Here is a 115,343-nt window from a genome sequence, read left to right as displayed (position 1 = left end):
CGATCTATGTGACCGAGCTGGACATCGATGGCAACGACGATCCGGTGCAACTCGCGGGCTATCATAAGATCTTCCCGCTGTTCTGGGAGCATGAAGCGGTCAAAGGCATCACATTGTGGGGCTATCGCCCGGGCCATTGGCGAACGGCACAGGGCGCGTGGCTCACTTATGAGAACGGCGCCGAGCGTCCGGCGATGCAGTGGCTACAACGTTACGTTCGAAACAACCTGGCCGAGGTTCCGTATCAGTGGTTCTCCGTTGCGCGGAACGCCGCTGCGGGCACCGTCGTCGGTACAGCGCAGGCCACCGACGCTGATGCGGGCACCACGTTCTCGCAGTGGCAAACGGAATATTCCAGCGGCGGAATCTTCGTAGTCGACGCCGACACCGGAGCGATCACCGTCGCCGACCCGGCCGCCCTGCAGGCCGTGAAGAAAGGCACGCAGCTGAAGTTGTATCTATCCGTGTGGGACGGCTATCAACGTAGCAAGCCCAACAAAGTGTTCATCGACGTCCGATAACTATCGTCAGACGCGGAGCCGGCCATGGCGGTCGGCTCCGCTTTGCAGTCACAGGAGCCCATTGTGATCACTCTCCGCGATATGACCATTGCCGCGCTTTCCGTCACCGCGACCGTCGGCGTCACCCTCGCCGCTTCGGGCGCGAAAACCATGGGTTCCGTGGCCATCGAATGGAACGACGTTCCGCTCAAACAGGAGGAAGTGCGTGCCGTCCGTCAATTCTTCCGCGCACCGACCGCCACGCTCAACGAACTGGAATTGCACGTCACGACCTTGCCTGCCGGTGCGACCTCACACGCTCCTCACAAACATCCCAACGAGGAGCTGGTGATTGTCAAGGAAGGCACGGTCGAAGTGTTGGTCGATGGACAATTGAAACGCGTCGGCCCGGGCTCGGTCGTGTTCAACGCCTCGAACCAGATGCATTCGCTGCGCAATGTCGGCGACGGACCGGCGACGTATCACGTCATCAACTGGACGTCGGCGGCAACGCCCCGCTCATAGACCAAGATCGCTCAACCCCGGATGATCGTCGGGCCGCCGGCCTTGCGGCCAACGATACTTGCGCTCGGCTTCGGCGATCGGCAGATCGTTGATGCTGGCGTAGCGCTTTTGCATGAGCCCGTTCCGGGTGCGCATGCATCGATCCAATTCACGCATCGAGCAATGCGTGACTGCACTGGATAAAGCCTGGCCGCAGGGTTGTCACCGGCAACCACGTTCATGACAATCTCAGGGCCCTCATCGATCATCGAGCGGACCCATGATCGCCACACGCAATGCAGGACTCTTCGCGACGTTCCTTGCCAGCCTCGCGATGCTGACCGGATGCTCCACGACATCGGCTGAGCCTCAGCCGGCCACGCTCGCCAAGAAGAACTATTTCTCCGACTGGCCGGAAGAAGCCGATCCCGCCAGGGTCGGCCGCCGGATCGCCAATAACTTCGTGGCGCGCGGCTTCGACTTCCAGCTGAATCCTTCGCATCGCTGGATCATCTATCCCGAGGTTTGCGCCTGGTACGGCGCGTTGCAGGTCGCGCAGCTCACTGCGGATCGGAGCCTGCAACAACAGCTCATCGGCAAGTTCGATCAGTTCCGCACGCCCGAGGGCGCGGACCGGCTCAGCCCCCGCTCGCACGTCGACTACCGGATCACCGGCGTCGTTCCTCTGGAAATCTATTTGATCAACGGCGACGCGTCGTATCTCAGCCTGGGCCGCGACTTCGCCGACAAGCAATGGGAAAGCACGACGCCCGACGGCATCACGACCGAGGCGCGTTACTGGTCCGACGATCTTTATATGTTGCCGGTGTTGCAGGTCCAAGCATATCGCGCGACCAAAGATCCGAAATATCTGGATCGCGTCGCCCTGACCATGGTGGCGTACCTCGACCAGCTGCAACAGCCGAACGGCCTGTTCCTGCACAGCCCCGACTCGCCCTTCTATTGGGGACGCGGCAACGGCTGGGTCGCGGCCGGCATGGCCGAGGTGCTGTCGGTGCTGCCGCCGGCACATCGACACTACGCTCGAATCATGCAGGGCTATCGATCGATGATGGCTGGACTGATGAAGTATCAGAAGACCGATGGTTTGTGGCTGCAGCTGATCGATCAGCCGGACTTCTGGCCCGAGACCTCGGGCAGCGCGATGTTCACATTCGCGCTGGTCGAGGGCGTGAAGCGCGGCTGGCTCGAAGCGCCGACCTACGGGCCGGCCGCTCGCAAGGCCTGGCTCGGTCTGGTGTCCTATGTCGATACGTCAGCGAATGTTCGCGAAACCGTGGTCGGTACCAACAAGGCGTCGAAAGAAGTCGGTCCGGACCTCGACGTGCAGAAGAAATATTACTTCGATCGTCCGCGCAAGACCGGTGACCTGCACGGGCAGTCGCCGATGATGTGGACGGCTGCGGCGTTACTGCGATGACGAAGCACGCACTCTTGATCGCTACGGCGCTGAGCTTGCAGCCGACCGCGGTCCTCGCCGCGAAGGCGACCGTCGTTCTTTACAACGAAGGGAAACTCGCGCGCCCCGCTGAGACCGTCGTCATTCCCTTCGCGGCAGTCAGGGAAGCGCTGCCCGACTTGATATTCGATCAAGTCATCGTGCGCGACGCCAAGGGCGCGATCGTTCCGTCGCAAGTCACGGCGATGAAACACATCCACAAAGGCCCGGCCGAATACGACGACCTGATCTTCCAACATGAGCTTGGCGGGAACGATCAGCGCGTGACCGTCACCATCGAATCCACCCGCACGCCCCAGCCGCCGTTCGCCAGCAAAGTCCGGGCGGCCTACGTGCCGGAACGCTGGGACGACTTTGCCTGGGAAAACGATGTGGTCGCGCACCGGGCGTACGGCCCGGCACTCGCGGAACCTCTCGCCGGCAAGGATCAGATGACCAGCAGCGGCATCGATCTGTGGACCAAGAAAGTGCCCTACCTGGTGGCGGATCGCTGGTATCGCAAAGGCCACGACGGTCTGCACACGGACACGGGCGAAGGCCTGGATTTCTATGAAGTCGGTCGCGGTCGCGGCGTTGGCGGCGTGGGTCTCTGGGACGGACAGCAATTGGCGGTGTCGGCCAATTGGCAGACTCATCACCTCTATGCCAACGGCCCGGTGCGAGCCATCTTCGAGCTCACCTACGATTCGTGGGATGCGGGCAATGGAGTGCAAGTCACCGAGCGCAAGCGTTTCATCGTCGACGCCGGTCAACAGCTCGACGAAGTGCAGAGCACGTTCGACTTCACACCCGCAGCTGGCAGTGACGGCACGCTGACCGTGGGCATCGGACTCACCGAACATCCCGCCGCCGCGGACGTGCAAGTGAAAACCGATGCGAGCAACAAATTCATGGCGATCTGGGAGAAATATACGGATCAGCCGTCGCACGACGAGCTCGGTACGGGCATCGTGCTCGCGCCCGAGGCGAAGCTCGCCGGCTTCGCTCGCACGACGCCCCCTGCCAAAGGCCGACCTGACAGTCTGCTGCTCGTCAAAGTGAAGCCGGGTGAAACCATCCGCTATTTCGCCGGCGGCGCCTGGAAGCCGGCCGGCAAGATCACGACGGCCGCAGACTGGAATGTCTATCTGGCGTCGAAGGCCAGGCGGCTCGCGACGCCGATTCGAGTGGAGATCAATGGCGTGCCGCTCAGATCGGGCGTGCCTTAAAGCTCGAGGCCCTGTTGCTGTAATCTGTCGGCTCGACAGCAAGGGCATGCCCGATGACCTCAATCATGAGCCGACGATTCCTGTTGTGCCTCGTTGCATGGCTGCCGCTCGCTCTACCGGCACAGGCGCAGCCGCTGCGTGTCATGACATTCAACGTTCGTTTGCTCACCGGCGACGATGGCGTGAACAGATGGGATGCCCGGCGGGATCTGGTCGCGGAGATGCTGAGTGCGGAAGATCCTGACGTCATCGGCACGCAGGAACTCTTCAAACGCCAGGGCGACGACATCGTCGAGCGTCTGCCGCAATTTGTCTGGTTCGGCGAGGGCCGTCGCGGCGGCGATGAGGACGAACACATGGGCGTGTTCTATCGCAAGGACCGCTTGCGCGTGCTCGAGTCCGGTAACTTCTGGCTGTCGGATACGCCCGAGGTGGCCGGCAGCCGCACCTGGGGAAATCTTTATCCCCGCATGGTGACCTGGGCACGCTTCGAACGCATCGCCGACGGCGCGACATTCACGTTCTACAACACTCACTTCCCCTATCGTGACAGCGACGAGCCGACACGCGTTCGCTGCGCCCAGCTCATCCGCGATCGTCTCGGCGAGTTATCCCCCAGGGAACGCGTGATCCTGGTCGGCGACTTCAACACGACACCGGAGAGCCAGGCACACGCGACTCTCGGCAACTTTCTCATGGATGCCTGGACTGCAGCGGCGGAACGCAGCGGGCCGGAAGGCACGTTTCACGGCTTCACTGGAAAACCCGAGCGGCGGATCGATTGGATATTGTTTCGTGGGTTGCAGACGAACCGGGCGCGCACCGTAACGACCCAACGTGACGGACGCTTTCCGTCGGATCACTTTCCAGTACTGGTGGAGTTTGAGCTTGCGGGTGGCGTCGCGGCCTCGGCAAGTACCCGGGAAGAACAGTTCTTGGGCGAGTCCTGAGTATCGCCCGTCTCCAGGGTCCTGACGAAGGCGCCGCGATGATTGGTCTGTACGGTGCCGCCGTGGACATCCACTCTCACGCAGTCCCATGTAACCGACACAGTAAAGCTCGTTCCAAGGGCGATGGCCTCGATTCGATCCGTTTGTACGACGAACGGTTTCGCTGGATTGTGTGCCACCGTGAACGTTGCCCTGCCCCGCTGCAGATTCACGAGACGACGCGTGCCCGCGAAATCGAATTGCATCCTGGTTCCGGGAGCCATCGCCACCAGGCTGCCATCCGGCAGACGTTCGTTGCGCAGCTCGTTGTTCGCCGCTGCAACCACTTCACCGCGGATTTCGCTGATGGTGACCCCATTGCTGGCGACGAGGCCGCCACGCTCCGACTCGATCATCCAGAGCACGGCGAGCCCACCCACGAGCAGCATCGCGACGAGCCACCGGCCGCGGAATTTTCGGACACCAGTCATTGAAATACCTTTGTTATACGATCATGCATCCGGCGCCGGGCGCTCGTTCTTTTGACATCCCCTAGGGGTTTTATTGGCAACTTCGAAATAGATCGGCCGACCCGGGGGCGCAGCCTCTGCATCGCGCCAAGCTTCCAGTGCGACGAAGCTAGTGCGACGAAGCCACCTATCTACCTATTGACCATGCAACGCCCGACTCGACACTGTAGCGAGCGCGATCTTCAATCAAAGGAGGGTTTGCATATGAACGCGCAACGATGCGATGTCATCGAGCTGCTGGATTTCGGCGACGTCACGGAGGAGACCCGGCAGATTGCCCCGTCGCTCGAATTTCCGGATCATATCTTCGGGCGCGGCCGCTATCCGGGCTTCCTAGAAGGTGCCGCTGATCGTCCCGTAGAACTGTCTCATCTGTAGGTCACTCTGCGAGGCATCGTAGCCCAGGGAACCTCCGGCGTGAGCAAACGGCGGTTCCCTGTTCAGCGCATTGACCGCTCCCAGCATCAAACGAAGATTGCTGGCCCCCAGCCTCCTGGCAATGTTCACGTCCCACACGGCGCCGCCGCGCACCGATTGTGACAGTGGCTGGCCGGTCACATCGCTGCGATCACGATAGGACGAAATGATCCGGGCGTGCACCGAGACGCGCCACGCATCGTTTTCCCAGCTCAGCGAGGCCACCGCTCTTTGTTTTGGAACGGTGCCGAGCTCCGAAGCCACGCCCAGCCGGTTTTCCATCCGGACTCGAGTGCTCGGTTGATCGCCGTATTTGAACTCATCCGTCAGCGTGACCTGTAAAGCCGGCATGAGCCAGCCCCAGCGCGTCTGAAACTCCCTCTGCGCCGCGAGATCCACGCCCTCGGTCGTCGCCGCCCCGGCATTCGCTCTGGAGATGTCCAACAGCAACAACTTTCCCGGCAGGTTGGCTGCCTCGTCCGCGACGCTCGGAGCATCGCGAAGCACGCGCCCGGGCGTGATCGAGTCCTCCTGAGCCAGCAACGACGAGGCGGCCAATGCAGAAATCTGTTCGCGAACCCGGACTCGCCAATATTCGGCGGACAACCGCCAACCGTCGTCGGACTGGAATGAAACAGCGACGCTGCTGGAACGCCCGGTGCTGGGCCGCAGCTCGCGGTTTCCTCCCAGCACCACATCGACCGGAGTCACCTCGGCCCGCTTCGGATCGTAGATCTGGGTCGGCGTCTGGATACGCGGCTGATTCATGTCCACCAGCGAGGGCGGCCGGAACGACTGACTGGTTGCGGCATGGACCTTGACCGATCCGATCGGACTCCAGACAAAACCGAGCTGCCCCCGGGTGATGGATCCGATATCGCTATAGTCGTCGCGTCGAGCGCCGAACAACAGTGTCAGATCCTTGGCGGCTGGAACGTTCATCGCGGGCCCGATCAGGGGCCAACGCAGATGCACGAAGCGTGATCGGATATCCCGACTGGCGGCGTCGATGGTGGGATCGAAATCCATGTTCTCACTGCGCTGCTCAAAGCCGACAGTCAGCATGACCTTGCCCGCCGGGAGCTGCCCGAGCGAGCCCTGCGTGGACACATGAAAATGCGTGGCGTCCGCGGAATATCGGGTTGCCGGCATGTCAGCGAACACATCCGTCGGGACCGCAGTCCGCCCGACCGTGCTGTAAATACTCAGCCACCCGCCCGGAGCGTCGCCCTGGAGCGCACGGGCAATGGCGTCAGGATCCGCGACGTCACGAAAACTCACGTCGACTCTTTCGTCGCTGCGAGCCACGAATGCCGAGTATCTCCACCGACCCAATGGTCCCTCGATGGCCGCAACGGCACGCGTCGAACTCGTTCCGTAGCGGTACTTCATCGGCGGCAGTCCGGTGAGCAATGCGTCGATCGCGACCGGCATGCCGAATGGATTCTCCGGGTGAGCGGCTCCCCACGTGGCTTCGGCGACGACCGCCGGCATGAGCTGCAGCTCGCTCTCGCGCTTGAAGCCCAGCAGCTCCAGGGAAACCGTCGTCGACTCCCTCAACTCGAGAGAACCATTCACCAGCATCGACAACCGTGAGACGTCCGGAACGATCGACTGATACGCGCGCAAGCTGCTGCTATTGAGTTGCCCGCCGACGAAATCGAACATGCCTGTGTCCGGATTCAATCTGGCGGCGGCCACGGGCGCGTCGAGGCCCGGCAGATTCGCACCGTCCAACGATCGCACGTTGGGCGGCGTTGCCAGTGTCGAGCGATAGTCCAGCCCGCCGAAACGAGTGAAGTCCTGGTCGTTCCAGCGCTCACGTTCGCGACCGAGCAGTTCGCCCCAGCGCTGCGCATCCAGAAAGACCGAGATTCGACCACGCTGGTATTTCGCGCCGCCACTGATCGCGGCCTGACTTTGCGACGCGCCGCCGCTCGCCGAACCATATCTCACATAGAGCACTGGATCGACGCTGTCACGGAGCACTATGTTGACGATGCCACCGATCGCATCCATGCCGTGCTTGAGGGAGTTGGCGTCCATGCTGATCTCCACTCGCTCCACCGCACTGATCGGAATGGTGGAAAGATCGAACGCGCTGTTCGACAGATCGGCGGCCGTGCCGAGCGTGCGACGGCCATTCAACATCACCAACGTGTAGGAGGCGCCGAGTCCACGCAGCTCGGCATACTGAGCACCGGACGCACGGTAGCCGCTGCCACGATGAAACGCGGTCTGGGAGATATAGCGCAACAGATCGGGCACGGTCCCCGCTCCCGTTTCGTGGATGCGCCTGCGATTGATCACGACCACGGGCACCGGACTGTACTTGCCGAGCTCCGGCGTGGACGTGGTCGTCACCACCATGCTGTCCTCCTGCAAGCGGGCAAACCGGGGGAATCCAAAGTTGCACGTGCACTCGGTCATGTCGGCAAACAGCTCCGTGCCTCCGGAAGCGCCTTCCGGACGCTTCAAACGACACGCCGTTTCGACCAGCTTGAGCCAGGCCTCTCGTCCGGTGTACTCGCCCTGCGGCAGGGGCCCGAGCATCACATCGCCGCATTCGCCTGGATCCGCCTCGTACCCCGTCAACTGCCTGAGCTCGTTCGATTGTTCGCGGGCCGGGGCGATATCCGCGCGCAACGAGAATCGCTCTTCCTGCTCGGCGGGTGAAGCGGGCGAAGCGGCCAGGTTCACAGCGAGTAGCAAGAAGTAGCCCGTGCTCTTCCATGAAATGACCATGAGTCGTTGTGAATGCCATAACCACTAACCCCTACGTGCATGGACTCCTTCATTCGCGTCGCTGACCCTCGCCAGCCCGGGGCTGCGGCGCACGACCATCCCGCCGCCGGTTCGGGTATGATCGTCTACGGTATTCCATCCGAGGACCGCGTCTTCACCGCCATGAGCATCGTCGTCCGCACGCTTTCCGATCGCGTGTTCGAAATCGTCCGCGAGCAGATCCTCAAGGGTCAGCTGCCCAACGGCGAGCCCATCCGGCAGGACGCGCTGGCCAACGAGCTCGGCATCAGCAAGATCCCGCTGCGTGAAGCGCTGGCCCGGCTGGAGCAGGAAGGCCTGCTGATCAATCACCCGAATCGCGGCTATTACGTGCAGGCGATGTCGCGCGATCAGGTCGACGAGATCTACGCGTTGCGCCTTTCCATCGAACCGCAAGCGGCGGCCTATGCATCGGGTGTGGCGACGGACGACGACCGGGCGCTCGCAAAGCAGGCGTTCACCGCGCTCGACACCGCCGCTCACAGCAACCTCGCCGACGTGGCGGTTCGCAACCGCCAGTTTCATATCGCGCTGGTGGAACCCGGCCGCAAGGTGCTCACCACCCAACTCGTCGAACGCCTCGCGGTGCTCGCTGAACGTTATGTCATCGCGCACCTCGAACCGGCCGGCCGCGACGCCCGCGCTCACATCGAACACGAGGCTCTCTTCGGCGCCTGGCTCGACCGTGACAAGCGCAAGGTCGAAAAGCTGTTGAAAGAGCACATCCAGGGCACCCTCAAGGATCTTCGAGCTCAGCTCAAAGATTCCGACTGAGCGGCTGCCCGCGAACCCGAAGCATCACGGCGCCATGCGCCGGCACAGTGAAGCGCGTCTCGCCCACCTTCAGCTCCGTCGCCTGCCACAGATTGCGAATGGACTGCAGCGATGCCAGCCCCGCGTCGGCCGGTGCGAATGACATCTGCGCCGCCGACTCACTCCGGTTGAACAACGCGATCGCGACCGAGCCATCCCGCAGCGGCTTGGCCCAGATTTCAGTGGCACCGTCCTTGTAAACCGCCCTGCCCTGCACGCCTCTGGCATCCTGATCCACCGCGATCACTTCGCGATTGGTCAGCAACTCCAGCATCGCAGGACTGGTCTGGCGCAAATCGTGCCCCATCAGCAACGGCGCCGCCGACATCGCCCACAACGTCATGTGCGTCCGGTATTCGTCGTCCGACATGCCGCCATTGCCGACCTCCAGCATATCGGGATCGTTCCAACCGCCCGGCCCCGCATGAGCCGCGTTGCCGTTCTTCTCGAAACCTATCGCCGCCATGCTCGAATATTGATCGGTGATGTCACCGGTGGTTCGCCACAGATGTCCGCCCACCGAACGGCCCCACTCGCCCACATCGAAGCGGCCGTATTCGCATAGGGAATAAATCACGGGCCGCCCGGTGGCCTGCAACGCCGCGCCCATTTCGTAGTAGGTGCGCTTTACCGTGTCGGCGTCGGAGTAGAACCATTCGCCGGAGCACAAATCGTATTTGAGATAGTCGATGCCCCACGCGGCGAATGTGCGCGCGTCTTGGGCGACGTGACCATAGCTGCCCTGGTAGCCCGCGCAGGTTCTCGGTCCTGGCGAGCTGTAAATCCCCAACTTCAAACCGCGACTGTGCACGTAGTCGGCCAGCGCCTTCATATCCGGGAATTTTTCGTTCGGCTGCAGGACGCCGCTGCTGTCACGCCGGCCTTGCCAGCCGTCGTCGATGTTCACGTGGATATAACCTGCGTCGCGCAGACCGGAGCTCGCCAGATAATCGGCCATCGCACGCACGGTGGCGTCGTCGATATGTTCGGCGAATTTATTCCAACTGCTCCAGCCCATCGGCGGCGCCTTCGCCTGACCATCGGGTGCGATCGTTCCGAGCGCCGGCAATTCGGTGAATTTGAAGCGCCGCGCCGTCACGTCATCGGCTGAAGCGCGACGGCCGGCCTGCTCGACATGCGCGTACCACATGTCGCCGACGAGAGAGACCCGATCGCCGCTCAACCTCGCCGTCCATCGACGTGTGGCATTGGCCTTGTCATTCAGATTGCGCAGGTCGAAGCTCACCTGATCGCCTTCGACTTTCACATTCTGCATGACCATCGGCCCGTACCAGGCCGTCGTGACGTTCCCTGTCGTGCGACCGCCGCGCGTCGTGACCTCCAGCATCGTCACGCCAGGATAAGGCGGCGCGTTGTCGAAGACCCACGCGCCGCCCACCGGGGACCGCCGCTCCGACGCGCTGGAAACCAGCGCGCCGGTCATCAGAACCATCGAAACAATCGCTCTCAGCATGTCGAATCAGAACTCCACCGTCATGCCGAAGTACACCAGCCGACCCATCGGATCGTAGACGCCCGGATAGGTGTTGCCGTTGCCGAACGAGCTGAGCAGGCCCGCGGCGATCACCGGCGGATCCCGATCGAACACGTTGTTGATGCCGGCGCGGAACTCGACCGAATCCACAAACTTCCAGGTCGCGGCCAGGTCGAAGTAGTTGTACGCAGCGATGCGACGGTTGATGGAGATGTAATCGTCTCCCTGCAGGAACTCATTGCTCTGGTTCGAGGACAACGAGGCCGCGCCGAAGTAGCGCCAGTTGGCCGACACAGTGGTGGTCCGCTGCGGCGAGGTCCAGGTCGCACGCACGTTGTGACGCCAGGTCGGCGTGGGCTGACCGCAGGTCGGACCAAACAAGCCGACGCAGTTGTAGCTGCCCAGGCCCGGCAGTTGCTCGATACGACGGCTGTTCAGCCAGGTGCCGACAAAGGACACATCGATCGAACCCACCTCCCTCGAGCCGGGCAGAATGCTGCCCAGATCGAAGCCGTAGCTGGACGTGAAGTCCATGCCGGAGGTCTGCAGGTAGCCGGTGTTCTGGTTGGTGGCCGTGATGTAACCGTTCGTGCCGAACAACACACCCGACGCGGGGTCGCGATGGAACAGATCGCAGAAGAACTGCGAGCCGGTCTGGATACATTGATTGATGACCGTCGGCGCATCGACCGCGCCGATGTAACCATCCACGAAGATGTCGAAATAGTCCGCCGAGAACGTGAAGCCCGGCAGGAACGAGGGTTCCAGCACGAAGCCGTAGGTGTAGGTGTCGGCGATCTCAGGCTGCAGAGCGAGGTTGCCGCCACCGAGCGTCACGCAAGTGTCCGCCGGGCACTCCGGAATGAATCCGTACTGCGCCTGGGTCACACCGCTGCGGATGCAGTCCTCCAGGCTCGATGTCGGATCAGCGCCCGAGCACGGATCCTGGGCCGCGACGTTGCCGAGTGCCTGCGCGGCGAATAACTCAGTGATATTCGGCGCACGCACCGCCCGGTTGTAACTGCCACGCAGGCGGAACGAGGACACAGGCGCGTAACGCAGCTCGAATTTGTAGGTGTCCGCCGTGAAGCCCGTGCCACCCTGGATCGAATAGTCTGAGTAACGATAACCGAGGTTGATGGCCAGCTCATCGACGAACGGCTTGTTCGACACCAGCGGCACGTCCGCTTCGATGAACAGCTCCCTCACATCGAACTTGCCGGCGTTCTCCTTCGTGCCCTTCAACTGCGCCAGCGCGTCGGCCTCGAACGTCAGCTCTTCGGTGCGATATTCAGCGCCGGTCGCGATGGCAATGCCGCTGGAGGCCAGCGGGCTGCGCAAGCCGTACTGCTCCAGATCGCCGTTGACGGTCAGGTTCGCGACCTTCTCCGTCTGCACGCCGTGCGTGAACGTCGGCGTCAGCATGTATCCATACGCGTCGTCGCTGATGCCAAAGGCGTTGAACACGTTGGCGGGCACGCAATCGGGATCGGTGCCATCGACGACCGAGCGACACGTCGGCACACCGTCCACACTCACGACCTGCAAGGCGCGAGCGCCTTTGGTCAGGTCGAGGTCGTTCTTGTAGCTCTCGTCGTAGATGACGGTGGAGTACAGGTAGCTGGTGTCGTAAGTCCAGCCCTTGGCGATGTCACCTCGCGAGCCGAAGTTCAATCGATAGTCGGTGTGGCGCAGATCATCCCGTCGCGCCCCGCCGGCACCGGCGAAGCGATAACCGACGAACGTATTGATGTTCGTCGGCGTGCCCGCGGCCGCTCCGCAAAGAATCGACGCCTGCTGCGCGGACATCAACGGGTTGTCGCAGTTGATGGGATAGACATTGCCCTGGAAGTACGCGCTGGGTGCCGCCTGCGAGTACGTGTGGTCGTCCATGAACATCACGCCGCCATACAACTTCACGTGATCGTTGTAGTCGTAGTGCGCGAAGCCGCCGGCGGTGATGCGCTTGTCCTGGCGCTGGATGTAGTTGGTCGGCGCGTAGTTGTACAGAAACGAGCTGTCGTACGGCACCCAGGTGGCGGCGCCGTCCTTCGTGTTGTTGAACGTACGGCCGTTATTCGGCCCGCCCAGCATCACGAAGCTGCCCCACTGATTGTTGCTCGATCCGCCGCACACCAGTCGATCGGCATCCCCGCCAAGATTCAGGCCGCACGCGGAATAGTCCCGCATGTCCTGAGTCACGGGCTCGAGCTTGCGATAGCCGAGGTAGAATGTCGCGTTGCCTTTGCCGTCCGCGCTGTTCAAGCCCATCGCCACGTTGAAGTCGGCCCGTCCGCCGTCCCACACCGATGACTTGGCCAGGTTGTAATTCGCGTCCTTGACGACGGAACGCGCGTAGGAATTGTCGTTGCTGTGCCAGGCGGAACCGTATTGCGCGGAGAAACGCACGCCTTCGAGATTCTTGTCGAGCACGAAGTTCACCACACCAGCGACGGCGTCGGAGCCGTACACGGCGGAGGCGCCGCCCGTGACCACGTCGACGCGTTCGATCAACGCGCTGGGAATGAAATTCACGTCCGCGGTTTCGACGGGCAGCATCCGCTGACCATCGATGAGCACCAGCACGCGTGACGAACCCAAATTGCGAAGATTCACACGAGCCGTGCCGTCGGAACCGTTCGAGCCGTTTTCGTTCGAGTCCGCGGTGAACTGAGGCATGCGATTCAAGACGGATTCCACCGTCGACGTGCCCTGATATTTGAACTCTTCCTGAGGCAACGCGGTAATCGGACTCGCCGTTTCCAGATTGGCCCGCTTGATACGCGAGCCGGTAATGACAACTTCCTCGAGCGGAGCCCCTTCGGCTCCCTGTTGTTGAGCATGACTGCCGATCGGAGCAAACAATCCGATCGCGCACGCGGCGATTGCAGCCTTGCCATTCAACGACGCCAGTTTCAAGCGGACTGCCGACACTGGCAGTCCTATGTTTTTAGTGTGCATGTCAGCCCCCAACGATGTTGTTTTCAGCCAGTCGAGCTTGCTGACATTTAAGACATGTCTGAGTTAATAAATCAAATACGTTATACGATATAACTGGAGATAGTTTACAAGTGGTTGTTTTTACTGAGTCGAAGTGAGACCGGACGGTGTTGGAGCGTCCGTTATTCGCGACGGGCGTCGGAGGCTCGTCTGTGTCGCCGAGAGTGCGGCGCTCTCCGGCGTTGGCTGCTCAGAGGTCTTCGGTAGTCAACGTCGCCGCGCTTTGTATACGCCCTCCGTTGCTGCCAGAAGCCTCGGTAGTCCGCGTCGCCGCGATGTCACAGCGCATTCGCGCGTGACTCTTCTCCCACCGTGCGACCGTTAGCGGGTGCTTTTGCGTTTGCTCGTTGTCGAGCAAGCGTGAAGGCACCCATTGAGGGTTGCAGGGTCGGAGCCGAGTCACGCGCAACGCGCAGTTGACACAGCGGGCGGCGGCAGGGTGGGGGCTCTCCTCCCCGGCAATTGGATCCGTCCAGGGATGGCGGTCCTATAGCAGCCACAAGGGCTCGGCGGGGCCTTTCGGCGAAGCACGGCTTCGCTCCGCCGAGCGGGTGTACATGGACGTGCACCCTGGGCTTGCCCGGAGCAGGACTGCGCAGGGCAATGTGCAGCAGGGCGCCCGCGACAGCGGGAGCGAAGCGTGCGCAGGCCTGTGTCGCGGTGCCGGGGAGGAGATCCCCCACCCTGGCGACGCCGGACCACCCACGCCTCCGACTCCGGCTCCGAAGCCGAAGCCGAAGCCGAATCAGGCCACAGCGACAACCCGCCCCCGCAACCACTGCAGCAGCAAATAAATCGCAAAGCCAACCGCATTCCACAGCAGGAAGCGCTGAATAGTGAGCCCAGGCAGGCTGAGGAACAGATAGAAACAACCAAGAATCGCCAACATCCCCACCACATTCGGCGCAGGACATCGAAACACGCGCGGCGTATCGGGCGCAGTCCGCCGCAGCACCATCATCGACGCCGCCGTCGTCACAAACGCCAGCAACGTCCCCGCATTGGCCAGCTCGGCAATCTCATCCAGACGAAACAACCCCGCAGCGAACGCCACAAAGGTCCCCGTCACCGCCGTGATCAACACCGGCGTCCCCGTCTTCGCCGACACCGCACTCAATCGCTTCGGCAGCAGCCCATCGCGGGCCATCACGAAGAAAATGCGACTCTGCCCGTACATCATCACCAGAATCACCGAGGGCAGAGCAATCAGTGCCGCCAACCCAACCGCCCACGCCGCGACCGGATGCTGAAGTGATCGCAAAACATACGCCAACGGCTCAGCCGACGCAGCCAGCTCGGTATGTTTCACCGCGCCCACCGCCGACACCGCCACCAACATGTAGATCAGCGTACAAACCGCCATCGAGCCAATGATGCCAATCTTCAAATCCCGCCCCGGATTCTTCGCCTCCTCCGCCGACGTGGCGACGGCATCGAAGCCATAGAACGCAAAGAACACGATGGCCGCCGCCGCCATCACACCCCGCTTCGCCCCACCGTCCTCGTGACTGGCAAAGCCATAAGGCATGAACGGCTCGAGATTGCCCGCATTGAACGCCGGCAGGGCGATGGCGACGAAACAAGTCAGCGCCGTCAGCTTGATGATCACCAGAAAAATATTGAACGTCGCGCTCTCCCGCGTGCCCGCGACCAGCATGCCGGTGATGATGAGTGCGACGAGCACGGCCGGCAGGTTGATGATGCCTCCGCCGTGTGGACCGCTGAGTAATTCGGGAGGCAGATGGATGCCTGCGGTTTGCAGCCATCCGACCAGATACGCAGACCATCCAACCGCGACAGTACTGCAGGCGAGCGAATATTCCAGGATCAAGCTCCAGCCCACCACCCAGGCCAGTCGCTCGCCGATAGCGACATAGGTGTACGTGTACGCGCCGCCAGCAGCCGGCATCAGCGTCGCCACTTCGGCGTACGCAAGCGCGGCGCAGGCACACACGGCGCCGGCAATGGCGAACGCGAAGATCACCGCCGGGCCGGCTCGATCGGCACCGACGCCGGTCAGTGTGTAGATGCCGGTGCCGACGATGGCACCGACACCTAGCGCGATCAGATGCGGCCAGCTCAAAGTCTTCGCGAGTCGCTTGCCCTCGTCCAGGTCGTCCGAGTGGTGCAGCGACTTACGCCGGCCGAATATTCCCATGCTCGACTCCCCTGTAATCGCCGCCGGCGTTACTTGTGTCTTGGCCTATGCGCGAAGCGTCGGCCGGGTAGCGGCCGCGCGTTCGACCATTGCGATCACCTCGCGACGGCGCGCCCCCGCCAACGGCAAACGTGGCGGGCGCACTCGTTCCGAGCCGCGTCCCATGATTTGTTCGGCGAGCTTGATGGATTGAACCAGATCGTGCTCGGCGTCCAGATGTAACAACGGCATGAACCAGCGATAGATCGCGCGGGCCCGATTCAGATCGCCGGCGTTGACCGCCTCGATCAGCTGAGTCGACTCGCGCGGGAACGCGCTCGTGAGTCCGGACACCCAGCCCGTCGCACCGAGCAGCAAACCTTCCAACGCAACGTCATCGAGACCGGCCATCAGCACATAGCGGTCGCCGAATGCATTGATGAGATCGGTAAAGCGGCGTGGATCCGGCGCCGATTCCTTCACTGCGACGATGTTCTTCACCTCGCGCAGCGCTTCGAGCACGGCTACTGAAATGTTGACCCGGTACGCAGGCGGGTTGTTGTACAACATCACCGGCAGATCGGTCGCCTCGGCCACGGCGCGGAAGTGCATGATCAGCTCTTCCTCGGTGGGCACATAGACCATCGCGGGCAACACCATCAAACCATCGGCGCCGGCCTTCTTCGCATCTTTGGCGAAAGCCACCGCGCGGCGCGTGTCGAATTCGGAAACGCCAGTGACGACCGGCACGCGGCCCGCGACGACTTCAGTCACCGCACGCAGCAATGTTTGTTTCTCACCGGGGTCGAGCGAATTGTTCTCACCGCACGTGCCCATGGCAATGATGCCGTGGACGCCGTCCTTGACCAGGTTGTCGATCACCCGCTGACTCGCTGGCAGATCGATGGACAGATCCTCCTTGAACTGAGTGGTCGCCGCCGGATAAACGCCCTGCCAGGTCGGTGTCATGATAGCCTCGTCTACTGGAGCTTTAAGTATATCGTATACTATTCGGCCTTAGCCAGTGTAATCTGCGGGTCCTATGCAACGGGCATTGATTCTAGGCGGCGGCGTCGTGGGACTCAGTATCGCGACGGGCCTGCAACGCGTGGGCGTCGAGGTGACTGTGATCGACACAGCCCCTGCGCTCGGCGCGGCGTCGTGGGGAAATGCCGGGCACATCGCGATCGAGCAAGTGGAGCCGCTGGCCTCGTGGCCGGTGATCCGCGCCGCGCCGCGCCGACTCTTTAGTAGAGGCGGCGCGCTGGGTCTGCCGCCCTCGCAAATCAAACGTTGGCTACCGTTCGCCCTTCGAATGGCGAGTGCGGCCAACCGAGTCGAGCACGGGCGCGCGGCGCTTCGCTCGTTACTCACAAATGCGCTGCCCGCATGGAAATCTCTGAGCGAACAGCTCGGCATGCCAGGCCTGGTGCGCGAGACCGGACATTTCGTCGTATGGGAGTCCGCCGTCAGCGCTGCCGCGGGGCTCGCGGCGTGGCGATCCACCGACATCGGCACCGCTCGATTTCACGAATGCGATGCCGATGAGATGCGACAGCTCGCCGGTCTCATGAAACGAGCGCCGGGCGGCGCCATTCGATTCGAGAACACGGCGCAAATCGCCGATCTGCCCAAGCTCGCGGACTCGCTGCGCACTTCGATCACGGCGCGGAGTGGCCGCATCGTGAATGCCAAAGCCCGCGCGATCACCCATCGCGAGCGATCGGTCAGTGTGACGCTGGATGACGGCAGCACCACCGAAGCGGATTTCACTGTTGTCGCCGCCGGCGTTCGTTCCCGTGAATTGATGGAGCCTTACTGTGAATCGGTGCCGATCATCGCCGAGCGCGGCTATCACCTGCAGATGACGGACCATCGCTGGCCCGACCTGCCGCCCGTCGTGTTTGAAGACCGCTCGATGATCGTCACTCGCTTCGAATCAGGCCTGCGCGCTGCAAGCTTCGTGGAATTCAGCCACCTCGATGCGCCACCCGACGAGCGCAAGTGGCAGCGCTTGCGGAGTCACGTCGCTGCGCTGGGCCTGCCCTGCAACGAGCCAGCGCGGCAGTGGATGGGCGCGCGTCCGACCTTGCCGGACTATTTGCCCGCGATCGGTCGTCTGCCGCACGCACCCAACATTCTTTACGCATTCGGTCACCAACATCTCGGGCTCACGCTTGCAGCCATCACCGGCGATTTGATCGCGCAGCTCGCGACACAGTCGCCCACGACTGTGAGCCTGGCGCCCTTCGATCTGCAACGTTTCTCTTGAGGAGCCACGATGACTCGATCTACGCTGATCACCGATCGTCGCGCACTGCTGAAAGGTGCAGCGGCCGGTGCGCTCTGCGCCGGACTGCCTTGGGCGGGCGCCTGGGCGAACACGGGTGTGCTGCCTGGAACCGCGAAGTCATTGCCGCTCGGCGACGTGCGGTTATTGCCGTCGCCGTTCGCCGATGCAGTGGCAGCGAATCGCAAATATCTGCTGGCGCTGGAGCCGGACCGCCTGCTCCACAACTTCCGCAAGTTCGCCGGGCTCACGCCAAAAGGTGAGGTGTATGGCGGCTGGGAAGCGGACACGATTGCCGGCCACAGCCTCGGTCACTATCTCTCCGCGCTGGCGTTGATCCATGCGCAAACCGGCGAGCCCGAGGCAAAGCGCCGTGCCGAATATATCGTCGCGGAACTGGCCGAGGTTCAAGCCAAGCAAGGCGATGGCTACGTCGCGGGCTTCACGCGCAAGCGCAAGGACGGCACGATCGTCGACGGCAAAGAGATCTTTCCCGAGATCATGCGTGGCGAGATCCGCTCGGCAGGCTTCGACCTCAACGGCTGCTGGGTGCCGCTCTACAACTGGCACAAGCTGTTTGCCGGCCTGATGGACGTCGACACGTACTGCGGCGGCAACAAGCGCGCCATCGCAGTCTCCGTCGGCCTCGGCGGCTACATCGAGAAAGTCTTCAGCGCGCTGAATGACGAGCAAGTCCAGACGGTCCTGGATTGCGAGCACGGCGGCATCAACGAAAGCTTCGCGGAGCTCTACACCCGCACGAACGATCGCCGCTGGCTGCAACTTGCCGAGCGTCTCTATCACAAGCGCGTGCTCGATCCGCTGACCGCTCAGCGCGATGAGCTGGCCCAACGTCACGCGAACACCCAGATTCCTAAACTCATCGGCCTCGCCCGCCTGCACGAGATCACAGGCAAGAGCGATCAGGCCACCGCGCCCCGCTTCTTCTGGAAGACGGTCACGACCGAGCACAGCTACGTCATCGGCGGCAACTCGGATCGCGAATACTTCTCCGAACCGCGCACGGTCTCGAGACATATCACCGAACAGACCTGCGAAGCCTGCAACACGTACAACATGCTCAAGCTGACGCGTCATCTGTTCGCGTGGCAACCCTCGGGCGCGCTGTTCGACTACTACGAGCGCGCGCATCTCAATCACATCCTGGCGCATCAGGATCCGGCGACCGGCATGTTCACGTACATGACGCCGCTGATGTCCGGCATCAATCGCGAGTTCTCCTCACCCACCGACAGCTTCTGGTGTTGCGTCGGCTCGGGTATGGAAAGCCACTCCAAGCATGGCGAATCGATCTGGTGGGAGAACGGTGACACGTTGCTGGTCAACCTGTTCATCCCTTCGCGCGCGACCTGGAAAGCGCGTGGCGCGCAGCTGGAAATGACGACGCGGTATCCGTACGAAGGCGGAGTGAACGTCAAGGTTGCGTCGTTGCAGAAGCCGCAGGAGTTCGCCGTCGCCCTGCGCGTTCCGGGCTGGGCCAGGGACGCTCAGCTGACCGTCAATGGCAAACCTGCCGAAACGACGAAGGACGCCGGCTACCTGATCGTCCGCCGTCGTTGGCGGGAAGGCGATGCGCTGGCATTCACATTGCCGCTGGAACTTCGAATCGAAGCGACGCCGGGCGATGACAGCACGATCGCGATCTTGCGCGGCCCGATGGTGCTTGCAGGCGATCTCGGCTCCGCCGATCAGCCATTCGAAGCCGCGGCACCGGCACTCGTGGGCGCCGACCTGCTCGCCGACTTCAAGCCGGTTGATGCTCAGCAGGCGGTGTATCGAGCGGACAGCATCGTCAGGCCCGCGGCGCTCACGTTCTCCCCGTTCTATAAGAACTATCATCGTCGCAGCGCTGTTTACTTCCGCCGCTTCACCGACGCCGAGTGGGTCAACGAGGAACGTTCGTTCAATGCCGAGCAGGCGCGACAGAAGGAACTCGCCGCCCGCTCGGTCGACGTGATGCATCTGGGCGAGATGCAGCCGGAGCGCGATCACGAGCTGACCTCGGATATTTCCTATCCAGTCGTCTATCGCGGCCGCCAGGGTCGAGATGCTCGCACGGGCGGCTTCTTTGCGTTCCGCATGAAGGTCAAGCCAGGTCCGTTGATTCTGCAGGCGACCTATTGGGCGGACGAGCGCGCGCGGAAATTCCACGTGCTGGTCGAAGGCCAGCGGATCGCGACGCAAGCGCTGCGTCCGGACAAGCCGGTGTTTTTCGACGTGGACTATGAGATTCCAGAAGCGCTCACGCGAGGCAAGCAAAGCGTACTGGTGCGCTTCGAACCCGAACCGGGCAACACGGCGGGCCCGGTGTTCGGCTGTCGCATCTACACGAAGAACGCCACCGTCTCGGCTTGAGAGATCGAACGGCGCGCTGATGACCTCAGCGCGCCGGCCTCAACTGCACCGACATTTCGTTCTTGCCGAGCGGAATCACGTAACGGCCGCGCTCCTGACTCAGCGTGGCGTTCGGCTCATAGCGAGAGCCCTCGACTCGAAGATGCGCCTTCGAGGTGAACGAATCGGCGGCATCCAGTACCACGCTGACATTTCCGCTGCCCCTGTCATATTCCACGCGCGCGAACTTTCCACCATCCAAGGTCAGCCACAACCCCGGCTCGGCGAGAAACACACGCGTCCTGAAACCATCGCGCGGCGCGAAGCTGACGATAGAGCCTCGCTCTTGCGTCGAGCCGCCGAAGCCGACATTGCCGAACACCGGATGCCGCGCCAGATAACTGCCGATGCCGTACGCGTAACCGTAGAACGCCGAGCCATAGTCACCGTTGTAGGCATCGAATCTCATCAGGTCCGGATTGGAATGAAACGCCGCCGCACCGAAGCCCTCCTGATCGATGTTGGTGAGCGTGCCCATCAGGCCGCCATACGCCACTCGTAGCAAGTGAATGTCCCGAGGGTCGCGGCGGAATGAATCGAGCAGAGGCAACGCATTGTTCGCCGACCCGTAGTGATGGAGCTGACGTTCGAGCTGTGCAGTTTTGCCGGCGTACATGAAGTCCCAGTAACGCCGCGCGTTGCCGTTGTAGCCCCAGCTCGGAATCGTGGGATCGTAGCCGAGGATGACTTCACGCGTCAGATCTGCCTTCGGCGCGTTTCCGAAGTACCGCATCCACGCATACACCTCGGGCTGCCCGGTCGAGTCCCACGGCATTTCGCTGCCGAATGGATACTCCTCGGCAGCCCAATGATCCGCGCGCTGGCGCATGGCCTGCTCGAGCTGCGACGCCTCTGCCTTCATGCCCTCGTCCTGCAAATCGCGCAGGATTTCAACGAAGACCTCGCCCTCCATCTGGCCGAACTTCGCATACTCCGGTGCGAGCCGAGGCATCGCCAACGCTGTTTGATACGCGCGATCCAGATACCACCGCCAGTCGTGCGCCTTCACCAACCCCTCGTGGTAGCGGGCCAGCCGATACAAAACCCAATGCGCGGCGGCGACGTGCACATAGTTGAACGACCGCACCACCGAGTCTGCTTGCGACTTCCGCCATGCCGACCAGGTGCTCCAATCGAGCTTCGGGTCATAGCGCACGCCTCGTGGCGCCTGTGGCTCGTAATAGAACAGGCTCTTGCGGACGCCGAACTTGTCCGGCCCTTGATTGACCTGCAGGCGACCATCCAGCGTCTGCGTGACGAAGCGCTCGAACTTCTCGATCTCGGAGGCGTCCGGCGCGCCGAGTTGTTTCATCACGAGCGCGAGCCACGCGCCGGCGCCACCCTCATCGCTCAGCCCCGCCATCCACACTCGCGGGTCCTGCAATACCAACGCATTTCTCTCGCGATCGAACGTCATGAACGACGGGCCGCGCTTGAAGGGATCGGAGGGATCGTCGAACCAATGTCTGGTGGCAATGAATCGTCCCAGGTCCGCGAGCACGGTGGCGCTCGGCTTGGTGACGAAGTAATGAATCGCCTGGCGCGTGCCGTCCGCATAGGTAATGGTGAGCCGTGACCGTCCCCATTGCCGGCCGGTCACTTTGTATCTCGACCAGCCCTGCACGCCTCCAGCTGCCACGGCTTCCAGTGCGCCGACGGGAGCAGCAGCAATCGAACGAATAGCCTGACGCGATGACACCCAAAGATCGCCGGCGAGATCCGTCGGCAGCACATAGCCCGGAATGCCCACGGCCACCGGCCGAGCATTCGCTGCCAGCGTGCTCTCGATCTCCCGGATCGATTTGGAGAGCAGGAACTGGACGCCGAACCGACGCGTCTCGCCACGTCGAAGCGTCACGACCGTCGGCTCATTCCATTGCTGAGCGTTCTTCCATTCACGCTCCACGAAGCCTTGGCTCACAGCCATCCAGCTGTAGAAGCCTTCGAACGTCTGACCGCGCTTGGTGGCGTCGTTGAGCAGCAGCGCCTTGCCGCTGTCATCTTTCTTATCGGCGATGGGCCGGTACGCCTCGAACGGCGTGCCGCTTTCGCCTGTGACGATCAGCGCCGGACCTTGGCCGTTGAGTCGCGTGACTTGCAGATAGCCGGCATCGAGCCCGATGTAGGGATCGGCGAAGCTCGCTTCGGTGTGGGCCTGCGCGAGTGAACGATCCGACAACACATTGTCGAACACCATCGCGAGCCCGACGCCGCCGAGCTCAACGTCGCGCTTGCCCGCATTGGTCAGCTCGAACCGCAGCGAGAGATGACCACCCTCGCCGACTTGCCAGCGCCGCACGACGCGCAGACCCAGATTACTTGGCAATCCCAAAGAAAGCTCAGCAGCAGCCAGCGTCGCCGCATCGCGCGGCAGCTCACGAGCCGGCGCTCGTCGATAGGCCGTGGAGTAGTCCTGCCATTGAGTTTCTCCCGCCACGCGCAGTCGCAGGTCGAGATCGCCCAATTGGTAGTAACCATCGCCGCTGCGAGCTTTGCTCAACTTCGACGGCGCAAAATCGAATCCAGGGACGCGCGCACCGGCGCCTTCATCCGCCGCACGGCCGCCCTGCTTCGGCTTCAGCGACACCAGCGTTTGCGACGGCCCGTCGAGCACGATGTCGAAATCGCGACTCTGCACGTTGAGCACCGTGCTCGCCATCGCCAAGGGCTGAACGAACAACAGCACCGCGCCGACGCGCAGCACGGCGATCACGACATTCCTCATCGGTCAGCCTCGGATGCCCCAGCAGAATGGATCTTTTGGATCGAGCAGCAACTTCGCATCGGCAGTCACGTGCGCCGTGCCCATGATGGTCGGCGCGATCGTGCCTTTCTCGCGATCCAGCCACCGATAGTGACCTTTGAATACGCTCCCGAGCACGCTCTCCTGAGTCCACTCCTCACCTTCCGCGAGCTTGCCATCAGCAGCGAGACACGCGAGCTTCGCGCTGGTGCCCGTGCCACAGGGAGAGCGGTCATACGCTTTGCCGGGGCAAAGCACGAAGTTCCGACTGCTCGCCGTCGGCGTCGCGCCGACCAGCTCGACATGATCGACTTCCGGATGACCCTGCGCATTCAGCGCCTGGCGAATGCGCCAGGCGAGATCGGTGAGCGGCTCGACATTCGCGAGTCGCAGCGGAATACGATCGTGCTCGACGAGGAAGAACCAGTTGCCGCCATACGCCACATCGCCCGTGACGACGCCAATGCCCGGCACATCCACGCTCACCGCACGCGCCTTGCGATAGCTGGGAACATTCGCGACAGCGACCGATCCATCCGGGCGCAACTGCGCTTCGACGACGCCGACCGGCGTATCGATCTTCACCGCACCCGGCTTCAACATGCCGAGGTACGCCAAAGAAACGATCACGCCGATGGTGCCGTGACCGCACATGCCGAGATAGCCCACGTTATTGAAGAAGATCACGCCGATGTCGCATTCCGCACGGTGCGGCTTGCACAGCAAGGCACCGACGACCGTGTCGCTGCCGCGAGGCTCGTTGACGATGGCGGAACGGAACGCGTCGAAACGTTCGCTGAAACGCCGCAACCGCTGGTCGAGCGGACCTGCGCCCAGGTCCGGCCCGCCTTCGAGCACCAGACGCGTCGGCTCGCCGCCGGTGTGGGAATCCAGAATTCGGATGCTGTCCATAGTCGTACCGATCAATTGCTGTGGTCGGCGGGGTCGCGCGACGGTGTCGGCGGATTCTCGCCGCCATCCGCGATGAATTGCGCCATGCGTTGCTCCAGCACGGGCAACGGTACCGCACCGAGCGCGAGGATGGCGTCGTGGAATTTGCGTTGATCGAACTTCGGACCGAGTGCCTGCTCCGCTTCACGACGATGCCGGCGGATCTGCAATTCGCCCAGCTTGTACGCAACTGCCTGACCCGGCCAGGCGATGTAACGATCGACTTCGGTCGTGATCTCGTGCGTCGACAGCGCCACGTTGTCCTTCATGTACTGCAGCGCCTGATCGCGAGTCCAGCCGTAGTGATGGATACCGGTGTCGACGACGAGCCGCGCGGCACGCCACATCTCATAAGTGAGTTGGCCGAATTCTTCGTAAGGCGTCTCGTAGATGCCCATGACGCGACCCAGCCATTCCGTGTACAGACCCCAGCCTTCGCCGTAGCCCGAGAAATAAACATCGTTGCGAAACTTCGGGCGCTCCGGCGCTTCCAGCGCCAGGGCCGCCTGAAAGCTATGGCCCGGCGTGCACTCGTGCAGCACCAGCGACGGCAACGTGTAGAGCGGCCGCGCCGGCAGGTTATATGTATTGAACAGGCAGCTCTCGAGCCCGCCGCGGCCGCCGGTGTAGATCGGCGCCAACGCATCGGGCACCGGCAGAATGCCGTGCCGGAAGCGCGGCAACGTACCGATGGTGTCCTTGAGCTTCAGATCCGCCTTCTTGACGATATAAGAAGCCTCCGCGATCAGCTGATGCGGCGTCTTGGCGTAGAACTGCGGATCGGTGCGCAGGAACTGGTAGAACTCGGGCAACGTGCCCGTGAATCCCGCCTTGCGCATGGTGATTTCCTGCTCCGCCTTGATGCGCGCGACCTCGCTCAAACCGATCTCGTGAATCTGCGGCGGGGTCAGCTGGAGCGTCGTGAACTTCTCGATGCGCGCTTGATAGAACGCCGCACCGTCCGGCAGCTTCGACGCCGAGATGCTGGTGCGTGCCTTCACCAGATACTCGTTGCGAATGAAATCCAGCAGTTTTTGATACGCCGGCACGACTTGCCTGGTGAGCACCGCCCGCGCCTCACCGCGCATGCGCTCCTGATCGGCGGCAGGAATGTTGGTCGGCATCTGCGTGAACGGCAGATACAGCGGATTCGAATCGTCGCTGGCGAGATACGGCTCGATCGTCTTGTCGCGGCCCATGACCGAAACCTTCGGCACCGTGAAGCCGCGCTTCAGCCCCGCGCGCATGTTGGCGATGTGCTCGTCGAAGAAGCGCGACACATCCGCGAGGCGTCCGAGATAACGTCGATAGGCTTCTCGATCCGGAAATCCTTCGCGCGGCGTGAATTCGGTCCAGAAGAACGAATCGGCGTTGAACGGCGCCTGATAGGTTTTGAAGCGCAGGTCGGAGATGCGCTCTTCGAGAATGGTGCGGAATATTTCCGCGTTGATTTTCTCCTCGGCGGACAGCGAGTCGGTGCTGATTCGACTCACCCCCGCGAGCGCCGCCTGCAGATGCTTCAGCCGTGCCTGCTGACTGGCCTCATCGACGCGAGCCAGATGATCCGACTCCTCGCCCGGCCGCTCGTCGTCGGGCTCCTCGGCCATCTCGTTCTTCCACCATTCCCACTCGGACTGGTAGATCGTGTTGAGCCGACGCGCGGCATCGGCGCCATTCGATTGGGCGAAAACCGCGGGCGCGCATAGCCAGAGGGCTCCGGCCGTCGCAAAAATCCAGCGCATGCCGGACGCTCCTCACTGGCATTTAGTATACGAAATACTATCCAGCCAGGAGGAGCATGGCAAGCGCGAGCGGCTTTCCGGGGTTAGCTGGCCTCGGCGAGCAGGTAGAAGTCGCGCACCGAGCGGGCGATCTCGGCGATCACCTTCTCGCGCTCTTCCATCGATTTGTCGCTCTCTTTGATGAACACGGCGATGACGACCTGGCCCTTGCCGTCGGGCAAGGTGATCACGCCGACATCGTTCACCGTGCCGCCGATCGTGCCGGTCTTGTGAGCAATGACCGTGCCCGCCGGCATCCGGCCGAGCAGCCGCCCTGCGCCGGTGTGACAACGCTGCATGATCTCGATCAGCACCTTGGTGCTCGATGCACTCAATGTCTGCTGATTGAAAATCCTGGTCAGCAACTGGGCCATCGCGGTCGGTGTCGAGGTGTCGCGCACATCTTTGTCGAACGCCGGGTTTGGATGGTTGCCGCGCTCTTCGAGTTGCGGATCTTTCTTGGCCGCTTCCTGGATCACTTGATTGAACGGCCCCGGCGGCAGGTCGAAGAATGCACGCAGCAAGGCCGCGGTATCGCGATCGATGCGTTGATCCTCGATGCCCTGCTTTCGCACCCACGCAGTCGCCGCCTGCGGGCCGCCGGCGAGCCGGGTCAGCACGTCGGTCGCGGTGTTGTCGCTCAATGTGAGCATCAGCTCCAGCAGGTTGTGCACCGACAGGCTGATCCCGGGATGAATCGCGAGCGTGGCGATCCCGTCCGAAGGCACGATGTCGTTCGGCTGCACCGGAACCAGCTGATCGAGTTTCAACTTGCCCGCATCCACCTGCGCCAGAATCGCACCGGCGACCGCGATCTTGAACGTGCTCGCCATGGGATAGCGATCGCCGGCATTCACCAGCACTTGCCCGCCCTTGCCATCGAGCTTCCAGGCGGCCACGCCGACCTTGCCGCCGATGGGTTGGGAGACTCGGGCGATTTCGGCTTCGAGCGTGGGCGCTGCCATGACCGGATGAAACGACGACACGGCACACAACACAAGAGCCAGCCGCCAGCGACACAGTTGTTGTTTCATTCGATGGGTCCTCAAGCGGTCGCCACGCGCCACATGTCTTCGCCCGAGAACTTCAGTCGCATGCAACGGCCATTGACGACTTCGCCGAACTGAATCCACTCGGGGCTGTGCGGCTCGTCCCGCAGATTGAAACGATCGCCCGCGGCTTCCAGCGGCATCATGCCGTCGACCCACAACTTGCCCTTGCGGATCACGATGCGAAAGCTGCCGATCCAGGGATTGTCGTTGCGATAGTGACCGACATAGTTGTGCCATTCCTTGGGCACGTTGAATTGCTTCTCGCCCTGGTATTTGGCGTTCGTGTACCAGTCGCTGCCCCAGGCCACTTCGACCACCGCGCTCTTGGGATCTTTCGCGTCGGCACGACCGAACACCAGCGGGAACAGGCTCTTGCCGCCATCCGCGACCAGAAATGCGCCCGGCGCCCCCGCCGGTTGCAGAGGCACTTTGTTGCCAGCGCGCACCAGGAACAGCTTGTCGCCGCTGCTCTGGATCTCCAGTTTGCCGCCGCCGCTCTGCTGATAGGAACCCGCGTAATCAGCCGCATCCGCGACACGAAACGCCGGATTGGCAGCCGGCAAGCTCGGCAACGGCTTGGACAACTGCTGCTCACGCATCAGCTGCACGGCGTACTGCGTGACCGGCGTCGGCCGATAACCCTGCTGAGCGTTGACCGATGCAAACGCGCCGACGCCATTGTCGATATCGACCAGCAACGACGACATGAACGATGTCATGCCACCCGTGTGGCGCACGACGTTGTGACCATCGAGCTTGTCGACAGCGATGCCGTAGCCATAGCTCGCCGTCGGGCCGAACTCGCCGGCGACGATGTGCGCCTTGGAGAACAGCGCGAACGATTCCTTCGACATCAGCCGGCGACCGTTCGGGCCTTCGCCACCGTTCGCGATCATGCGCACGTACGCACCCATATCTTTCGCCGTCGCGGCGACACAGCCCGCGCCGGTCGTGACGATCAGGCCTTGAGCTTCGGCGAGCCGCGCGTCGCGTGTGTTGGGACGATCGTTCTGGAACAGCGAATAGTTCTTCACCAGGCGGTCGCGAATATCCAGCGTGATCACCGGCTCGGACAACGTCATGCCGAGCGGCTCGAGCACGCGCTTGCGAATCACCTCGGGCAGTTCGCGGCCATCCAGAATGCCGGCGAGCTCGCCGAGCGCCTGATAGCCCATGTTGCAGTAATGGAAGTGCTCGCCGGGCGCATAGGCGGCGCGATGGCGGAGCGTCGGATCCGACGGGAACAGCGGACAATTGCCCGGCAGACCCGAGCCGTGCGTCAACAGATCGTGCGTGGTGATGGGCTTGAAGGCCGAGTCGATGCGGAACCAAGGCAGGTACTCCACGATCGGCTTGTGCAGATCGAGCTTGCCTTCGTCATGGAGCTGCAGCAGACAGACACCGACGAACGATTTGCTGATCGAGCCGATCTCGAACAACTCGTCGTCGCGCACCGGCGTCTGACGCTCCAGATCGCCCAAGCCATAATTCACGACGCGGCGCAGACCGTTGCGATCCGCCAGCACCAGGGTCATGCCCGGCGACTTCATTTCTGCCATGAACTGGTGAGCGAACTCGTCCAGGCGCGTGAACAGGGCCGCGTCGGCGCCCGACGCCGCGCTGCCCGTCGAATCGGCTACGGCGAAGCGACCCATCGCGGTCGCGCCGGCAAGTAACCCGGTGTGTACCAACATTTCTCGGCGGCTGATCCCCATGATGTTCTCCTTATGAACCGGGCTGCTGCAAATAACGGTCGAGGAATTCGTGCGTCGCTTCGAACACGCGGCGCCAGCTTCGATACAGAATGAAATCATGCACTTCGTTGGGCAGGACCAGCAACTCGGGCTCGACCTTGGTGTATTCGCGCAGGCCGCGCACGAGCTCGACGCTTTGATCGAAAGGCACCGCGCGATCGTCATCGCCATGAACGATCAGCACCGGCGCGCGCCAGTCCTTGACCGAGCTCAGCGCCGATGACTGCCAGGCCACCTCGGCGACTTCCGCCGAAGCCCCCGGTGCCGTCAGGTCTGGAAGAATGGACTTCCAGTTGTGCACGCCGGCCATGTCGACGCCGACCGCGAAGTCCTGCGGGAATTTCGCGAGCGCCAGCGAAGTCATGATGCCGCCGTAACTCATTCCGTACACGCCGATGCGAGCTGGATCGATATCGCCGCGGCTCTTCAAATACTCCACCGCGCCACCAATATCACGAGCCTCGCTGCCGCCACCGGCCGCAAATTGATCCGGCTCGCGGAAGTTCAGGCCATAGCCCGTGCCGCCGCGATAGTTGACCGACAGAACGACGTAACCCTTCGAGGCCAGAAACTGATTCATCGCATACATATGAGTGTATGCGCCCATCGGATGCCAACCGAGCAGCATCTGCCGCTGCGGGCCGCCGTGGAAGAACAACACCGCCGGTTGTTTCGCGCTCTTCTTGCCAGCCGGCGCGAACAATTGACCGTGCACCGACAATCCATCCGGGCTCTTGAACACCACCCGTTGCGGAACGACCAGACGATCGCCCGGGAAGGGCAACGTTTCGCCGCTCGCCGGCATCGTCTTGAGCGCGCCGTCCGCCTGAACCAGCGCGGGCGCCATCGGATTGCGCGCCGTACTATGCAGAGCGAACAGTGCGCCGCTCCCGGTCAGCACCGGGAAATCTTCGATGCTGTCGCCCTTGGTCGTCCGCTGCGGCTTGCCGCCCTTGGCCGGCACCCGCCACAGATGCCGATGATCGTCATCGTCGGCGTTGGACGAATAAATCACTTCGCGACCGGCCGGATCGACCGTCATCGCGAACACTTCAGCGCCGTCTTGTGACAACGCGACCGGGCGCGCGCCCTGCTGCGATAGATCCAAGGAATAAAGTCGCAGCCAACCCGTCTTCTCCCACGGGAACACCAAACGATTGTCCGCGGCCCACAGCAGACTCGCGCTGCCTTCGATCGGCTGAAACACGCTGCCGGCGCCCGCATCCGCCGTCCATACCTTGTTGGCATTGCCACTGGCTACGTCGGCAACCCACACGGACCACGGATCGCCCGCACGCTTCGCAAAGAACGCGTCGGTCCAGAATGAGATAGGCAACGACGGATAACGAACCCACGCGAGCCGTTTGCCGTCGCGAGACCAGCGCAGGCTCATGTCATGGTCGACACCCGGGCTCAGCCATTGAATGTTTCTGGACGCAATCTCGATGACGCCGACGACGCCGTAGTCTTTGCGATTGCTCACAAAGGCCAGACGCTTGCCATCCGGCGACCATGACAGCTCGCTGGCAACCCCGGCATCCTGGAGCAACTGAGTCGCCGCGTCGGTTCGAGACAGATTGGCGATCCAGATCTGGCCGGCACGCACCAACGCAATGTCGTCATTGACGGGTGAAGTGACGGCGTTGCTGCCCGGCCCAAAGGAACGAATCTCGCCCGAATCGAGCCGCACCGACGCGATCTCCATCGCGATCGGCCCGGCCGCCGAGCTCAATGGATTGACCGGCCCGCCGCCCTCGAGACTGCCGCCACGCGAGAACACCAGCGTCGCGGCGTCATGCGACCACTGCAGATCGGCCAGCTCGACGCCGTTGTCTGCCTGCTCGCGCGTGAGCGCGCGAACGGCGAACGTTCCGTCCTTGCCTGCCTGCCCCAGATAGACATTGCGCGCCCCCCGATGATTAGCGATCCAAGCGACTCGTTCGCCCTGGGGCGCCGCCGTCAAGCCCGTGGGAAACGGCGCGCTCAACAGGTCTTCGATGGTGATGGATTTATCGGCGGCGTCGGCTGGTGGAGCGAGAGTGGTGCCGAGCCACAGGCACAAAGACAGCAGCAGCCCCGCGCCTCGTTGCCGGGCACGGTCTGGCGAATCGGCAAGCGTCATTACGACTCCCGGATTGTTGTATCCCCCACAGGCCAGTCTAGGGGGCGAGCCCTCCCTGTCAAGAGAATTTTCTCCATACAGGATAAATCGCCCTGGATGGAGACTACCGGCTCAAACTTACTCTACGGTAACATACGGGCTACGCCACGCCGGCGCGCCGCTTCGGTTTCGCGGGAGTCTTCTTGTTGGTGGGAGATCTGGCCAATTTCGGCTTTTCAGCGTTGCCTGCCGCGTCCGTCCTGGCTAGCTTCGGCGCTTCGCCGCGCGCCTGGGAAATCAGCTCCTGCTGGAGATTGGCCGCGGCCGAGGCACATACCGCGAGCACGGTCGCTTCCTCGAATCCGCCGGCGACGAGGTAGCCGTGGCCCATTTCGCTGTCCAGATAGATGTACTCGCCGGCGCGCAATGTAATCGGATCGTAAAACTCCGAGTGCACTTCGATGGCGCCTTCCAGCACGTACACGAATTCCTCGCCCGCATGACGCAGCAGCTCGCCGAATTCCTCCATGGTCCGGGAGCGCACGCGGCTGATGAGCGGAATCATGATCTTGCCGCGCAGCTCGGTGCACAGATAGCGATAGTCGTAGTTCTTGGTTTCCACGCCCAGACCGTCGGCGCTCTGGCCGACGCTTCGGCGCGCCATGCCCTTGGGCTGCGGCGTGACCGGCGAGGCGTTGAGAAAGTCCGACAGACTCATGCCGAGCTTGTCGCTCAGATCCACCAGTTTGTCGTAGGTCAGCGTCAGGTGACCCTTCTCGACCTTGGCGAGCGTCGAGAGCGGAATCGCCACGTGCTGGCTCATCTCGGCGAGCGTCCAGCCATTGCTGGTGCGGATGTGCCTAACGATATTTCCCAGGCTGGGTTTGGCCTTTACCATACAATGCAAATCATAACGTCAGCGCTGCTCCTGTGCAGCTTGCTTCGCGTCCCCGAGGATCTCACATGACTTTTACGATCACACCGCACGCTTCGCCCGTCAGCGCCCAGGCCCGCGAGAAGGCTCTGGAAGATCCCGGCTTTGGCCGTGTCTTCACCGATCACATGGTCACGCTGCGCTGGACCGCGGCTCGCGGCTGGCACGACGGCAAAGTCACGGCGCGCGCACCGATCGCCATCGACCCCGCCGCGTCGGTACTGCACTACGCGCAGGAAATTTTCGAAGGCATGAAAGCGTATCGCACCGCCAAGGGCGATATCGTGCTTTTTCGTCCGGACATGAATGCCAACCGCCTGGCGCGTTCGGCGGAACGCCTGGCCATGCCGGTCATTCCCGAAGCACTGTTCATCGAGGCCGTGGAAGCGCTGGTGAAGATCGACAAGGACTGGGTGCCGAGCGGCGCCGGCAGCTTGTATCTGCGTCCTTTCATGTTTGCGAGCGAGGCATTCCTCGGCGTGCGCCCGGCGCAGGAATATGTCTTCTGCGTGATCGCCTGCCCGGTCGGCCCGTATTTCAAAGGCGGCGACAAGCCGCTGAAGCTGTGGGTCTCGGATAAATACACTCGCGCCGCGCCCGGCGGCACCGGTGCGGCGAAGTGCGGCGGCAACTATGCCGCGAGCCTCATCGCTCAAGCCGAAGCCACTGAGAAAGGTTGCGATCAGGTCGTGTTCCTCGACGCCGCCGAACATCGCTGGATCGAAGAGCTGGGTGGCATGAATCTGTTCTTTGTGATGAGCGACGGCTCCATGATCACGCCGCCGCTGACCGGCACGATCCTGCCGGGCATCACTCGCACCAGCATCATCGAGATCGCACGTGACTTGGGTATGAAAGTCACCGAGGCGCCCTACTCGATGGACCAGTGGCGCTCGGATGCGGAGAGCGGCAAGCTCAGCGAAGCATTCGCCTGCGGCACGGCAGCGGTGGTTGCGAGCATCGGTGAAATCGTCAGCTCGTCCGGCTCGTTCCGCGTCAAGAACGCGACCGGCGCAACCGTTGCCGGCAAGCTCAAAGAGCAATTGGTTGGAATTCAGAAGGGCAACATCAGCGACTCACGCGGCTGGGTTCGCAAGGTCTGACCTGCCGGCCTGGATCGGATCGGCGGCACGGTGGGGCCGCCGATCCAATTCAGATTAGTTTGCTCCGGGTATCACCGGATATCCCGCCTCACGCCACGCCTTCATCCCGCCATCCAGGGCCACGGCGCCCCTGAATCCCATCTGTCGTAACGTGGCCGTCGCCAGCGTCGAGACCCGGCCGAATTCACAATAGACCAGAATTCGCCGCGTCGGATCCGGCAGCTCCTGGTTCACTCGCAACTCCAGCTGGCCGCGTGGCAGATGCTGTGCGCCTTGAATGTGACCTTCCTGGAACGCGTCGCGCTCGCGCACGTCGAGCACGATGAAATCGCATTTATCGCTCTCGACCGCTGCCCGCAACTCCGCGAGCGACATGAAAGGCACCGCTGCTGCAGCTTCAGCCAACATCTGCGCGACCGTCTTGCCTCCGGTCATGTTCGTGCGCAGCGCCTCGGTGATATGCGTCGGCATCGTGAGATTGAGGTTCTGCATCATCTCGATGAAGGCCCCGCGATCGCGCTGCTGAAGACGCGGATTCCCGGCCAGCTCCTGACCGATCGTGGTGTGCGAACGACCTTTGTATTCGTGTGCCGGGAACACCAGGGTCGCCGGGTCCAGCTTCAGCACATTGTTGAAGAGGCTGTCATGAAGCGCGCTGGCATCGCCGCTGGGCAAGTCGGTGCGACCGGTGCCGCCGATGAGCAAGGTATCGCCGGTGAACACTCGATCCTGCACCGTCAGACACATGGAATCGCGCGTGTGTCCGGGCGTGTGCATCGCCTGCAGTCGAAGTTTACCGACGACCAGCAGCTCGCCACTTTGCAGCCGCAAATCGACGAACGGCGCCGGGCTGAAGCCATGCATCACCACCGGCACATTGAGCTGCCGGGCCAGCTGCTGCGTGCCCGAGAAATGATCCGCGTGGGTATGGGTATCGACCAGATACTTGATACGCAGGCCATCGCGCGCGGCCAATGCCAGATAACGATCGATCTGGCTCAGCTCCGGATCGATCAACGCCGCGGCACAGGTCTCTTCACAGCCGATCAAATAGGAGCGACAGCCCCCGGAGACCACGGTTTCGAACAACATGACACGCTCCAGGCCGACAGGCACTGTCGGGAATCGTAGTAGCAAGCGACCGAGAGTCGCAATACTACCAATGACGGAAGTAATGGCAGGGCCGGACCCGCACATGACTCACGGCATCTTTCGCCCGTGATCCCGTCACGGATACTGCACGTGACCCGTTTTCGACGGGATCCATAAGGCAGGAGGGTCTTCGCTGCAATGACGGGGGGCACAAGTCGTCCCACGCAAGCAGAGGACGCGCTCGTTCGCTCGTATGCGAGTCTGTTCGAGGGGCTGCTGCCGGGCATCTCCGGCAGCGCTCACTTCAATGCGCAGTTGCGGCCGGTAGGCGGCACGGGCTCACTGAACGATCTGCGTGACGCGTCCACTTGGCTGCGTGACTGCGGCTGGCTACAGCAACGTGGCGCGCGCAAGCCGATCGAACGCGAGGCCGTCAACGGCCGGCACCAACTCGCCTTCCCCCTGTTGAATTCGGAAGGCAGGCTGCTGTGGGCGGTCGGCATCGACCTGACTACCGCAACCAAGCGAAGACTGGGCGATCATCTCATCGACAAGGTGGCCCAGCGCTTGCGCCCGGCGTTCGAATGTTTGCAGCGTGAGCGCAGTCTCGTTCCCGCCGCGGAGATCACAACAGTCACCGACGCAACAGAACGCACCGCCGATCTCGAATGGTTGTTTCATGTCTCCGCCGATCTGAAACGCTCCGACGGAGAATGGCTGAGTCTGCAGCACCTGCTGGCATCCGCGTGCACACGCATCGAGGCTACGCTCGGGTCATTGTCAGTGCCCGACAAGAACATTTCACTGATCCAGGCTATCGACACCACAGCGGCGGCTCCCATCGCTCGATCGCTGCCCCAGCTTCAACCTCACTTGCTTGCGTGGACCGTACGCAAGAAGGAAGTGTTGCTGGTCAATGAACCCTCCTCGCACTTGCGAGCGCTGGTCCCGGCGCGATTGCTGATCGTTCCCGTGCTGGCGCCATCCGGTCGCGTCGTGGGCCTGCTCGCGTTCTTCCGTGGGCTGGAGATGGACCCGTTCACCGAGCGGCATCGTTATCTTGCCAGCCACCTGGCGCGTCAGATCGCTCTCATCGTCGAGTCGCAATCCGACCTGGCCACCGGCCTGCCCACGCGCGCCGCGCTCGAGCACAGCGTCGAGCAGCGCTGCCAGCAGACGCAGGCCCATCGAAGTCTGGTGTACATCGACATCGACGGGCTGCACGTATGCAATGAGAAGCACGGCTTCGAGCTCGGTGACGAGCTGATCATGCGGATCGCAGACTTGCTCACCTCGAAGCTGGTGCCCGCCGAGTCGCTGGTAGGCAGACTCTCCGGCGACAAGTTTGCCGTGATGCTGGAGAACTGCGAGCCGCAAGCGGCGCTCGGCTTCACGCAGAAGCTGCAGCAAGCAGCCTCGAAGATCGTCATTGGTCCGGCGGAAGACACGTTCGATGTCTCGCTCAGCTGCGGGGTCGCGACGGTAGTGGACGTACCGAAAGGCTTTGCGCGCGCCCTGGCCTGCTCGGAGATCGCGTGCAAGGCGGCGAAGGATCGCGGCCGCAATCGCACCGAACTGTATGCGAACGATGACATCAGCATGATGCGCCGTCGCGGCGACATGATTCTTGTCGGTCAGCTGCGCGAAGCGATTCGCAAGGAGAAGCTGATTCTGCACGCACAACCGATCGTGCGCCTGGACCGGGAGCGCTCGTCCGCCGGCTTCGAAGTCCTGCTGCGCTGGCGCGATCCCACCGGCGAAATCGTGGCGCCCGGCGCATTCATGTCCGCCGCGCAACGCTACCAGCTGATGCCGCAGATCGATCGCTATGTCGTCCGGCACACGCTGGCGCAGCTCGCGCCCTATCGCGGCCTGTTGATGGAAATGAAGGCCACTGCCTCCATCAATATCTCAGGTCAATCGTTGAGCGACGAGTCCTTCATCGAATATCTGCTCAACGAGCTGCATGTTTCCAATGTGCCGCCGGGTCTCGTGACCTGCGAGATCACCGAGCAGACGGCGGTGGCCTGCCTGGCAAAATCCGTGGAGCTGATGCATCGCCTGCGCCGCGCCGGCTGCAAAGTGGCGCTCGACGACTTCGGCACCGGCGCCAGCAACTTCACCTATCTCCAGTCCCTGCCGGCCACGCGCATCAAGATCGACGGCAGCTTCGTGAAAGACATCCTGACCAACGCCCGCTGCGTCAGCATGGTCAAGAGTCTGGTGGGCCTGGCCCGGGAGTTCCAGATGGATTGCGTCGCCGAGTACGTCGAGACCGACGCACTGGCGCGCAAGCTGGAGACCCTGGGCGTGGATCACGCCCAGGGTTATGCGTTCGGCCGGCCCGAGCCGTTGGAAGAGTTGCTCAAGCGAATGCAGGGGGCGGAGTCGGAGCGGTTGCGGGCGTATTGGCTGGAAGTGTGAGTTCCAGTTCCTGGAGCGCGAGATCATCGAACGCGAGCACGCGAGCGGTATCGAGCAACACCACGAAATTTCCGTCCACCCGCGCCATACCGGCGATGAAGTCGCTACGGATGTTGGTACCGAAGCTGGGCGCCGACTCGATATCCGACTCGGGAATCTCCAGCACCGCATTCACCTCGTCCACCTGTACGCCGATGACGTGAGTGCGCTCTTCGCGCTCGACTTCGACGACGACGATACAAGTGCGTTTGGTGATCTCTGCCGACGGCTTGTGCAAACGTGTCGCGAGGTCGGCGACCGGCACGGCGGCACCGCGAAGATTGATCACGCCACGCAGGCAGGCCGGCATCATCGGCAGCTCGGTCGGCTCGGTGTATTCGATGATCTCCTTGATGGCCAGGATACCGATCGCATACACCCGCCGGCCCAGCGAGAACGTCAGATACTGTTGGGTTTTCATTGAATGAGCCGAGCCCTCCGGCCCGCTCACCGCAGACAAATCAACCATGGTCCGCGCTCCTGCCGATCAGCCGAACTTCGAGAAATGAGCGGGATCGATCTCGCCGCTCGGCACACTGAAACTGCCGCCCGTGGCGGGAGCGGCCGAGCGCGCCGGGGCACGACCGCGAGATTTCGGCGCAGCGACGGGCGCTGCATTCGCCGGTTTGCGAGCCGGCGCCGGGCGCGCCAGCGTCTGATCCTGAGCCAACTTGAAGAACTGCATCGTCTGCTGAAGCTGCTCGGCCTGCGAGCTCATTTCCTCGGCCGTGGCCGCCAGCTGCTCGGACGAAGAAGCGTTCTGCTGAGTCGCCTGCGACAGGTTGGTCATCGCGGCATTGATCTGCCCGACGCCCGAAGACTGTTCCTGCGACGCCGCCGAGATCTCCTGCACCAGGTCCGATGTTTTCTTGATCGACGGCACGATGGCCGTCAGCAAGGTTCCCGCTTTCTCCGCCAGCTCGACGCTGCCGGAAGCCACGGTGCCGATCTCCTGAGCCGCCACCTGGCTGCGCTCGGCGAGCTTGCGAACTTCGGCGGCAACCACCGCGAAGCCCTTGCCATGCTCTCCCGCGCGCGCCGCTTCGATGGCCGCATTCAGCGCCAGCAAATTGGTCTGATACGCGATGTCATCGATGATGCCGATCTTCTGCGCGATCTGTTTCATCGCCGAAACGGTCTCGCGCACGGCCTCGCCGCCATCGGCCGCTTCGCTGGCCGCCTTGGTCGCCATGCTGTCGGTGACCTTGGCATTGTCGCTGTTCTGGGCGATCGATGCCGTCATCTGCTCGATCGACGCGCTGGTCTCTTCCACGCCAGCAGCCTGTTCTCCGGCGGAGCGGGACAGCGTTTGCGACGTCGCACTCACCTCCTCGGCCGCGCTCGACAACGACTGCGCTGCTTCGTTGACTTCACTGATGATCATCGAGAGCTTGAGCACGGTGCTGTTCGCGTACTCCTTCATCTCGCCGAAAGCACCGGCATACTCTGCGTCGATGGTCTGAGTCAGATCGCCTTCGGCGAGCGCGCTCAACACGCGGATCAGATCGCGGATCGGCTGAACCATGCCTTCCATGGTGGCGTTGATGCCGCCGACGATCCGGTTGAAGTCGCCATGATGTTTGGTGGCATCGGCGCGCGCATCCAAGCGTCCCTCGACCGCGGCTTTCACCAGCATGTCGGTGTCGACGATGAGCGCCTTGAGGTTGGCGCGCACCCGCTCGATGGTGTCGTTGATGAAGGCTTTCTTGCCGGGGAACTTGTCCAGCGGCGCGTCGAAATTGCCGCGACCGAATTCGGCGATACAAGCCATCGCCTTTTTCTTCACCGTGATGTGGCCGGCCACCATGTCGTTGATGCCGGCGGCCATGGTGCGGAAGTCGCCCTGGAACTTGTCGGTATCGATGACGACATCGATGTCGCCCGCGTCGTGCTCCTTCGACATCCGGTTCATCTCGGCGATCAGGCCGCGCAAGTTGCCACGAACCTGCTCGATGGTGTCGTTGATGAAGGCCTTCTTGCCGGGGAACTTGTCCAGCGGCGCATCGAAATTGCCGCGACCGAACTCGGCGATACAAGCCATCGCCTTCTTTTTCACCGCGATGTGACCGGCCACCATGTCGTTGATGCCGGCGGCCAGCTCACGAAACTGACCAGCGTATTTGCCTGCATCGATTCTGGTGTCGATATCGCCGGCTTCGTGCTCGGCGCTCATGCGAACCAAGTCCGAGGAAACATCCTGGATGCGCTCGAGCAAGGTATCGATGCCATGCGCCACTTCGAGGAGATGCGGCGGCAGGCCGTTCGCGTCGATGCGCTTGGAAAGATCGCCCTGCGCCGCGGCCGCGACCACGCCGCCGATGCTGTTCTTGATCTGCGTTTCTTGAGCCAGACGCTCGGTGTGCTCGGTCCACGTCACCACCGCGCCGGTCTTCCGGCCGCTGCTGTCGAGAATCGGCGCGTTCTGAATAGAAAACGTTCGTACGCCAACCTTGAGCGTCGCTCCGGACTGCTCCATCGGGTGGCTCGCGAGCCGGTAGAACAGATCCAACGGTTTGCCGACCAACTCGTCGGCGGAAAACTGCGGCAGGCTTTTCCTGATGTCGCTTTCCACCGACCGCAGCAGCGTCCGCAGCGCCGGATTCAGGTGGACAATCGTCTCGCGCGCGTCCGTCACGAGGATACTCGCGGGCACGGCGTCCAGCGCCTGCGCCAGGATCTTGTTCTTACCAAACATCGTTCGACTCCAATTCTCGGATGACAGGCACGAAACATTCGTCGCCGCGCCGTAAACCGGCCGCCGACTGGAGTTCAGTACGGCGGCTGCCAAATAACCTTGAGGAGATCCGGGAAATTGACCGGGGCTGGATGATCAGACTGTGAACGATTCGACGGAGCCGTCAGTATCCGACAAGGGTCGGGCACGAGGTCACCGTCACTCCAGAGTCACCCCTAGGTGATGCCCCGATCGAGCACGTCGCGCACTTTCTGCGCGAGCGCCAGCGGGGTGTACGGTTTCTGGATGAAGTTCACCGTGGAGTCGAGCAGGCCGTCACGGACCACGGCATCTTCGTTGTGGCCACTCATGAACAGCACTTTGATGTTGGGAAACTGCTGCCGCAATTGCCGCGCCACCTCGGAACCGCTGATGTTGGGCATGACGATATCGGTGAGGACGAGGTCGATGGGCTCGCGCGCGGTCTGAGCGATGCGCAAGGCATCCCGGCCGTCGAAGGCGGTTATCACATCGTAACCGTGCAACTCCAGGCTGGCGGTCACCACGTCGCGAACGCCTTCGTCGTCTTCGACCACCAGAATCGTTTCGGTGCCGCGCCCCACCTGTAAGCGATTCTCGACCGGTTTCGCCACCGTGGCGTCCACCATCGGCAAGAAGATCCGGAACGTCGAGCCCCGACCCGGCTCGCTCTCGACCTTGATACAACCGCCGCTGTGCTGAACGATGCCGAAGACCATCGACAGCCCCAGCCCGGTTCCCTTGCCCACTTCCTTGGTCGTGAAGAAAGGTTCGAAGATGCGCGCCTGGATCTCGGGCGGGATGCCGCTGCCAGTATCGGTCACCGCCAACATCACATAGCGGCCGGGATGGCAATCGAACATCGCGTCGATCCTGGACGCATCGAGCGTCACGTTGGCCGTCTCGATGGTCAGCGCGCCCCCGCTCGGCATGGCATCGCGCGCGTTGACGGCGAGATTCATCAGCACCTGATCCACCTGGCTGCGATCGGCTTCGACCGCGCCAAGGCCGGGGCCGCGCAACGTCGTGAGTGTGATGTCGGAACCAATCAATCGCCGCAGCAGGTCGCCGGTATCGACCACGACCTCGTTCAGATCCAGCACCTCGGGCTGCGTAATCACCTGCCGGCTGAAACCGAGCAGCTGACGCGTCAGTGCGGACGCGCGCTTGCCGGCGTCGCGTATCGCTTTGGCATGATCCTGAATCGTCGTGCCGACCTGCGGCTCGTGCAGGATCAATTCGCTGTAGCTGCCGATGATGGTCAGCAGATTGTTGAAATCGTGCGCCACCCCGCCGGCGAGCCGGCCGATGGCTTCCATCTTGTGCGACTGGCGCAGCTGCTCTTCGAGACGGCGACGCTCGGTGATATCGCGTGAAATGCCGACGACACCGGCGACGTTGCCACGCTCGTCGCGATACGGCGCCTTGGTCGCATGAAACAAGCGTTCCATGCCGCCCACTTGCAACGTCTCCTCGAACGTGAGGGCGGTATTCGCTTGCATGACTTCCCGGTCGTTCAAGGCAAGCGCAGCCGCACCCGGTGCGCCGAACAGCGCGACGTCGTCACACCCCACGATGTCGCTCGGCGGTCTGCCGATATAGCGGCTGGCCGACTCGTTGACCAACAGATAACGGCCGTTGCGATCCTTGACGAACACCGCATCCGAAGTGCCTTCCGCCACCGCGCGCAGCATCTCCTGGCTATTACGCAGCGCCGCTTCAGTTCGCTTGCGCTCGCCGATCTCCTGTTGCAGCCCGCGATTGGTCTGTTCCAGCTGCACCAGCTTGTCTTCCAGCTTGCGGATCAGCACCTCGTTGTATTGTTTGAGGAGCAGCGATTCCTCGACCGGCGAACGTGCGGCCGTCGACTCGCCTCGAGCCCGGCGCGCCAGCGTCTCCTCGATCCGCGCCATCAGATGCTCGGGTTCCGTGGGCTTGATGATGAAAGCATCGGCGCCCAACGCCATCGCGAGCTGCTCATCCTGAGGCTCGGTGTAAGTGGCGGTGTAGACCACGAAAGGAATCGACTTCAGTCGAGCATCGGAGCGCCAGTGGCGCAGCAACGCATAGCCGTCCAGCACCGGCATCAACAGGTCCGAGACGATGAGCTCCGGCGGATCCTGCCGGGCGAGACTCAAAGCGGCGGCACCATCGGCCGCTTCGGTAACCTGATGACCGTGCCCCTGCAGGAGCACACGCAGGAGATACAAGTTCTCCGAATGATCGTCGACGATCAGGACACGCATAGGAAGCGCTCGACTTCGGCGACGAAGGACTCCGGATCGATGGGCTTTTCGATATAGCCCTCGGCGCCGGCCTCCAGACATTTCTCACGATCGCCGGCCATCGCATAGGAAGTGACGGCGACGATGGGAATGGCGCTGAGCGCGGGATCGCTCTTCAGCGCGCGGGCCACGGCGTGACCGTCCATGCCGGGCAGCTGGATATCGAGCAGGATCAGGTCGGGGCGCAGTTTCGCGGCCATGTCGAGGCCGAGCAGACCGTCTTCGGCCTGCAGCACGCGGTGGCCATGCTGTTCCAGCAGGAACGTCGCCAGGTAGCGATTCTGGACGTTATCTTCGATCAACAGCATCGTAGCCATTGTTATTGTCGCGCTGTGGCCTGGATCGGCAGAGTCACCGTGAAGACGCTGCCCTTACCCCATTCGCTGGCGGCGGCGATCTGCCCGCCCATGAGCTCGGTCAGACGTCTGCAGATCGCCAGCCCCAGCCCGGTCCCCTCGTGCCTGCGAGCCAGGCCGGACTCCACTTGTTTGAACGGCTGAAACAACGATTGCAGATCGTCCGGGCCGATCCCGATGCCAGTGTCGCACACCTGCAATCGCAACGTATGGTCGGCGTTGCGTTCGGCCACGAGGGTGACCTCGCCGTGGTCGGTGAACTTGATCGCGTTGCTGAGCAGATTCAACAGCACCTGCTCGAAACGCCGCTGATCGCCGACCAGCTGACCGAGCCCCTCGCCGGCGTGAACCCGCAGCGGCAGCTGTTTCGCGGTGGCCTGCGGTGAGACCAGCGCCAGCACCTTGTCGATCGAACGCCGGGCGTCGAACGGCACGCGGCTCACGCCCAGCTGACCGGCTTCGATCTTGGAAATATCCAGCACGTCGTTCACCAGGGCCAGCAAATGCCGGGCGCTGGAACGGACCATGTCCAGCTGCTTGCGCTGCTCGTCGTTCAACGGACCGGCCAGTCCCTGCAACATGACCCCGGTGAAGCCGATGATGGAATTGAGCGGCGTGCGCAGCTCATGAGACATGGTCGCGAGGAACGCCGACTTGACCCGGTCCGCCTCCTCGGCGCGCAATCTCTGCTCACGTTCGGCTTCAGCCCGCAGGCGTTCGGTGATGTCGGTGCCGATACTGAGGATGGCCGAAACAGCGCCGTTGGCGTCGCGCTCGATCCGGTTGGTCCAGGAGATCCAGACCCGCTCGCCATTGCGACGCATGTTCTCATTGGTGTTCTGCTCGAACGCTTCCGGCGCCGCGCAGATCCGGTCCATCAGCTGGCGCAGATCGGCGCCCCCGGCATCGGTGGACGGCACAATGGTACCGATGACATGCCGGCCGACGATCTCCTGTTCCGTATAGCCGAAGAAGCGCAGGCCGAAGTCGTTGAGGAAGGCGATCCGGCCTTGGGAATCCCAACGCAGGATGATGCTGTTGGCATGCTCGACCAATTCGCGGTAGCGCCGTTCGCTGTCGGCCAGCCGCTGCTCGGTCCGAACCCGATCCGAGATGTCGATGCCGACTCCGACCAGGCAAGGCCGGCCTTCGAACTCGACCCGCCGGCCGGTGAAAAAATACGGCGTGCGCGTGCCGTTTTTTGCCAGGAACGAGGCTGCTATCGAAGACTCGCCACTGCTGAACACCTGCTGGATCCGCGCCTCGACCCACGCCCGGTCTTCGGCCGCGAAAAAATCCAGCGGATGCATGCCGACGATTTCGTCGTGGCCGTAACCGGAGACCGCCTCGAAGTTGCGATTCCAACGCAGGAACCGACCGTCCGCGTCGTAGCAATACAGAATGCCCGGCATGCTCTCGACCATGGTGTCCGAGAACAGCTTCTCATTGAGCTGGATGGCGTCGGCCTCGCTTGGCACGCAGCGATCATGCTGGGGCGGCGTGCCGTTTGGAATCAGGGAACACCTGGAAAAAATTGCACGCAGGCGCCGAAATCCGACTGGATTCGTCACTGCCGAAATAAACCAGCACACAGAAAACGCAGCGACCGGACAGTAGGAGGCCCGCGCCGAAGATCGATTAAGGACGACGAACACTGATGCCAGCGGGACGCACGCTCTTCCTTGTCGCGTGCGCATTGGTGTTATCCGCCTGCGGTGGTGGTGGCGGCGGCAACAAGAGTCCCTCTTACACCATCACGGCCTCGCAATCGTCAGTATCTCTGCATCATCTGGCCGGTGGGCTGCTGCCGACCCCGTTTCAGTACCAGGGTGGTCACCGTGACGTTCACGGGCCCGACCCTCGATGTCCGGGACATTCCGGTCTGGCCACGGGCGGCTCGCTGGTCGCGCGTCTCGACGACACCAGGGACATCCCCGTCGAGAATCCTCAGCAATCGGCCCAGCTGGGGATGGTGGTGGTGAATGCGCCCTTCAGCCTGACTGTGACCCGGCAGCCGCAAAATCAACGATGCATCTTCAACAATGGCGAGACCACCACGTCCGGCACCGGATCGCCGGCTGACGTTTTGATCACAGTCGCGAGCCTGTACTGCAATACCACGCTGATGCCCTGGACCTGGATGGGAGGTTCACAAACCGCGGGAGCGCAGCCGGCGTTCTGGGGCGATTCATCGGGGCGGTTGTGGCTGTTTGGCGGCGATCGTTCCTACCGAGGCGAAGTGAGCGACGTGTGGCGCTTCGAGCCTCAATGAGGCGCCGGCCGCTTCAAGTGCACATCGAAGATGGTTTGATACGCCAGCGCGGAGACAAAATGCCGTCGTGGTAACGGGCAGCGCGCCGCTCCCCAGCGCACGAATCGACGGACATCGGATCGCTGCGCATAGTCCGTCGGACAACTCGTCCTTCGGAGCGGCCATGAAAAAAGGTGCGAACAAACCCAACGGAAATGCCCATCCATCCAACGGCCGCGGCACGCCCGAAGTCCTGCCGCGTCCGGACTTTCACTTCAAGGGCGAGATCGGGCGCACCTACCTCGACTCCGATCCCGCAAGATTTCCGCAACCGGTGCGAGCACCCGCCAGCGCTCCGAACATTCTGCTCATCCTGATCGACGACTGCGGCTTCGGTCAGTACAGCACGTTCGGTGGCGGCATTCCCTCGCCGACGATGGACAAACTCGCCGCCGAAGGCCTGCGTTACAACCGGTTTCATACGACCGCACTGTGCAGCCCGACGCGCGCTGCGTTGATCACGGGGCGCAACCATCATTCAACGTCGTTCGCCGGCATCACTGAATTGGCGACCGGCTACGACGGCTACACCTGCATCCTGCCACGCAGCTGTGGAACCATCGGCGAGGTCCTGCGACAGAACGGCTACATGACGGCGTGGATCGGCAAGAATCACAATACACCGGCGTGGGAAACGAGCGCGGTCGGGCCATTCGATCGCTGGGCCAACGGGCTCGGCTTCGATTATTTCTACGGCTTCAATGCCGGCGACATGAATCACTGGAATCCGGTGCTGTTCGAGAATCGGAATCTGGTGCCGCCGTCGCGCGATCCCGACTATCACCTGACCACCGACCTCGCCGACAAGTCGATTGCCTGGCTGCGACAGGCCAGGGCGATCGCACCCGACAAACCGTTCTTCTTATATGTCGCCACGGGCGCGACTCATGCGCCTCATCAGACGCCCAAGGAATGGATCGACAAATTCAAGGGGAAATTCGCTGAGGGCTGGGATGCGTACCGACAACAGACCCTCGCGCGACAAAAGAAGCTCGGTGTGATTCCGGAGAAGACCGAGCTGACGACGCGCTCCAAAGGCTTGCCCGCGTGGGACTCGCTCAATGCGGATCAGAAACGTCTCTACGCACGCATGATGGAAGTGTTCGCCGGCTACGCGGCGCAATGCGACTACGAGCTGGGGCGCGTCGTCGATGCCGTGAAGCAGATGCCCGACGCCGACAACACGCTCATCATCTACATCGCCGGCGACAACGGTGCGAGCGCCGAAGGCGGGCTCGAAGGCTCGCTCTGCGAGAACATGTTTTTCAACGGCTTCTCCGAGCAGTGGCAGGACAATATCAAGGTCATCGACGAGCTCGGCGGCCCGAAACATTTCAATCATTTCCCGTCCGCCTGGGCGCACGCGATGAACACGCCGTTTCAGTGGACCAAGCAGGTTGCCAGCCATTTCGGCGGCACCCGCAATCCGATGATCATCTCGTGGCCCGCTCGCATCAAAGAGCAAGGCGGATTGCGCGACCAGTTCCTCCACACCATCGATATCGTGCCGACCCTCTACGAGCTGTGCGGCGTCACGGCGCCGACCGATCTGAACGGCGTCAAACAAAAGCCCATCGAGGGCGTGAGTTTCGCCGCCACGCTCGACGATGCGCAGGCCGGCAGCGGCCGCAAGACCCAGTACTTCGAGCTCGGCTGCAATCGCGGTCTGTATCACGACGGCTGGATGGCCTCCTCGCCGTCGTTCGTGCCTTGGGATCCGAGTCGACAGGAATGGGATCCGGACAAGGCGGTCTGGGAGCTGTACAACGTCGACGAGGACTTCTCGCAGGCTCGCGACCTGGCCAGGCAGTATCCCGAGAAGCTACGTCAGCTGCAGGACCTGTGGTGGATCGAAGCCGCGAAGTACAACGTGCTGCCACTGGACTGGCGCGGCACCGTTCGCATGAACGCCGAGCTGATGGGCCGCCCCAGCCTGATCCGCGGCCGCAACTCCATCACTTATTATCCGGGCACGATCGGACTGCCCGATGCCGCCTCACCCTCGATGTGTAACAAATCGTGGAAGATCACGGCCGAGATCGAGATCGCGGACAGCAAAGCCGAAGGCATGGTGATCACGCACGGCGGACTGGAAGGCGGTTATGGCCTGTATCTCAAGGAAGGCAAACCGACGTTCGTTTATAACTTCCTCAGCGTCGATCGCAGCACCTTCGCCGCGAAGCAAGCGCTGCCCCCCGGCAAGAGCACGCTGGTGGTCGAGTTCAAATACGACGGCGGCGGCTTTGGCAAGGGCGGCCAGATCACCCTGAGGGCCAATGGCAAACCCATCGCCAGCGGCCGGCTGAATCGCACCATCCCGATTCAATTCTCGCTGGGCGAAGGCATCGACGTCGGCATGGACATCGGCTCGCCCATCGACTTCACGTATCAGATGCCGTTCAAATTCACCGGCAAGATCGACCATGTGACCATCGATCTGGGGCCGCTGGACGTCGGCGAGCAAGCGACGGCGAAAGCCGGCTGACCTGTGCCTCAACGCTTCAGAATGAACTCCCGGTCCACCGTCTTCCCCACCGGAAAACCATACTCGCCGACCTTGCTGAATCCATAGCGCTCATAGAAACGCTGCGCGCCGTAGTTCTCAGACCAGACGCCGATATACAGCGGCGCGCGCCCCTGCGAGGCCAGCCATTCGAGTCCGAGCTCCATCAGGCGCCGGCCGAGTCGAAGATTGTGGAATTCCGCGAGCACATACAGCTGTTGGATTTCACCCGACTGCGCCTCCAGATTCTCCACCGGAAGTTTGCAGGCCCCCACCACGATGAAGCCGATCTTCCGGCCGTTGCGATGCTCGACCACGAACACGCCGCGGTTCGGATCGTTGAGCGAACGAGCCCAGTTTTCCGGCGAGTGACTCGTCGACAGGAAGTTCTGCAGGTCTTCCGGTGGATACAAATGCCCGAACGTCTCGGTGAAGGTCGCGCCCCCCAGCTCGGCCATGGGCACGGCGTCGCTGGCAGTGGCTTTGCGGAAGGTGATCGAATCCGGTGTGATGTTCATGGCCATACTATGCCACGCCGCCCCGCCCGCGGGGAAAAGTGGGGCGGGGCCCCTTGGGGACGAAATTTTTTTTCCAGGAGGGCGCGACTTACTGCCTCAGGATCTTCTCCATCGCCTTCCCCTTCGCCAGCTCATCGATCAACTTGTCCAGATACCGGATCTTCTGCATCAACGGATCCGCAATCTCTTCCACGCGAATTCCGCACACCACGCCTTTGATCAGGGAACTATTGGGGTGAAACGCCGGGGCGCGAGCAAAGAACGTCCTGAAGTCGCTCTCCTGTTCGATCTGCCGCTGCAGTTCCGTCTGGCTATAACCGGTCAACCAGCAGATGACCCGGTCCACTTCTTCCTTCGTACGATTCTTGCGCTCCGCCTTCTGAACGTACAGCGGATAGACCTTGGCGAACTTCATCGCAAACACCCGATCGTTGCTCATCGCCGCCTCACCCCGACTGCAGGAACACCCACACCTTACTGAAGTCCCCGTTGGCGGCATCCGGCTCGCGAATCCAGAAGTACAGCAGGCCGCCGTCCTCCCACATCATGTTCGAGCCATCATCCGTGTCCATCTGCAACAGCAGGCGCCACTGATCGGCGCCGGGCGAAAGCTCGCGGACGCGAGGGTCGCGACGATCGAAAGAGTTCACGCCGTTGGAAATGAGCTGCGCCTGCAGCTCCATGCCATCGTCCTGCTCAGGATAGGGATAGCCGAACATCTGGTGGCGAGGCTGCTCGCGGAACGGCGCGCCTCGTGCGCCCAGGAGCGCTTCGAATTCTTCGTTCGACAAGTCCCACCGGCCCATGAAGCGCTCCTCGGTCGGTAAGGTGGCGATGCGACGGAAGCGGATGTTTGTTTTGGGAAAGAGAGCCTGCTCCTCCAAGCCTCCGGGCATCGTCGCCGGAACGAGCGCCGCACGGTCGATGTTCGTGTGAACGACTTGCCATGCCCCGGCATCTTCCGGATCGTATCCCCCGACCATCTCCTCCGACACATGGAAGAAGAAATACAACTGCCCTTGCTTGGGCAGCCAGGGTTGGTTCATGCCTGCCGCAACTTCCGCAAGGTCGATCTGCGCCAGAAAAGCCAACGGCTCGCCTTTCCAGGTCGGCCACTCGAACCCGGGCGCCACGGACGGAAGGCCGCCGATCCAACTGAATTGCGGCTCATTGGTATGTTCGAGGTGCAAGCCCGGCTGCGCGAGCCGGTGGGCCTGGTCGAGGACAGACTCCATCAGCCCCACACGCCGGGCGAACTTCAGCGTCTGGTCCAGCGGATGAAAGCCGCCGGGTTGATTCCACTGGTAGACGGCGAATGCCAGCAGCAAAACGCCGAGCACTCGAAGCACGGAGGTAATTGTGTTCCTTGTCATCACTGCGCGGCCGCACCTTTGGGCGGAAATGTACCAGCCCCGCCTTCCGGCCGCACCGCCGACTCGAACGAATGAAGCGATGACAAGTCGGTGACTATCCGATTGCGCCCACCGATGGGATCGAGGATAACGGGCGCCTCGACACACTCAATCGGCCCTCTTCAAGAACTTCAAATGCCGGCGACTGATTCCGAGGTAGATGCTCCGTCCGCTGGCCGGCTGGTGATTCGTGTCAAGCTGATTCCGCAAGAGGAGCTGCCGCCCCCAGCCCCGCCGCCGCGTCGATTGAGTAAGACTGCGCTACTGGCGATTGTGGGTGTTGTCGCGGTGCTGCTCGGCTGGTTTGGTATCAGCAGTTTCAAATCCGACCCGACTCCGCAGCCCACGGCGCGCAATGAACCTCTGCCAAAGGCCGAGACTGAATCGGTCAAGGCGCCGCCCGCCGCGCCGGTAGTGACGCAGGAACCGACGGATGCACCGCTGGCCCCAGTCCAGAAAGTGATGCCCGACGTCCCGAAGAGCGCGCGGGACACCATCACCGGCACCATCCGTGTGTCCGTCCTCGTCACCATCGATAAGCAGGGTGCTGTAATCGCCGCGAAGGCTGAAGATCGCGGGCCGAGTCGCTACTTCGAGCGGCTCGCGGTCGATGCAGCGAAGAAATGGACGTTCACGCCGGCGAAGCTGGCAGAGAAGCGGACGATGCTGGTGAAGTTCAACTTCACTCGTAATGGCGCGACCGCCAACGCCGAGTAACCCGACGAACCCGCGGCTAGCGAGCCACCCCCCACCGCTCCCGAAACTCACGATGAGCCCGCAACATCTCATCGTCACTCTCACTCGCCAGCTGCGACTCCCGAAATCCTGAAGCAATCGCAGTGACGCGCACCTCGCGTCCCGCGACGCTGAATCGAACGCGCCACTCTTTCACCGCCAGCTGCATGCCATCGTCGAGCCGGCGGATGCGGCGATAAGGATGCGGTTCCGGCCCCAGCATCAGCGTGGAGCGAATTCGTTCCTCGATCGCAAGACCGGTTCGCGTCTCGATCCAGGTTGCCTGCTCAATCGCCAGCGGCGTGAATGTCACCGCGAATGCGCTCACCGGATCGGCCGGCTGAACGGCCTCGACATCATCCAGCCAGCCATTGCCCGCATCGGGATGAGAATCCGTGTAAGGGACATAGGGTTTGAGATCGAGCACCGGCGTGCCGTCGAGCATGTCCGAGTCGAGGATATGAATATTCAGACCGTCGACTTTTTCCAACCTCACGACCGACAGGCCGATGGGATTCGGCCGGTGAGGTGAGCGCGTGGCGAACACGCCTTTGCGGCCGGAAGTACTTCGGGGCGGCAGCACCTTGGGACGCCAGCCAGGATTCCGATGAAACCAGAAAATGACCCAGATCGATTTCCAGCGCGCCAGATCCTGGAGCGCGTGCTCGAAATTCCGGCCGGCAAACAACTCGATGCGAGCGGGCTCGCCTTGCGCGGCACGCGGCTGCCGGGGCGCTTCGACTTTGGTGAGCCGTGAAGTGCGGACGATGCCGATGGGCTCGACCCTGAGGCGCGACGGATCGCTATCTTCAACCGATGACATAACCTGTGAGGATACGCCAAGGAGCCTCGCAAATCCCGCCGTCGTGCTAGCATCCGGAGCCATTAAAACATGCAGATCGACGGTCGATCCTGCATTCAGCGGCGACGGAAACCATGGTCAAGAAATCGACACGGACCAGTCTTTTTCAGGTCGAACCTCTGTATGCAATCCTCACCGCACTGTTTTTGTCCGCGTGCGGAGGCGGCGGCGGCGGCGGCTCCACCAACAATAACTCACAAGGCGGCACAGGCAACGGCACGCCATCGAGCCACGCCGTTGGCGGCACGGTCTCCGGGCTGTCAGGCACCGTGTCGTTACAAAACAATAGCGGCGACACACTCACGGTTGCAACGAACGGCTCGTTCCGTTTCACCACGCCAGTGACCGCCGGGCAGAGCTATCAAGTCAGCATTTCCTCACAACCCGCCTATCAGAACTGCACCGTCACGGCCGGCAGTGGCACGATGGGCTCGGCCGATATCAGCACCGTCGCGATCAACTGCACCACCACGATGTTCGCCGTGCGCGGGACGCTCTCTGGGTTGACGGGCACGCTCATCCTGCAAAACAACGGCAATGAGAATCTGGCGCTCACTCAGAATGGCGAGTTTTCCTTCCCCACGATGTTGGCGAGCGGCAGTGCATATCAAGTGACGATTGCAAGTCAGCCGTTCAATCAACGATGCACCGTTACCTCCGGCACGGGCTCGATCGATCCGAGCAGCACGCCTGGTGTCACCGTCGCCTGTCACTCGATAGTGAGTGTGGGCGGCGCCATCTCCGGCCTGACCGGAACGCTCGTTCTGCAAAACAACGCCAGCGACGATCTGATCATCGCGACCAACGGTGCATTCACATTCGCCACCACTGTGCTGGCTGGCACCTCGTACCAGGTGACCATCCTCTCGCAGCCCCAGAACAGCCTGTGCACAGTGACTTCCGGCAACGGGACTGCGGGCTCGACCGACATTACAAACATCGCCGTCTCGTGCCAGCCGACAGTTATCGTTACGAAGCCGGCCCGCTATGACGCCGCCTCCTACTCGTCCTTCACCTCGCAAAACGGCACCGGAAACCTCGAAGGCACCTGGATCATGCTGTCGGAAGGCACGCAGTCGTATGGCTATCAGATCGCCGGCATCAATCCACGCCGCGACTATCAGCTTTGGTCGCGCACCACGGTTCGTGTCCGCAGAGATCCGGCGGATCCGGCGTACTATTTCGTCCTGACCTGCGGCCCGGCGGGCGCCGCGAATCGGCGGATACAGCTGGTAGCCGGCGCGTTTCCCGTCCCCTACTTTGCCGCGTCCACGTCCACGTACTTGGGTCACAGCGTGCCAATCATCGACGCGACTACGATGCGGCGAGATTCGGTCACACGTACCTATCAGTTCTCCGGCAATTCGGATGGATTGCTGACGGGCTATCATTTCGCCTGGGTGCTCAAGCGCATCTCGGACGACCCTTTCGCGCTACCCGCGACCGTACGAGACAATCTTTCCAGCCAGTCCGTGGATGCAACCTGTATCCACGAAGTCGAGGGCACGTACGTTGCCACGGAGAACGACGGCACGACCGAAACATCGCGATTCGAGGGCACGTTTTACTGGACCGACGCTTATCCGGCCGATCCGAGCCAGTTGATCAACAGTTCCAACTCGTATCTGCCCCGCTTTTCCCTCAGAGACGAGAACGGCTTCAACACCTCATACAGCACCAACAGTCTGGCTATCTTTACGAGCAGCATCGGCGATCAGATCGACGTGGTCCGCAATTTCTCAGGCACCACTTCGTCGCACTCGGTACAGGCCACGAACGCCCAGGGCTCCGCCGACGATACGTTGGAGATCCCGTACTAGACCCGTCGCGGCGGCACCACTTCGTTCCACGCCGGATTCGATTTCCACCCCGGCTCCAGCGGCGGCTGATCGGCGCAGGGAACATACGGCGAGGGCTTGCCCGTCGCCAGATCGGGAATGTAACGCGGGCAGTTGGGAAAGATATCGATGGGCGTGACGCGGACCAACGCCTGCGCGCCCACGAATTCGCCCATCAACGGATCATCCAACACGACCTCGGCGCGTCCGTTGACCCGCAAACGTTTGGGCGCCTCGCCCATGCGAATGAACAACAGCCCCACGAACGGATTGAGACGGATGTTGCCGAGGCTCTTGAACATGCCGTTGCCGTCGTAATCCGGCCAGACCAGCAGATCGGGCCGCACGATACGCACGAAGCAAGGCGGGCCACCCTTGAAGGAACAATCCGGATACCCGTCGGGTGACGCGGTCGCGAGGAAAAAGAACTCGACCGATTGAATGAACGCCCGGTCTTCGTCATTGAACTCAGAACGGCGCAGACGGTCGACCAGCCGATCGGCCAGCGCCGTCGAACCGAACTGCCGCTGCAGCTCTCGATTGCCCTGATGAAACATCGCCATAGGATGCCTCCGGCTCGTCTGGAGCCAACGGCAGCATACGCCGGTTCATCCAGGAAAACTCAGATCGAATTCAGGAACCCGCCGTCGACCGCAATCGCCTGGCCGGTGATGTAGGACGCGCGATCCGAAGCGAGAAATGCTGCGAGCGCGGCGAATTCTTCGGGTCGACCGATGCGGCCCGCGGGAATCTTCGGCCCCATGATCGCGTCATCCACGCCCAGCTCCGCCAGCCGCTCGGTCGCGGTGTAGCCTGGCAGCAGCGCATTCATCGTGATGCCGTCTTTGGCGACATCACGACTGACTGAGTTGATCAAGCCGAGCAGACCCGCTCGCAAGCTGTTCGAAATCACCAAACCGGGCTGCGGCTCGCGCGCCGAGATCGACGTGATCGCGAGAATGCGTCCCCACTTGCGCTCGCGCATGTGAGGCAGCACGGCGAGCACGCTTTCCACCGCGCTCATCCACAAGTTGTCGAAGCCTTTTTGCCAGTCGCTCGGGGTGATGCGCTCGAACGGGCCGGCCGGTGGCCCCCCGGTGTTGGTCACCAGAATATCGATGGATCCTCCGAGCGCCCTCGCGGCTCGTGCGATCAGCGCTTCAGAACTGCCTGGCGTGGACACGTCGCCTGCAATGCCGATCGCGCCGATCTCAGACGCTGTGGCTGTTATGCGAGCGGAGTCGCGGGACACGATGGCGACTTGCGCACCTTCCGCAACCAACTCGCGCGCAACCGCTTTGCCGAGTCCTTTGGAGGCGCCGAACACGAGTGCACGGCGGCCGGAGATTTTCAGATCCATGGCGATAGCTCCGATCAGACCCGAGGATCGGGCGCGACCTGATCCGGCCGGCCTTCCTGAAGAATCATGCGCCCGTTCGTGGTCGCGGCGCGCCGGAACTCGGACAGCCGTTGATACTCCGGATCGTGGTACCAGGCCTCCGCCGAAGCGCGGTCCGGAAATTCCAGGATCACCATCCGCTCGCCGAAAGACTCGCCTTCCGAGGTGGTCACCTGGTCACCGCGGGTCAGAAAGCGACCGCCGTATTTCTCCAGCGTCTTGGGCGTGTGATCGGAGTACTTTCGAAAGGTCACCGGATCGTGGACCTTCATCGTGCAGATCATGTAGGCGGCCATCTGGTTTCTCCTCGACGGGCTCACGCAGTTTACTGCCCTGGAAGCAGAAATTTTTCCTAAATCGGCTGTGCTACAGTTTCCCGCCCCCGCCCGCAGTGCCGAGGTTGCAAGTGCACGCCGACCAAGTTCGCGCCATCGTCGATGGCTTTGAAGCCAACGTCCGGAACCGCACCCGCTTCCAGCTCTATCGCATCGACAACCGGCCGGCAACGCTCGAGGATGCGTACGCCATTCAATCGGAAATCCTCACTCGCGCACTTCGCTCCGGCACCGATAGCGTCGCCGGCTACAAGGTCGGATTGACCACCGGGAAGATGCAACAGTTCTGTGGCGTGAACGAGCCGATCGCCGGACGCATTCTCCAGAGCAACGTTCATGCGAGCGGCGCCACGCTGCGGAAATCGGAGTTCCATCGGTTGGGCATCGAGAGCGAGCTCGCGCTGCGCATCGGCAAGGAGATTCCGCCCCTTCGTCCAGATACAAGTGCTCAAGAGTTGATCGGATACGTGGATGCCATCGCTGCGGCCTTCGAAGTGATCGACGACCGCGACGCCGACTACGCCCATCTCGAAGCAAGCTCGATCGCTGCGGAGAACAGTTGGAACAGAGGCATCGTGCTGGGTGAGCCCATTTCACCTGCCGCGTTCGGCGACCTCCGTGAGCTGGAGGGACGCTTGCTCGTCAACGGCACGCCAGTCGCGACCGGCTCCAGCAGCGATGTTCTGTCCGGCCCCCTCTTCATCCTGGCCTGGATCGCCGGCTTCGCCCGCCAGGCTGGAGAAGCGCTGCGCCCGGGCCAATGGATCATGACCGGCTCGATCATTCCCACGAAGTTCGCAGTCGAGGGCGATACGTATTCGTTTCAGCTCGGATCGTTGCCGGCGGTGACGGTGACGATTCGCTGAGACGAGCTCCGCGGTTCAACAAGACGGGCGACAAAGGCTCCCACTATCGCACCGGCAAACTGAGCGGCGATAAAACCCGGAACGTCTACCAGCGCGATTCCTGAGAACGTATCGCTCAAAGCGCGACCGAGCGTGATCGCAGGATTGGCAAACGACGTCGAAGCGGTAAACCAGTACGCCGCCGCGATCCACATGGGCACGCGCCAAGTCGCTTGCTTGAACGATCGGCAGCAAGATACAACCGTCACCAAACCCGCCGTCGCAACCATCTCCGACAGCCACTGCCCCGATCCAGCTCTCTGATGCGTGGCTGTCTGTATCAGCGGCAACTCGAACATGGCATGCGCCAGCACGGCACCGAGGCAACACCCGATCGATTGCGCGACCAGATACGACGCAGTCACGGGTAGCGACAATTCCGCTCGGAGAAACGATGCAAACGACACAGCCGGGTTGAAATGCGCTCCGCTGATGGGTGCAAGCACAGCGATCAACACAGACAATGCCGCCGCGGTGGCAAGCGTGTTTGCGAGAAGCGCAACGGCACCGTCGCCGGTCAGCCGCTGCGCCATGATCCCCGAGCCAATCACGGCTGTCGCCAGCAGCATCGAGCCCAGCCCCTCTGCGAAGACCGCTCGACGCATCTGCGTTCCTCAGTGATTGAGCTGTGCGATACCGCGCACTGCTTGCTGAAGCGCCATGCGATCCAGCGATTCGATAGGAACATTGACCAGCAAATTGACCCGCATCTCGAGCTCGGCAAGCGCGCGGCGAAAGGCGGCTTCTTTTTCCACTTCTCCTTCAACCGCCGCCGGGTCCGCGATACCCCAGTGCGCGGTTATCGGCTTACCCGGCCAGATCGGGCAGACTTCGCCAGCCGCGTTGTCACAAACAGTAATGACAAAGTCGATCGGCGGCGCCCCCGGCGCAGCGAACTCATCCCAACTCTTGCTGCGCAGTCCGGCCGCTGGCAGACCGGTCCGCTTCAGAAGCTCGAGAGCGAGCGGATGCACTTCGCCCTTGGGAAAGCTGCCTGCACTGAAGGCCCGGAATCGACCCCCGCCCCAATGATTCAGGAGCGACTCCGCCAGGATGCTCCGAGCGGAGTTGCCGGTACACAGAAAGAGCACGTTATAAGGACGATCGCGCATAGCTCACGTCGCCGTGTTGGGCCCGCAGCAGGGGCTTCCCTTGTTCAACCTCACCGGTTCCACACCATAGGTCGTGCTCTCACCCATCGTGAGGAACGTCTCCCACTGAATGCCCTGCGGATCTTCGACCCAGCTCTTTTCACTCTTGGCGTAGCAGCAGGTCGTCGCCCCCTCTTCGAGCACCGGCGCTTCCGCCCGCTGCAGCCGAGAATAAACATCGGCAAGCTCGGCCCGATCCTCCACCTGGATACCCAGGTGCTCGATGCCCGCCTCACCGCCACGCTGGCTGATGGCGAAATTCACGCGCGGATCTTCGAGCATCCATTTGGCGTAGTCGCCCTTGGTCACCGTGGGCTCGGCGGCGAACAGCGTGCTGTAGAACTGGATCGACCTGGCCAGATCATCGACGCTCACATGGACATGCAGTCGTTTCATGACGGAACCCTCAGAGCTGCTTTGACAGAAATGCCGAGCTGGCCGGGCACAAGCCCGCGAACTCCGGCGTAGATCGGATCGCCAGCGGCGCGCCATCCCGAGAGGTCGGCACATAGTCTCGAGAGCGGAAGAACGATTCAGCCGTCGTGGTCAGTAAATATATCTTCGAAGCGCCACCTTCCCGGGCATGCTGCTCGGCGCGTTCGACCAGCGCTCGCCCCAGGCCGTGCGCACGATGCTCCTGCGTCACCACGAGTGAGCGTAACAGCGCGTCGGCGCCGTACAACTGAACGCCAACGATGCCAATCGGTGCGTTCGCCGGGCCCACATAGAAAAAATCCCGCATGTCCTCATCGGTGAGGTCCGAGGTCGGAAGCGCCGCCCTTTCCAGGAGCCGGACGACCTCCGCATGGCGAGGTTCACGATGGATTGCCAGCGAAGCCGCCATGATCAGGCCACCTTCTTGCGCTTGCCCGACCTGGACGCCGGCGTCGGCTTGCACACCGTTTCACACGAGCCACCGCTACCTTCACAGCAATTCTCGGTCAGATAGCCGACCAGATCGTTCATGGCATTGAAATCGACGCTGTAAATCAGACTGCGGCTTTCGCGCCGCTGCACGATCAGCCCGCAGCGGTGCAGATTCTGCAGATGAAACGTCAATGACGATGGCGCCAGGCCCACGGCCTCACCGATCGCGCCGGCGGACAATCCAGCCGGGCCTTGCTCGACCAGAAGTCGATAGATTCCAAGGCGGTACTCATGAGCGAGCGCCCCCAAAGCGGCGACAGCATGCTTGGCTTCCATAGAAGTACGATATTACGAGAATAGTCGAAACGTCAAGGACGACGACCGTGAATGCCTGCGCACACGCTAAAGCACGCCGTCAGTGTGCACGCCGCGCTCACCACGCACACTCATGGCGCAGCGACCGTGCATGATCTTCGCTCCCACGCCGTTCGCTCACTGATCACGACACGCACACGACAGAAATTGAGCGCGAACCACGCCTCGCGTGGATGGATTTATCTGGCATGCATCGTGCTTTCGCCGGGAGAACAACAACACTCCCGGAGCATCCGTGCGCTTACATCGTTCGTTCCGCCTGGCCACGCTGGCCGCACTGCTGATTAGCTACACCGTCAGCGCGAGAGCCGCGGCCATTGACTTCGATGCGGCGACCATCGCGGATCTGAATCAAGCATTCAAAGCGGGCTCGCTCACCTCGGAACAACTGGTTCAGCAGTGCCTCGCGCGCATCGAGGCGTATGACGACAACGGGCCGAAGCTCAATGCTGTCATCACCCTGAATCCGAAGGCGCTCGACATCGCCCGTGCTCTGGATGCCGAACGCAAGAGCAAGGGCCCTCGCTCACCTCTGCACGGCATTCCGGTGCTGCTGAAGGACAACTACGACACATTCGACATGCCCACTACCGGTGGCTCGGTGATGCTGGAGAACTGGGTGCCGCCGGATGATGCGTATGTCGTCAAGAAACTGCGCGATGCCGGAGCGATCATTCTCGGCAAGCTCAACCTCTCAGAGTTCGCATCGGGAGCTGCACACAGCTCGCTCGGCGGACAAACACTCAATCCGCACGATCTCACACGCACGCCCTCTGGTTCCTCCGGCGGAACTGGCGCGGCCATCGCGGCTGCTTACGCACCTCTCGGTTTGGGAACAGATACAGGCGGCTCGATCCGTGGACCTGCAACGGCCAACGGCATCGTCGGCCTGAAGCCCACGCATGGATTGATGAGTCGCGACGGTATCATTCCGCTGTCGCTGACATTCGATACCGGTGGCCCCTTGGCGCGCAGCGTTTATGACGTCGCCGTGTCTCTCGGCGTGATGACGGGTGTGGATCCCGCCGATCCGGCAACTCAAAAGAGCAAAGGGAAAGCCGTCACCGACTACACGCAATTTCTCAAGACCGATGCGCTGAAGGGCGCACGCATCGGCATCGCGCGAGATTTTCTTGGCGCCGATCAAGACGTCGACTGGGTCGTCGAGTCGGCCCTCGAGTCGATGCGCAAGGCCGGTGCCACTGTGATCGACGTGCGTTATCCAAAGTGGCTGCTCGACAGCAAAGGCGAGTTCTATTCTGCCGTTCGCAATCCGGAGTTCGCGGTTCAGATCAACACCTACCTCGCAGCAACCGGGCCGAGCTATCCGAAGACCATCGAAGACTTGATCGCCCGCTCCAACGATGTGAGATCGCTGCGTCCAGGCGGCGGCGGCCCGAACCCCGTACGCTGGACGCTCTTCAAGAAAGAAGCCGAGGCCGGCAAGCTCGATGACTACCGCTATCTGTCCGTGCGCGATCACGCGCTGCCGATGGTGCGAATGGTCGTCGAAGGCATTCTCGCCGCCGAGAAACTCGATGCCATCGTCTATCCAACATCACCTCGCCGCCCGGCCCTGATCGCGCAAGCCCAGCCGCAACCCGACGCCGCATCCGCAACCAACATCGCCAATCTCACCGGCTTCCCCGATCTGATCGTCCCCGCCGGCTTCACCACGGACGACCTGCCCGTCGGGATCTCCTTCTTCGGGCCGGCGTTCAGCGAACCGAAGTTGCTCGCGCTCGGCTACAGCTTCGAACAGGCTACTCGCGTGCGGCGATTGCCGGTGCATACGCCGGCGCTGGCGAATCAGGCGGTCGTGACACCTTGACGTAGCCCCGTGCTGTAGACTTAAATTGAACATCGCGAAAAACGACGGTCATACCCGACCGTCGCATACACGCCACTCATCGCTTGCGTGAGGTCGGCCAGCGTTCCCCCGACAACTGTCGGATCCAACACGGAGCGCGCCATGAACCAACCTCTCGTCCCATCCAACTCCAGCAATCTTCAGGTCGCAATCGTCGGCGCCGGCCTGGGTGGACTGACGCTCGCACGGGTTCTGCACGTGAACGGAATCCGGGCAACGGTCTACGAAGCGGAAGCGTCGCCAGCGGTCCGTGCACAAGGCGGCTTGCTGGACGTCCATGAATACAACGGTCAGCTCGGCCTGAAAGCGGCGGGCCTGTACGATGAATTCCTCGAGCTCGTTCGTCCCGGCGAGGATGCCAAACGGGTCGTCGACAAGTACGGCAACGTATTGCTCGACCTGCCCGGCCAAGGCCACGCAACCCGGCCCGAAGTCAGCCGGGGCGACCTTCGCCGCCTTCTGCTCGAGTCTCTACCTGCAGCTTCCATTCAATGGGACCGCAAGGTTGTGACAGCCAGCTCCTTTGCTGACGGACGACACCAACTCACATTCGCCGACGGCGCATCGCTAGCCTGTGATCTCCTGGTCGGCGCTGACGGTGCATGGTCGAAAGTTCGCCCGCTGCTCTCTCCAGAACGGCCGGCATATACCGGAACGACTTTTATAGAGACGATTCTGTTCGAGGGCGATACTCGACACAGAGCCAGCGCCGAGATGATCGGCAGCGGAACGCTGATGGCCGCCGCGCCAGGCAAGGCAATCCTGGCCCACCGCTACGCGAACGGAACCCTGCATACATACGTTGCCCTGAGCAAGCCAGAGACATGGGCCGACGCCATGGATTTCAGCAAACGCTCCGCAGCGCTCGATCGAATTGCCAAAGAGTTCGAGGGCTGGGCGGCACCGCTGCTCGCCTTGATTGCCGATAGTGAGACCGCCCCGGTGGTGCGGCCGATTCATGCTCTACCGATCCACCACCGCTGGAGCCGTGTCGCTGGCGTCACCTTGCTGGGCGATGCCGCCCATTTGATGTCACCCTTTGCCGGTGAGGGAGCCAATCTCGCGATCTTTGACGGCGCGGAACTGGGACAAGCGCTCTGCGCCAACCCGGACAGGCTCGAGATCGCACTGGAGCAGTACGAGCGGGCGTTGTTTCTTCGCAGTGCCGCCGTTGCCGATCAAACGGCTCGAAACCATCAGCGTTTTTTCAGCAACGATGCGCCTCAGAGTGTCGTGGAACTGTTCGCCGCGCGTCAGTAAAGCTCGGCCGCTCAGACGGTCGGCACCGTGCCGCCGTCGATCACGTACTCGACTCCCGATATGGAGGCCGCCCTCGGCGAGACTAGAAACGCGATGAGGTCCGCGACTTCGCGTGGCTGCGCGGGCCGCCCTAACGGGATGCCGCCCAGTCCATTCATGATGAGTCGCTTACCGCCTTCGTAGTCAGTACCTGCTTGAGCGGCCAGTCGCTCGGCAAGCGCCACTGCGGCCTCGGTCTCGATCCAACCTGGAGAAACGCGCACGACACGGACGCCTTTCGGCGTCACTTCTTTCGAAAGCGCTTTGCTGTAAGTCGACAGCGCGGCCTTCGCCGCCGCGTATGCGATCGTGGATTCCGGCAGTGGCAGCACCCGCTGGATGGACGTGACATGGATGACTACCCCGGAGCGTTGCGCGACCATCGATGGCAGCAACGCGCGATCGAGGCGGACCGCAGACATGAGGTTCAGGTCGAGTTCTTTCGACCACTCCGAATCGCTGAGCGCCGCAAATCCGCCGGCGGGTGCCTTCGAACCACCGACCACGTTCACAAGAATATCGATGCCACCGAGATGCTCATGCACCGACTTTGCCGCCTGGTGAGCGCCTTCGGCAGTCGAAAGATCCACGGCGATATAGCGCACGTTGTCGACAGCGCAACTTGGAAGCGAGCGTCCTGCGGCCATGACTCGAGCGTCCGCTTCCACCAGCGCCTGGACCACAGCCGCCCCAACGCCGCGCGAGCCGCCAGTGACTAACGCGCGCATGCCAGCGAGTTGCAACTCGAAGCTCATGGCTTGATCTCCAACGATGCGAGCTTGCCGCGTTCGAATATGAAGGCATAGCGAAGATTGTCGGGACTCATGGCGGTCTCCTGTGGTTCGACGCCAGGATGCTCCAGCCCGACCGATAAGAAAATCGCCTATTATCTACGCAGGTTATGTAGAGATCAGTACACAATGCGTGGATCCGAATTTGCCGAGCTAAAAGCGTTCGTTGCGGTCGTCGACCGGGCCAGCTTTGCGCGTGCGGCCGATCATCTCGGCCTATCCAGATCGGCGCTCAGTCAGATCATTCGTCAGCTCGAATCGCGTCTCGGCGCTCGCCTGCTCAATCGAACGACCCGAAGCGTGGCGCCGACAGAGACGGGGCGGCGGCTTCACGAGCGCATCGCTCCGATGCTTCGAGAAATCGATGATGCCGTCGCGCAGACCGTCGGCGCGACCAGCCGAACCGCCGGAACATTGCGGATAAATACGCTGAGCATGGCGGCGAAGAAAATCATCGCGCCGCGCCTCGGGCGTTTTCACCGCTCGCATCCCGAGGTAGTACTCGACATCGTAGTCGATGATGGCCTGAGCGACATCGTGGCCGGCGGGTTCGACGCCGGTATCCGCGTCGGCGAACGCGTTCAAAAAGACATGGTCGCCGTTCGTCTCACACCGGACGTGCCGTTGCTCGCGGTTGCTTCACCCGCCTATCTCGCTAAAGCCGGTGAGCCCAAAACCCCCACCGACCTACATCGTCACGCCTGCATCAACTGGCGTTTTCCCGGCAGCGGCCGGATCGCACGATGGCAGTTTCAGAAGAAGGGCAAGAAGATCGAAACCCTGGTCGAAGGCGCGCTGATCTCCAACCATCAGGACATCGTGGTGCCGGCCGCCCTGCAGGGATTGGGAATCTTCTATGCCTACAACGACGACGGCATCGCCGAGGCACTGGAGCGCGGCAAGCTGAAGCGGGTTCTCACCGATTGGTCACTCACGATGCCTGGCTTGTATCTCTATTATTCCAACCGCCGTCATTTGCAGCCGGCGCTGCGCGCCTTTATCGACTGCCTGCTCGATCGAGAGGAAGGCAAGCGGGCGAGCTCGAAGTAGTGGCGGCATGCACGCGAGGATGCGCGTAGCGCGACTACGCTAGCGCCAGCGAACGTTCAAGACCTGGGCTTCGAGGCGAACGCTACCAATTCATTAGGCGAGCCGGTCCCTGCGCCACGCAGCCGGGGTAGCGCCCGTCATCTTGCGGAAGGCACGACCAAAGTGCACCGCGTCTGCAAAGCCGGTGGCTTCGGCAACGTGCTGTAGACTGCCATTGGTGTTCACCAGCAGTTCCTTGGCACGCTCGACACGCGCCTGCAACTGCCACTGATACGGCGCCAGCCCCGTCGAGGCCTTGAACGCGCGGCTGTAGTGCGACTGTGACAAACCAGCCAGGTCCGCGAGCGTTGCGAGCTCTACCCTTGCCGGCATCTTCGCCTCCAGATAGCCCATCGCATCCTTGAGCTGGATCGCCGAGAGCCCACCCCCGCTTCCTTTAGCCTCTTGCGGTCGTTCGAAGAGCCTCGCTGCAATCGCCGCAGTCAGCGAGTCACCGTACAGCTGAGCGTTGGGGTCGGAATCGTCAATCGCGTCTGCAAGCAACTTGATCAACGTCCACAACCGGTCATCGTTGAGGCGCAGCCGAGGAATGTCAGCTTGTCCCGGCAATACAGAAATCCCCAGACGCTCTTGAAGCAGGTTTACGTCGAAGCTGACCGTCGCACACTTGATATAACGGGTATCCGCCGAATACCCCCACAACGCCATCTCAGCCGGCGCGAAATACAGCGACCGAGGTTTGTAGCCATGGGGATTGGGAATGTTGGGTGCCGACCTGGGCTCGGCGTGGGCCCGTCCGACCTCTTCGAAATGAGCGCTGAGTCGAGTCGACTCTGCACGACTGGTTATCTGAAACAAAAATCTGCCGGTGCAGGTGTGCTCATGCAGATCGACGTTCACGCCGTTCCAGCAACGACTGACGGTGGTCCGCCCGGCCACGTTCTCAGGAAGTTCGAATGCGTTCGACATACGCCCCTCGGCCAGGAATTCACCGCATTCTGGCATCCCCTGTCGTGATACGGCAGTCCCGTAATCCGTGCAGCTGTGTCGCCCGAACAGGAACGCCAGACGGCCTGCGATTTGTTAGAACCGGTATTGCAAACTGAGGCTGATGAAGCTCAGCGCATCGGTGGCGCCAGTCTCGCGCAGGAACGCGCCAGGCCGCGCGTAGGCGACGACCGCAGTCGAGGACCAGCCGGGGGCCGGCGTCCAGATGGTGCCGAGCGATGCGATGGTCGCCACATAGCGGGCATCACTATCACCAGCGGTCCGGATCAGCATGCCGTTAGGCGCATACACGCCGTCGCGGACACTGTAACGCCAGAAGAGATCGAGGCTGGCGTTCAACTGGACCCGAGATGCGAGCCGCAAGGTCAGCGCCGGATGGATGTTGAAGAAGTTGCGTGGCCCAAGCGTCGCTTCGTCGCCGAAATAATTGCCGCGTGGGTAGAAGGGATTGAGGGTGCCGAGGCGGCCATCGTCAGGATCCTCATCGCCGCTGGCAACGGCGAGGAGCAGCGCCACCCTCGGTTGGCTGGCCACTTCATCGAAGGTGTAGCCGGTGTCTGTGGCGAGCGACCAGGCGCGGATCTCGGCGTCGCCGAACCGTCCGCCCTGCGCGGCAAACTCCCAGTTCCAGTCCCAGGCCTTGTGGCCGCCGAACACGCGGGTACCGAGCGACCAGCGGCGTTCGTGCGCTACGCCCTGAGCGTAGCGGGCAACAGTGTCTTCGTAATGCAGCGCGTAGACGTCCAAGGAAGTGACGTCTCCGGTGCGGGTCGCGTAGACGCCACGCAGTGCCTGGGTCGGCGAGCGGACGTCATCGAAGCTACCCTGACGGTTCTGCCGAGGCGCCGCGACGAAAGCATCGACACGCCAGGAGCCGGTGGTCGCATAGGCGCGAACGGCTTCGAAGCTACGCCGCACATTCGGGCCCTCGCGGGCATCGATGGCGCGCCCCGATCCGAACTGCAGCTCCTGGACGCCGACACGCATGCCGAAGTTGCCTTCGTCATCCCCCGCCGATCGCCATTCGAGGAACAGATTGGTGGGATCGAGTCGGTTCTCGTCCACGGGGGACGGGCCTGCCGCGCGGCCCTTGGTGTACGAGCTGGCCAGCTGAGCGAAGCCGCGCCAGTGCTCGCCCAAGCGCAGGTCCGCGAAAACGGAACCACGCTGCATCAACACACCCCATCGGTCCTGGCGTTCCAACCCGTAGCGAGGATTGTCGGCGTGCTCGTAGCGCCAACGCAGGTCGCCGCCGATACTCATGCGAACGTGATCTGCGACCGGGCGGTCCTTCCAGCATGCAATGCGGTTTTCGTCCTCGGCGCAGGACTGGCGCTGGGCGCTGAAATCGTCGTCGAACCGCAATGGACGGAACTGCGCCAGCGCGGCATCGGTCGCCAGCAGCAAGGCGATGCCGAGCCACGCCGCGCGCACGCTCACCTCGCCTCACCGAGTTTGGTAGTAGCCGCCGAAATATTTGATCGGTGACCAGTCGGGCAGGATCTCGGGCAATGCCGGCGACAGCGATTGGTAGTCCTGCGCGCCATACACCACTCGGCCATCCATTACGGTCAAGACCGAGGCAACGGACTTGATCTGGGCCTCCGCAACTTCGAAGTAGTCTCTATCCAGCAGCGCGAAGTCGGCGAGATGGCCAGGAGCGATCATGCCGATCTCGGATTCGGCATTCATGAACCACGCCGCTCCGCGAGTGAACAGTCGCAGCGCTTCGACGCGTGATAGACAATTGTCCTTGGCCAACACTTCGGATCCGGAGACCGACTTGCCTGACACCATCCAGCTGATGCCGACCCACGGATTGAACGAGGCCGCCCGGAAGGCATCGGTGGTCATCGCCAGGGGAATGCCGCTGTCGACGAGTTGGCGCAGACGCGGGGTCAGCAACGCCTTGTCGCGGCCGTAAGTCTTGATGAAGCCGTCGGCGTGTAGCGCCATCTTGGTGTCCAGCGCGATGCCGCCGCCCAGTGCCTTCACCCTGGCGATGTTTGCGGGACTGATGGTCTCGGCGTGTTCGATGCTCCACCGCAGACCGTCGAGCGGGATCTTCTGATTCAACTTCTCGAGCGCATCGAGGAACGGCGTGATGTTCTCGTCGTAGCTGATGTGTTCTCGGAAAGGAATTCGCCGCTGAACCAGCTTGGCGACGTCCCGCTCCACCAGTTCCCGCATCTTCTCCGGCGCGATGACGACCGCCGGGCGATCGAAGTTCTCGTGATCGTGAACCTCCGCCGACAGCAACTCGCCGGCGCCCCGGTAGACGTGACCGTGCGCCAGGTGCGGATGCAGGTTGTGCCCGGGGCTGATGGGCGCCGTCTTGGTAATCGCCATGATCTGGTCATCCACCATGTTCGTGGAGCCGTCCCCGAACTGGATGTCGACGAAGGGCATACGAATGTTGAGAAGGTTGGCGCGGGCGAGGACGTCGACGGTGGCCTGGGCCTTGGGATACCCGCGGAAGCCGGTGCCCGCATCGACGATGGACGTGATGCCGAAGCGGTTGAGACTGTGGACGGTCTGGACCATCGAGCTCACTTCCTCGTCGAAGGAGAGCTGCGGGACCAGGGTCTCGAAGACGATGAACATGAAGGTGTAGCCATGGACCACACCCGTGTACCTGCCCTGCTCGTCCTTTTCGAACTCCGTGCCCGGCAACAGCGGCAATTTATCGGTGCCGACGCCGAGGGCATCCATCGCCTGCTGGTTCATGAAGGCGCGGTTGTAGGCGTACTGCACGATGAGCGGGCGATCGGGCACGGCCCGGCGGAGTTCGTCCATGGTGGGGAAGCGATTCTCCTCGAACTGGTAGGGAGACCAGCCGCCAATCACTTTCACCCAGTGACCGTCCGGGGTTCGTTTGGCTTGCTCACTCAGCATCGCCAAGGCCCGACGCAGCGTGGGCACGCCGTCCCATCGCAAGGTGTAGTTGTAGCCACCCTCGTTCAGCACATGGGTGTGCGCATCGATGATGCCCGGAATGAGCCGGCGGCCGCGGGAATCGATGACCCGCGTGTTGGCGTTCTTCAAACCAAGCACCTCGGCATCCGTGCCGACCGAGTAGATGCGACCGCTCTTGACGGCCAGGGCGGACGCCGCGGGTTGTGCGGGATTGCCGGTGAAGATCCTGGCGTTGTGCACGATCAGGTCCGCGCCCGGCGCCTCCTGCCTGGCTTGGGCATGGACGTGGGTCATGCCATTCACCACCATGAATCCGATCAGTAGTATCAACTTCACTGCCATTTCCCATTCGATGGATTTGAATGGGAAAGATGTTGCCTACTCGAGTCCGGCACAGTCACTGATCGTTCTTGCTGCCGGCAGCACGATTCGCTCATGAGGATGGGCCTTCAGGACTGGTGACTCAGTCCGTCGTGAATTCCCCCATGTGCCACGTGCCCGCGTTCGGCCAGGAGCGGGCATTCGAACGTCGGCGGGCGATCCGACTGTTACTGATGTTATACACAGCTAGTCAAGCTTGAGATAATCTGCTGTCAGCACGAATCATCTTGCTGGGTGCCCCATGAAAACATTCCTTGCCGACGATGACTGCCGCGCACGCGTCGCGCGTACCGAGGAAACACGCGCCATCGGTGATCAGATCACCGAACTCTCTGGGCACATCAACGCTGCCAGCTATCGTTTGCTATCGCTCATCGCGGAGTTTGACCGTCGATCCGGCTGGAACGACGGTGCCACGCAATCGTGTGCGCACTGGCTGAACTGGAAGTGCGGCATCAGCTTCTGCGCGGCGCGCGAGAAAGTGAGGACGGCGCGCTGGAGAACCTTCCGAACATTTCCGCGGCGATGGAGCGCGGCGAACTCAGCTACTCGAAGGTGCGCGAACTAACGCGCGTAGCCTGCCCGGCCACCGAAGACTACCTGTTAACGATAGCCATCCACGGTACTGCTCACCACGTTGAGCAACTCGTTCGTTACTACCGTCACGCCAAAGAAGCCGAGGAATTGACCCGCGAAGCACGACAGAAGAAAGATCGCGCGCTCCAGTACTTCTATGATCATGATGGTTCGCTGATCATCAAAGCTCGCTTGCCCGCCCAGGTTGGCGCGCTTTTCATGAAGGCGATCGACCCAGGCCGTCGACGATCTATGGGAGACCGAGCCAGAGCCGGTGGAGGTAGAAACTCCAGCTGGAACGCCGAATGTTAAATTCCTGCCAACGCGGACCCGGCGTGCGGATGCGCTGGAACTGCTGGCCGAGAGTTTCCTTCAGAACGGCGTCGCGACGTTGAGCGGCGGCGACCGGCAGCAGATCGTCGTGCACGTCGACATGGAAACATTGCGGACCGGCTGTGCGGGCCGCTGCGAAATCGAGCACGGCACACACATCGCCGCCGAAACTGCACGACGTCTCGCATGCGATGCAAGCGTCGTCGGCATCGTAGAAGACGAGCAAGGTGAGCCGCTCAATGTCGGCCGCAAGACGAGAAGCGTACCGCCGGCCCTGCAACGCGCGCTCCGCTCTCGCGATAAAGGCTGCCGGTTCCCCGGTTGCTGCAACACCCGCTACACCGACGCCCACCACATTCATCACTGGGCACACGGCGGCGAAACAAAGCTATCCAACCTCGTTACGTTGTGCAGGTATCACCACCGCGCCGCGCACGAGGGCAAGGTCGAAATCCATGTATTGGACGACGGCGCGATTCGTTTCCTACGCCCGAGCGGCGAGAGCTTCGATAGCATCGCGCCGGGCCACAGCCACCCGATGAGCGACTGGCGCGAGTTGCCTCGACATCATGATGAGCAAGGCATCACCATCAATGCCCGCACAGCCGTCACGCGCTGGGATGGCGGCCCGATGGATTTCGGCATGGCGGTTGACGGACTGCTGTACCGAGCTCGGGCGGCGGGGAATCCTCCACGTGGAGGATTGTCGGTCGGCTGATGGGCGTGGAGAAGGCAAAGAAGATGCGATGGGACCGGAATTTGAGAGTGCGCCGTCCGGCTGATGGCTGGGCGCGGCATTGATGGGCCGGATATTTCTTTGCAGCCCACGACTCCCAACCTCCCAGCGCCGAATCAACCATCACCCCACCCTCCGATCGGAAATTTAACATTCGAAGTTTCCGCGGAAACGTGCCTCTCGAAAGCTTGATCAAAGCAAATCGACGCCCCCCTCCGCCGCGCCGCTCCCCTCGCGGCGACAGAGAGCGCATCCCCTTCTCAAGCCACGCGATACACCGCCGCCGCCTCCCTCACCTGATACAACCCACACCCGCCCGACCCCGACTCATCATCCCGCTTTCTGATCGCCGCGATCAGCGGCCGCAGCTTCACCATATCCAGATCCGCCGCCGAGTCATTGATCCATCTCGCCGCGGCGTCGGCGACCTCCGCGTGCAAGACACCGTCATCGTCATCCGAGTACTGCAGTACCTCGGACAAGCAATGGAGCATGGCGCGGACCTCCAGCAAGAGCCTGGGGTGCGCCCTGAATTTTAAAATTAGCGTTGCGACCCAATGAAATCCACAAACGCCCGCAACGGTCCCGGCAAATGCCGGCGGCCCGGATAATAAAGAAAAGGTCCGGAGAACTTCGGCCACCAGGATTCCAACACCGGCTCGAGTGCGCCACTGTCGAAGTGCGGCTGCAGCCACTCTTCAAACAAAGCGACGACACCACCGCCGGCGATTGCCACATCCACGGCAAGGTCAGCAGCGGCACCGACACGAACAATGAGCCGTCCGTTCGGTTCGATCTTGACGATCTCGCCCTCGCGCTCGAATTCCCAGGGGCTGATCATTGCGCCGCTGGGAAATCGGCCGCGCAGACAGTCGTGGTTCAGCAAATCGCGCGGATGCTCCGGCCGGCCACGGCGATTCAAATAATCGGACGAAGCGCCGACGGCGAAACGTTGCTGACGCGGGCCGATGGGAATGGCCACCATGTCCTGCTCCAACCGTTCGTCGTAGCGAATGCCGGCGTCGCAACCGGAAGCGAGCACGTCGACGAAACTGTCCTCGGCGACGACCTCCAGCAGAATGTCCGGATACGCGGCAAGAAACTGCGGCACGATTTTCGGTAGCACCAGGCGAGCGGCGCTGATAGGGACATTCAGACGCAACGTGCCGGCGGGGCAGTCGCGAAAACCGTTGACGATGTCGAGCGCCGATTCGATTTCCGACAGCGCGGGGCTGAGCCGGTCGAGCAGCCGCGCTCCCACCTCTGTCGGTGCGACGCTGCGAGTCGTGCGATTGAGCAAGCGAACGCCCAGCTGAGCTTCGAGCCGGCGAACCGCCTCGCTCAAACTGGACGCGCTGTGATTGCTTCCTCGGGCTGCCTCCCGAAATCCACCGGCCCGCGCCACGGCGACAAAGGCCGTCAGATCGCTGAGTTCCGCCGCCATTGTCCGCCTCTCCGAACAACCTGTATCGATTGTAGCGGATTGTCACACACAGCCCCGCTGGCTACATTGAATCCATGACACGGAGACAGACCATGATCGATATCAGTCACGCCGGAACGTTCAAACTTGGCGATCGAACCGTGAACCGCCTGGGGTACGGCGCCATGCAACTCGCGGGCCCCGGGGTCATGGGCCCACCGAAAGACCGGCAAGCCACGCTGGCGGTGCTTCGCGAAGCGGTGGCCAGCGGCGTGAATCACATCGATACCAGCGATTTCTATGGCCCGCACGTCACCAATCAGATCATCCGCGAGGCGCTGCATCCTTATCCTCGCGAGTTGACCATCGTCACGAAGATTGGCGCACTCCGTGGCACGGATGGTTCGTGGAACAAGGCATTCTCGGCCGAGCAACTGACGCAGGCCGTTCATGACAATCTGCGCAACCTCGGCCTGGACGTGCTCGATGTCGTCAATCTGCGCGCCATGTTCGACGTGCACGGGCCGGCGGAGGGTTCGATCGAAGCGCCACTACAAACGTTGGCCGACCTGCAGCGACAAGGCCTGGTTCGTCACATCGGACTCAGCAATGTCACTTCGAAGCAGGTCGCCGAGGCGCGCCGGATCGCGACCATCGTGTGCGTGCAGAATCAATACAACCTCGCCCATCGCGCCGACGATGCACTGATTGACGAGCTCGCTGCCACCGGCACTGCGTACGTTCCGTTCTTTCCGCTCGGCGGATTCAGTCCTCTGCAATCCGATGAGCTGGCCAGCGTCGCCGCCCAACTCGGCGCGACGCCGATGCAGGTTGCGCTTGCATGGTTGCTTCAACGCTCACCCAACATCCTGCTGATTCCAGGCACCTCGTCGGTAGGGCATCTCCGGGAGAATCTGGCCGCGGCCAGCCTGCGACTACCGGCCGATGCTTTGCAGACGTTGAATCGAATCGGAGCTACTTCCCGTTGAGGCTATACCGCCCCGGCCCCAGCAGCGCGATGGCGATGGCGGTGAATAGAAACATTCCCTGCAGCTCGAGCGCCCAGCCGCCGGTTTCGCTCAGTGCGAAGAACTGGTTTCGGTGCGCCAGGTAGAGCGCGAACAGCATGTTGATCGCGATCACGCCGGCGCCGATCCGGCTGTACCAGCCGAGCAGGACCAGAATCGGTGCGAGCACCTCGCCGATGTAGACGCCATAGACCACGAAGGCAGGCAGGCCGGCGCCGGTGACCATGCCGGACAGGCCGCTGACGCCGCCTTTGAGTTTGGCTATGCCGTGCAACAGGATCAGGATGCCGAGCGCCAACCGCAGAATCAGCTTGCCAGTGCTATCGTTCATTCGTGCTCTCCCCAGCTGAGGTGAGCGCCATTGTAGACGTCGCGCGACGTTGCTACGACTTGGATGTTTGTGCCGTCACTTTGTCCTGGGTCCGGGTCTGGAAATCGCTGGCGTCGTGACGCTCGTGCAGCTGGCTCGCCGGATCGCCGCTCGTGCGGTTCACCATTCGACCTCGAACCACGGCCGGGCGAGCGAGCAGCTTGTCGGCCCAACGCAGCACGTTCTTGTATTCGTGCACGGACAGGAACTCGCCGGCGCTGTAGAGCCAGCCTTTGACCATGCCGCCATACCAGGGGAACACCGCGATGTCGGCGATGGTGTATTCGTCGCCAGCGAGATATTCGTTCTGCGCGAGTCGCCGGTCGAGAACGTCGAGCTGGCGCTTGGTCTCCATCGCGTAACGGTCGATTGCGTACTCGATCTTGAAGGGCGCGTACGCATAGAAGTGCCCGAACCCACCGCCGAGAAACGGCGCGCTGCCCATCTGCCAGAACAGCCAGGAGAGACTCTCGGCGCGAGCACTCGGTTGCGTTGGCAGGAATGCGCCGAATTTCTCCGCGAGATAAAGCAGAATCGCGCCGGACTCGAACACGCGGATCGGTTGCGCTCCAGAGCGATCCATCAGCGCGGGAATCTTCGAGTTCGGATTCACTTCCACGAAGCCGCTGCCGAACTGGTCGCCTTCGTTGATCCGAATCAACCACGCATCGTACTCAGCCCCCTGGTGACCGAGCGCGAGCAGTTCCTCCAACAGGATGGTGACTTTCTGTCCGTTCGGCGTGCCGAGCGAATACAGCTGCAGCGGATGCTTGCCTACCGGCAGTTCCTTGTCATGCGTGGCGCCCGCGACCGGTCGATTGATCTTCGCGAACTCGCCCCCGTTCGGCTTGGCCCAGGTCCAGACTTTTGGGGGCGTGTAATCGGCGGTCGCGTCATCGGCCATGGGTCACCTGGGTCAGCTGGCGAAATCTTCCGAGTGAAGAATGAAAGAAGCAGCGCCGCGTTCCAACCCCGGCAACTCAATCGTGCCCCTCGGGCAAGATTCCTCCCATAAGAAGAGTGCCCGAGACGCTGTACGTCATCGGGCACTCGGGGCTCAGAGCCGAATCGATCGGTGATTTACCAGAGATACTTGACCTGAACGTTGATCTCGCTGCCTTCCACCGGACGGGCCAGCAGCACGCCGTTGGTGCCGGCCGCCGTGCCGAAGATGCGCGAGTTGCTTTCGGTGATGCCCAGCTCATCCGTCACGTTGGTACCGCGCACGGCAAACTGCCAGTTTTCACCGACGTTCGCGACGACACCGAAGTCCCAGGTGTAGTACGTACCCAGTTGCTGCAGCCCGGACTGGTCTTGCGTGCGGTCGCCGACGTGCGTGTAGGTCACATGGGCATCGATGTCGCCCCAGCTGAAGGGAAAGCGATAGCTCGGCGTGAGCATATAACGCAGCTTGGGTTGACGCTGCAGCTGCTGGCCTTCGATCCGTGCGCAGCCATTGCCGGTCACGACATTGGTGAACGGGACACACGCGTCGTAGTCCGTGTACTCGCCATCGAGATAGTTCGCCACCACCTGGAATCTGAAGTTCTCCCACAAGGTGAGCTGGCCGATGAAGTTCACGCCCTTCGACTCGGAGCCGTAGTACAGCCTCTCCCCGGTCGGTGCGCCCAGTGCCGTGGTTTGCTGATACGCCAGACCGGTGAAGTCGCGGAAGTAGCCGCTGAGGTCGGCATAGAGGAAGTCGTTCTGGAATTTGAAACCGAGCTCGTAGTTCTTGATGACCTGGGTCGGCGCCGTGTTGCCCGTGGTGCTGCCACGAATGCCATTGTCGAAATCGGCGAAGTGGCCGCCGCGATTCAGGCGCGCATAGGCGGACATCGAATCGGTGAAGCTGTAGTTCGCGCCCACGGTCCACGAGGTGAAATCCTCGTCGTAGTCCGTGATCGCCAGCGTGCCGTTACAGACCGGCACCGCGTTGTTATAGAGCGTCAGCGGGTTGCCATCGGTATTCACATTGGTCAGGTTGCACACGCGGTTGGTGGCTTCCTGATTCTCGTAACGCACGGAGGCATCCAGCAGCCAGCGGTCGATGCGCCATGAATCGGACAGATAGAAGGCCTTGTTGAACGCGTGACCGCGCTGAGTGATGTTGAAGCCGCCGTTGTCCAGGAAACCCTGGGCGTCCGTGAGCTGGAACGTCTGGCCGCCGCTGACGTAACTCACCGTGATCGGCCGGGCGTTCGGCGTGTTGGTCATCAACATCTGATTGCCCAGCGCCCATTCGTCATCCATCTCGTAATAGGCCAGGTACACGCCGAGGGTCAGGGTGTTGCCGTCGAAGACTTCCTTGCTGAGCCGGAAGTCGTTGTTGAGGTTTTGCAGTTCCTTGTGAATGAACCACCAGCCTTGATGTATCGAGTCCTGATTGCCCGGGACCGCGCCGCCGCCCACGAAGTTCGCGCTCACCACCGAGCCGGCCGGCAACTGGAAGCCGCCGAGGTCGGTTGAAATATTGAACAGCATATCGTTCAGCAATGCGGGGTTGCTGCCCGAAAACAGTGCGTTCGTATCCACATCGCCGGCGTTGGCGAGGAACTTGTTGCTGATCGACCAGCCGTTGTCGAACTCGTGATCGTAGTTCGCGCCGACGAACCACATGTCGGCGCCGCGGCCATCGGCGAGATCGGCATTGGTGCCGCCGTTCGGATAGCCGTCGAGGCGCACGCGCCGGATCGCGTTGCTGTTATAAGTCCCCGTGAGCGGATCGAACCCCGGATACGCGCGGAACTTGTCGGTGCCGCTCTGGATCAGCGGAATCGGCGTGATGAATTGATTCTTGTCGTTGAGATAGCGCGCATAGAGGACCAGATCGCCCCGATCGGACGACCGCTTCAAGGTCGCGGTCAGCTGACCGCCTTCGTCCGCGGAGAACTGCGGATCGCGCACACCATCGGAGGTGCGCCAGAAACCGCCCACGCTGCCATACCAACTATCGGCAATTTTGAACCCATAGAAGCCGTCGAGACGCCAGAGATTCTCATCTCCATAGGTGAGTCCGAGGCTGCCGGACGGCTCGTCGGTGCCCGTCTTCAACAGAAAGTTCGCGGTCGCGCCCATCTGGCCGCCGGCGAACACCACCGACGGACCACCCTGCAGGATTTCCACGGCGCGCACCGTGTCGTCGAGACGAATGATGCTGGTGGTTTCGAAGAACGACAGGGTGGGCATGCCGTACACCGGCGAGCCCATCAGCAACGAGGTGAAATACGGCGCGTCGCCGCCGCCCGGAAAGCCAGCGATTTCGATGTTCGCGCCGGTCTGGCCGCCGGTCGACTCCGGCCACATGCCCGGTGAGATTTTCAATAGGTCCGCCGTGCTCTTTGGATTCGCTTGACGAATCTGCTCTTCGTTGGCGGTGACAATGTTGTAACTGGCTTCGAGTTTCTTGACGCCACCGATCGCACTACCTGTAACAACTACAGTCTCGAGTCCCGTCGCGGGGGCTTCGGGCTGCGCCGGTGTTTGTTGCGCGAGCGCCAAAACCGGTGAGAAAGCGGTGACCACAGTCACCCAGCCGGCACGTTGACGGAGCAAACTCTTATTCATGATTCCCCCCTTGATTGGCCCGTATGTAGCGGCCGCGATACGTGTAACCAAGCGATTGACAACGTTGTTTTGTCTATCACCAACAAAACTGGTTGGAAATAGGTTGTGTACGCAGGAAGCTACTACGCGCGAGACACCGGGGCGGTTTCCGACGCGTCGGCCAGTTTCAGGCTGAGCGAGAATGTGGCGCCTTCGCCCGGTACGGACTCGGCCCACACTTCGCCTTCCATTCGCTGCACCGCCTTTCGCACCAGCGCCAGACCGATGCCGGTGCCTTCGTACCCGGATGCATGCAGCCGGTTGAAGATCTCGAAGATCTTGTCGCGATACGCCACGTCGAAGCCGATGCCGTTGTCGCGCACCTTCAATAGATAACGGCCGTACTCGAGACTGGACTCGATGCTGATGCGCGGCTGGGCGGTCTGTCGTGAAAACTTCAATGCGTTCTCGATCAGGTTCGTCAGGGCAATCCGCAGCCCTTCGCTGTCCGCCAGTACCGGCGTGGTATCCAGATCGATATGAACCTGGGCGTGTGCCTCCTCGATACGTTCGCTCATGGAGTCGACCAGCCCTCGCACGAAGGCCCGGCAGTCGATGGGTTGCAGACGCTGTTCGCGATGCTCGAGGCGCGAGTAGTCGAGCAGATCGTCGATCAACCCGGACAGGCGGATCGAGCCCTGACGGGCGCGTTCGAGATAACTGTGTTCCGTCTCGCTCAATTTGTTCGCGGCGCTTTGCTCCAGCAGCGCGCAGAAACCGTTGATCGCACGCAGCGGCGCTTTCAGATCGTGAGCCACCGCGTGCGCGAAGTTGCGGGACTCGCGATACGCATCGGACAACTCGCGGGTGCGTTGAGCAACGCGACATTCGAGCGCATCGGCGAGCTCGCGATAGCGGCGTTCACTCTCGCGCAGCGATTCCTCCAGCTCCTTGAACGGAGTGATATCGACCAGCGAGCCCGCCACTCGCCAGGGCCGCCCGTCGGCATCGAGCAGCGACGAGCCTTGCGCCAGCATCCAGCGGTAGGAGCCGTCACGGTGTCGCAGGCGATGCTCGATGATCAGCTCGCCCGCCGGATGTCGCAGGAACCGCTCCACCATTCCCATGATCTTGGCGTAATCGGCCGGATGCAGCCGTTTGCTCCATTCGGCGAATTCATCGGGAATCTCGTCCTCGGCATAGCCGATCTGCCGTTTCCATTCGCGGGAATAGTGGACCACGTTGGTCGCCGGCTCCCATTCCCATAGACCGACGCGACCGGCGCGCGCGGTCACGTCGATCAAACGTTCCAAGTCGCGGCGTTGACTGTCGATGTCCTGCAGGCGCTCGCGAGCCCGCGTCAATGAGCTCGCCGAGTTGTCGAGCGCGGAGCGCAGTTGTTGTCCTTGCCAATACAGCCAGGCTTCACGCGAAGCCAGGATCACCGCGAACGCCACCAGCACCAGTGTTCTCAAATGAACCGTACGTGCGCTCACCTCACCCGCCAGATAGATCGCGGAAATTCCCACCCACATCAACAGCAGCGAAGGCACCAGCGCCTCAACCCACCCCTGACTCTGACGGACCGCGAGCGATTCGGCGCGTCCGTGTGTTTTCGCGCTGACCTGCGCTTCGGCTCCCCATTGATGGAGCGCGAATGCAAGCATCCATCCCGCACTGAAGAAGCTCGCCGTGTTGTAGCTGTCGCCAATGAGGGCGCGCGTATACAGCATTCCGGTGACCATCTGCGCCCCCAGCGACAGCGTGACCAATCCGTACGCGAGCAGTCGATCGCTCCACCGGTAGGACCACAGAAAATAGACCGCCACGATAAAAGCGATGGCGATGGTGCCGTTCTCGATGACGACGACCAGCGCGTCGCCGAGCGTGCCCGGCATCTTCTCGAAAGGCCGCGCCAGCGTGGTGATCAGTACGGAGGTGAGGCTGCACAGAATCAGGCCGATATTGGCCACTCTCAGCCAGGTCATCCGGCGCTCCTGTTGGGTAGCGCGCAGGACGAACAGCCCGATCAGCATCAGTGGACCGAACAACAGATAACCGATGTCGGCATAACTCGGAAACGGCGCTGCGACGTTGAAATACAGCTCCAGGATATCCCAAACGATCTGACCGGCCGTCCAGGCGCTGCAGGCGAACGCAAACAGCAACCACGCGACACGGTTACGCCCATGAAGGGAGAAAGCTGCACGAAAACTGCTGATGGCGGCGGCCGAAGCGGCGACGGTCCACAGGACGTCGTTGACGATGGTCGCGATCGCGCCGCTGATCAGGCCACTTGCGATCACCCCCGTGTGCAACACGAGGACAACAGCCCACACTTTCACGAGCGGCCTGACACCCCTGGAGCTGCTCTCGTGTTCGATCAGGCCCGACGCGCCCGCCGCGTCCGCGAATTTGCCCTCACCCGCTACCATCGCTGCCGATCTGCCATACGAGTGGCTGTGAACAGTAATCCTCGGACTCGCCGTCGGTTCCCTGGCGGTGCAACGGATTGGCTTGTGCTAAGCAGCAGGCGGCGCCGGCCGCCGCCTGCACTCACTCCATTTATTGGGCTTCCGGCTTCTGGATCGGCGGCAATTTGGCGCTGATGTCCGACACCTTGTCCTCGCCCGCGATGGCGCAGATCGGATGTGAGAAATCGTGCGCCAGACTCGGGTCCGGCACCAGGCCGATGTAGTTGATGTTGTCATCCCCGGCCGCACTGACACCGCCCGGCACGAAATCCAGATTCAGCGTGTGCCGCGTGCGCCATGCGATGTTGTGATCGGCACAGGAAGTATCGCCGCTCACGCCGATCGCACCGATCAGTTCCTTGTTCTTGTTATAGAGCGCGAGGCCGCCACCGAACACATTCACTCCCCCGATGCGAAAGCCGACCATCGGATCGTTCGAGTGACCGAAGTTCGAAGCGTTGCCGCGATACGCGACCAGAGTCTCGACCGGATTGCTGTGCTGTAGACCGTAGAGCGAGCCACCCGGCTGCACGGCCGCGTACAAGTTCGCGGTGGAGAGTGCCAATCCCGGCAGACTGAATGCATTCGCTGTATTCGCCTTCTGCGCGGAGATGACCCTGCTGCCCGGCCACTGTGAGCCGCGATCGTCCCCTGTGAAAGCGACCGCGCACACGATGCCATCTCTGTCCACGACCGTGCCCCACATGTCGAGATTGAAACCGCCGTTGCTCTGCTGACGTGCCGTCGTCAACGCGGACTTCAACTGTGAGTATGAAGGCAACGTCGAGCACTTCCCGTTGTCGCCGGTCTGTGCTTCGGCAGTCATCGCGATCGAGACCACTGCCAGTGCGGCCGCGCACCACGATCGTCGAAGATTCGTGTTCATGAGTTTGCTCCTCTTATTCGCTGCGGAGTGATGGACGTCAGCTCACGCGAGGTGAACGGCGCGGCAAATACACTCCGGGTATTTTTGCAAGCAAACTCCAAAGGCCGGGAATCACGTTCGGCGTGAACGTCGCTGGTTATACGCCTGGCGCTCGCAACAAAACAAACCAGGACGTGAGTTCGGCGGCGACACGAGCGTCGCTGCGAAAACACGGCTGTTTCCTAGGTAAAACGGGAAGGCAAAGGAAAACAGACGTTCTGGCGCCATCCGGCCGACGAACAGGATGCGGGGTCGGCGCTGCTCAACGGGCGCCGATGTAGCGCACGACCACTCAGGTGCGGAAGATCAGTGCCAGCGGCCGATCGTCGACTTCACCCCTCACTGATCGTCCCGCCTTCGCAGCGGCACGAATCGCACCGGTGCGACAACTGTCGTGGTCACGTCTCCTGCGGCATTCTTCGCCAGCACACGCAATTGTTGAGTGGCGGCGACCGGGCCGACGGGCACGACCATGCGCCCCCCGGGCTTGAGCTGCGCGATCAACGGCGCTGGTACGTGGTCGGGCGCCGCGGTGATCATGATGACATCAAAGGGCGCATGCTCCTGCCAACCCATGTAGCCATCGCCCGCTCGAACCGTCACGTTGTCGTAGCCGAGCCTCTGCAAAACGTCGCTGGCCGTTCGCGCGAGCGTGGGTTCGATCTCGATGGAGTAGACCTTGTCGACGAGCTCCGCGAGCACCGCCGCCTGATAGCCCGACCCGGTGCCGACTTCCAACACGCGATGATCTTTCTCGGGCCTTGCCAGCTCGGTCATCAACGCCACGATGTAGGGCTGCGAAATCGTCTGGTTCTCGCCGATGGGCAGCGGCGTGTCGTGATACGCCATGCGCTGCTCACTCTCGGGTACGAATTCATGACGCGGCACCTTGCGCATCGCTGCGAGCACTCGCTCGTCACTCACCCCACGATCCGCGATCTGCCGACCGACCATCTCGGCCCGCTCCGACGCGTAGTCCTCCGCCCCCGCGCCGGCGGCACCCGCTTCGTGAGCACAGAATAGAGAGAGCATGAGGGCGCGTGGAATCAGGCAGCGCGACTTGGCCATGGGAATCTCCGACGCCGATCATATCGACCTCGGCAGAAGCCGGACACCCGCCAAATTCCGACAACGCGGCGACACGCCGCCTGCCGGCTCAGCTCCCGCCGGGGACGTACTTGCCGCCAACTGGATCGATCAACTGGCCTTTCGCACGCAGCCTGGACGCCAGCGTGTCGTACGGAACGGCCTGCGCCCGGATGCCCTTCTCGATGGCCAGCACCGCAGCCTCGCCCACCGACTGACCGAGGATCATGAACACCGGCTCCATCCGGATCGAGCCATAGGCAATGTGAGAGGCCGACAGCGCGACTGGCACGAACAGATTCGTCGCCTCGGCGGCGCGCGGCACGATGGCGTCATAGCTGATCTCGTAGGTGCGATCGAGATGGATCTGAATGTCGCCCTCGTTGCGAGCGAAGCCGTCGGCGTTCACGTAGCGCTGCACGTTGTGCGAGTCCATCGTGTACGAGCCGAGCCCGACCGATCGCGGCGTCGGCAGCTGGCCTTCGAGATGTCGTTCGGTCATGACGAACTCGGAGACCATGCGCCGCGCCTCGCGAACATACATTTCGCGCGGCCAGTGGCCGTTGTCGACGAACTCGTCCTTGCACAATCCCCAATCGGCCATCGACGCCCGCACGTCGGCGGGAACGCGAGGATCGTTCTGCATGAACCAGAGCAGGCCGGCCTGGTAGCTCCTGTGGGCATCGAAGATCTGCTGACGGCGCTCGTAGCCGGCGGTGGGATAGTCGTAGTTGCCGCCGATGAAGTCGGTCGAGAACCCACCGTAATTGTTGACGTCGGTCTTGTGATTCGGAATGGGATCGAACTTGCGAAATTTGTGGCGCCAGCCGGCATCGAGATAGCGCCCGAGCAATTCGTAGGTCCAGGCGTCGTAATCCGCCGGCTTCGGCAGCGGCGCACGGATCGCCGGGTCCTGGGTCATGCACAGACGGAAATTGTAGGCTTGGATGCGCTGGTCACCCGTGCCGTCCCGCGCCGGCGGACCGGCTTCGATCAAGGGGACGAGACCGCTCGAACGATCACCCGGTTTGACGTACGGATCGATGTTCAGCTCGAAGTTGTGTTGCTCCGAGTGGGCGGTCTGGACGCCATTGTAAGTTTCGCCGTAGACGGCGTTCGCTTCGCGACCGGTCGTGAAGGTGACGCCGGCCATCGCCATCAAATCGCCTTCGTAGGTGGCGTCGACGAACATGCGGCCGGTGTAACGAGCGCCGTCGAGCATCTCGATGGAGCGAATGGTTTGATCGGCCTTCTGGACCGCGCTTGGCTCGAGGCGCAGTTTGGCGTTGAAGACGGGCTCGATGCCCGCGTCTTTGAGCCACCGCAAGTAGATCGCTTCGGCGACGCGCGGTTCGAACACCCACATCGCGTCCTCTTCGCCTTCGGTCTTCGATTGCGAGGTCGCAACGCCCTTGAAACCGACGGCTTCGTAGTGCGCCTTCACGTCTCGATAGAAACGTCGCGCCATGCCGCCGATCGCGGCGTGATTACCCGTGTCGGCCCAACCGAGACCGTTGGTCGTCATCCCACCCACGTGCCCGTCGCGACAAAGCAGAGCGACGCTGCGACCGCGGGACTTGGCGGTGATCGCAGCGGTGAGGCCGGCGGGAGTGCAGCCGTAGATGACGAGGTCAGTTCCCGTCGACGCCACAGAGGCGTTGGCGATTGCATCGCCGCGCCCGCTCGGACCGGCGCACCCTGCGAGAAGACCGAGCGTAGCCGTGCCGATGACGAATCGAGCAAGGGAACGAGTGGCAGGCGGGCAATGAATCATGTTCGCCTCTGAATCGAGCTTGGTGGGCGGCCGCGGCGGGCGAAGCCCGCTCGCGGCAATCGAATCGCGTCAGAACGTGGCGGCCACGCCGAAATACACGCGGCGATCGTCCAGGTACGAGCTATACAGTCGTCCCGTGTTCGTTCGGTAGAAGCTGTTGATCTGCCGCGTCAGGTTCACACCCTCGAACGTCAGCTGAAAATTGTCGTTGATGCGGAACGACGCCGACGCATCCACCTGCCCTCGCTCATCCGCATAGTTGCTGCCGCCCGACGCAATCGATCCGCCGTTCGTCATGTACTCGCTGCGATAGTTGTACGCCACCCGCCCGCTGAACGGCCCTCGCTCGTAATACACCACTGCATTCGCACTGTGCTCGGACGAATTTGGAATCGGCAGAGTCCGCCCCGTCAGCTCATCGACCTCCGGCGTCTCGCTGTCGGCATAGGTGTAAGTCAAGGCATAGCCGAAGCCGTCGAACGGCGCCGGCAGCATGGTCAGCGCGTGCTGATAATTGAGTTCGATGCCCTGAATCTTGCCGTCCTTGCCATTCACCGGCCGCCCGATGACATAGGTGTACGCAGCCGGCCCGGTGAGCGTGTTGTTCGGCGCCTCCGGATGTTCTTCGACCACTTCCACCGACGTGGTAAACGCCGACACATCTTTGTAGAACGCGCCGACCGCCAGCAGGCTCGCCGGCGAGAAATACCACTCGACCGTGGTATCGAACTGCGTGGCCCGGAACGGATCGAGATCGGGATTGCCCGCACCGCCTGTCATCGACACCGGCTGCAACGACAGACCCACGCCCGTGCTGGTCAGATCCGGACGCGCCACGACCTTGGCCGCCGCGAAACGCAACCGCAGATCGTCACGCAGATCGAAGATGAGATTGAGGTTGGGCAGCGTATCGGAGAACGACTTGCCGGCCCGCGCTGCGAGCGCCTGATTGTTGACGATGGTGTAACCGAACGACTCGCGGTCGGCATTGACCTGGCGCACACCGAGATCGCCCGACATCGGCACGCCGAACACGTCGGTGCCGAATCTCAGCATCGCAAAGAACGCCTCGGTGGTCTGCTCCACTTGATTGATGGTCGCCTTGGCGCCCGGCGTATCGAAGGACACCGGCGTTGCACCCAGCGCGTTGCGGATCCTGTTGAAGTCCACCGAGCCGGTGAGCACCTGGCGCTGGAAGCTGCCGCTGTGGCCAGGGAACATTCCGCCCCGCACGCCGGTGTAGCCGAGGCCCGGCACTTCGGTCGCGAGCAAAGGCGAGCCCGGGGTCGGGTCGTGGCTGGCCAGCGAAGGATATGTCGACAGCGGGTTGCCGCCGAACACCTCGATCTTCTCGGTACGCGCGCCGACCTTCACCGACTTGAAGAACCCATCGAGCTGATACTCGACATCGAAGTCGACATCGTGACCTTTGTTCTCGGCCACATAATCGACGTCGAACGTGGAGTAGACCTCGTACTGCGACGGATCGTAGATGTCGTAGTTCGCACTGATCCCGTAGTTCGGCGAAACATTCGAGCCGGCCGCGTTGTACGCCACATTCGCCACATTGCCAGCGAGCTGCCGCGTCACCAGCACGTTGTCGTTGCCGGAGTTGTTGTTGCCACCGTCGCCGCCGAGGCCGGCGCCCTCGCCTTTGCTGACGGACGCGTTCACATTCGCGGTCCAACGATCCTTGACCCAGTTGGCGTTGCCGCTCAGATACTGATTCTCGGAGTACGAGTTGCCGCCGTAAATCATGGGGCGTACCGTCACACCGGAGAAATTGCCCGAAACCAGCGTGCCACTCGCGTCGATCACGCCATTGGTGATGTTGTTGTTGAGGATGGTCTGCTGCACGGAGCGCACACGATCGGTGTCCCGCCGCGACTTCACCCCTTCCAACGTGAACGTCAGCTCGTCGATCGGACGCCACTGCGCCGAGGCGTTCACCGAGTAACGCTCATCCTCGTATGTATTCGCCCAGCTCATCAGACGCAGCGGACGAAAGAAGGTGTCATTGACGCCATCGCCGGTCGCATCCACATTCGACACCTGCGTCCAGCCGCCGGACTGATAGATGTCGCTGGCACCGGTCGAATTGGAGTACGAGCCGCTGAGCAGCACGCCGAACTTGCGATCGGCGAACGTGTGAGCGACGAAGCCCGAGACCTTCTCGCCCCACTCTTCGGCTCGATCCGCATACGACGTTTGCAACCGACCGGAGATGACGGAGTCGGCCAGATCCAGCGGGCGCTTGGTCCGCAGGTTGATCACGGCACCCAGCCAACCCTCGACCAGATCCGCCGACGGCGCCTTGATCACATCCACGCCCGCCAGCAATTCCGGCGAAACATCCGCCAGATTGGGATCGCCATTGCGCGCGCTGCCGATGAAGCTCTTGCCATTGAGCAACAGCTTGTTCAAGCCGAGGCCGCGCACCGTGATGGATTTGCCTTCGCCTTCGACGCGCGTCACCTGCACGCCGGGAATGCGGCTCAACGTCTCCGCGATGTTTTGATCGGGCAGCTTGCCGATGTCTTCAGCGGAGATCGAATCCATGATCCGGGTCGCATCGCGCTTTACCTCGATGGCATCGGCAATGGAACTGCGAATGCCAACGACCGTAACTTGTTCGAGTACGGATTCGGACGCCGCCGCGCTCTCCTGGCCGTCGCCGGCTTCCGAGGGTGCAGGCTCCGATTCAGCGGGCGCTGACTGCGTCGACGAACGCTGACTCTGCTGAGCGCTCGCGAGCACCAGCACGACATCGGACGACGTCCGTTCATGACGCAGCCCCGTGCCGGAAAGCAAATATTCGAGCGCCTGATCCGCCGTCATCGAACCGCGCACACTCGGCGCCTGGCGATCCGCCACGACCGTCGGATCGAACACCAGCTCGGTACGAGTCTGTCGACCGAGCGCGGTCAACGACTGAGCGAGAGTGCCGCTCTCGATTTCGATGCTTGTTTGTTCGCTCGTTTGAGCGAACGCTTGACCGACCAGCGCCAGTGCGCACACTCCACCGGTGGCCCATTGAATTCCGTGCACTCTTCCCCCTCTCGCAGCTGACGGCCGTTACGGCTCTATATTCCGAAGAACGCGCCGGGCTGAAAAATCCACCAGCACGCTGTCAGGGTTGACGCGCTACGAGCGCAAACTCATCGGGGCCGCGATACTCGACCACGACCGGATGCAGGCTGGTGACCGCTTCCAGAAATTTGCGCTGACTGTTGGTACGGAACACACCGGAGATCGGCAGCTGCGCCAGCCTTGGATCGTCGATGTGGATGGTCTGTACCGAGTAGCGATTGAACTCCGCGACCGCCTCGGCCAGTGTGGTGTTGTCGAACTCGATGAGACCGTCGCGCCACTTGAGCAGCCGCTCCTGATTCTCGGCGGCCGTGCGCATGACTTCCTTGTCGGTTGCGACCAGTGCCTCGCCCGCATTGAGATGAATGCTTTCCCTGGCCTTCTCGGCACTCGGCGCAGCCAGGCCCGACGGCGCGACATCCTCGACGACGACCCGCCCTTCGACGAGCAACACCTCGACCCGCTTTTTATCGAGCCGGACGTCGAACGCCGTGCCCAGCGCGACAATCTGCTTGCCGCCCGCGATCACGACGAACGGTCGCGATGAATCCTTGGCGACATTGAAGAACGCCTGACCGTGCAGGACCTCCACCGTTCGTTGACGACCGTCGAATGCAACGTCGAGATCGGTCTCGGTATTGAGCGTGATGGCGGAACCGTCGGGCAGAGTCACATCGAGCTTCTCGCCGCGACGAGTGACGTAATCCGCCGCTCCTTTCGCGTAGAGCGAGGCAACAGGCTTGTCCCGAATGGCGACGAACACTCCAACACCCACCAGCAGCAACGCCATCGCCGCGGCGATGCCCGTCATTCCGAACCAGGAACGCTCCGGCTGATAACGAAGGGCCGCGCGACGCAACGCGTCCAGATGAGGATCATCGGGCGCGGCATCGAGCACCTGCATCGCCGCCGAAGCGCGTTCGTAAGCCGCATCGTGCTCGGTCGATTGATTCCGCCACGCCTCGAACGCGCAACGTTCCTCATCCGAAACATTGTCGCCGTCGAGCCGCACAGCCCAACGCGCGGCCGCTTCGGTGATCGACAGGTCTGCGGGAACGGGACGGGCGCGCATCATGGCTTCCCGTTCAGACGCATTTCGAGATGAGCGACGGCGCGCGCCATGTGCTTCTCGATGGTACTGATGGGCATTCGCAGGCGCCTGGCGATGTCGGCGTAGCGCATGCCCTCGAGCCGACGCAGGAGAAAGATGGTCCGCGTGACCTCGGGCAGTTCCAGCACCGCCGCCGTCGCCTTCTCCAGACTCTGCTTGCCCAGCAAGACCCGCTCGGGAGTGGAATCGTCCTTGAGGTCGGGCAACTCGGGCTCGATCTCGTCGTGCGCGCTCACCTGGCGCACTTGCCGCTTACGCAGCCAGTCGTTGAGCACACTCTGCGCGGTCTGGAATACGTAGCCGGCGACGATGTGGGAGCCGTCGGTGTTTACCTTGCGGACCAGGCGCACGAACACGTCCTGCACCAGATCGTCGATGTCGTGCTGTTCCTTGACCCGCTTGCTGAAAAAGCGCGCGAGCGCGGGGCCGAACTGCCTGGCCAGCAGTTCAGCATCGACGCCTTCGCCACGGCGTGCCTGTCCCGGCGCATCCATCTCGACCCGACTCTCCGCTCGACCCGGCGCAGCTCGCCCTAGCAATAAAGAACGCGCCCGGCGCGGAAATCCGCCTGATCAGGAAGCGTCGATCTCGACGGGGGCGCCTTCCACGACGCGCCCCTCCTCGCATTTGACCTTGCTGACCGGAATCGCCGAGATCTTGCCCGACCCGCGCACCGTGGCCACGCGGCTCTGGTCCAGCTGGTACTCCGAATGGAATTCGAGCGAATTCTCCGGCTCCACCGCCCACTGCACGTCGTGCGCCACTTCCGGTTCCAGCTCGACCGGCGGTCGATACACCCAGCATTGACCGGGCGTGAGCTCGTTCCGACCGATCTTCTTCCATTGCCCGGTCGTGCGCCGCTCGACATGCAGCACCACCTGTCCGCCCGGTTGCACCTTCGCCGGGCTCGCCGACGCCTTCAACTCGACGGATTGGGTGCCTTCGAGCACGTAAACGGTCGGGCCACGCTGCTCGCCGCAACCGGCGAGCAGGGCGAGGATGGCGGGAACGGCAAGCAGGGTTACGGAGCGCATGATGGTGGTATTTACCTCGGCGCTATGTTGACGGAATCATCCCGTCGAGGCCAGCCGGGCGTGATACTTCGCGGGCCGGGCCGTATATAGCTTTCATGGTCTTGGAACAAAGGGACATGCACGGCGCCCGCCCGGCGGAGCCGACCGACAAAGTGGACTGGGACGCCGTCTATGCGGACCAGCTGCCACGCATCTACAACTATTTTCGCTTCCGCCTGGGCCGCGCAGCCGACGTCGAGGACCTGACCGCCCGCACCTTCGAAAAAGCCTGGTCCGCCCGCTCGCGCTATCGACGCGACCTCGCCGGATTCTCGACCTGGTTGTTCCGGATCGCGCAGAACGTCGGCACCGATCACCTCCGCGCCCGCCGCCCGCATGCGCCATTGGACATGGCGGCCGGCCTGGCAGCCGAACTCACGCCCGAGAGCCAGGCGGCCCGCGACTCCGACCTGTCACGGCTGGGCCGACTCACCGCCCGCCTGCCTGAACGTGAGCAAGATCTGATCGCGTTGAAGTACGGTGCCGCGCTCAACAATCGAGAGATCGCGCGCCTCACGGGCTTGAGCGAATCGAACGTCGGGACGCTGTTGTATCGACTCGTTCAGACGCTGCGTTCGCAATGGTGACGACAGGAAAGCGTACGATGAATGACGAATTCCTCACCTCTCTGCGCCGACAGCCGCCCGCGCAGTTCTCGCGAGAGCTGAAACGCAAGTTGCAGGCACAGGACGCTCAGCAGCAACGGCGATTCTGGCCGCGGCGGTTCAAAACACTGCTGTTGCTAATCGCGGGCCCCGCGCTGGCAACCGGGATATTCATTTTCGAACGCTCTCCACCGGCGGCTGCGCCACCGACGACGCTCGCAACGGAACCTCGACAGACTCTCGCTGCGCCAACAGATACGTCGCCAGCGCCGCAGGAGCAACAGCCGCCCGCCGCCGCGCCTGAGCAAACACTCCCCGTCGAAGCACCACCCGCTCGCCCGGCAGTGAAGATTGCAACGTCGCCCCAGGCGCGCGGATTCATTCAGACCGTCGTGGATGGCCTTCAGCCCAGATCCAGCAACCTCCGACCTCAGCTCCAGGAAATGGAAGCAGGCGCCGCGTTCGCCGCTTTGTGCTCCCCGGAGAGCGTTCGTCAGGTCGACATCGTCATCAGCTCACGTCGCATCACTCGCGAAGAATTCATGACCTGCCGTCGCCATGGCGGCGGCAATGTGACGGAATCCAAAGCGGGCTATCAGGCCTTGGTGCTGACCGGCGCTCGCGACAGCAGGCCCATGAAGCTCACTGCACGGGACGTCTATCTCGCACTCGCCCGACAAGTCCCGGATCAAATCTACGGAACATCGATCGACAATCCGAACATCACCTGGGATCAGGTGAACCGCAAGCTGCCGTACCGGCCAATCAAGGTGCTCGGACCGGCAAGCTACCTACCGCTACGCCAGCTGTTCGAAAACCTGCTGCTCGATGCAGGCTGCAACCTGGCGCCAGCGCAACCCGATGTGTGCCATGCGCTGCGCATCGATGGCGTGTACGCCGAAGTCGAGCAGAGCGCGACACTGATTCCACAATATCTGTGGACCGATCCGAATGCGCTCGTGCTGGTCGACTACGAGTTCTACCGCGACAATCGGTCGCAACTCGCCGGCAGTGCTCTGGAAGGTCCGGAGCCGTCCTCCGCAACTCTGGCCGATGGCACCTACTCACTCGCCCGGCCCATCTATGTCTACACGGACGTGGGCCGCATCGGTCGCGCGGCTGACGGCCCCAACATCATGCAGAGCCTGCTCTCGCCGCGGCTTCCCAATCCGAACCAGTACGGTTTCGTTCGCATCGACGAACGCGAACGGAAAAATCCCTGGCACCCGCTCTCCGAATCCGACCTCATCCCCCAAAAGGAGTAACGCTCGATGAAGTCCCGCGCCCGCCTCCTCCCGCACGCCTGCGCCTTGCTCGCGCTGCTGAGCGCACCTCACACAGCAGCGGAAACCTCGACACCTCCAGCACGCGATGCTGTCGAGATCGATCGAATCATCGCAGGCACCGCCAGAAAGACCGGCAAGAGATTTCTGGTGGATCCCCGCGTCCGCGCGCAGGTGACATTGGTCGGTCTCGATCCGGACAATCTCGACTATCCCACCTTTCTCTCGGTGCTCCAGATGCACGGCTTCGCCGCCTTCGACGACGGCAAATATATTCGCGTCGTACCGGATGCGAACGCGAGACAACAGCCCATTCCCTTACTGACCGGCAACGGCTCTCATGCAGACGCCGAGTACGTCAGCCGTGTCATCGCAGTGAAAAGCGTGCCCGCCGCGATGCTCGTTCCGCTGCTGCGTCCTCTGCTACCGCAACAAGCTCACATGGTGGCCTTTGCCTGCACCAACACGCTGCTGCTGGTGGACTCGTTCGCGAACGTCAAACGAATCGAGAAGATCGTGAGCTCGATGGATGTCGGCGAGCCGTACAAATCAGAGAAATGCGGAACGACTCAGCCCGCGAAGTCGGATTGACAACGGACAACGTCACTCCAGCAGTGCCAGCTCCACGATCCAGGGCTCCAGGCGCTGGCCGAAACTGACCGTTGTCACATAAAGCAACCATCGCCGCCAGCTTGGCAAAGTACCCGCTGCTGTCCTTCCGGCCGATCCAGGCCGCCGCAAACAACGAGCCCAACGACGCGACGATCAACAGCGAGACCTGCACGGTCTCGGGCAACAGCCCCCAGTACTGGTTGAACAGGAAGAAAACGCTGGCGGCCAACGCCAGTGCGCCAAGAAACGAAGCGACTCGCATGCCCAGCGAGAGCTGTTTCGCGTGACGGTCGCGATCGATATCGAATGACTGCGCGAAGCCGGCGAGCAACGCATCGTGATGGCGTGCCATCGCCGCCCGCTGTTCGGCCGTGAGCGCCAGAACGTTTGCTGCCTGCAACCGGTCGAGTTCTTCCCGAAAGATGCGAATGTCGTCAGCCCGCCGCTGCGCATCCGCTTTTGAGAGAGTGTCCATGTCATTAGCTTATGCAAAGTTTCTCGACAGCGCACGCGCCCTGGCAGGCTGGATGGAACTCCGCTCGGTGACGGACATTATTCGGCGCGAAGCGCGTGGGATGGGACCAAATCCTGTAGTATCGGCCGAGCCCCGACTGCACCGGCCCGAGGAGCGCCCATGAAATATTCAGCGTTACTTCTGTCGTTGATGATACTGGCCGGTTGCGCGGCGCAGCCGACGGTGAAGTCGTGGATCGATCCGAAGTCGTCGGTCACCATCACTGCGCAGACTGAGCCGCTGGTGCTGATTCGCGCCGAGCCCCAGCCCAGTCTGAACGAGCGGGATTATGCGCAGCTGACCGCGATCGAAGTGAATCGCATGGGCGAGCGGAAGTTGTATCTGGTGGCGATTCTGTGGAGCTCGGCCGAGCTGTGGGCGGATCAGAGCGGCGGCTTTCAGAGTGCCTTTCAGCAGATCGAGGTGAACGTCGGCGATCGCAGCGTCGCGCTGACGCCATACACCGGCCAGATCTCGGAGCTGGGCATCAGCGAGGCGCTGCCGCTGCCCATTCCTGGATCGAGCCACATCTATTTTCCCATCAGTCGCGACGATCTTCGCGCCATCTCCCGCTCCAGCAAGATTCAACTGACGGCCCGCGGCAAACCCGACTCGCTGCGACGCTACGAGGAATGGCAGGACGGCCGCCAGAGTCTGAATGATTTTCTGGGCCAGCTGCCGGAGACCGGTCAACCGCAATCCTGATTCGACGCCTTGCGCCCTCGCGCGCTCACGTGCACTCTGAAGTGCATCGTGAAGCGCCGTCATGTTGTAAGCATTGCACTCCTGTTTGTCTGCGAGCTGCTCGCGGGCTCGCACGCAGAGGATTTGACCTGGAGCACCGATTCCGCCCAGCCCGGCCGATTCATCGCGGTCGCCGGCCAGCGTGCCGGCATCTTCGGATACTCCGACAATGGCCTGGAGATCTGGGCGTATCCGCTGCAGCTGGTCGACTCGTTCAACGTCAGCTTTCGTCAGCAGGACGGAACGACTGAGATCCCCGGCCGAACCGCGCTCCGTCGCATCGAGTACCGCCCTGAGACGGTAACTCGCATCTACCTCGGTCCCGACTTCGTCGTTCGTGAAAAGCTTTTCGTGCCGATCGATGCGCCCGCCGCGATCGTGACTTACGAAGTCGAAGGCGTGCACCCGGTCGATATTCTGGTGCGCTTCAATCCGGTGCTGAATCTGATGTGGCCCGGCAGCTTCGGCGGACAGGAAGCCAGTTGGAGAGCGACGGCCTCGGGATATTTGCTGACCGAGCCGCTGCACCGATATTCCGCCTTCATCGCCTCGCCCGACCTCATCGCGCACGACGAAACACCGAATGCCAACAGGCCGATCACCACAGCATCGGGCCTGGCCTTCACGATTCGCGCGAGCAAAGGCGATGCCGCCGAGATTGTTTTCGCCGCCGACTTCAACGGCAAAGACCCAACGCCGGTCGCACAGGAGGTGCTGCGCAATCGAGCGGCGCTCGAGCAGACAGCCCTCGGACACTACAAAGATAGGCTCGCGCAGGGGCTGCAGATCCAAACGCCCGACGACGACATCAATCGAGCGCTGACCTGGTCGCAAATCGCGCTCGAGCAAGCGTGGGTATGCAATCCCGATCTGGGCTGCGGCCAGGTCGCGGGCTACGGCCCTTCACGCAAGGCACGTCGCCCGCAATACAACTGGTTCTTCGCCGGCGACGGCATGATCGCCGCCCGCGCACTGCTCGCCGCCGGTCGCAACGAACGCGCCCGTGAGCAGCTCGAGCTGGTGCTCAAATATCAGGACCGGAAAACCGGAATGATCTGGCACGAGCTGTCGCAAAGCGCCGGCGCCATCGAGTGGCGCAAGTATCCTTACATGTTCGGCCACGTCGATCTGAGCTATGACTTTCTGGACATGATCGCCGAGTACTACTCGACCACCGGCGACCTGGCCTTCGTGAAGAAACATTGGAACGCCATCGAAGCCGCGTATCGATACTGTCAGTCGCTGCTCGATGCCAGGCTCGGCCTGCCGCTGATTCCCACCGGCAAACAAGGCTCCAACGAACAGGATCCGCTCGGCGATGAGTTGACGCTGTCGTCCGGCTGGGTAGCCGCGACGCAAGCCTACGCCGCACTCGCCACCGCCGCCGGCCGCGGCTCCGAAGCGAAAGCAGCGCTGACCGCAAACCAGCGCGCCCGAGCCGCCATCGCCAGCAAATATTGGGACCCGCACCGAAGCTTCTGGATCAGCGGCCACACGCGTGCCGGCGCGCCGCAGATGGATAAAGACATCCGGCCGATGGATGTGATTCGTCTGGGCCTGTTCCAACCGGAGCAACGCAACTCCGTGCTGGATCAACTCGCGACCGCCGAATTCCAGACTGACTGGGGCACCCGAGGCAAAGCCCCGAGCGACGCCACGTACGATCCGAACGCATACGCAAGCGGCGCCGTTTGGGGCATCGGCACGGCGTCGGTGGCCAGCGCATTCTGGACCGAGCATCGTCCCGCCACCGCCTTCCCGATCTGGAACACGCTTGTTTCATGGCACACGCTCGACGCACTCGGCCACATGCACGAAACGCTCGCTGGCGACACCTATCGCCCCGGCGTCGAATCCGTTCCGGAACAGACGTGGTCGTCCGCGACGTTCTTGAGCTCGGCGGTGCAAGGCTTGATGGGATTGCGTGTCGACGGCGCGGCACGCCACATCCAGTTCGCGCCGCATCTGCCCGCTGATTGGAACAAAGTCTCGTTGCGTAAGGTTCGCGTCGGCAATTCCGAAGTCACCCTCGATCTGACTCAATCGCCCGGCGCTACCGAACTCCGTATCAAGAATGAAGGCGCGTCGGTGCGAATGTCATTCGATCCAGAGCTGCCGCTCGGCGCGGAGCTACGAAGCGCGCGGCTGAACAATCAGGAAATCGCCGCGACGCTCGCCGCTCATCCGCAGGACAGCCACGCGCACGCGGAGTTCGATGTGCCTCGCGGAGATAGCGTGTTACGCATCGGCTATAGCGGGGGCGTTTCGATCATCGCGCCCACGCCTCGGCCGCTCATTGGCAATACGAGCCGTGAGATGAAAATCGTCGGCGTGAATCTGCAACGGCGCACGTACACGATCGAGATCGACCACCGCGCGTCCCAGCCGACGCGATTCGAGCTGCACACGCCGTGGGGCATCGAAAATGTCGGGGGTGCCAGATTCGAGGAGATTTCGCGATCCGCGTACGCATTGACGATCGATGAATCGCCCGATGCCGATACTCGCGCGTACCGGCGAAGCAGAATAGTGGTGTCGTTCGCCAGCAGCCGCTAGCGCTGAATCCCCGGCATGCGGCGCGCCGAGCCGCAGCTTCGTGTAAGGACCGAACAACGACTTCGAAGTGTCGCCTCGCCGAATGCCGACGAGCACAGCGCCACCATCACTGTCAGCGCTGTGATTCCCTGCCCGATCCGACCTGTCATTTACGGCTCGCTTCGTTGACGTGCGTGAACCGACGTCGACCATTCGTTCCACTGCTTCGCCATCGCGGCCGCGCGCCTCGGCTCGGCCTTGACCAGATCGATCGTCTCGCTCCGATCCGTCGTCAAATGGTAGAGCGACCACGGTGCATAGACCTTCGATCTCCGCCCCGGTGCGCGCGCCACCAGCTTCCAATCGTCGAGGATCACCGCGCGCGATCCCTCGTGCTCAAAGCCCGTCGCCGAATGGCGCCGTCTGGTACCTCTACTATGAGCAGTATCCGGGCGTGTCATACGGCCTGTCGGTCGCCAGCAAGCTGTCCGGGCCGTGGTATCAGATCTCCGGCTACACCTTCTTCTCGACCTGGGACAAGTACAGCCTGCCGCCCAAGGTCCGGCGCGGCGCCATGATCACGATCTCCCGCAAGCAATATGACGCGCTGGTCCAGCGATTCGGTATCGAAAAGCTGAACGGCAGCTGATTGGGCGCGGCCGCGTCGGAAAAAAGCCCCCAAATAGTCGCTCGGGGCTGTCAAGCGGGTTGGCGCGTACAGCGCTCTGCCCTACGATCCGCTCCCATGAGCTTGCGACCTTGCCGATGGCTTGCCGCCCTTGCGGTTCTCTCGATCGCCTCCGCCCAGGCGGCCACCCCGGCCCCCTTCGATCTGAAGGGACCGACGCTCGAGGCCACCGTCGCCCGGGATAAAACCACGCTGCCGATCGCCCAGGTGCCGCATCTGGCCGAGGGTGACAAGCTGTGGATCAAGGCCGATTTCCCGGCGTCGCAGTCCGAGCACTACCTGCTGGTCCTCAGCTTCCTGCGCGGCCCGACCAATCCACCGCCCAAGGACTGGTTCTTCAAGTGCGAGACCTGGAAGAAGGCTTGCGCGCAGAAGGGCATGACCGTCACTGTGCCCGAGGGCGCGCAACAGGCGCTGATCTTCCTGGCCCCGGAAGATGGCGGTGACTTCAAGACCCTGGTCAATGCAGTTCGGGGCCGCCCCGGCGCGTTCGTGCGCTCGACGCAGGATCTGAACCAGGCAACGCTCGACCGCTCGCGGCTGGAACGCTATCTCGCGTCGATCCGCGACCTCAACGCCGCCAACCCCGCCGTGTTGAAGGACACGACGCCCCTGCTCGCACGCAGCCTCGGCATCAAGGTCGATGAGAAGTGTCTCGATCGACTGCCGCAGCTGCAGGCGCCTTGCCTCATGCAAGGACAGGAGACGCTGATCCTCAATGACGGACACAGCATGTCCATCGTCGAGGCGCTCACGACCGGCCCGGCGAGCGATCTGGTCATGGCCGCGAGCTCGACGCCGCAGGCGAACTACGGCTACTACAGCCCGTATCTTTCTTCGCTGCTGGATCTCGGCAGATTGTTCGACTCGTTCCGCGTCGCCAACTATCAATACATTCCGGCGCTCGCGACTGCGCTCAACAACAAGCTCACGCTGACGCTCAACACGCCGCCGTCGTTCCAGAATCCAAAGTCCGTGCTGGTCGCGGCATTGCCCGCGGTGGAACAGGCGCTGCCGCCGCCGCTGCACGCGGTGAGCCCGAAAGATATCTACTGTGCCCGCAAGAACTCGCTCGTGTTGCCGGTCGAGGGCGCACCGCTGGTGTTTGCGACGGAGTATGCGCACCACACAGTCCTTCGCGTCTCCGGCAAGGACGGTGAAGTGATCGAGCTGCCCGCGACCGCGGATGCAACTCAGGGCGGCTTCCTCATCGACACGTCATCGCTCGGCACGGCCAGCCTCGCCGATCGGTTCCGTGGCTCGCTGCATGGCTATTGGGGCTTCGATAAATTCGACGGCCCGGGCTTCCAACTGGTCAACACGCACTCGCAGGCCTGGGCGCCGGCATCGCAGGACGACGGCTCGCTGATCGTCGGTCGCGCCAATACGATTCATCTGCAGACCGGCAGCGTCGCGTGCATCGATCGCATCATGGTGAAAGATCCGAGCGGCAAGGAGCTGCGGGTCGACTGGTCGCCGGTCAAGGCCAATGAAGTCGAGATCAATCTGCCGCTGCAACAGGCTCAGCCCGGCGCACTGACGCTGTTCGTTTCGCAGTTCGGTTCGACCGAGCCGCATCCGGTCGAGCTGCGCGCTTATCCCGAAGCCGGACGCTTCGAAACTTTCACCATGCACGAGGGCGAATCTCACGGCGTTCTCAAAGGCAGCCGGCTCGCCGACGTCGCGAGTCTGTCGGTGAAGGGCGTCGAGTTCGTGCCCGCCGCTGCCCCCTCCAATCCGGAGAGCGATCAGCTGCGCATGGAAGTGAAGCTGGCTGAAGCGACTGACGCCTCGAGTACGCCGGCGCCGAGCTTGCAGCAGGGCGACACCGCCAAAGCGAAAGTCACATTGCACGATGGCCGCAGCTATAACGTCAGCGTCGCTGTGGCTGCGCCGCGCCCGCGCGTCGAGCTGGTCGGCAAGAGCGTGCAAACAGCGTCGGGCGGCAACTCGAGCAACATCCAGCTCGCGAGCGAGAATCAGCTGCCGCAAGATGCGCAGCTCATCTTCTCGGTGCGCGCCAAATCGCCGGCCATCTTCAGCCGTGAAGCCAATGTCGAAGTGGCCAGCTCCGATGAGGCACTCTCGACCACGTTGAGTTTCGCCAATCGCACGCTCACGCTGGCCGATGCCAGGGTTGCGGTCGCGACGTTCGATCCGACCAAGGCGTTCGGCTTCTCGGCCTTCGGGCCGCTGAAGTTTCGCGTGGTGAACCAAGGGGTCGCCGGCGACTGGCAGCCGCTGGTGACGTTGGTGCGATTGCCCGTGCTGAAGGATCTGGAATGCCCCACCGATCCCGAAAAATCCTGCAAGCTCACGGGCGCCAATCTGTTCCTGGTCGATTCGGTCGCCAGCAATGCCGAATTCAAAGAGCCGGTCGCCGTGCCCGTCGGCTTCCCCGGCCGCGCGCTGCCCGTGCCGCGTCCGAGCAAGAGCGGGCTTTATCTCAAGCTTCGTGACGACCCGAGCGTCGTCAATCTTGCGGCATTGGTTGTAGATGAACCGCCGCCTCCGCCGGCGGCCGCCGCGCCTGCTCCGGTGCCGACGCAAGAGCCTGTGACTGCATCGACGCCGCCGCCCGCGCCAATCTCCAATCCCTGAAACATCTGCACGCCATCGCGCATGCAAATGTTTCACTCGTGAAATGCTCGAGCAGTGTCGCAAAAGCGGCGTTGTTCGTCGCCCGACATCAAGACCTCCCGCGGGCTTTCCCGATGTGACGTGACAAACATCGACAGGATGAGGCAGGGGGCCATTCGCATGACGAGGAACGAGGCGCGCCGCACGGCGGCGAAGCTGTCAGCGACAACTGTACTTTCCATCGGCGTCGCATACGCTCAGAGTGAAACGAGCTCCGCCGAGCCCCAGGGCGGCGCGCCGCTGGAAGATCAGTGGCACTGTTCGGCGGCAAGCCGCTGTTCGTTGGCAACGACCCGTTTGTGAACAGGCAGCTGCTGAAGAGCTGAGATTTACGCGTCGGCAGCGGCGCCTGACGAGCCCAGGGTCGCTGCCGCTGGTCTCACCGGCCCGAGCGTAAACAATGCGATCGCGCTCGCCGCCATCAGCGCCGCCGTCAACACCAGAAACAGCGAATAACTCTGGTACCGATCAAAGACCGCACCCGCCGCCAGCGGACCGAACGCGGTCCCACCGGCCAGTGCCATCTGCAGTACGCCGTACAGCGCGCCGAAGTTCTTTAGCCCGAAGTGCTTGGCCGCCAGGTAAGCGATCACATCCACCTCCGAGCCTAGCGTCAGGCCGAAGATGGCGGCGGCGGCAGCCTGGCCCACCGGATTCGCGCCGTCGGTCAACAACAGCGCACAGGCCACGATGGGAATCAGAAACGCCAGCGCGCCAACGATGTGACCCGGATAGCGGTCCAGCAGAAATCCTGTGCCTAGCCTGCCAACGATGGAGAACACACCAACGAGTGAAGCGATGCCCGCGGCGGAAAGCGGCGTCGCGCCGCTGTCGGTCAGAATGGGCACGAAGTGCACCGCCACTCCGATGACCGTGAAAGAGAACAACCCGGCCGCCATCAGCAACTTATAGAGTGCCGCCGATCGCAACCCTGCCGCGAAGCTTACGCCCGTCAACGCAGCCGGCGCGACCGCTGACTGCTCCTTCCCGCGATCGTGAGCGCCACGAAACAAGAAGAACAGAATCGGAAACACCAGCACCACCCAGAGGCCGCCCATCGACACATACGCCGTACGCCAACCGTAGCTGCCGATCAGCCACGTCGCGAGAATGGGATAAAGCGTCGCGGCCAGCGACGCACCCGATAGCGTGATCGCAAATGCCAGGCCGCGAGAGGCCTCGAAGCGGCTGGCAACCGCGCTCGTCCACACCGTCGCTTGCACGAAGAACGTGCCGACCGCGATCACGCCCCACAATGCCAGCCAGTTCCCAGGCGTACCCGTCGCCGTGCTGGCACACGCGAGTGCCGCGCTCATCGCAACGACGCCGATCAATCCAACGCGCCGTGGCCCGATACGATCCACCAGCATGCCGACCGGAATACAGCCAATGGCGCTGATCAAAGCGGCGATAGTCAGACCTGCTGAAATCTGCGCGCGCGACCAACCAAACTCATGCTGTAACGGCCCGATGAACGCGCCGAGGGAGTAGACGTGCAGAACCGACGTCGCATAGCCGAGCGCAGCGGCAAGCGGCAGCAAACCGAAGCGGCGCCATTCAGTGACCGCGCTTCTATTCGTGTCCTCAGACATCAAGCAAACGCTTCCTCACCCTTGAGCTCGGTCCGATGTAACGAGCGGCCCGACACGGGATCGTACGGAGTCGCACGATGCATCGTGCCGGTGTTGGCCCAGATCACCAGATCGCCGACCGACCACGTATGGCGGTAGACGGCAGCTCGCGATCGCCGATTCGCATCATGTTCCGTAGCAGATCGACACGCGGCTCCGGGTCGTAATAGAACAGCGTATTCCAGGCGGAATGCATCACGTGGAGTTTATCGATCTGCAGCTTGACTTCGTGCGACAGATCATCGTATGCGGCGTACGTATTGCAGAACTCGGTGTCCCCACCGCCCGTCGATGGCAGCACCCGCATCGACAGCAGCGACGCGAGAATCGGCACGCGAGGCATCGGCTTCGGCATGGCAGCGCTGATTGCTATCTGCTGCCCGATCGCTGCCCTGTTCCTGGCCTGGGGCTTTCGCGCCATGCGTGAAGCGGTGGCCGACGCCGAACGTTGGGCGAGCTAGGCGAACTGATACGTGCCGAGCCAATCGGCGATGAAGCGCACGAAGCGAGCGGCGTCGGCGCCGTTGATGACGCGGTGGTCATAGCTGAGCGACAGCGGCAGCAACTGTTTCAGAACGGGATTGCCACCAGCGTCGGGCACGAAGCGATCCTGCGTCCGGCAGATGCCGAGAATCGCCACTTCCGGCGCATTGATGATCGGCGTGAAGCCCGTGCCACCGATATGCCCGAGCGATGACAGGGTGAAACATCCGCCTGCCATCTCGGCGATGGACAACCCCTTGGTCCGCGCCTTCTCCGAAATCTGCACGACCTCGCGGGCGATCTGTCCTACGTCCTTTTGATCGCAATTGCGAATCACCGGCACGAGCAGACCGCTCGGCACGTCGACCGCCACTCCGACATTGAAATAATTCTTCATGAACAGAGTCGCGCCGTCCGCGCTCAGCGAGCAATTGAACTTCGGATGCGCCTGAAGGGCCGCGACGCTGGCCTTCATCAGCACCGGCAGCAACGTGCGCTTGTCGTCGGAATGCGCGGCATTCCATGCCTTGCGACGACGCTCGAACCCGGTGACATCGGCATCGTCGTGATGAGCGACGTGCGGGATGGACACCCAATTGCGGTGCATCGCCCGCCCCACGAATCCCTGGATCTTGCCCACCGGCCGGGCCTCGACCGGGCCGTACTTCGAAAAATCATCGACCGGCCATGGCAACATGGCCTCAGCTGCTGTGCTCATTCTTGACATGACCTTCCAGAACACGGGCAGGGAATCGCCCATTGCCTGATTGATCGGCATACGCTCGGTCCCGGCCCGGAACATCAGCGCGTCAATGCTGGAACCTCCGCTCGACCCGGCGAGCAGGCCAGAGCCATCGTGTCCCGTTATGTGATCCGCCGCTTCGGCAAGCCGGAGGACGTCGCCGTCATGGCGCTGTTCCTGTGTTCCGACGCCGCCGGCTGGATCACCGGACAGACCTACCCGGTGAACGGTGGCTACGACTTTGCAATATGAATGCGCGGTCTTGATCGGAAGCGACAGGTTTTGTGCACGCAATCCGCTTGAATCCCGCTGCCATTTGCACCCGGGCGGTTCCCTCGCCATCCTTGCCGGTGACGCTGTCGTCCTGTTTACCGAAGACTCCGCCGATGCTACTCAACGCCACGCAGCAAGCCATTGCCGATTCCGTCCGCGAGTTCGCCCAAGAACGCATTCGTCCCAACGCATTGAGCTACGAAGCCGCTCGCGCCTACCCGCCCGAGCTGTTCCAGGATCTCGCCGAGCTGGGCCTGATGGGCATGACCGCGCCCGAGTCGAAAGGCGGCGCGGGCGCCGACTATGTGTCGTATGCGCTGGCGCTGATGGAGATCGCCGCCGCCGACGGCGCGCTGTCCACCATTCTGTCGATTCAAAACAGCCTGATCGTGTCGGCGCTGATCAAAGACGGCACCGAGGCCCAGCAGGCGATCTATCTGCCCGACTTGATCGACGGTCGCACCATCGGCGCGTTCGCGCTGACCGAAGCCGATGCCGGCTCGGACGCTTCCGCCATTCGCACGCGCGCCACCAAAGTCGAAGGCGGCTATGTGATCAACGGCAGCAAACAATTCATCAGCTCCGGAAAGATCGGCGGACTCGCGATCGTATTCGCGGTGACCGATCCCGACGCCGGCAAGAAAGGCATCTCCGCGTTCCTGGTGCCGACCGACCGGCCCGGTTACGTCGTGGATAAAGTCGAACACAAACTGGGCCAGCTCGCTTCGGACACGTGCAGCCTGCGCTTCGACGATCTGCGCATCGAAAACGATCTGCGCCTGGGCGCCGAAGGCCAGGGCTATCGGATCGCGCTGTCGAATCTCGAAGCCGGCCGCATCGGCATCGCCTCGCAATCCATCGGCATGGCGCAGGCGGCCCTGGAAATCGCGACCGGCTACGCAAAGGATCGTCGCTCGATGGGCAAAGCCATCATCGAACACCAGGCCGTGGGCTTCCGCCTCGCCGATCTCGCCGCGCGGCTCGAAGCCGCCCGTCAGCTGGTGCTGCACGCAGCGAGCATCAAGGACACGGGCGCTCCATGTTTGAAGGAAGCGTCGATGGCGAAGCTGGTTGCCTCCGAAACCGCGGAAGCCGTTTGCTCCGGCGCGATCCAGACGCTCGGCGGCTACGGTTATCTCGAAGAGTTCGGTCTGGCCAAGATCTATCGCGACGTGCGCGTCTGCCAGATCTACGAAGGCACGTCCGACATTCAACGCATGGTCATCGCGCGTTCGCTATGACCGCACTCACTTAGGAAACCTCATGCCCGACACCGCCACGCTCGAAGCGCATCTCGCAATCAGCAAAGTCAAAGCGCGCTATTGCCGGATGCTCGATACCAAGGACTGGGCCGGGTTCGGCGCGTTGTTCACCGAGGACTTCGTGCTCGACTATCACGAACGGTACGTGCTCAAACCCGGCCCGTGATCGGAATCAGCGCGCCGGTAATCGCGCTGGAATGATCCGAGAGCAAGAACACGACCAGGTCCCCGATCTGCTCCGGCTTGACCCAGCGGGCGGGATCCGCATCGGGCATGTCGGCGCGATTCGCCGGCGTATCGATGATGCTCGGCAGGATGGCGTTGACACATACGCCTTTGTCCTTCAGCTCGTCGGCCAGCGCCTCGGTGAGCTTCGCAACGCCGGCTTTGGAAGCGGCGTACGCCCCCATGCCAGTGCCGGCCTTGATCGAACCGGCCGCGCCGACATTGACGATTCGTCCGTGCTCAGTGCCGATCAACGGCAACGCGGCCTGCACCGCGTTCACGGCAGTGCGCAGGTTGAGGTTGTACAGCTGATCCCAGGTGGCGATGCCGCCGCCCTCGACCTTCTCCCAGCGGAAGCCGCCGGCGATATTGACCAGGCCGTCGAGCCCGCCCATCTGTTTGGCGGCAGCCTGCAGGGCCGCAGCCGCTGCATCAGGCAATGTCAGGTCGACGCCGCCGATCACCACGCAGTTGTTCAACGAATCCGGCGCTCTCGCCGTCGGCGAGTGATCGATGCAAGCCACGCTCGCACCAGCCGCGCGAACAGCCGCCGACACCTTGGTCCCGAGCGCGCCGAACGCGCCGGTGATGACGATCTTCCTGCCGGAAAGATTCATATCGAGCTCCGCCTGCAAGTTGCAAGCGAGGACGCTACCACTTCGACGGCAGGTTGGCGATGCGGGCGTTGGTCGCTTCCAGGCCGCCGGCGATTGCGAGCTGCAACTGGGCTCGCTTCAGGAACAGATGCGGATCGGCCTCGTCGCTGAAGCCGATGCCGCCGTGGATCTGAATGTTCTTGCCCGTGTTGTCGAGCGCCGCCTGCCCGGCCACGAGCAGTGCGCATTCGACCTGGAGGGCGGCATCGTCGCGGTCGTCGTCGAGAGCGACCGCGGCAAAGTTCGTTTGATCACGCGCGCAACGCGCAGCCATTGCCATGTTGGAACAATGGTGCTTGATGGCCTGGAACGTGCCGATCGGTCGGCCGAATTGTTCGCGAATGCCAGCGTAGGCGACTGCCATGTCGAGCACGGCAGCGGCGATTCCGGCGAGCGCAGCGGCATCGATCAAACGCAGTCGTAGAACGTCATGCGCATCGAGCCTGGCCAATGGCTCACTGGGGGTGTCGATTTCGCTGAGTCCCGCGAGCCACAAGCGACGATCGATGCTTCGGCCCGGCGAGCTGTTGTACAGAGTCGCGCTATCGCCCTCGCGCACCAGGACGAGGCTGGTCTGCGACTCGTCCACAACGACCGTGCGCCCGTTGGAGCGATACGCGGCCGCAACGTTCTTGTCGGCATTTCCACTGGCGACCAAGGCCGGTCCCGCACCAATCGTCGCGAGCACCGCGGGCGATACCAGGCGTCGGCCCAGGCCCATGACGATCAGCGCTTCTTCAACCGCACCGAGCCCGCTACCACCGCGCGCTTCATCCACACTGATACCGAACACACCGAGGTCCCGAAGGCTGGACCAGGCATCGGCACTTTCTTCGAGCGCCGCATGCAATCGGGCCACCGGCACCAGGCTGTCGAGCGATTCCTCGATCGTGCCCGCCAGCGCCAGTTGCTCGGCATCGGGGTGATAGCGGGTCTGGGCCTGCAAGTAACTGCCTCATCGTGGAGATTGAGGCATTTTAAGGATCGGGCGTGAGCAGCGGCTTGACGCTGTACGACACCCCCATGGCTCCGCGCGCTGCGCGAATGTCGCTAGTAATCAAGACCCTCCGACACCGCGGTCGGTAGGATTGCAAGCTCCGAAAGGCCGCAACGATGCCGAGAGATTTGAGCACACAGCGAAAACTGGTCGCCGGACGGTCGATCCGGTGGGACGATGAACGGGCATCGCAGGCATATGCACGCGGCCAATGGGTCCGCGAGACCCTCGCCGACGCGCTTCAGCGAGCCGCCCGGCAAACCCCAAAGCGAATCCTGCTGATCGACGGCGAGCGTCACGTCGATTGTGAAACGCTGCATGCCGAGGCGACGGCACTCGCGCATGCGATGCTGGCGCGAGCACCGACGGGCAGCGTGATTTCCTTCATGCTGCCGAACTGGCACGAAGCCGCCACCATCTACCTCGCCGCGACGCTGGCTGGCATGGTCGTGAATCCCATCCTGCCATCGTTGCGCGATCGCGAGCTGCAATTCATCCTGAAGGATGTCGGCACCCGGATCATCTTCGTGCCCGCGCGCTTCCGCCAGCAGGAATGCGCCACCATGTTGACTCGAGTGACTGCCCAGATCGAATCGCCCCCCGATGTCGTCGTGTTACGAGGTGAGCCCGCCGGACACATCGCGTACGAGTCGTTGCTTCGCGAGCAGGCAGCGTCGACAGCATCGCTGCCGACGCCCGATCCGGACTCGGTTCGAATGATCCTTTACACCTCGGGTACCACCGGCCGGCCGAAAGGCGTCATGCACACTCACAACACGTTGCATGCGCTGATTCAGCAGCTTCGCAAGCATTGGCTGGCGGCGCCGGGTGACAAGTTTCTGGTGCCCTCGCCCATCGGTCACATCGGCGGCTCGATCTATGTATTCGAAGGCCCGCTGCTGCTCGGTACCACGGCGGTGTTGATGGAGCGCTGGGACGCCGACGAGGCCGTGCGGCTCATGGATCGCGAAGGCTGCACCCACATGGCCGGCGCAACGCCGTTCCTGGAACAAATACTCGCCGCAGCGCGACGCGCAGGCACTCGCGTGCCCAGCTTGAAAGTGTTTATCTGCGGTGGCGCTTCGGTGCCACCTGCGCTGATTCGGAACGCGTCGGAATATTTCGAACGTGCCATCGTCTCGCGCGTGTATGGCTCGTCAGAAGTGCCTGTGACGACGGTTGGCTCGATCGATCGCAACGACGTCGCGCACGCCGCCGACACCGACGGTCGCGCGGGCTTCGCGCAGATCAAGCTCATCGATCATTCGTCCGCACCATCGGGCCAGGGTGAGATCTATGCTCGCGGCCCGCAGATGCTGGTCGGCTATCTGCATACCGAGGACGAGAACGACACCTTCGACGCCGAGGGCTACTTCCGCACCGGCGATCTCGGCCGGTGGGTGGACGGGGATTATCTGGTCGTCACGGGTCGCGCCAAGGACATCATCATTCGCAATGGCGAAAACATTTCCCCCAAGGAAGTGGAAGACATCCTGATCGGTCATCCGCAGATCGCGGAAGTCGCCATCGTCGGGCTGCCCGACGCGCGCACCGGCGAACGTGCCTGCGCAGTGATCGTACCGAAGGGAACGGCAGGGCCGACGGTCGCCAGCCTCGGAGAATTTCTGGACGCGCAGCTCGTCGCCAAGTTCAAGTTTCCCGAGCAAGTGGTCCTCTGGGACGCGCTGCCCAAGAACGACGCCGGCAAAGTCCTGAAACATCAGATTCGCGCGACGCTCGCGCAGAGCCATTGAACGATGGGCACGCACTCCGCGAACGAGGACTCTATCGGCGCGTTTCGACGCGAGGCCCGCACCTGGCTCGAAGCGAATGTTCCTCACCAGCCGTCGCCTGAAGACGGTCCCGAATCGCGCGACTACGTTCTCGCCTGGCAGCGCAAGCAGGCCCAAGGCGGCTGGGCCGGCCTCGCCTGGCCCAAGGACGTCGGCGGACGTGGATTGTCGGTGCTCGAACAGATCGTGTGGTTCGAAGAGTACGCACGCGCCAGCGCGCCCTCGCCGCTCAACGCCTCGTTCGTCGCCCTGAATCACGCGGGCCCGACGTTGATCGCCTGCGGCAGCCCGGAGCAGAAAGCGTTCCATCTGCCGAAGATTCTTGCGGGCGAAGTCCTCTGGTGCCAGGGCTTTTCCGAACCCGGCGCCGGCTCGGATCTGGCGAGCGTGCGCACGCGCGGCCGGGTCGAGGGCGACTCGCTGATCATCGACGGTCACAAGATCTGGTCGAGCTTCGCCGACATCGCCGACTGGCAGGAACTGTTGATCCGCACCGATCCGAGCGCCAGGACTTCAGCGGCACTGACTTGGGTGATCTGCCCCATGAATCTCCCCGGCATCACTGTACGTCCGATTCGCACGATGGCGGGCCCGCACAAGTACTGCGAAGTGTTCTACGACTCGGTGCGCGTGCCGCTTGCTAACGTCGTTGGTGGCGTGAACAATGGTTGGGCCACTGCGATGTCGACGCTCAGCTTCGAACGTGGCACCGCGGGCCTGGCGCTGTTGATCGGCCTCACGATCAAAGTGGAGCACCTGCTCGCTGCTTGCCCCGCGCATCGATCGGAGCTGCGTCTGCGCTTGGGTCGCCTGAGAGCCGAGGGCCAATCGATCCGCGCCATGACGTATCGATTCGCGCTCGACTCAGAGAACGGCGTCCCCGACGCGAGCGGTTCGATGATCCGGTTGAGCTTCGCCGAGTTCTCACAACGCGTAACGGCGGCGGCCATCGATCTCTACGGCATCGAAGCGCCGGAAGTCGCCGGCATGCACGGCTGGGGTCACGACTATCTGGACGCGTTCTCGGAAACGATCGCTGGCGGCACCGCCGAAATTCAACGAAACATCATTGCGGAGCGCGTGCTCGGCTTGCCGAAGGGCCCGCGCTGATCTTCACGATCAGATTCAACGCTCTGTCGGGGAGTGACGGAACCACCGCGTAGATGCTTACATTCTGATCCGCTTCATCCGCTGCACCCCGTGCTGTGCGGCTTCGGCTATGGCTTGTTCGTGAACGTGCCGAACGATTCGAGCGGCTTCAGGATGCAGAATTCGCCGGACTTCAGCGGCAGTATCGGCGTGCGGTTTGCCCAGGACGGCTAGCAGTTGCTCTCGCTGCGCGCGGAATGGACCGATCCATCGAACCGGTACACCTTCGCCGTGTACGGTGATAACGTAACCGACGAGGGGTACCGCAGCATGGCCCAGGCCAACGCGACCGGCATCGGCGCGGTTGGGGTGCTCCGGCGACCGCGGGCGTTTCGATCCGGGCGAGATTCTGATTCGATCCAGACAAGGGGTGACCGACTGTGCGCAGCTATAGCACTTTGACACTGACACACAAGGATCGAGTGCTGACCATTACCCTGAATCGTCCCGACGTGCTGAATGCCGTCAACCTGCAGATGCATGACGAGCTGGCGGACGCGTTCAACTTCGCGGCGACCGACACGGATTCCGATATTGTCGTGCTGACCGGCGCCGGCCGCGCCTTCTGCGCCGGCGGCGACATCGAACATCTGGCGCGCAATGCCGCCAGGCCCGAGCTGTTCGATCACGAGGCACGCATCGCCAAACGCATCGTGTTCGCCATGCTGGACCTGGACAAGCCGCTGGTGTGTCGAATGAACGGCCATGCCATCGGGCTCGGCGCGACGCTCGCGTTACTTTGCGATGTAGTCATTGCTCACGATGGCGCGAAGATCGGCGACCCGCACGTGTGCGTCGGCCTGGTGGCCGGCGACGGTGGCGCGGCGATCTGGGCGCAGCGGATCGGCCTGGGCCGCGCGAAGGAATATCTGTTGACCGGCGAGCCGCTGACGGCGAAGCACGCGGCGGAGATCGGTCTCATCAACCACTGCGTCACTCCCTCTCAACTGGACGACGCGGTCACAGCCTTCTGCAACCGCATGAAGCACGGCTCCATGCAGGCCATTCGCTGGACCAAAGTGTTGATGAATCTCGAGTTGAAACGGGTCGCGACCGCGGTCATGGATGCTGGCATTGCTTACGAGTCGGTGACGGCGCGCTCCGCCGATCACCGTGAGGCGGTCAAGGCCATGCAGGAGAAGCGTCGCCCGGTGTTCTGCACGGACAACACCAAACTTTGAAGAAAGGGCACTGCGGACAGTTTGCGTTTCTCTGGCCGGCCGTAGCCAGATGAGGGCGACGCTGCAAGTCGAGTGCTATTGATTATGCAATCGGAGGTATGGGACTGACGTGTGGCGCCAGGGTCGCTGACGCCTCAAATCGTATTACTTGCGCTTTTTGCCGCCGACCTTGGCGTCCAGCTCGGGGAATTTTTCCGGGCGCAGCGTGCCTTGTAGGGACAGGCGCAGCATCTCCCGGGTGAAGCGCTCGGTCATTTCCTTGCGCTCCTTGGCGGTCCGGGCATGGGCGCGAACCCATACCGGCCACAGGAAGGTGCCGGCCAGCATCACCACCGAATGCACTTCCACGTCGATGCCGGGACGGGCGAAATCGGTGTGCGTGAAGCGCTCCATCTGCTCCTTGTACTGGCGCCAGAACTGATCGCCGGAGGGACGCGCCGAGCTCAGCAGCTCGTACAGCCAGACGCGGCCGAGCTCGGGATTCTCCATCGCGAACTCGGACAGCCCGCCCATGACTTTTTCCACCAGGGCATCGACCGACGTGTCGTGTGTGGTCGCCGGATCGCCGAAGGCGGCCTGATTCAGCTTCTCCGCGACCCAGGCGGCGGTCGCTTCGATGAGCTGTTCGCGGGTCTGGAAATGTTGATACGCGGTGCCCCGATTGACGCCCGCGAGCTGCGCCACTTGCGCCACGCTCAAGCCTTCCTTGCCGTCCTGGGCGAGCACGCCGCGCGCCGCTGCCAGAATCGCCTCGCGGGTCGCTTCGGGATCGCGTTTCCGACGCGGACGCCGGGCCACGTTGGTGGATCGCTCTGCCATGGTCGTTTTCAGATCAAATGATTGATTGGGCTTATGTTAGTCGATGGCGGACTGTAGAAATCAACCTTGGCGCGAAACCCGGCGCCGCGCGCTCCTGCAAGCGCGCTGAAGTTGTACGCGATGCCACGCTCTGGACTAGAATTTTCGGCATTGTCTCCGACGGTGCCCGATGAATTCGACCGAACCAATGAAATCGTCCGCAGCGATCACGCGCGCAACTGCAAACGGTCCGTTGCATGGCGTGCGCGTGCTGGAATTCGCAGGCCTGGGCCCAGCGCCCTTCTGCGGCATGCTGCTCTCCGATCTCGGCGCCCAAGTCATTCGCATCTCGCGTCCCAACGCACCGGCTCAACCGTTCGACGCGATTCTCGACCGCGGCCGCAGCGTGCTGACCGTGGATTTGAAACAAAGCGTCGGTGTCGAAATCTGCCGCGCCTTGGCGAAAAACGCCGACGTGCTGATCGAAGGTTTCCGTCCCGGTGTCCTGGAAAAGCTCGGCCTCGGGCCGGACGTGCTGCTGCAGGAAAATCCCAAGCTGGTTTATGGACGCATGACGGGCTGGGGACAATACGGGCCGAACGCGCACACCGCTGGCCACGACATCAACTATATCGCGCTGTCCGGCGCGCTGCATTCGGTCGGTAGCGCGGAGAAACCGACGCCGCCGCTGAATCTGGTCGGTGACTTCGGAGGCGGCGCGTTGTATCTCGCGATGGGTGTACTCGCAGCTTTGTTGAATGCGCGGAGTACCGGCGTCGGGCAAGTTGTCGACTGCGCGATGACGGACGGTGCCGCGTCGCTGATGAGCATGATGTTCGCGATGCGCGCGGGCGGCAATTGGCTCGAGCAGCGACATGCGAATCTGCTCGACGGGGGCGCGCCCTTCTACGACACCTATCGCTGTGCCGATGACAAATGGATTTGCGTGGGCGCGCTGGAGATTCAGTTCTTCGCTGTGCTACTCAACAAGCTGAGCATTCCGATCAGCGATTATCCCGATCATTGGAACCCGGCCTGCTGGCCGGAAATGCGTGCGCGCTTCGAGAAAATCTTTCAGAGCCAGCCGCAGGCCCATTGGTGCGCGCTGCTGGAGAACAGCGATGCGTGCTTCGCGCCGGTGCTGCCCATGAGCGAAGCCATCGATCACCCGCATAACGTCGCCCGAGGCACCTTCGTCACTCATTCCGGAATCGTTCAACCCGCGCCGGCGCCCCGCTTCTCGCGCACCCCGACGACGATCCAGGAAAGTACCTCAGTCGACGTAAATACACTGCGCGCGTGGCAATTGCCGGACGCTCTCATCGATCGGGTCCTTGCCTCATGATGAACCCCGGCGGTGACTTGTGGCGCGCTCGGGACCATCGCCGGACCAGGTCAGTCATTTGACGGTTCGTGACGGTTAAACGGCAAGAAGGGGAACAAAAGCCCGCGGCTCGGAATTCAGGGCGCAAGAGCACCGCTCTATTCCAAACGACACCTCCTCTCGCGTTCTCAGGACGGTGCGCATGACGACGACGGATGCCCTGCATCTATTCCTGGGTCACAGCGCTTGCGGACAAGCGGTACGTCGCCTCGACTGGGCCAACAATCCGCTCGGACCGATCAGTGGCTGGTCGCATTCGCTGCGGACCATGGTGGGCGCGATCCTGGATTCGGCGTTTCCGCAATGCCTGTTGTGGGGTCCACAGCGCATCTCGATTCACAACGACGCATTTCTACCCATCCTGGGCAAAAAGCCGCTGGCCATCGGCCGATCGTTTCAGGAGGTATGGGCGGAAGCGTGGCACATGCTCGAACCGCTGGTGGTGCGTGCCTATGCGGGCGAGCCGACGTTCATCGAGGACTATCCTTTGATCGTCGAACGTCACGATCGACCCGAGCAGGCCTATTTCACGTTCTGCTACAGCCCGATTCGCGACGACGATGGACGCATTGCCGGCATGCTGGACACGGTGATCGAAACGACGCCCAAGGTGCAGGCGCAACAACAGGAAAAACTGATCAACGCGGAACTGGCTCATCGCATCCAGAACACGCTCGCCATCGTCAACTCGATTTGCGATCAAACATTTCGCGCCGCCAGTTCGCTCGACGAGGCGCGCATCACTTTCGGTCGTCGGCTCAAGGCGCTGGGCCAGGCGCACATGGTGCTCACGCAGTCGAGCTGGATCAGCGCGCCGATGGCCGCGATCATCGAAGGCGCACTGATTCCCCACAGCATGGCGCCGGGTGAAATATGCGCACAGGGGCCGCCCGTCAATCTGTCCGCGCGCCAGGCGCTGTCGCTGAGCATGGCGATTCACGAGCTCGCCACCAACTCGATGAAATATGGCGCGCTGTCCGCGGCCGGTGGCGAAGTCACCGTCCGATGGAACCTCGAGCCAATCGATGGCGACAAATGCCTGCGCCTGCATTGGCTCGAAACCGGCGGGCCCCGCGTCTCGCCGCCGGAGCGACGCGGTTTTGGCAGCCGGCTCATCGAACAAGTACTGGCCGAAGACTTTGGCGGCAAGGTCAGCATGTGCTACGCGCCGGAGGGGCTGCGCTTCGAACTGGCCACCAAGCTCAGCAACCTGCCGGATCAAGGCACGCGAATCGGCGTGTAGTAGCAACTTCGACGGAACGTAATGCCGTGCCGCGTGTTTTTACACGAGGTGGTTCGAGTATTACTGGATGGCCAAGAAAACCGCGAAGAAAACCGACGACACGCCCTCGCCCCTGCTCGCTCATGGTGGCAAGGTGCTGAGCATGGTGACCGTGGACGCGTACAACGCGGAGACGCGCAGCCCCGACGGCTTCCTGGGCGACCGCGCCAGCCGCCGCGCCTTCCAGGCCATCCTCGATGACTGGCGCGATCGCGTGAGCCGTGCTGGCGACGACCCGCTGGGCGATGAGCCGAGCGAGCAGATCAGCAAGAAAGAACTGGACAAGATGCTCACCGAAGGCGACGCCGAGGCCGCCGGTGTGATTCATGGCGCGATCGAAGAATTCGCGCAGGAGTTCGCGCAGGTCATTCGCCGTTTTCTGAAGCTCAAGGATTGGAAGGACACCGAAGCTATCGTGGTCGGCGGCGGCCTGCGCACCAGTCGTATCGGCGAGCTGGCGATCGGCCGCACCTCGGTGCTGCTCAAGGCGGACGGCATCGACCTGGATATCAAACCGATCCGCAGTCACTCCGATCACGCGGGCTTGATCGGTTGCATTCAACTGGTGCCGTCCTGGATCCTGTCGGGACACGACAGCATCCTCGCCGTCGACATCGGCGGCACCAACATCCGCGCCGGCATCGTGAACCTTCGACGCAAGAAGAACGCCGACCTTTCCCAGGCCGAGGTCGGACACTTCGAGCTGTGGCGGCATCGCGAGGATGAGCCGGAGCGCGAGGACGCCGTGCAGCGGCTCATCGACATGCTGGTCGGGTTGATCAAGCGCGCCGAGAAAGATGGCGCGAATCTCGCGCCGTTCATCGGCATCGGCTGCCCGGGCGTGATTCGCCCGGACGGCTCGATCGAGCGCGGCGGACAGAACCTGCCGGGCGACTGGGAACACAAGAGCTTCAATCTGCCCGAGAAACTGGTCGCCGCCATTCCCAAGATCGGCGATCACGAAACGGTGATCGTGATGCATAACGACGCGGTCGTGCAGGGGCTCAGTGAAGTGCCGAGCATGAGGGACTATGAGCATTGGGGCGTGCTCACGATCGGCACCGGATTGGGAAATGCGAGGTTTACCAACCGGCGCAGCGAGGACGAGGAGGATGAAGCTTAGGACGGCAAATAACGCAACCACCGCTTTTTCGCCGGTTCGGAACGGACGGCGAGCGCCGATCGGGGCTGGGATCGAACCGGCGCGGCGCGATTCAATAAACCATGTTGCTGCGTTATCAGCCCTGCAGTAACTCCTTCGCCGCCCGCTGCCCGGTATTGAGCGCCCCGCCCACGCTGGAGGACTCCAGTTCATCCAACGCCTCGCCGGCAAAAAACAACGTCTGCTCCACCGACTTCGCCAGTTGTTTCCTGGCCGGGCCGCCGCCCACGCCCGCATAACTGTACGCGCCACATGAGTAAGGATCGCTCTGCCAGTCGTGCCAATACACCGCCTCGAGCATCTTCCGATAATCGCGACGCTTACCGAATATCTCCGTAACACTCGCCAATGCCGGCCTCAACACTTCATCCGTGCTGCGCGTAACCAGCTTCGCCGCATTCGGCCCGCCCGTCCAGGCAGTGAGCACCGGCGCGCGCACGGGCAGCGTCGTCCAGAACGTCGGAAACGGCGCCCCGGTCGCATGGAAGAACGCCACGTCACGATGCATCCCATCGTCGATCTCCGACCAGAATGGCCGGGAGAAACACAGCACCAACTTCACCACCGGCCCCATCAATAACCGCGACAATGGCAACTGTTTCTTCGGCAACGCCGGCGAAAACAACACGCTCCCCGGCGTCAGCGCGGGCAACTGCATCACCGACAGCGGCAAGGTAACGATCGCCTGCGCCGCTCGCACTGACCCCGGCTCGCCGTGCCGGGTGAACCCGACGATGACTTCGCCCTTGCGCCAACGAACCTCATTCACCGCGCATTCCAGCTGCAGACAGCTCTTCGCGGGATCGATACTTCCCGCCAGCGAATCCATCAACGCGCCATAACCTCGCTGCGGTCGAAACGTCGGTGCATCCGCCGCGCTTCCGCCACCCCATTCTTTCAATATTTCGATGGCACTGGCCCGCGCCGGATCGGCTGCATCGAAGCCCTCGACCAGCATGGTCGCGAACGCCCGCACCGTCGGCGACAAGCGCTTTTGATGTTTCTGCAGAAAGTCGGCGAACGGCAGATCCGCACGCGGCTTGGGAATGCTTTGCAGCCGCTCCTTCATGGTCTCGAACAAGTCTTCGCTGCGCTTCATGTGCCCGGGCTGCGGCACTCGGTACCGCGTTTGCGCGGCGTCGACGGCTAGATCACCAGCCAGGCGCAACTGCTCGAAGATCGTCGGCGACTCGCCGTGAATGAACTCCGCCCCCAATTCCAGCGGCATCGCCGCGCCGCGCGGGCGAACGGAGAGGATGCGACCGCCAATGCGATCGCGCGCCTCGAGAATACAAACGGATTTGCCATTCCGGCTCAGATGCGCCGCTGCCGCCAGCCCGGCCGCACCGGCACCCACGACGATGACGTCGTATTCGTCGCCCGCTCTACTGCTCATGGAGCCGCTTCAAGGGTTGTTCCGCCGGCCCACCCAGCACTTCGCCCGTCGAGCGGAAGCGCGAGCCATGGCAAGGACAATCCCAAGTGCGGTCGGCACTGTTCCACTTCACCAGACATTTCAGATGCGTGCATTGAGGCGCCAACAAGGTCAGGTTGCCGGACTCGTCGCGATAGGCCGCGACCTTCTTGCCCTGATGGCTGACAATCCGCCCCTCGCCCCTGGCCACCTGGTCGGGGGCCTCGAGCTCGGGCCGGCGCAGCCGATCGCGCACGAAATAATAGGGGAAATCGACGTTCTCTTGCACGTAGCGCCATGCGCCGCCGTGGAAGGGCGAGCGATTCACGGCCAGCAGACTGAACCACGGGTTGTCACGGCCCAGGAACCGGTCCCGCGCCATGAGCGCGCTCAACGTGCCGAGCGTGAAGCCGTTGCCGCAAAAGCCGGTCGCGATGAATTCGCGCTGCTCGTTCTCGCCGATGAACGGCATGCCATCATCTGTTTCCACAACCTGACCCAGCCAGCGTCGTTCGATCTGCGCCTGCGGAAGCACCTGGCGCAGCCGCCGCGTGAGTCTTTCGAATACCCGCTCGCAATCGTCTTCCTGGCCGGTCTTGACGTCCTCGCCACCGAAGATGGCGTATTGATGGCCGTCGCGCTGATCGACCCGCAGGTATTCGTACGGATCGTTCGTGTCCCAATACAGTCCTTCCGGTACAGCATTCTCAGGCAGGCGGGCGCCGAGCACGTAGCTGGTGTAGAGCGCCAGCTTTGTTTGAAACAGGCCGGCGGTCAGCGCCCCCTTCTTGCCCATCAACGGATTGTGAGTGGCGATGACCAGATACTTGCAGCGGACCTTGCGGCCGTTGGCATGCACCGTCATCGGGTCGCCGTCGTCCACCGACTCGAACGAGGTGTTCTCGAACACCAGGCCGTCTTGCTGCTGGATGACGGTCAGCAATCCCTTGAGATATTTGCGAGGATGAAACTTCGCTTGCTGTGCGAATTGCACGGCGGGCATGTTGCTGTAGGGCGCGATCTCGGTGAAGGTGGCCTCGAAGCCGAATGACCGCGCCAGCTCGGCGTCCTTGCGCAAAGACTCAACCATCTTGGGATCGAGCGCCTCGCCGACGCGCGCATGGAGGTAGCCCGGCGCGCGAACGAAATCCGCATCGTTCCCGGTCTCCTCGGCGATGCGCTCGATCGTGTCGATGGCGACCTGGCCGCCTTCCCAGAATTTACGCGCGGCATCCGCGCCAAATTTACTTACCAAATGATGTAGGCGTTCGTCAGTCACATAGGTGAGGTGCGCCGTCGTGCGTGCCGTGTCCGCACTGGCAACTTTTTCGCGATCGATCAATGCGACCCGCACGCCCTCCTGTCCCAGCAGATACGCCGTGGTGATACCAGTGAGCCCGGCGCCGACGACGAGTACGTCGACGTCGATGTCCCGCTGCAGGGCCGGAAACTCCGGCAGCGAGGTGTTCATCCAGAGTGCTTCGTTGGTCGATGTCGATGGCATGGATGAGCAACGTATGGTTTTTCGGCAAGTTCCGACGACGCCGGCCGGACACACCTCCGTGCAATATTGCCTCACGTACAACATCCAAACTCTGTCACCGCTGTAGTGTGCATTGCTTCGATCGATGCAACTGCAAGACAAATCAATGCGCAACGTACACTCGCGCCGTGCGTGTGCGATGTCGTCGCACGCACGGATGGACGAGCGGCACTCATGCTCCGGTCATGGAGATGACATCAAGGAGCGTGTCGACATGGAAAGTCAGTTTGTTAGAACCGGCGCATTGATGGCACTGGAGAGTTATCCGGAGTGGCTTCAGGACATCGTTGCGGAATGCGATGACGCGCGACACACGGTCGTCGCCCACGAGATCTTTCAGCAGATGCACGCGGGGGTGCTGTCGCCGGCGGCGATGCGCTGTTTTCTGGCCAGTTTCTGGCCGGTCATCGAACAGTTCCCGCAGTACATGGCGATGAACCTGCTCAAGGTTCAGTACGGGCTGGGCGCGGGGCATACGATGGCGCGGAAATATCTGATCCGGAATATTCGAGTGGAACAGAATCATGTCGAATATTGGATCGATTGGTCACAGGGTCACGGACTGAGCCGCGACGCTCTGCTCTCGGGGTGGCGCTCCAATTCAGCGGATGCGTTGAGTCACTGGTGCTGGCACACCTGCGAGCGCGACCCGCTGGCCGTCGCGATGGCGGCGACGAACTTTGCGATCGAAGGGACCACCGGGGAATGGGCGGCGTTCGTATGCAGCTCGTCGACGTACGAGAACGGCTTTGCGAACGACGTGCGCAAGCAAGCGATGAAATGGCTGCGCGTCCACGCGCACTACGACGACACGCATCCGTGGGAAGCGCTGGAGATCATCGCAACGCTGCTGGGCCATCAGCCGCAGGCGCGGGAAATTGCGAATGTGAGATCGGCGATCGTGAAGAGCTATCAGTACATGAGCTCGGCGTTCGACGATTGCCTGGCGGAAGAAAAACGCCAGGCGCCGAGGCGGCAGCACCGCCCCGGCGTTCCGGCATTACTTGCCAGCTAAGGCGCGAGCTCAGGCGGCTTTGACGCCCGACTCGATCTTCGGCGCAGCGGCCTGCGGCAGGCTGAGATCGGCCTTGATGTCGATCCGGCGGGGCTTCATCGCCTCCGGGATCTCACGCTTCAGGTCGATGGTCAGCAGGCCATTGGCGAGATTGGCACCGGCGACACGCACGTGATCCGCGAGCTCGAAGCGGCGCTGGAACGAACGTCCGGCGATGCCACGATGCAGATACTGAGAGTCCTCGGCGGCGGCCTTCTCACCGCTGACCAGCAACAGGTTGCGGTCCTGGGTGATATTCAACTCGCTCTCACCGAAACCCGCCACGGCGAGCGTGACGCGATACTGATCCTCGCCGGTCTTGACGATGTCGTACGGGGGCCAATTGTCGATCGTGGAAACGCGCTGGGCGTTGTCCAGCAGATCGAAGATGCGGTCGAAACCGACGGTGGAACGGAACAAGGGGGAGAAATCAAATGCAGTTCTCATGGCCATATCCTCGATGAGCGAAATGGAAACATCCGGCGGTCCCGAAGATTTCAGCGACCGCTAAGCCCTATCTAGGGACGGGTGGGAGGGCTTCAAGGGGGAATTTTTAGAGGTCGACGACCACCTCGCCTGTGGGCTGCGAGCAACAGACCAGGAGGTTGCCCGCGGCGGGCGCGTCCAGGGGATCAGGTGCATAGGAGACGGACCCCGAAACCAAACCGCTCTCGCAGCTGTGGCATACCCCGGCCCGGCAAGACCAACGTACCGGAACGTCGCACGCCTCCGCCAGTTCGAGAATGCTTCGATACGCCGAGGGATTCCAATGGGCGGCGATGCCACTGCGTG

100 protein-coding genes and 2 pseudogenes (2 of these 102 running past the window's edge) are annotated in these 115,343 nt (G+C 62.5%); 40 read left to right on the top strand and 62 right to left on the bottom strand.

Features of this window, described 5'->3' with window-relative positions; genetic code table 11:
* A protein-coding gene (locus EKO19_RS27760) for an endo-1,4-beta-xylanase (protein ID WP_129780645.1) crosses the window boundary here: on the top strand, window positions 1-521 show its 3' portion. 1,366 nt of this gene lie to the left of the window's left edge; the window shows 521 of its 1,887 coding nt (coding positions 1,367-1,887); its start codon lies beyond the left edge, outside the window; its stop codon occupies window positions 519-521.
* A gap of 24 nt (window positions 522-545) precedes the next feature.
* Window positions 546-1,025 (top strand): cupin domain-containing protein, encoded by a 480-nt coding sequence (locus EKO19_RS27755; protein WP_217705649.1) that lies wholly within the window; start codon window positions 546-548, stop codon window positions 1,023-1,025.
* Here EKO19_RS27755 and EKO19_RS27750 read toward each other — a convergent pair.
* Window positions 1,020-1,148: pseudogene (locus EKO19_RS27750) on the bottom strand (DUF1348 domain-containing protein); the annotation flags it as partial. The gene EKO19_RS27755 and the pseudogene EKO19_RS27750 overlap by 6 nt on opposite strands.
* Before the next feature lie 136 nt (window positions 1,149-1,284).
* On the opposite strand from EKO19_RS27750, the gene EKO19_RS27745 reads away from it, so the two are divergent.
* The 3 genes from EKO19_RS27745 (at window position 1,285) to EKO19_RS27735 (ending at window position 4,642) form a co-directional block, all read left to right on the top strand.
* A complete protein-coding gene (locus EKO19_RS27745) occupies window positions 1,285-2,445 on the top strand; it encodes a glycoside hydrolase family 88/105 protein (RefSeq protein WP_217705647.1) in 1,161 nt (386 codons plus the stop codon).
* Complete coding sequence (locus tag EKO19_RS27740; RefSeq protein WP_129780644.1) at window positions 2,442-3,692, top strand: DUF4861 family protein; 1,251 nt, start codon at window positions 2,442-2,444, stop codon at window positions 3,690-3,692. The genes EKO19_RS27745 and EKO19_RS27740 overlap by 4 nt, the downstream gene beginning before the upstream one ends.
* A 65-nt stretch (window positions 3,693-3,757) precedes the next feature.
* Window positions 3,758-4,642, top strand: coding sequence for an endonuclease/exonuclease/phosphatase family protein (locus EKO19_RS27735; RefSeq protein WP_217705646.1), 885 nt, complete (start codon window positions 3,758-3,760; stop codon window positions 4,640-4,642).
* On the opposite strand, the gene EKO19_RS27730 is transcribed toward EKO19_RS27735, so the two are convergent.
* Entirely contained in the window at window positions 4,552-5,112 is a 561-nt protein-coding gene (locus EKO19_RS27730; RefSeq protein ID WP_129780642.1) for a FecR family protein, read from the bottom strand. The two genes, EKO19_RS27735 and EKO19_RS27730, sit on opposite strands and share 91 nt — an antisense overlap.
* A 243-nt stretch (window positions 5,113-5,355) precedes the next feature.
* Here EKO19_RS27730 and EKO19_RS38420 point away from each other — a divergent pair, with 243 nt between their 5' ends.
* Window positions 5,356-5,529, top strand: a complete 174-nt coding sequence (locus tag EKO19_RS38420; protein WP_157995463.1) for a hypothetical protein — start codon at window positions 5,356-5,358, stop codon at window positions 5,527-5,529.
* Here EKO19_RS38420 and EKO19_RS27725 read toward each other — a convergent pair.
* On the bottom strand, window positions 5,485-8,313 hold the full coding sequence (locus EKO19_RS27725; protein WP_129780641.1) for a TonB-dependent receptor plug domain-containing protein: 2,829 nt from the start codon (window positions 8,311-8,313) through the stop codon (window positions 5,485-5,487). The two genes, EKO19_RS38420 and EKO19_RS27725, sit on opposite strands and share 45 nt — an antisense overlap.
* A 162-nt stretch (window positions 8,314-8,475) precedes the next feature.
* Here EKO19_RS27725 and EKO19_RS27720 point away from each other — a divergent pair, with 162 nt between their 5' ends.
* The gene (locus EKO19_RS27720) at window positions 8,476-9,126 is read left to right on the top strand and encodes a GntR family transcriptional regulator (RefSeq protein WP_129780962.1); all 651 of its coding nucleotides are present in this window, start codon (window positions 8,476-8,478) and stop codon (window positions 9,124-9,126) included.
* Here the strand turns inward: EKO19_RS27720 and EKO19_RS27715 are convergent.
* The 4 genes from EKO19_RS27715 to EKO19_RS27700 all read right to left on the bottom strand — a co-directional run bounded on the left by EKO19_RS27715 (window position 9,110) and on the right by EKO19_RS27700 (window position 16,766).
* Window positions 9,110-10,639: a glycoside hydrolase family 27 protein gene (locus EKO19_RS27715; RefSeq protein WP_129780640.1), complete on the bottom strand. Its 1,530-nt coding sequence runs from the start codon at window positions 10,637-10,639 to the stop codon at window positions 9,110-9,112. The two genes, EKO19_RS27720 and EKO19_RS27715, sit on opposite strands and share 17 nt — an antisense overlap.
* Before the next feature lie 6 nt (window positions 10,640-10,645).
* A complete protein-coding gene (locus EKO19_RS27710; protein WP_217705644.1) occupies window positions 10,646-13,594 on the bottom strand; it encodes a TonB-dependent receptor plug domain-containing protein in 2,949 nt (982 codons plus the stop codon).
* Between the two features lie 811 nt (window positions 13,595-14,405).
* On the bottom strand, window positions 14,406-15,818 hold the full coding sequence (locus tag EKO19_RS27705) for an amino acid permease (protein ID WP_129780638.1): 1,413 nt from the start codon (window positions 15,816-15,818) through the stop codon (window positions 14,406-14,408).
* Between the two features lie 45 nt (window positions 15,819-15,863).
* Window positions 15,864-16,766: a dihydrodipicolinate synthase family protein gene (locus EKO19_RS27700; RefSeq protein ID WP_129780637.1), complete on the bottom strand. Its 903-nt coding sequence runs from the start codon at window positions 16,764-16,766 to the stop codon at window positions 15,864-15,866.
* Between the two features lie 73 nt (window positions 16,767-16,839).
* On the opposite strand from EKO19_RS27700, the gene EKO19_RS27695 reads away from it, so the two are divergent.
* Both EKO19_RS27695 and EKO19_RS27690 read left to right on the top strand, forming a co-directional pair.
* Complete coding sequence (locus EKO19_RS27695; protein WP_129780636.1) at window positions 16,840-18,069, top strand: NAD(P)/FAD-dependent oxidoreductase; 1,230 nt, start codon at window positions 16,840-16,842, stop codon at window positions 18,067-18,069.
* 9 nt (window positions 18,070-18,078) lie between these two features.
* Window positions 18,079-20,463, top strand: coding sequence for a glycoside hydrolase family 127 protein (locus tag EKO19_RS27690; RefSeq protein WP_129780635.1), 2,385 nt, complete (start codon window positions 18,079-18,081; stop codon window positions 20,461-20,463).
* A gap of 25 nt (window positions 20,464-20,488) precedes the next feature.
* On the opposite strand, the gene EKO19_RS27685 is transcribed toward EKO19_RS27690, so the two are convergent.
* From EKO19_RS27685 to EKO19_RS27655, 7 genes are all read right to left on the bottom strand, one after another.
* Window positions 20,489-23,227, bottom strand: a complete 2,739-nt coding sequence (locus EKO19_RS27685) for a DUF5695 domain-containing protein (protein WP_129780634.1) — start codon at window positions 23,225-23,227, stop codon at window positions 20,489-20,491.
* 3 nt (window positions 23,228-23,230) lie between these two features.
* Window positions 23,231-24,157, bottom strand: coding sequence for a proline racemase family protein (locus EKO19_RS27680; RefSeq protein WP_129780633.1), 927 nt, complete (start codon window positions 24,155-24,157; stop codon window positions 23,231-23,233).
* Window positions 24,158-24,168: 11 nt separating this feature from the next.
* Window positions 24,169-25,938, bottom strand: coding sequence for a DUF885 domain-containing protein (locus EKO19_RS27675; RefSeq protein ID WP_129780632.1), 1,770 nt, complete (start codon window positions 25,936-25,938; stop codon window positions 24,169-24,171).
* A gap of 83 nt (window positions 25,939-26,021) precedes the next feature.
* Window positions 26,022-27,011: a class A beta-lactamase gene (gene bla, locus EKO19_RS27670; protein WP_157995462.1), complete on the bottom strand. Its 990-nt coding sequence runs from the start codon at window positions 27,009-27,011 to the stop codon at window positions 26,022-26,024.
* An 11-nt stretch (window positions 27,012-27,022) separates the two neighbouring features.
* Window positions 27,023-28,744 carry a serine hydrolase domain-containing protein gene (locus tag EKO19_RS27665; RefSeq protein ID WP_157995461.1) on the bottom strand — a complete coding sequence of 574 codons (1,722 nt, stop codon included), beginning with the start codon at window positions 28,742-28,744 and terminating at the stop codon, window positions 27,023-27,025.
* A gap of 10 nt (window positions 28,745-28,754) precedes the next feature.
* Window positions 28,755-30,905 (bottom strand): S9 family peptidase, encoded by a 2,151-nt coding sequence (locus EKO19_RS27660; RefSeq protein WP_129780629.1) that lies wholly within the window; start codon window positions 30,903-30,905, stop codon window positions 28,755-28,757.
* A 139-nt stretch (window positions 30,906-31,044) separates the two neighbouring features.
* The gene (locus EKO19_RS27655) at window positions 31,045-31,782 is read right to left on the bottom strand and encodes a helix-turn-helix domain-containing protein (RefSeq protein ID WP_129780628.1); all 738 of its coding nucleotides are present in this window, start codon (window positions 31,780-31,782) and stop codon (window positions 31,045-31,047) included.
* Window positions 31,783-31,847: 65 nt separating this feature from the next.
* On the opposite strand from EKO19_RS27655, the gene EKO19_RS27650 reads away from it, so the two are divergent.
* Window positions 31,848-32,921: a branched-chain amino acid aminotransferase gene (locus EKO19_RS27650; RefSeq protein WP_129780627.1), complete on the top strand. Its 1,074-nt coding sequence runs from the start codon at window positions 31,848-31,850 to the stop codon at window positions 32,919-32,921.
* A 54-nt stretch (window positions 32,922-32,975) separates the two neighbouring features.
* Here EKO19_RS27650 and EKO19_RS27645 read toward each other — a convergent pair whose 3' ends face one another.
* Complete coding sequence (locus EKO19_RS27645; protein ID WP_129780626.1) at window positions 32,976-34,013, bottom strand: MBL fold metallo-hydrolase; 1,038 nt, start codon at window positions 34,011-34,013, stop codon at window positions 32,976-32,978.
* A 198-nt stretch (window positions 34,014-34,211) separates the two neighbouring features.
* On the opposite strand from EKO19_RS27645, the gene EKO19_RS27640 reads away from it, so the two are divergent.
* The gene (locus EKO19_RS27640) at window positions 34,212-36,437 is read left to right on the top strand and encodes a putative bifunctional diguanylate cyclase/phosphodiesterase (protein ID WP_129780625.1); all 2,226 of its coding nucleotides are present in this window, start codon (window positions 34,212-34,214) and stop codon (window positions 36,435-36,437) included.
* Here EKO19_RS27640 and EKO19_RS27635 read toward each other — a convergent pair.
* The 5 genes from EKO19_RS27635 to EKO19_RS27615 form a co-directional block, all read right to left on the bottom strand.
* A complete protein-coding gene (locus EKO19_RS27635; protein WP_217705642.1) occupies window positions 36,379-36,897 on the bottom strand; it encodes a chemotaxis protein CheW in 519 nt (172 codons plus the stop codon). The two genes, EKO19_RS27640 and EKO19_RS27635, sit on opposite strands and share 59 nt — an antisense overlap.
* 66 nt (window positions 36,898-36,963) lie before the next feature.
* The gene (locus tag EKO19_RS27630; protein WP_217705641.1) at window positions 36,964-39,171 is read right to left on the bottom strand and encodes a methyl-accepting chemotaxis protein; all 2,208 of its coding nucleotides are present in this window, start codon (window positions 39,169-39,171) and stop codon (window positions 36,964-36,966) included.
* A 215-nt stretch (window positions 39,172-39,386) separates the two neighbouring features.
* Complete coding sequence (locus EKO19_RS27625; protein ID WP_175597218.1) at window positions 39,387-41,435, bottom strand: hybrid sensor histidine kinase/response regulator; 2,049 nt, start codon at window positions 41,433-41,435, stop codon at window positions 39,387-39,389.
* Window positions 41,423-41,791, bottom strand: coding sequence for a response regulator (locus EKO19_RS27620; RefSeq protein ID WP_129780622.1), 369 nt, complete (start codon window positions 41,789-41,791; stop codon window positions 41,423-41,425). Before EKO19_RS27620 ends, EKO19_RS27625 begins: the two co-directional genes overlap by 13 nt.
* A 2-nt stretch (window positions 41,792-41,793) precedes the next feature.
* Window positions 41,794-43,308 (bottom strand): PAS domain-containing hybrid sensor histidine kinase/response regulator, encoded by a 1,515-nt coding sequence (locus EKO19_RS27615; protein ID WP_217705640.1) that lies wholly within the window; start codon window positions 43,306-43,308, stop codon window positions 41,794-41,796.
* A 179-nt stretch (window positions 43,309-43,487) separates the two neighbouring features.
* Between EKO19_RS27615 and EKO19_RS27610 the strand changes: the two genes are divergently transcribed.
* Both EKO19_RS27610 and EKO19_RS27605 read left to right on the top strand, forming a co-directional pair.
* Window positions 43,488-44,102 carry a hypothetical protein gene (locus EKO19_RS27610; protein ID WP_175597207.1) on the top strand — a complete coding sequence of 205 codons (615 nt, stop codon included), beginning with the start codon at window positions 43,488-43,490 and terminating at the stop codon, window positions 44,100-44,102.
* 163 nt (window positions 44,103-44,265) lie between these two features.
* Entirely contained in the window at window positions 44,266-46,626 is a 2,361-nt protein-coding gene (locus tag EKO19_RS27605; protein WP_129780619.1) for an arylsulfatase, read from the top strand.
* Between the two features lie 8 nt (window positions 46,627-46,634).
* On the opposite strand, the gene EKO19_RS27600 is transcribed toward EKO19_RS27605, so the two are convergent.
* The 3 genes from EKO19_RS27600 to EKO19_RS27590 form a co-directional block, all read right to left on the bottom strand.
* The gene (locus EKO19_RS27600) at window positions 46,635-47,162 is read right to left on the bottom strand and encodes a GNAT family N-acetyltransferase (RefSeq protein ID WP_129780618.1); all 528 of its coding nucleotides are present in this window, start codon (window positions 47,160-47,162) and stop codon (window positions 46,635-46,637) included.
* 88 nt (window positions 47,163-47,250) lie between these two features.
* The gene (locus tag EKO19_RS27595; RefSeq protein WP_129780617.1) at window positions 47,251-47,601 is read right to left on the bottom strand and encodes a DUF2200 domain-containing protein; all 351 of its coding nucleotides are present in this window, start codon (window positions 47,599-47,601) and stop codon (window positions 47,251-47,253) included.
* A 7-nt stretch (window positions 47,602-47,608) separates the two neighbouring features.
* Window positions 47,609-48,535, bottom strand: coding sequence for a YwqG family protein (locus EKO19_RS27590; RefSeq protein WP_129780616.1), 927 nt, complete (start codon window positions 48,533-48,535; stop codon window positions 47,609-47,611).
* Between the two features lie 90 nt (window positions 48,536-48,625).
* On the opposite strand from EKO19_RS27590, the gene EKO19_RS27585 reads away from it, so the two are divergent.
* Complete coding sequence (locus tag EKO19_RS27585) at window positions 48,626-49,291, top strand: TonB family protein (RefSeq protein ID WP_129780615.1); 666 nt, start codon at window positions 48,626-48,628, stop codon at window positions 49,289-49,291.
* Window positions 49,292-49,307: 16 nt separating this feature from the next.
* Here EKO19_RS27585 and tsaA read toward each other — a convergent pair whose 3' ends face one another.
* Complete coding sequence (tsaA, locus tag EKO19_RS27580) at window positions 49,308-50,132, bottom strand: tRNA (N6-threonylcarbamoyladenosine(37)-N6)-methyltransferase TrmO (RefSeq protein WP_129780614.1); 825 nt, start codon at window positions 50,130-50,132, stop codon at window positions 49,308-49,310.
* A gap of 113 nt (window positions 50,133-50,245) precedes the next feature.
* Here tsaA and EKO19_RS27575 point away from each other — a divergent pair, with 113 nt between their 5' ends.
* A complete protein-coding gene (locus EKO19_RS27575) occupies window positions 50,246-51,991 on the top strand; it encodes a hypothetical protein (protein WP_129780613.1) in 1,746 nt (581 codons plus the stop codon).
* Here EKO19_RS27575 and EKO19_RS27570 read toward each other — a convergent pair.
* The 3 genes from EKO19_RS27570 to EKO19_RS27560 are packed head-to-tail and all read right to left on the bottom strand — an operon-like array spanning window position 51,988 to window position 53,704.
* Window positions 51,988-52,572: a pyridoxamine 5'-phosphate oxidase family protein gene (locus EKO19_RS27570; protein ID WP_129780612.1), complete on the bottom strand. Its 585-nt coding sequence runs from the start codon at window positions 52,570-52,572 to the stop codon at window positions 51,988-51,990. The two genes, EKO19_RS27575 and EKO19_RS27570, sit on opposite strands and share 4 nt — an antisense overlap.
* Window positions 52,573-52,631: 59 nt before the next feature.
* The gene (locus tag EKO19_RS27565; protein WP_129780611.1) at window positions 52,632-53,369 is read right to left on the bottom strand and encodes an SDR family oxidoreductase; all 738 of its coding nucleotides are present in this window, start codon (window positions 53,367-53,369) and stop codon (window positions 52,632-52,634) included.
* A gap of 14 nt (window positions 53,370-53,383) precedes the next feature.
* Window positions 53,384-53,704, bottom strand: coding sequence for a DUF1330 domain-containing protein (locus EKO19_RS27560; protein ID WP_129780610.1), 321 nt, complete (start codon window positions 53,702-53,704; stop codon window positions 53,384-53,386).
* A gap of 110 nt (window positions 53,705-53,814) precedes the next feature.
* On the opposite strand from EKO19_RS27560, the gene EKO19_RS27555 reads away from it, so the two are divergent.
* Window positions 53,815-54,609 carry a 2-keto-4-pentenoate hydratase gene (locus EKO19_RS27555; RefSeq protein ID WP_129780609.1) on the top strand — a complete coding sequence of 265 codons (795 nt, stop codon included), beginning with the start codon at window positions 53,815-53,817 and terminating at the stop codon, window positions 54,607-54,609.
* On the opposite strand, the gene EKO19_RS27550 is transcribed toward EKO19_RS27555, so the two are convergent.
* The 5 genes from EKO19_RS27550 to EKO19_RS27530 are packed head-to-tail and all read right to left on the bottom strand — an operon-like array spanning window position 54,567 to window position 57,002.
* Window positions 54,567-55,253, bottom strand: a complete 687-nt coding sequence (locus EKO19_RS27550) for an aquaporin (RefSeq protein WP_129780608.1) — start codon at window positions 55,251-55,253, stop codon at window positions 54,567-54,569. The genes EKO19_RS27555 and EKO19_RS27550 overlap by 43 nt on opposite strands.
* Before the next feature lie 9 nt (window positions 55,254-55,262).
* Window positions 55,263-55,760, bottom strand: a complete 498-nt coding sequence (locus EKO19_RS27545) for an arsenate reductase ArsC (protein ID WP_129780607.1) — start codon at window positions 55,758-55,760, stop codon at window positions 55,263-55,265.
* 3 nt (window positions 55,761-55,763) lie between these two features.
* On the bottom strand, window positions 55,764-56,195 hold the full coding sequence (locus EKO19_RS27540) for an ArsI/CadI family heavy metal resistance metalloenzyme (protein ID WP_129780606.1): 432 nt from the start codon (window positions 56,193-56,195) through the stop codon (window positions 55,764-55,766).
* 10 nt (window positions 56,196-56,205) lie between these two features.
* Complete coding sequence (gene arsN2 / locus EKO19_RS27535) at window positions 56,206-56,643, bottom strand: arsenic resistance N-acetyltransferase ArsN2 (RefSeq protein ID WP_129780605.1); 438 nt, start codon at window positions 56,641-56,643, stop codon at window positions 56,206-56,208.
* A 2-nt stretch (window positions 56,644-56,645) separates the two neighbouring features.
* A complete protein-coding gene (locus EKO19_RS27530; protein ID WP_129780604.1) occupies window positions 56,646-57,002 on the bottom strand; it encodes an ArsR/SmtB family transcription factor in 357 nt (118 codons plus the stop codon).
* Between the two features lie 274 nt (window positions 57,003-57,276).
* Between EKO19_RS27530 and EKO19_RS27525 the strand changes: the two genes are divergently transcribed.
* Window positions 57,277-58,872 (top strand): amidase family protein, encoded by a 1,596-nt coding sequence (locus EKO19_RS27525; protein ID WP_217705639.1) that lies wholly within the window; start codon window positions 57,277-57,279, stop codon window positions 58,870-58,872.
* A 141-nt stretch (window positions 58,873-59,013) separates the two neighbouring features.
* On the top strand, window positions 59,014-60,171 hold the full coding sequence (locus EKO19_RS27520) for an FAD-dependent oxidoreductase (RefSeq protein WP_129780603.1): 1,158 nt from the start codon (window positions 59,014-59,016) through the stop codon (window positions 60,169-60,171).
* A gap of 11 nt (window positions 60,172-60,182) precedes the next feature.
* Here EKO19_RS27520 and EKO19_RS27515 read toward each other — a convergent pair whose 3' ends face one another.
* On the bottom strand, window positions 60,183-60,965 hold the full coding sequence (locus tag EKO19_RS27515; protein ID WP_129780602.1) for an SDR family oxidoreductase: 783 nt from the start codon (window positions 60,963-60,965) through the stop codon (window positions 60,183-60,185).
* A 165-nt stretch (window positions 60,966-61,130) separates the two neighbouring features.
* On the opposite strand from EKO19_RS27515, the gene EKO19_RS27510 reads away from it, so the two are divergent.
* Window positions 61,131-62,051 (top strand): LysR family transcriptional regulator, encoded by a 921-nt coding sequence (locus EKO19_RS27510; RefSeq protein WP_129780601.1) that lies wholly within the window; start codon window positions 61,131-61,133, stop codon window positions 62,049-62,051.
* A gap of 93 nt (window positions 62,052-62,144) precedes the next feature.
* On the opposite strand, the gene EKO19_RS27505 is transcribed toward EKO19_RS27510, so the two are convergent.
* The 3 genes from EKO19_RS27505 to EKO19_RS27495 form a co-directional block, all read right to left on the bottom strand.
* On the bottom strand, window positions 62,145-62,951 hold the full coding sequence (locus EKO19_RS27505; RefSeq protein ID WP_217705637.1) for a helix-turn-helix domain-containing protein: 807 nt from the start codon (window positions 62,949-62,951) through the stop codon (window positions 62,145-62,147).
* A gap of 183 nt (window positions 62,952-63,134) precedes the next feature.
* Window positions 63,135-64,499 carry an alginate export family protein gene (locus tag EKO19_RS27500; RefSeq protein ID WP_129780599.1) on the bottom strand — a complete coding sequence of 455 codons (1,365 nt, stop codon included), beginning with the start codon at window positions 64,497-64,499 and terminating at the stop codon, window positions 63,135-63,137.
* A gap of 6 nt (window positions 64,500-64,505) precedes the next feature.
* Window positions 64,506-66,317, bottom strand: a complete 1,812-nt coding sequence (locus EKO19_RS27495) for an amidohydrolase (RefSeq protein WP_175597215.1) — start codon at window positions 66,315-66,317, stop codon at window positions 64,506-64,508.
* A gap of 462 nt (window positions 66,318-66,779) precedes the next feature.
* Between EKO19_RS27495 and EKO19_RS27490 the strand changes: the two genes are divergently transcribed.
* On the top strand, window positions 66,780-67,244 hold the full coding sequence (locus EKO19_RS27490; protein WP_129780598.1) for a hypothetical protein: 465 nt from the start codon (window positions 66,780-66,782) through the stop codon (window positions 67,242-67,244).
* Entirely contained in the window at window positions 67,207-67,983 is a 777-nt protein-coding gene (locus EKO19_RS27485) for an HNH endonuclease signature motif containing protein (protein WP_217705635.1), read from the top strand. Before EKO19_RS27490 ends, EKO19_RS27485 begins: the two co-directional genes overlap by 38 nt.
* Before the next feature lie 278 nt (window positions 67,984-68,261).
* Here EKO19_RS27485 and EKO19_RS27480 read toward each other — a convergent pair whose 3' ends face one another.
* Together EKO19_RS27480 and EKO19_RS27475 are read right to left on the bottom strand one after the other, a co-directional pair.
* Window positions 68,262-68,495, bottom strand: coding sequence for a hypothetical protein (locus EKO19_RS27480; RefSeq protein WP_129780597.1), 234 nt, complete (start codon window positions 68,493-68,495; stop codon window positions 68,262-68,264).
* A gap of 47 nt (window positions 68,496-68,542) precedes the next feature.
* Window positions 68,543-69,445: a LysR family transcriptional regulator gene (locus EKO19_RS27475; RefSeq protein ID WP_129780596.1), complete on the bottom strand. Its 903-nt coding sequence runs from the start codon at window positions 69,443-69,445 to the stop codon at window positions 68,543-68,545.
* Window positions 69,446-69,537: 92 nt separating this feature from the next.
* Here EKO19_RS27475 and EKO19_RS27470 point away from each other — a divergent pair, with 92 nt between their 5' ends.
* Window positions 69,538-70,413 carry an aldo/keto reductase family oxidoreductase gene (locus EKO19_RS27470; RefSeq protein WP_129780595.1) on the top strand — a complete coding sequence of 292 codons (876 nt, stop codon included), beginning with the start codon at window positions 69,538-69,540 and terminating at the stop codon, window positions 70,411-70,413.
* Here EKO19_RS27470 and EKO19_RS27465 read toward each other — a convergent pair.
* The 11 genes from EKO19_RS27465 to EKO19_RS27415 form a co-directional block, all read right to left on the bottom strand.
* Entirely contained in the window at window positions 70,400-70,783 is a 384-nt protein-coding gene (locus tag EKO19_RS27465) for a DoxX family protein (RefSeq protein WP_129780594.1), read from the bottom strand. The genes EKO19_RS27470 and EKO19_RS27465 overlap by 14 nt on opposite strands.
* Window positions 70,784-70,835: 52 nt before the next feature.
* Window positions 70,836-71,726 (bottom strand): glutathione-dependent disulfide-bond oxidoreductase, encoded by an 891-nt coding sequence (gene yghU, locus EKO19_RS27460; RefSeq protein WP_129780593.1) that lies wholly within the window; start codon window positions 71,724-71,726, stop codon window positions 70,836-70,838.
* Window positions 71,727-71,902: 176 nt separating this feature from the next.
* A complete protein-coding gene (locus EKO19_RS27455) occupies window positions 71,903-74,389 on the bottom strand; it encodes a TonB-dependent receptor (RefSeq protein ID WP_129780592.1) in 2,487 nt (828 codons plus the stop codon).
* Between the two features lie 122 nt (window positions 74,390-74,511).
* Window positions 74,512-76,803 carry a sensor histidine kinase gene (locus EKO19_RS27450; protein WP_129780591.1) on the bottom strand — a complete coding sequence of 764 codons (2,292 nt, stop codon included), beginning with the start codon at window positions 76,801-76,803 and terminating at the stop codon, window positions 74,512-74,514.
* A 130-nt stretch (window positions 76,804-76,933) separates the two neighbouring features.
* Window positions 76,934-77,728 (bottom strand): GlcG/HbpS family heme-binding protein, encoded by a 795-nt coding sequence (locus EKO19_RS27445; RefSeq protein WP_129780590.1) that lies wholly within the window; start codon window positions 77,726-77,728, stop codon window positions 76,934-76,936.
* 378 nt (window positions 77,729-78,106) lie between these two features.
* Window positions 78,107-78,835, bottom strand: a complete 729-nt coding sequence (locus EKO19_RS27440) for a protein-L-isoaspartate(D-aspartate) O-methyltransferase (protein WP_217705634.1) — start codon at window positions 78,833-78,835, stop codon at window positions 78,107-78,109.
* A gap of 88 nt (window positions 78,836-78,923) precedes the next feature.
* Complete coding sequence (locus tag EKO19_RS27435) at window positions 78,924-80,627, bottom strand: FAD-dependent oxidoreductase (RefSeq protein WP_129780589.1); 1,704 nt, start codon at window positions 80,625-80,627, stop codon at window positions 78,924-78,926.
* A 69-nt stretch (window positions 80,628-80,696) separates the two neighbouring features.
* A complete protein-coding gene (locus tag EKO19_RS27430) occupies window positions 80,697-83,675 on the bottom strand; it encodes a TonB-dependent receptor (RefSeq protein WP_129780588.1) in 2,979 nt (992 codons plus the stop codon).
* Window positions 83,676-83,757: 82 nt separating this feature from the next.
* Window positions 83,758-84,792, bottom strand: a complete 1,035-nt coding sequence (locus tag EKO19_RS27425; RefSeq protein WP_129780587.1) for a FecR family protein — start codon at window positions 84,790-84,792, stop codon at window positions 83,758-83,760.
* Window positions 84,789-85,322 carry an RNA polymerase sigma factor gene (locus EKO19_RS27420; RefSeq protein ID WP_129780586.1) on the bottom strand — a complete coding sequence of 178 codons (534 nt, stop codon included), beginning with the start codon at window positions 85,320-85,322 and terminating at the stop codon, window positions 84,789-84,791. Before EKO19_RS27420 ends, EKO19_RS27425 begins: the two co-directional genes overlap by 4 nt.
* Window positions 85,323-85,400: 78 nt before the next feature.
* Window positions 85,401-85,862 (bottom strand): hypothetical protein, encoded by a 462-nt coding sequence (locus tag EKO19_RS27415; protein ID WP_129780585.1) that lies wholly within the window; start codon window positions 85,860-85,862, stop codon window positions 85,401-85,403.
* 116 nt (window positions 85,863-85,978) lie between these two features.
* Between EKO19_RS27415 and EKO19_RS27410 the strand changes: the two genes are divergently transcribed.
* The 3 genes from EKO19_RS27410 to EKO19_RS27400 are packed head-to-tail and all read left to right on the top strand — an operon-like array spanning window position 85,979 to window position 88,380.
* Window positions 85,979-86,488, top strand: a complete 510-nt coding sequence (locus EKO19_RS27410) for an RNA polymerase sigma factor (RefSeq protein WP_157995460.1) — start codon at window positions 85,979-85,981, stop codon at window positions 86,486-86,488.
* A gap of 17 nt (window positions 86,489-86,505) precedes the next feature.
* Entirely contained in the window at window positions 86,506-87,771 is a 1,266-nt protein-coding gene (locus tag EKO19_RS27405) for a substrate-binding domain-containing protein (protein ID WP_157995459.1), read from the top strand.
* 6 nt (window positions 87,772-87,777) lie between these two features.
* A complete protein-coding gene (locus EKO19_RS27400) occupies window positions 87,778-88,380 on the top strand; it encodes a type II secretion system protein D (RefSeq protein ID WP_129780582.1) in 603 nt (200 codons plus the stop codon).
* Here EKO19_RS27400 and EKO19_RS27395 read toward each other — a convergent pair.
* The gene (locus tag EKO19_RS27395; protein ID WP_129780581.1) at window positions 88,286-88,876 is read right to left on the bottom strand and encodes a DUF2157 domain-containing protein; all 591 of its coding nucleotides are present in this window, start codon (window positions 88,874-88,876) and stop codon (window positions 88,286-88,288) included. The two genes, EKO19_RS27400 and EKO19_RS27395, sit on opposite strands and share 95 nt — an antisense overlap.
* Before the next feature lie 159 nt (window positions 88,877-89,035).
* Here EKO19_RS27395 and EKO19_RS27390 point away from each other — a divergent pair, with 159 nt between their 5' ends.
* Both EKO19_RS27390 and EKO19_RS27385 read left to right on the top strand, forming a co-directional pair.
* Complete coding sequence (locus tag EKO19_RS27390) at window positions 89,036-89,620, top strand: hypothetical protein (protein WP_129780580.1); 585 nt, start codon at window positions 89,036-89,038, stop codon at window positions 89,618-89,620.
* 48 nt (window positions 89,621-89,668) lie between these two features.
* Window positions 89,669-92,215, top strand: coding sequence for an MGH1-like glycoside hydrolase domain-containing protein (locus EKO19_RS27385; RefSeq protein ID WP_129780579.1), 2,547 nt, complete (start codon window positions 89,669-89,671; stop codon window positions 92,213-92,215).
* A 149-nt stretch (window positions 92,216-92,364) separates the two neighbouring features.
* On the opposite strand, the gene EKO19_RS38730 is transcribed toward EKO19_RS27385, so the two are convergent.
* Window positions 92,365-92,571, bottom strand: coding sequence for a hypothetical protein (locus tag EKO19_RS38730; protein WP_175597206.1), 207 nt, complete (start codon window positions 92,569-92,571; stop codon window positions 92,365-92,367).
* A 77-nt stretch (window positions 92,572-92,648) separates the two neighbouring features.
* Between EKO19_RS38730 and EKO19_RS27380 the strand changes: the two genes are divergently transcribed.
* Window positions 92,649-92,843 (top strand): hypothetical protein, encoded by a 195-nt coding sequence (locus EKO19_RS27380; RefSeq protein ID WP_217705633.1) that lies wholly within the window; start codon window positions 92,649-92,651, stop codon window positions 92,841-92,843.
* A gap of 96 nt (window positions 92,844-92,939) precedes the next feature.
* Window positions 92,940-95,483, top strand: a complete 2,544-nt coding sequence (locus tag EKO19_RS27375) for a hypothetical protein (protein ID WP_129780578.1) — start codon at window positions 92,940-92,942, stop codon at window positions 95,481-95,483.
* Between the two features lie 368 nt (window positions 95,484-95,851).
* On the opposite strand, the gene EKO19_RS27370 is transcribed toward EKO19_RS27375, so the two are convergent.
* From EKO19_RS27370 to EKO19_RS27360, 4 genes are all read right to left on the bottom strand, one after another.
* Window positions 95,852-97,114 carry an MFS transporter gene (locus EKO19_RS27370; RefSeq protein WP_129780577.1) on the bottom strand — a complete coding sequence of 421 codons (1,263 nt, stop codon included), beginning with the start codon at window positions 97,112-97,114 and terminating at the stop codon, window positions 95,852-95,854.
* On the bottom strand, window positions 97,114-97,221 hold the full coding sequence (locus tag EKO19_RS40020; RefSeq protein WP_407676667.1) for a hypothetical protein: 108 nt from the start codon (window positions 97,219-97,221) through the stop codon (window positions 97,114-97,116). The genes EKO19_RS27370 and EKO19_RS40020 overlap by 1 nt, the downstream gene beginning before the upstream one ends.
* The gene (locus tag EKO19_RS38945; RefSeq protein ID WP_217705632.1) at window positions 97,218-97,508 is read right to left on the bottom strand and encodes a TauD/TfdA family dioxygenase; all 291 of its coding nucleotides are present in this window, start codon (window positions 97,506-97,508) and stop codon (window positions 97,218-97,220) included. Before EKO19_RS38945 ends, EKO19_RS40020 begins: the two co-directional genes overlap by 4 nt.
* A gap of 102 nt (window positions 97,509-97,610) precedes the next feature.
* Complete coding sequence (locus EKO19_RS27360; protein WP_129780576.1) at window positions 97,611-98,354, bottom strand: 2-oxo acid dehydrogenase subunit E2; 744 nt, start codon at window positions 98,352-98,354, stop codon at window positions 97,611-97,613.
* Window positions 98,355-98,387: 33 nt separating this feature from the next.
* Here EKO19_RS27360 and EKO19_RS27355 point away from each other — a divergent pair, with 33 nt between their 5' ends.
* The 3 genes and pseudogenes from EKO19_RS27355 to EKO19_RS27345 form a co-directional block, all read left to right on the top strand.
* Window positions 98,388-98,630, top strand: a complete 243-nt coding sequence (locus EKO19_RS27355; protein WP_129780575.1) for an SDR family oxidoreductase — start codon at window positions 98,388-98,390, stop codon at window positions 98,628-98,630.
* A 134-nt stretch (window positions 98,631-98,764) separates the two neighbouring features.
* Window positions 98,765-99,892 carry an acyl-CoA dehydrogenase family protein gene (locus EKO19_RS27350; protein WP_129780574.1) on the top strand — a complete coding sequence of 376 codons (1,128 nt, stop codon included), beginning with the start codon at window positions 98,765-98,767 and terminating at the stop codon, window positions 99,890-99,892.
* Between the two features lie 22 nt (window positions 99,893-99,914).
* Window positions 99,915-100,043: pseudogene (locus EKO19_RS27345) on the top strand (nuclear transport factor 2 family protein); the annotation flags it as partial.
* Between the two features lie 19 nt (window positions 100,044-100,062).
* Here EKO19_RS27345 and EKO19_RS27340 read toward each other — a convergent pair.
* Window positions 100,063-100,755, bottom strand: coding sequence for an SDR family NAD(P)-dependent oxidoreductase (locus tag EKO19_RS27340; RefSeq protein ID WP_129780572.1), 693 nt, complete (start codon window positions 100,753-100,755; stop codon window positions 100,063-100,065).
* A 34-nt stretch (window positions 100,756-100,789) separates the two neighbouring features.
* Entirely contained in the window at window positions 100,790-101,740 is a 951-nt protein-coding gene (locus EKO19_RS27335; protein WP_129780571.1) for an acyl-CoA dehydrogenase family protein, read from the bottom strand.
* Between the two features lie 167 nt (window positions 101,741-101,907).
* Here EKO19_RS27335 and EKO19_RS27330 point away from each other — a divergent pair, with 167 nt between their 5' ends.
* The 4 genes from EKO19_RS27330 to EKO19_RS27320 all read left to right on the top strand — a co-directional run bounded on the left by EKO19_RS27330 (window position 101,908) and on the right by EKO19_RS27320 (window position 105,914).
* Window positions 101,908-103,545, top strand: coding sequence for an AMP-binding protein (locus EKO19_RS27330; protein ID WP_129780570.1), 1,638 nt, complete (start codon window positions 101,908-101,910; stop codon window positions 103,543-103,545).
* A gap of 3 nt (window positions 103,546-103,548) precedes the next feature.
* A complete protein-coding gene (locus EKO19_RS27325; RefSeq protein ID WP_129780569.1) occupies window positions 103,549-104,694 on the top strand; it encodes an acyl-CoA dehydrogenase family protein in 1,146 nt (381 codons plus the stop codon).
* 90 nt (window positions 104,695-104,784) lie between these two features.
* The gene (locus EKO19_RS39580) at window positions 104,785-104,907 is read left to right on the top strand and encodes a hypothetical protein (protein WP_281281116.1); all 123 of its coding nucleotides are present in this window, start codon (window positions 104,785-104,787) and stop codon (window positions 104,905-104,907) included.
* A gap of 248 nt (window positions 104,908-105,155) precedes the next feature.
* Complete coding sequence (locus tag EKO19_RS27320) at window positions 105,156-105,914, top strand: enoyl-CoA hydratase/isomerase family protein (protein ID WP_217705630.1); 759 nt, start codon at window positions 105,156-105,158, stop codon at window positions 105,912-105,914.
* A gap of 144 nt (window positions 105,915-106,058) precedes the next feature.
* On the opposite strand, the gene EKO19_RS27315 is transcribed toward EKO19_RS27320, so the two are convergent.
* Complete coding sequence (locus tag EKO19_RS27315) at window positions 106,059-106,733, bottom strand: TetR/AcrR family transcriptional regulator (RefSeq protein ID WP_129780567.1); 675 nt, start codon at window positions 106,731-106,733, stop codon at window positions 106,059-106,061.
* 187 nt (window positions 106,734-106,920) lie between these two features.
* Here EKO19_RS27315 and EKO19_RS27310 point away from each other — a divergent pair, with 187 nt between their 5' ends.
* The 3 genes from EKO19_RS27310 (at window position 106,921) to EKO19_RS27300 (ending at window position 110,501) form a co-directional block, all read left to right on the top strand.
* On the top strand, window positions 106,921-108,057 hold the full coding sequence (locus EKO19_RS27310; RefSeq protein WP_129780566.1) for a CaiB/BaiF CoA transferase family protein: 1,137 nt from the start codon (window positions 106,921-106,923) through the stop codon (window positions 108,055-108,057).
* Between the two features lie 181 nt (window positions 108,058-108,238).
* The gene (locus EKO19_RS27305; RefSeq protein WP_129780565.1) at window positions 108,239-109,339 is read left to right on the top strand and encodes a sensor histidine kinase; all 1,101 of its coding nucleotides are present in this window, start codon (window positions 108,239-108,241) and stop codon (window positions 109,337-109,339) included.
* A 67-nt stretch (window positions 109,340-109,406) separates the two neighbouring features.
* On the top strand, window positions 109,407-110,501 hold the full coding sequence (locus tag EKO19_RS27300) for an ROK family protein (protein ID WP_129780564.1): 1,095 nt from the start codon (window positions 109,407-109,409) through the stop codon (window positions 110,499-110,501).
* A 115-nt stretch (window positions 110,502-110,616) separates the two neighbouring features.
* Here EKO19_RS27300 and EKO19_RS27295 read toward each other — a convergent pair whose 3' ends face one another.
* Window positions 110,617-111,936 carry a flavin monoamine oxidase family protein gene (locus EKO19_RS27295; protein WP_129780563.1) on the bottom strand — a complete coding sequence of 440 codons (1,320 nt, stop codon included), beginning with the start codon at window positions 111,934-111,936 and terminating at the stop codon, window positions 110,617-110,619.
* A complete protein-coding gene (locus EKO19_RS27290; protein ID WP_175597213.1) occupies window positions 111,926-113,458 on the bottom strand; it encodes an FAD-dependent oxidoreductase in 1,533 nt (510 codons plus the stop codon). Before EKO19_RS27290 ends, EKO19_RS27295 begins: the two co-directional genes overlap by 11 nt.
* Before the next feature lie 253 nt (window positions 113,459-113,711).
* Between EKO19_RS27290 and EKO19_RS27285 the strand changes: the two genes are divergently transcribed.
* Window positions 113,712-114,512 carry a TenA family transcriptional regulator gene (locus EKO19_RS27285; RefSeq protein ID WP_129780561.1) on the top strand — a complete coding sequence of 267 codons (801 nt, stop codon included), beginning with the start codon at window positions 113,712-113,714 and terminating at the stop codon, window positions 114,510-114,512.
* A gap of 9 nt (window positions 114,513-114,521) precedes the next feature.
* On the opposite strand, the gene EKO19_RS27280 is transcribed toward EKO19_RS27285, so the two are convergent.
* Together EKO19_RS27280 and EKO19_RS27275 are read right to left on the bottom strand one after the other, a co-directional pair.
* Window positions 114,522-114,998, bottom strand: coding sequence for an Hsp20 family protein (locus EKO19_RS27280; protein ID WP_129780560.1), 477 nt, complete (start codon window positions 114,996-114,998; stop codon window positions 114,522-114,524).
* A gap of 106 nt (window positions 114,999-115,104) precedes the next feature.
* On the bottom strand, window positions 115,105-115,343 hold the 3' end of the coding sequence (locus EKO19_RS27275) for an MOSC and FAD-binding oxidoreductase domain-containing protein (RefSeq protein ID WP_129780559.1). The gene runs 1,513 nt beyond the window's last position; 239 of the gene's 1,752 nt are visible here — the last part of the coding sequence; its start codon lies off the right edge, out of view — the gene reads right to left on this strand; its stop codon occupies window positions 115,105-115,107.

This window comes from Peristeroidobacter soli, assembly GCF_004138485.1.
Taxonomy (GTDB): Bacteria; Pseudomonadota; Gammaproteobacteria; order Steroidobacterales; family Steroidobacteraceae; genus Steroidobacter; species Steroidobacter soli.
This window is presented reverse-complemented; position numbering and strand designations above follow the sequence as displayed.

Bases quoted from the DNA above. Each gene is read 5' to 3' on its own strand.
- EKO19_RS27705 (WP_129780638.1), bottom strand. From the start codon at position 15,818: ATGGGAATATTCGGCCGGCGTAAGTCGCTGCACCACTCGGACGACCTG.
- arsN2 (WP_129780605.1), bottom strand. From the start codon at position 56,643: ATGGCGGCTTCGCTGGCAATCCATCGTGAACCTCGCCATGCGGAGGTC.
- EKO19_RS27640 (WP_129780625.1), top strand. From the start codon at position 34,212: ATGACGGGGGGCACAAGTCGTCCCACGCAAGCAGAGGACGCGCTCGTT.
- EKO19_RS27700 (WP_129780637.1), bottom strand. From the start codon at position 16,766: ATGACACCGACCTGGCAGGGCGTTTATCCGGCGGCGACCACTCAGTTC.
- EKO19_RS27720 (WP_129780962.1), top strand. From the start codon at position 8,476: ATGAGCATCGTCGTCCGCACGCTTTCCGATCGCGTGTTCGAAATCGTC.
- EKO19_RS27755 (WP_217705649.1), top strand. From the start codon at position 546: ATGGCGGTCGGCTCCGCTTTGCAGTCACAGGAGCCCATTGTGATCACT.
- EKO19_RS27730 (WP_129780642.1), bottom strand. From the start codon at position 5,112: ATGACTGGTGTCCGAAAATTCCGCGGCCGGTGGCTCGTCGCGATGCTG.
- EKO19_RS27575 (WP_129780613.1), top strand. From the start codon at position 50,246: ATGGTCAAGAAATCGACACGGACCAGTCTTTTTCAGGTCGAACCTCTG.
- EKO19_RS27300 (WP_129780564.1), top strand. From the start codon at position 109,407: ATGGCCAAGAAAACCGCGAAGAAAACCGACGACACGCCCTCGCCCCTG.
- EKO19_RS27655 (WP_129780628.1), bottom strand. From the start codon at position 31,782: ATGGTAAAGGCCAAACCCAGCCTGGGAAATATCGTTAGGCACATCCGC.
- EKO19_RS27630 (WP_217705641.1), bottom strand. From the start codon at position 39,171: ATGTTTGGTAAGAACAAGATCCTGGCGCAGGCGCTGGACGCCGTGCCC.
- EKO19_RS27650 (WP_129780627.1), top strand. From the start codon at position 31,848: ATGACTTTTACGATCACACCGCACGCTTCGCCCGTCAGCGCCCAGGCC.
- EKO19_RS27405 (WP_157995459.1), top strand. From the start codon at position 86,506: ATGAATGACGAATTCCTCACCTCTCTGCGCCGACAGCCGCCCGCGCAG.
- EKO19_RS27425 (WP_129780587.1), bottom strand. From the start codon at position 84,792: ATGATGCGCGCCCGTCCCGTTCCCGCAGACCTGTCGATCACCGAAGCG.
- EKO19_RS27450 (WP_129780591.1), bottom strand. From the start codon at position 76,803: ATGGTAGCGGGTGAGGGCAAATTCGCGGACGCGGCGGGCGCGTCGGGC.
- EKO19_RS27620 (WP_129780622.1), bottom strand. From the start codon at position 41,791: ATGGCTACGATGCTGTTGATCGAAGATAACGTCCAGAATCGCTACCTG.
- EKO19_RS27540 (WP_129780606.1), bottom strand. From the start codon at position 56,195: ATGAAACGACTGCATGTCCATGTGAGCGTCGATGATCTGGCCAGGTCG.
- EKO19_RS27295 (WP_129780563.1), bottom strand. From the start codon at position 111,936: ATGAGCAGTAGAGCGGGCGACGAATACGACGTCATCGTCGTGGGTGCC.
- EKO19_RS27410 (WP_157995460.1), top strand. From the start codon at position 85,979: ATGCACGGCGCCCGCCCGGCGGAGCCGACCGACAAAGTGGACTGGGAC.
- EKO19_RS27330 (WP_129780570.1), top strand. From the start codon at position 101,908: ATGCCGAGAGATTTGAGCACACAGCGAAAACTGGTCGCCGGACGGTCG.
- EKO19_RS27560 (WP_129780610.1), bottom strand. From the start codon at position 53,704: ATGGCCGCCTACATGATCTGCACGATGAAGGTCCACGATCCGGTGACC.
- EKO19_RS27515 (WP_129780602.1), bottom strand. From the start codon at position 60,965: ATGAGCTTCGAGTTGCAACTCGCTGGCATGCGCGCGTTAGTCACTGGC.
- EKO19_RS27570 (WP_129780612.1), bottom strand. From the start codon at position 52,572: ATGGCGATGTTTCATCAGGGCAATCGAGAGCTGCAGCGGCAGTTCGGT.
- EKO19_RS27285 (WP_129780561.1), top strand. From the start codon at position 113,712: ATGGAAAGTCAGTTTGTTAGAACCGGCGCATTGATGGCACTGGAGAGT.
- EKO19_RS27420 (WP_129780586.1), bottom strand. From the start codon at position 85,322: ATGGATGCGCCGGGACAGGCACGCCGTGGCGAAGGCGTCGATGCTGAA.
- EKO19_RS27280 (WP_129780560.1), bottom strand. From the start codon at position 114,998: ATGAGAACTGCATTTGATTTCTCCCCCTTGTTCCGTTCCACCGTCGGT.
- EKO19_RS27600 (WP_129780618.1), bottom strand. From the start codon at position 47,162: ATGAACATCACACCGGATTCGATCACCTTCCGCAAAGCCACTGCCAGC.
- EKO19_RS27680 (WP_129780633.1), bottom strand. From the start codon at position 24,157: ATGGACAGCATCCGAATTCTGGATTCCCACACCGGCGGCGAGCCGACG.
- EKO19_RS27685 (WP_129780634.1), bottom strand. From the start codon at position 23,227: ATGAGGAATGTCGTGATCGCCGTGCTGCGCGTCGGCGCGGTGCTGTTG.
- EKO19_RS27350 (WP_129780574.1), top strand. From the start codon at position 98,765: ATGCTACTCAACGCCACGCAGCAAGCCATTGCCGATTCCGTCCGCGAG.
- EKO19_RS27675 (WP_129780632.1), bottom strand. From the start codon at position 25,938: ATGCGCTGGATTTTTGCGACGGCCGGAGCCCTCTGGCTATGCGCGCCC.
- EKO19_RS27510 (WP_129780601.1), top strand. From the start codon at position 61,131: ATGCGTGGATCCGAATTTGCCGAGCTAAAAGCGTTCGTTGCGGTCGTC.
- EKO19_RS27360 (WP_129780576.1), bottom strand. From the start codon at position 98,354: ATGAGCACAGCAGCTGAGGCCATGTTGCCATGGCCGGTCGATGATTTT.
- EKO19_RS27415 (WP_129780585.1), bottom strand. From the start codon at position 85,862: ATGCGCTCCGTAACCCTGCTTGCCGTTCCCGCCATCCTCGCCCTGCTC.
- EKO19_RS27565 (WP_129780611.1), bottom strand. From the start codon at position 53,369: ATGGATCTGAAAATCTCCGGCCGCCGTGCACTCGTGTTCGGCGCCTCC.
- EKO19_RS27395 (WP_129780581.1), bottom strand. From the start codon at position 88,876: ATGGACACTCTCTCAAAAGCGGATGCGCAGCGGCGGGCTGACGACATT.
- EKO19_RS27440 (WP_217705634.1), bottom strand. From the start codon at position 78,835: ATGGCCAAGTCGCGCTGCCTGATTCCACGCGCCCTCATGCTCTCTCTA.
- EKO19_RS27325 (WP_129780569.1), top strand. From the start codon at position 103,549: ATGGGCACGCACTCCGCGAACGAGGACTCTATCGGCGCGTTTCGACGC.
- EKO19_RS27340 (WP_129780572.1), bottom strand. From the start codon at position 100,755: ATGAATCTTTCCGGCAGGAAGATCGTCATCACCGGCGCGTTCGGCGCG.
- EKO19_RS27370 (WP_129780577.1), bottom strand. From the start codon at position 97,114: ATGTCTGAGGACACGAATAGAAGCGCGGTCACTGAATGGCGCCGCTTC.
- EKO19_RS27625 (WP_175597218.1), bottom strand. From the start codon at position 41,435: ATGCGTGTCCTGATCGTCGACGATCATTCGGAGAACTTGTATCTCCTG.
- EKO19_RS27375 (WP_129780578.1), top strand. From the start codon at position 92,940: ATGAGCTTGCGACCTTGCCGATGGCTTGCCGCCCTTGCGGTTCTCTCG.
- EKO19_RS27550 (WP_129780608.1), bottom strand. From the start codon at position 55,253: ATGCGTCGAGCGGTCTTCGCAGAGGGGCTGGGCTCGATGCTGCTGGCG.
- EKO19_RS27715 (WP_129780640.1), bottom strand. From the start codon at position 10,639: ATGCTGAGAGCGATTGTTTCGATGGTTCTGATGACCGGCGCGCTGGTT.
- EKO19_RS38420 (WP_157995463.1), top strand. From the start codon at position 5,356: ATGAACGCGCAACGATGCGATGTCATCGAGCTGCTGGATTTCGGCGAC.
- EKO19_RS27665 (WP_157995461.1), bottom strand. From the start codon at position 28,744: ATGGGGATCAGCCGCCGAGAAATGTTGGTACACACCGGGTTACTTGCC.
- bla (WP_157995462.1), bottom strand. From the start codon at position 27,011: ATGAAACAACAACTGTGTCGCTGGCGGCTGGCTCTTGTGTTGTGTGCC.
- EKO19_RS27475 (WP_129780596.1), bottom strand. From the start codon at position 69,445: ATGGCGGCGGAACTCAGCGATCTGACGGCCTTTGTCGCCGTGGCGCGG.
- EKO19_RS27455 (WP_129780592.1), bottom strand. From the start codon at position 74,389: ATGAATAAGAGTTTGCTCCGTCAACGTGCCGGCTGGGTGACTGTGGTC.
- EKO19_RS27590 (WP_129780616.1), bottom strand. From the start codon at position 48,535: ATGACAAGGAACACAATTACCTCCGTGCTTCGAGTGCTCGGCGTTTTG.
- EKO19_RS27725 (WP_129780641.1), bottom strand. From the start codon at position 8,313: ATGGTCATTTCATGGAAGAGCACGGGCTACTTCTTGCTACTCGCTGTG.
- EKO19_RS27480 (WP_129780597.1), bottom strand. From the start codon at position 68,495: ATGCTCCATTGCTTGTCCGAGGTACTGCAGTACTCGGATGACGATGAC.
- EKO19_RS27520 (WP_129780603.1), top strand. From the start codon at position 59,014: ATGAACCAACCTCTCGTCCCATCCAACTCCAGCAATCTTCAGGTCGCA.
- EKO19_RS27435 (WP_129780589.1), bottom strand. From the start codon at position 80,627: ATGATTCATTGCCCGCCTGCCACTCGTTCCCTTGCTCGATTCGTCATC.
- EKO19_RS27465 (WP_129780594.1), bottom strand. From the start codon at position 70,783: ATGAACGATAGCACTGGCAAGCTGATTCTGCGGTTGGCGCTCGGCATC.
- EKO19_RS27545 (WP_129780607.1), bottom strand. From the start codon at position 55,760: ATGCGCGATCGTCCTTATAACGTGCTCTTTCTGTGTACCGGCAACTCC.
- EKO19_RS27310 (WP_129780566.1), top strand. From the start codon at position 106,921: ATGAAATCGTCCGCAGCGATCACGCGCGCAACTGCAAACGGTCCGTTG.
- EKO19_RS27530 (WP_129780604.1), bottom strand. From the start codon at position 57,002: ATGGAAGCCAAGCATGCTGTCGCCGCTTTGGGGGCGCTCGCTCATGAG.
- EKO19_RS27660 (WP_129780629.1), bottom strand. From the start codon at position 30,905: ATGACGCTTGCCGATTCGCCAGACCGTGCCCGGCAACGAGGCGCGGGG.
- EKO19_RS27690 (WP_129780635.1), top strand. From the start codon at position 18,079: ATGACTCGATCTACGCTGATCACCGATCGTCGCGCACTGCTGAAAGGT.
- EKO19_RS27735 (WP_217705646.1), top strand. From the start codon at position 3,758: ATGAGCCGACGATTCCTGTTGTGCCTCGTTGCATGGCTGCCGCTCGCT.
- EKO19_RS27390 (WP_129780580.1), top strand. From the start codon at position 89,036: ATGAAATATTCAGCGTTACTTCTGTCGTTGATGATACTGGCCGGTTGC.
- yghU (WP_129780593.1), bottom strand. From the start codon at position 71,726: ATGGCCGATGACGCGACCGCCGATTACACGCCCCCAAAAGTCTGGACC.
- EKO19_RS27315 (WP_129780567.1), bottom strand. From the start codon at position 106,733: ATGGCAGAGCGATCCACCAACGTGGCCCGGCGTCCGCGTCGGAAACGC.
- EKO19_RS27445 (WP_129780590.1), bottom strand. From the start codon at position 77,728: ATGAACACGAATCTTCGACGATCGTGGTGCGCGGCCGCACTGGCAGTG.
- EKO19_RS27745 (WP_217705647.1), top strand. From the start codon at position 1,285: ATGATCGCCACACGCAATGCAGGACTCTTCGCGACGTTCCTTGCCAGC.
- EKO19_RS27595 (WP_129780617.1), bottom strand. From the start codon at position 47,601: ATGAGCAACGATCGGGTGTTTGCGATGAAGTTCGCCAAGGTCTATCCG.
- EKO19_RS27470 (WP_129780595.1), top strand. From the start codon at position 69,538: ATGATCGATATCAGTCACGCCGGAACGTTCAAACTTGGCGATCGAACC.
- EKO19_RS27635 (WP_217705642.1), bottom strand. From the start codon at position 36,897: ATGAAAACCCAACAGTATCTGACGTTCTCGCTGGGCCGGCGGGTGTAT.
- tsaA (WP_129780614.1), bottom strand. From the start codon at position 50,132: ATGTCATCGGTTGAAGATAGCGATCCGTCGCGCCTCAGGGTCGAGCCC.
- EKO19_RS27495 (WP_175597215.1), bottom strand. From the start codon at position 66,317: ATGGCAGTGAAGTTGATACTACTGATCGGATTCATGGTGGTGAATGGC.
- EKO19_RS27400 (WP_129780582.1), top strand. From the start codon at position 87,778: ATGAAGTCCCGCGCCCGCCTCCTCCCGCACGCCTGCGCCTTGCTCGCG.
- EKO19_RS27695 (WP_129780636.1), top strand. From the start codon at position 16,840: ATGCAACGGGCATTGATTCTAGGCGGCGGCGTCGTGGGACTCAGTATC.
- EKO19_RS27740 (WP_129780644.1), top strand. From the start codon at position 2,442: ATGACGAAGCACGCACTCTTGATCGCTACGGCGCTGAGCTTGCAGCCG.
- EKO19_RS38945 (WP_217705632.1), bottom strand. From the start codon at position 97,508: ATGCCGAAGCCGATGCCTCGCGTGCCGATTCTCGCGTCGCTGCTGTCG.
- EKO19_RS27645 (WP_129780626.1), bottom strand. From the start codon at position 34,013: ATGTTGTTCGAAACCGTGGTCTCCGGGGGCTGTCGCTCCTATTTGATC.
- EKO19_RS27605 (WP_129780619.1), top strand. From the start codon at position 44,266: ATGAAAAAAGGTGCGAACAAACCCAACGGAAATGCCCATCCATCCAAC.
- EKO19_RS27290 (WP_175597213.1), bottom strand. From the start codon at position 113,458: ATGCCATCGACATCGACCAACGAAGCACTCTGGATGAACACCTCGCTG.
- EKO19_RS27610 (WP_175597207.1), top strand. From the start codon at position 43,488: ATGCCAGCGGGACGCACGCTCTTCCTTGTCGCGTGCGCATTGGTGTTA.
- EKO19_RS27305 (WP_129780565.1), top strand. From the start codon at position 108,239: ATGACGACGACGGATGCCCTGCATCTATTCCTGGGTCACAGCGCTTGC.